General features: G+C 72.2%; 104 protein-coding genes (2 of these 104 only partly in view). 49 read left to right on the top strand and 55 right to left on the bottom strand.

All coding sequences use genetic code 11. From position 1 onward, the window contains the following. The 3 genes from ACGFIE_RS07175 to ACGFIE_RS07165 form a co-directional block, all read left to right on the top strand. Positions 1–21, top strand: partial view of a hypothetical protein gene (locus tag ACGFIE_RS07175; protein ID WP_393291968.1) — the end only. 912 nt of this gene lie to the left of the window's left edge; only the last 21 of its 933 coding nucleotides appear in the window; the start codon falls outside the window, past its left edge; it ends in the stop codon at positions 19–21. Continuing rightward, positions 18–476, top strand: coding sequence for a hypothetical protein (locus tag ACGFIE_RS07170; RefSeq protein ID WP_393291966.1), 459 nt, complete (start codon positions 18–20; stop codon positions 474–476). Before ACGFIE_RS07175 ends, ACGFIE_RS07170 begins: the two co-directional genes overlap by 4 nt. A gap of 72 nt (positions 477–548) precedes the next feature. Then, on the top strand, positions 549–1,298 hold the full coding sequence (locus ACGFIE_RS07165; protein ID WP_393291964.1) for a hypothetical protein: 750 nt from the start codon (positions 549–551) through the stop codon (positions 1,296–1,298). Here ACGFIE_RS07165 and ACGFIE_RS07160 read toward each other — a convergent pair. Genes ACGFIE_RS07160 through ACGFIE_RS07135 form a run of 6 tightly spaced genes read right to left on the bottom strand, consistent with a single transcriptional unit; the run spans position 1,261 to position 7,210 of the window. After that, positions 1,261–2,202 carry a PmoA family protein gene (locus ACGFIE_RS07160; RefSeq protein WP_393291962.1) on the bottom strand — a complete coding sequence of 314 codons (942 nt, stop codon included), beginning with the start codon at positions 2,200–2,202 and terminating at the stop codon, positions 1,261–1,263. The genes ACGFIE_RS07165 and ACGFIE_RS07160 overlap by 38 nt on opposite strands. Then, entirely contained in the window at positions 2,199–2,846 is a 648-nt protein-coding gene (locus tag ACGFIE_RS07155) for a hypothetical protein (RefSeq protein ID WP_393291961.1), read from the bottom strand. The genes ACGFIE_RS07160 and ACGFIE_RS07155 overlap by 4 nt, the downstream gene beginning before the upstream one ends. Continuing rightward, a complete protein-coding gene (locus ACGFIE_RS07150; RefSeq protein WP_363681544.1) occupies positions 2,830–3,705 on the bottom strand; it encodes a carbohydrate ABC transporter permease in 876 nt (291 codons plus the stop codon). The genes ACGFIE_RS07155 and ACGFIE_RS07150 overlap by 17 nt, the downstream gene beginning before the upstream one ends. Continuing rightward, a complete protein-coding gene (locus ACGFIE_RS07145; RefSeq protein WP_393291959.1) occupies positions 3,705–4,688 on the bottom strand; it encodes a carbohydrate ABC transporter permease in 984 nt (327 codons plus the stop codon). The genes ACGFIE_RS07150 and ACGFIE_RS07145 overlap by 1 nt, the downstream gene beginning before the upstream one ends. A 31-nt stretch (positions 4,689–4,719) precedes the next feature. Next, positions 4,720–6,066: an ABC transporter substrate-binding protein gene (locus tag ACGFIE_RS07140; protein WP_393291957.1), complete on the bottom strand. Its 1,347-nt coding sequence runs from the start codon at positions 6,064–6,066 to the stop codon at positions 4,720–4,722. Positions 6,067–6,085: 19 nt separating this feature from the next. Continuing rightward, positions 6,086–7,210, bottom strand: coding sequence for a LacI family DNA-binding transcriptional regulator (locus ACGFIE_RS07135; protein WP_363681550.1), 1,125 nt, complete (start codon positions 7,208–7,210; stop codon positions 6,086–6,088). 238 nt (positions 7,211–7,448) lie between these two features. On the opposite strand from ACGFIE_RS07135, the gene ACGFIE_RS07130 reads away from it, so the two are divergent. The 5 genes from ACGFIE_RS07130 to ACGFIE_RS07110 all read left to right on the top strand — a co-directional run bounded on the left by ACGFIE_RS07130 (position 7,449) and on the right by ACGFIE_RS07110 (position 14,387). Next, positions 7,449–8,777, top strand: a complete 1,329-nt coding sequence (locus ACGFIE_RS07130; RefSeq protein ID WP_393291955.1) for a Gfo/Idh/MocA family protein — start codon at positions 7,449–7,451, stop codon at positions 8,775–8,777. Positions 8,778–8,803: 26 nt separating this feature from the next. Next, the gene (gene uxaC, locus ACGFIE_RS07125) at positions 8,804–10,237 is read left to right on the top strand and encodes a glucuronate isomerase (RefSeq protein WP_393291953.1); all 1,434 of its coding nucleotides are present in this window, start codon (positions 8,804–8,806) and stop codon (positions 10,235–10,237) included. Between the two features lie 55 nt (positions 10,238–10,292). Next, positions 10,293–11,597 (top strand): enolase C-terminal domain-like protein, encoded by a 1,305-nt coding sequence (locus ACGFIE_RS07120; RefSeq protein WP_393291951.1) that lies wholly within the window; start codon positions 10,293–10,295, stop codon positions 11,595–11,597. Beyond that, on the top strand, positions 11,588–13,081 hold the full coding sequence (locus tag ACGFIE_RS07115; protein WP_393291949.1) for a mannitol dehydrogenase family protein: 1,494 nt from the start codon (positions 11,588–11,590) through the stop codon (positions 13,079–13,081). Before ACGFIE_RS07120 ends, ACGFIE_RS07115 begins: the two co-directional genes overlap by 10 nt. A gap of 88 nt (positions 13,082–13,169) precedes the next feature. Further along, positions 13,170–14,387 carry a Gfo/Idh/MocA family protein gene (locus ACGFIE_RS07110; RefSeq protein WP_393291947.1) on the top strand — a complete coding sequence of 406 codons (1,218 nt, stop codon included), beginning with the start codon at positions 13,170–13,172 and terminating at the stop codon, positions 14,385–14,387. 378 nt (positions 14,388–14,765) lie between these two features. Here the strand turns inward: ACGFIE_RS07110 and ACGFIE_RS07105 are convergent, their stop codons facing one another. From ACGFIE_RS07105 to ACGFIE_RS07095, 3 genes are read right to left on the bottom strand one after another with little or no spacing between them, the layout of a single operon-like run. After that, positions 14,766–15,362, bottom strand: a complete 597-nt coding sequence (locus ACGFIE_RS07105; RefSeq protein ID WP_393291946.1) for a hypothetical protein — start codon at positions 15,360–15,362, stop codon at positions 14,766–14,768. Positions 15,363–15,419: 57 nt separating this feature from the next. Further along, complete coding sequence (locus ACGFIE_RS07100; protein WP_393291944.1) at positions 15,420–16,076, bottom strand: response regulator; 657 nt, start codon at positions 16,074–16,076, stop codon at positions 15,420–15,422. After that, the gene (locus tag ACGFIE_RS07095) at positions 16,073–17,158 is read right to left on the bottom strand and encodes a sensor histidine kinase (RefSeq protein ID WP_393291942.1); all 1,086 of its coding nucleotides are present in this window, start codon (positions 17,156–17,158) and stop codon (positions 16,073–16,075) included. The genes ACGFIE_RS07100 and ACGFIE_RS07095 overlap by 4 nt, the downstream gene beginning before the upstream one ends. 186 nt (positions 17,159–17,344) lie before the next feature. Between ACGFIE_RS07095 and ACGFIE_RS07090 the strand changes: the two genes are divergently transcribed. Beyond that, positions 17,345–18,697, top strand: a complete 1,353-nt coding sequence (locus ACGFIE_RS07090) for a polysaccharide lyase family 1 protein (protein WP_393291940.1) — start codon at positions 17,345–17,347, stop codon at positions 18,695–18,697. Positions 18,698–18,859: 162 nt separating this feature from the next. Then, positions 18,860–19,573, top strand: coding sequence for an HD domain-containing protein (locus tag ACGFIE_RS07085; RefSeq protein WP_393291938.1), 714 nt, complete (start codon positions 18,860–18,862; stop codon positions 19,571–19,573). A gap of 21 nt (positions 19,574–19,594) precedes the next feature. Here the strand turns inward: ACGFIE_RS07085 and ACGFIE_RS07080 are convergent, their stop codons facing one another. Then, positions 19,595–20,287, bottom strand: a complete 693-nt coding sequence (locus tag ACGFIE_RS07080; RefSeq protein ID WP_393291935.1) for an NAD(P)-dependent oxidoreductase — start codon at positions 20,285–20,287, stop codon at positions 19,595–19,597. Positions 20,288–20,347: 60 nt separating this feature from the next. Between ACGFIE_RS07080 and ACGFIE_RS07075 the strand changes: the two genes are divergently transcribed. After that, a complete protein-coding gene (locus ACGFIE_RS07075) occupies positions 20,348–20,764 on the top strand; it encodes a winged helix-turn-helix transcriptional regulator (protein WP_393291934.1) in 417 nt (138 codons plus the stop codon). Between the two features lie 15 nt (positions 20,765–20,779). Here ACGFIE_RS07075 and ACGFIE_RS07070 read toward each other — a convergent pair whose 3' ends face one another. From ACGFIE_RS07070 to ACGFIE_RS06990, 17 genes are all read right to left on the bottom strand, one after another. Then, positions 20,780–21,580: a BTAD domain-containing putative transcriptional regulator gene (locus tag ACGFIE_RS07070; protein ID WP_393291932.1), complete on the bottom strand. Its 801-nt coding sequence runs from the start codon at positions 21,578–21,580 to the stop codon at positions 20,780–20,782. A gap of 137 nt (positions 21,581–21,717) precedes the next feature. Next, the gene (locus ACGFIE_RS07065) at positions 21,718–22,845 is read right to left on the bottom strand and encodes a hypothetical protein (RefSeq protein ID WP_393291930.1); all 1,128 of its coding nucleotides are present in this window, start codon (positions 22,843–22,845) and stop codon (positions 21,718–21,720) included. A gap of 13 nt (positions 22,846–22,858) precedes the next feature. Then, on the bottom strand, positions 22,859–25,204 hold the full coding sequence (locus tag ACGFIE_RS07060) for a hypothetical protein (RefSeq protein WP_393291927.1): 2,346 nt from the start codon (positions 25,202–25,204) through the stop codon (positions 22,859–22,861). 11 nt (positions 25,205–25,215) lie between these two features. Then, a complete protein-coding gene (locus ACGFIE_RS07055) occupies positions 25,216–26,652 on the bottom strand; it encodes a baseplate J/gp47 family protein (RefSeq protein ID WP_393291925.1) in 1,437 nt (478 codons plus the stop codon). Further along, complete coding sequence (locus ACGFIE_RS07050) at positions 26,645–27,148, bottom strand: hypothetical protein (protein WP_363681583.1); 504 nt, start codon at positions 27,146–27,148, stop codon at positions 26,645–26,647. The genes ACGFIE_RS07055 and ACGFIE_RS07050 overlap by 8 nt, the downstream gene beginning before the upstream one ends. 1 nt (position 27,149) lies before the next feature. Further along, a complete protein-coding gene (locus tag ACGFIE_RS07045) occupies positions 27,150–27,473 on the bottom strand; it encodes a hypothetical protein (protein ID WP_393291923.1) in 324 nt (107 codons plus the stop codon). Between the two features lie 10 nt (positions 27,474–27,483). Continuing rightward, entirely contained in the window at positions 27,484–29,511 is a 2,028-nt protein-coding gene (locus ACGFIE_RS07040; RefSeq protein ID WP_393291921.1) for a hypothetical protein, read from the bottom strand. Beyond that, entirely contained in the window at positions 29,508–30,155 is a 648-nt protein-coding gene (locus tag ACGFIE_RS07035; protein ID WP_393291919.1) for a hypothetical protein, read from the bottom strand. The genes ACGFIE_RS07040 and ACGFIE_RS07035 overlap by 4 nt, the downstream gene beginning before the upstream one ends. Then, on the bottom strand, positions 30,155–30,655 hold the full coding sequence (locus tag ACGFIE_RS07030) for a hypothetical protein (RefSeq protein WP_151489582.1): 501 nt from the start codon (positions 30,653–30,655) through the stop codon (positions 30,155–30,157). Before ACGFIE_RS07030 ends, ACGFIE_RS07035 begins: the two co-directional genes overlap by 1 nt. A 2-nt stretch (positions 30,656–30,657) precedes the next feature. Next, positions 30,658–32,136: a hypothetical protein gene (locus tag ACGFIE_RS07025; protein ID WP_393291917.1), complete on the bottom strand. Its 1,479-nt coding sequence runs from the start codon at positions 32,134–32,136 to the stop codon at positions 30,658–30,660. Continuing rightward, positions 32,133–35,360: a hypothetical protein gene (locus ACGFIE_RS07020; RefSeq protein ID WP_393291915.1), complete on the bottom strand. Its 3,228-nt coding sequence runs from the start codon at positions 35,358–35,360 to the stop codon at positions 32,133–32,135. Before ACGFIE_RS07020 ends, ACGFIE_RS07025 begins: the two co-directional genes overlap by 4 nt. A 2-nt stretch (positions 35,361–35,362) precedes the next feature. Further along, positions 35,363–35,617, bottom strand: coding sequence for a hypothetical protein (locus ACGFIE_RS07015; RefSeq protein ID WP_393291913.1), 255 nt, complete (start codon positions 35,615–35,617; stop codon positions 35,363–35,365). Positions 35,618–35,645: 28 nt separating this feature from the next. Beyond that, a complete protein-coding gene (locus ACGFIE_RS07010; protein WP_007460824.1) occupies positions 35,646–36,074 on the bottom strand; it encodes a hypothetical protein in 429 nt (142 codons plus the stop codon). A 17-nt stretch (positions 36,075–36,091) separates the two neighbouring features. Next, positions 36,092–37,261 (bottom strand): hypothetical protein, encoded by a 1,170-nt coding sequence (locus tag ACGFIE_RS07005; RefSeq protein ID WP_393291912.1) that lies wholly within the window; start codon positions 37,259–37,261, stop codon positions 36,092–36,094. Positions 37,262–37,337: 76 nt separating this feature from the next. Then, positions 37,338–38,279: a hypothetical protein gene (locus tag ACGFIE_RS07000; RefSeq protein ID WP_393291910.1), complete on the bottom strand. Its 942-nt coding sequence runs from the start codon at positions 38,277–38,279 to the stop codon at positions 37,338–37,340. A gap of 284 nt (positions 38,280–38,563) precedes the next feature. Then, positions 38,564–38,914 (bottom strand): barstar family protein, encoded by a 351-nt coding sequence (locus ACGFIE_RS06995; RefSeq protein ID WP_393291907.1) that lies wholly within the window; start codon positions 38,912–38,914, stop codon positions 38,564–38,566. A gap of 99 nt (positions 38,915–39,013) precedes the next feature. Next, positions 39,014–39,463: a ribonuclease domain-containing protein gene (locus tag ACGFIE_RS06990; RefSeq protein WP_393291905.1), complete on the bottom strand. Its 450-nt coding sequence runs from the start codon at positions 39,461–39,463 to the stop codon at positions 39,014–39,016. Positions 39,464–39,728: 265 nt separating this feature from the next. Between ACGFIE_RS06990 and ACGFIE_RS06985 the strand changes: the two genes are divergently transcribed. The 3 genes from ACGFIE_RS06985 to ACGFIE_RS06975 all read left to right on the top strand — a co-directional run bounded on the left by ACGFIE_RS06985 (position 39,729) and on the right by ACGFIE_RS06975 (position 41,571). Continuing rightward, entirely contained in the window at positions 39,729–40,502 is a 774-nt protein-coding gene (locus ACGFIE_RS06985) for a hypothetical protein (protein ID WP_393291903.1), read from the top strand. A 74-nt stretch (positions 40,503–40,576) separates the two neighbouring features. Beyond that, positions 40,577–41,080 (top strand): hypothetical protein, encoded by a 504-nt coding sequence (locus ACGFIE_RS06980; protein ID WP_393291901.1) that lies wholly within the window; start codon positions 40,577–40,579, stop codon positions 41,078–41,080. A gap of 32 nt (positions 41,081–41,112) precedes the next feature. Beyond that, positions 41,113–41,571: a hypothetical protein gene (locus ACGFIE_RS06975; protein WP_393291900.1), complete on the top strand. Its 459-nt coding sequence runs from the start codon at positions 41,113–41,115 to the stop codon at positions 41,569–41,571. 82 nt (positions 41,572–41,653) lie between these two features. Here the strand turns inward: ACGFIE_RS06975 and ACGFIE_RS06970 are convergent, their stop codons facing one another. Further along, the gene (locus tag ACGFIE_RS06970; RefSeq protein WP_393291898.1) at positions 41,654–42,598 is read right to left on the bottom strand and encodes a DUF559 domain-containing protein; all 945 of its coding nucleotides are present in this window, start codon (positions 42,596–42,598) and stop codon (positions 41,654–41,656) included. Positions 42,599–42,867: 269 nt separating this feature from the next. On the opposite strand from ACGFIE_RS06970, the gene ACGFIE_RS06965 reads away from it, so the two are divergent. The 4 genes from ACGFIE_RS06965 to ACGFIE_RS06950 all read left to right on the top strand — a co-directional run bounded on the left by ACGFIE_RS06965 (position 42,868) and on the right by ACGFIE_RS06950 (position 46,600). Further along, a complete protein-coding gene (locus tag ACGFIE_RS06965) occupies positions 42,868–43,431 on the top strand; it encodes a carboxymuconolactone decarboxylase family protein (RefSeq protein WP_393291896.1) in 564 nt (187 codons plus the stop codon). Between the two features lie 91 nt (positions 43,432–43,522). Further along, positions 43,523–44,686, top strand: coding sequence for a M20/M25/M40 family metallo-hydrolase (locus ACGFIE_RS06960; protein WP_393291893.1), 1,164 nt, complete (start codon positions 43,523–43,525; stop codon positions 44,684–44,686). 41 nt (positions 44,687–44,727) lie between these two features. After that, a complete protein-coding gene (locus ACGFIE_RS06955; RefSeq protein ID WP_393291891.1) occupies positions 44,728–45,873 on the top strand; it encodes a glutamate--cysteine ligase in 1,146 nt (381 codons plus the stop codon). 127 nt (positions 45,874–46,000) lie between these two features. Beyond that, complete coding sequence (locus ACGFIE_RS06950; RefSeq protein WP_393293192.1) at positions 46,001–46,600, top strand: nitroreductase family protein; 600 nt, start codon at positions 46,001–46,003, stop codon at positions 46,598–46,600. On the opposite strand, the gene ACGFIE_RS06945 is transcribed toward ACGFIE_RS06950, so the two are convergent. Next, entirely contained in the window at positions 46,584–48,128 is a 1,545-nt protein-coding gene (locus ACGFIE_RS06945) for an NAD(P)-binding domain-containing protein (protein WP_393291888.1), read from the bottom strand. The genes ACGFIE_RS06950 and ACGFIE_RS06945 overlap by 17 nt on opposite strands. Before the next feature lie 70 nt (positions 48,129–48,198). After that, on the bottom strand, positions 48,199–48,414 hold the full coding sequence (locus ACGFIE_RS06940; protein ID WP_393291886.1) for a hypothetical protein: 216 nt from the start codon (positions 48,412–48,414) through the stop codon (positions 48,199–48,201). A gap of 127 nt (positions 48,415–48,541) precedes the next feature. On the opposite strand from ACGFIE_RS06940, the gene ACGFIE_RS06935 reads away from it, so the two are divergent. Beyond that, a complete protein-coding gene (locus tag ACGFIE_RS06935; RefSeq protein WP_393291884.1) occupies positions 48,542–49,936 on the top strand; it encodes a helix-turn-helix domain-containing protein in 1,395 nt (464 codons plus the stop codon). Positions 49,937–49,965: 29 nt separating this feature from the next. On the opposite strand, the gene ACGFIE_RS06930 is transcribed toward ACGFIE_RS06935, so the two are convergent. Then, positions 49,966–50,205, bottom strand: coding sequence for a winged helix-turn-helix domain-containing protein (locus ACGFIE_RS06930; protein WP_393291882.1), 240 nt, complete (start codon positions 50,203–50,205; stop codon positions 49,966–49,968). 307 nt (positions 50,206–50,512) lie between these two features. Here ACGFIE_RS06930 and ACGFIE_RS06925 point away from each other — a divergent pair, with 307 nt between their 5' ends. Then, entirely contained in the window at positions 50,513–50,773 is a 261-nt protein-coding gene (locus ACGFIE_RS06925) for a cell division protein DivIVA (protein ID WP_393291880.1), read from the top strand. Further along, the gene (locus ACGFIE_RS06920) at positions 50,770–51,075 is read left to right on the top strand and encodes a hypothetical protein (RefSeq protein ID WP_393291878.1); all 306 of its coding nucleotides are present in this window, start codon (positions 50,770–50,772) and stop codon (positions 51,073–51,075) included. The genes ACGFIE_RS06925 and ACGFIE_RS06920 overlap by 4 nt, the downstream gene beginning before the upstream one ends. A gap of 23 nt (positions 51,076–51,098) precedes the next feature. Here ACGFIE_RS06920 and ACGFIE_RS06915 read toward each other — a convergent pair whose 3' ends face one another. From ACGFIE_RS06915 to ACGFIE_RS06900, 4 genes are all read right to left on the bottom strand, one after another. Further along, the gene (locus ACGFIE_RS06915; RefSeq protein WP_393291877.1) at positions 51,099–51,440 is read right to left on the bottom strand and encodes a DUF3024 domain-containing protein; all 342 of its coding nucleotides are present in this window, start codon (positions 51,438–51,440) and stop codon (positions 51,099–51,101) included. Positions 51,441–51,686: 246 nt separating this feature from the next. Next, positions 51,687–52,271 (bottom strand): hypothetical protein, encoded by a 585-nt coding sequence (locus ACGFIE_RS06910; RefSeq protein ID WP_393291875.1) that lies wholly within the window; start codon positions 52,269–52,271, stop codon positions 51,687–51,689. Between the two features lie 38 nt (positions 52,272–52,309). Then, a complete protein-coding gene (locus tag ACGFIE_RS06905; protein ID WP_393291873.1) occupies positions 52,310–55,417 on the bottom strand; it encodes an NACHT domain-containing protein in 3,108 nt (1,035 codons plus the stop codon). A gap of 188 nt (positions 55,418–55,605) precedes the next feature. After that, complete coding sequence (locus tag ACGFIE_RS06900; RefSeq protein WP_393293191.1) at positions 55,606–57,384, bottom strand: ABC transporter ATP-binding protein; 1,779 nt, start codon at positions 57,382–57,384, stop codon at positions 55,606–55,608. Positions 57,385–57,479: 95 nt separating this feature from the next. Between ACGFIE_RS06900 and ACGFIE_RS06895 the strand changes: the two genes are divergently transcribed. After that, positions 57,480–57,908, top strand: coding sequence for a MarR family winged helix-turn-helix transcriptional regulator (locus tag ACGFIE_RS06895; RefSeq protein ID WP_393291871.1), 429 nt, complete (start codon positions 57,480–57,482; stop codon positions 57,906–57,908). Between the two features lie 139 nt (positions 57,909–58,047). Continuing rightward, on the top strand, positions 58,048–59,832 hold the full coding sequence (locus ACGFIE_RS06890; protein WP_393291869.1) for an N-acetylglutaminylglutamine amidotransferase: 1,785 nt from the start codon (positions 58,048–58,050) through the stop codon (positions 59,830–59,832). Positions 59,833–59,867: 35 nt separating this feature from the next. On the opposite strand, the gene ACGFIE_RS06885 is transcribed toward ACGFIE_RS06890, so the two are convergent. Then, positions 59,868–61,001, bottom strand: a complete 1,134-nt coding sequence (locus ACGFIE_RS06885) for a glutamate--cysteine ligase (protein WP_393291867.1) — start codon at positions 60,999–61,001, stop codon at positions 59,868–59,870. A gap of 192 nt (positions 61,002–61,193) precedes the next feature. Between ACGFIE_RS06885 and ACGFIE_RS06880 the strand changes: the two genes are divergently transcribed. From ACGFIE_RS06880 to ACGFIE_RS06865, 4 genes are all read left to right on the top strand, one after another. Then, a complete protein-coding gene (locus tag ACGFIE_RS06880; protein ID WP_393291865.1) occupies positions 61,194–62,825 on the top strand; it encodes a DUF885 domain-containing protein in 1,632 nt (543 codons plus the stop codon). Between the two features lie 179 nt (positions 62,826–63,004). Beyond that, positions 63,005–63,196 (top strand): FxSxx-COOH cyclophane-containing RiPP peptide, encoded by a 192-nt coding sequence (gene fxsA / locus ACGFIE_RS06875; protein ID WP_363681682.1) that lies wholly within the window; start codon positions 63,005–63,007, stop codon positions 63,194–63,196. A gap of 2 nt (positions 63,197–63,198) precedes the next feature. Continuing rightward, positions 63,199–64,428, top strand: coding sequence for an FxsB family cyclophane-forming radical SAM/SPASM peptide maturase (locus ACGFIE_RS06870; RefSeq protein WP_393291863.1), 1,230 nt, complete (start codon positions 63,199–63,201; stop codon positions 64,426–64,428). Next, positions 64,425–66,125 (top strand): aKG-HExxH-type peptide beta-hydroxylase, encoded by a 1,701-nt coding sequence (locus ACGFIE_RS06865; RefSeq protein ID WP_393291860.1) that lies wholly within the window; start codon positions 64,425–64,427, stop codon positions 66,123–66,125. Before ACGFIE_RS06870 ends, ACGFIE_RS06865 begins: the two co-directional genes overlap by 4 nt. Before the next feature lie 58 nt (positions 66,126–66,183). Here the strand turns inward: ACGFIE_RS06865 and fxsT are convergent, their stop codons facing one another. Further along, positions 66,184–70,095 (bottom strand): FxSxx-COOH system tetratricopeptide repeat protein, encoded by a 3,912-nt coding sequence (gene fxsT, locus ACGFIE_RS06860; protein WP_393291859.1) that lies wholly within the window; start codon positions 70,093–70,095, stop codon positions 66,184–66,186. 12 nt (positions 70,096–70,107) lie between these two features. After that, positions 70,108–71,349: a TIR-like protein FxsC gene (locus ACGFIE_RS06855; protein WP_393291857.1), complete on the bottom strand. Its 1,242-nt coding sequence runs from the start codon at positions 71,347–71,349 to the stop codon at positions 70,108–70,110. A 134-nt stretch (positions 71,350–71,483) separates the two neighbouring features. Between ACGFIE_RS06855 and ACGFIE_RS06850 the strand changes: the two genes are divergently transcribed. Then, complete coding sequence (locus ACGFIE_RS06850; protein ID WP_393291855.1) at positions 71,484–72,806, top strand: flavin monoamine oxidase family protein; 1,323 nt, start codon at positions 71,484–71,486, stop codon at positions 72,804–72,806. Positions 72,807–72,919: 113 nt separating this feature from the next. Here the strand turns inward: ACGFIE_RS06850 and ACGFIE_RS06845 are convergent, their stop codons facing one another. Then, positions 72,920–75,556, bottom strand: coding sequence for a discoidin domain-containing protein (locus tag ACGFIE_RS06845; RefSeq protein WP_393291853.1), 2,637 nt, complete (start codon positions 75,554–75,556; stop codon positions 72,920–72,922). A gap of 231 nt (positions 75,557–75,787) precedes the next feature. After that, positions 75,788–76,987 (bottom strand): ROK family transcriptional regulator, encoded by a 1,200-nt coding sequence (locus ACGFIE_RS06840; protein WP_363681696.1) that lies wholly within the window; start codon positions 76,985–76,987, stop codon positions 75,788–75,790. Positions 76,988–77,222: 235 nt separating this feature from the next. Here ACGFIE_RS06840 and ACGFIE_RS06835 point away from each other — a divergent pair, with 235 nt between their 5' ends. From ACGFIE_RS06835 to ACGFIE_RS06790, 10 genes are all read left to right on the top strand, one after another. Continuing rightward, positions 77,223–78,521 carry a sugar ABC transporter substrate-binding protein gene (locus ACGFIE_RS06835; RefSeq protein WP_363681698.1) on the top strand — a complete coding sequence of 433 codons (1,299 nt, stop codon included), beginning with the start codon at positions 77,223–77,225 and terminating at the stop codon, positions 78,519–78,521. A gap of 70 nt (positions 78,522–78,591) precedes the next feature. Next, on the top strand, positions 78,592–79,584 hold the full coding sequence (locus tag ACGFIE_RS06830) for a carbohydrate ABC transporter permease (protein ID WP_393291850.1): 993 nt from the start codon (positions 78,592–78,594) through the stop codon (positions 79,582–79,584). Next, positions 79,577–80,416: a carbohydrate ABC transporter permease gene (locus ACGFIE_RS06825; protein ID WP_393291848.1), complete on the top strand. Its 840-nt coding sequence runs from the start codon at positions 79,577–79,579 to the stop codon at positions 80,414–80,416. The genes ACGFIE_RS06830 and ACGFIE_RS06825 overlap by 8 nt, the downstream gene beginning before the upstream one ends. A 29-nt stretch (positions 80,417–80,445) precedes the next feature. Beyond that, positions 80,446–81,822, top strand: coding sequence for a GH1 family beta-glucosidase (locus ACGFIE_RS06820; protein ID WP_393291846.1), 1,377 nt, complete (start codon positions 80,446–80,448; stop codon positions 81,820–81,822). Positions 81,823–81,989: 167 nt separating this feature from the next. Continuing rightward, a complete protein-coding gene (locus ACGFIE_RS06815) occupies positions 81,990–82,487 on the top strand; it encodes a 2Fe-2S iron-sulfur cluster-binding protein (protein ID WP_393293190.1) in 498 nt (165 codons plus the stop codon). After that, complete coding sequence (locus ACGFIE_RS06810) at positions 82,484–83,467, top strand: FAD binding domain-containing protein (RefSeq protein ID WP_393291844.1); 984 nt, start codon at positions 82,484–82,486, stop codon at positions 83,465–83,467. The genes ACGFIE_RS06815 and ACGFIE_RS06810 overlap by 4 nt, the downstream gene beginning before the upstream one ends. Next, positions 83,464–85,554, top strand: a complete 2,091-nt coding sequence (locus ACGFIE_RS06805; RefSeq protein ID WP_393291842.1) for a xanthine dehydrogenase family protein molybdopterin-binding subunit — start codon at positions 83,464–83,466, stop codon at positions 85,552–85,554. The genes ACGFIE_RS06810 and ACGFIE_RS06805 overlap by 4 nt, the downstream gene beginning before the upstream one ends. 28 nt (positions 85,555–85,582) lie before the next feature. Beyond that, a complete protein-coding gene (locus ACGFIE_RS06800; protein ID WP_007460905.1) occupies positions 85,583–85,948 on the top strand; it encodes a helix-turn-helix transcriptional regulator in 366 nt (121 codons plus the stop codon). Then, positions 85,948–86,589: an SRPBCC family protein gene (locus ACGFIE_RS06795; protein ID WP_393291839.1), complete on the top strand. Its 642-nt coding sequence runs from the start codon at positions 85,948–85,950 to the stop codon at positions 86,587–86,589. The genes ACGFIE_RS06800 and ACGFIE_RS06795 overlap by 1 nt, the downstream gene beginning before the upstream one ends. Before the next feature lie 39 nt (positions 86,590–86,628). Continuing rightward, positions 86,629–87,132 (top strand): NUDIX domain-containing protein, encoded by a 504-nt coding sequence (locus ACGFIE_RS06790; protein WP_393291837.1) that lies wholly within the window; start codon positions 86,629–86,631, stop codon positions 87,130–87,132. Positions 87,133–87,155: 23 nt separating this feature from the next. Here ACGFIE_RS06790 and ACGFIE_RS06785 read toward each other — a convergent pair whose 3' ends face one another. The 3 genes from ACGFIE_RS06785 to ACGFIE_RS06775 all read right to left on the bottom strand — a co-directional run bounded on the left by ACGFIE_RS06785 (position 87,156) and on the right by ACGFIE_RS06775 (position 92,362). Then, a complete protein-coding gene (locus tag ACGFIE_RS06785; RefSeq protein ID WP_393293189.1) occupies positions 87,156–89,102 on the bottom strand; it encodes an ABC transporter ATP-binding protein in 1,947 nt (648 codons plus the stop codon). Positions 89,103–89,208: 106 nt separating this feature from the next. Then, entirely contained in the window at positions 89,209–90,648 is a 1,440-nt protein-coding gene (locus tag ACGFIE_RS06780; RefSeq protein ID WP_393291835.1) for an ATP-binding protein, read from the bottom strand. 55 nt (positions 90,649–90,703) lie between these two features. Beyond that, on the bottom strand, positions 90,704–92,362 hold the full coding sequence (locus ACGFIE_RS06775) for an FAD-dependent oxidoreductase (RefSeq protein ID WP_393291832.1): 1,659 nt from the start codon (positions 92,360–92,362) through the stop codon (positions 90,704–90,706). Between the two features lie 149 nt (positions 92,363–92,511). Here ACGFIE_RS06775 and ACGFIE_RS06770 point away from each other — a divergent pair, with 149 nt between their 5' ends. The 6 genes from ACGFIE_RS06770 (at position 92,512) to ACGFIE_RS06745 (ending at position 98,462) form a co-directional block, all read left to right on the top strand. Further along, on the top strand, positions 92,512–94,767 hold the full coding sequence (locus ACGFIE_RS06770) for a hypothetical protein (protein WP_393291830.1): 2,256 nt from the start codon (positions 92,512–92,514) through the stop codon (positions 94,765–94,767). A gap of 25 nt (positions 94,768–94,792) precedes the next feature. Further along, positions 94,793–95,284: an SsrA-binding protein SmpB gene (smpB, locus tag ACGFIE_RS06765; RefSeq protein WP_266243180.1), complete on the top strand. Its 492-nt coding sequence runs from the start codon at positions 94,793–94,795 to the stop codon at positions 95,282–95,284. Positions 95,285–95,375: 91 nt separating this feature from the next. Then, entirely contained in the window at positions 95,376–95,801 is a 426-nt protein-coding gene (locus tag ACGFIE_RS06760) for a molybdopterin-binding protein (RefSeq protein WP_393291827.1), read from the top strand. Continuing rightward, positions 95,798–96,589, top strand: a complete 792-nt coding sequence (modA, locus tag ACGFIE_RS06755; protein ID WP_393291825.1) for a molybdate ABC transporter substrate-binding protein — start codon at positions 95,798–95,800, stop codon at positions 96,587–96,589. The genes ACGFIE_RS06760 and modA overlap by 4 nt, the downstream gene beginning before the upstream one ends. Further along, the gene (locus ACGFIE_RS06750; RefSeq protein WP_393291822.1) at positions 96,586–97,401 is read left to right on the top strand and encodes an ABC transporter permease; all 816 of its coding nucleotides are present in this window, start codon (positions 96,586–96,588) and stop codon (positions 97,399–97,401) included. The genes modA and ACGFIE_RS06750 overlap by 4 nt, the downstream gene beginning before the upstream one ends. Continuing rightward, complete coding sequence (locus ACGFIE_RS06745; protein ID WP_393293188.1) at positions 97,383–98,462, top strand: ABC transporter ATP-binding protein; 1,080 nt, start codon at positions 97,383–97,385, stop codon at positions 98,460–98,462. Before ACGFIE_RS06750 ends, ACGFIE_RS06745 begins: the two co-directional genes overlap by 19 nt. Before the next feature lie 108 nt (positions 98,463–98,570). Here the strand turns inward: ACGFIE_RS06745 and ACGFIE_RS06740 are convergent, their stop codons facing one another. The 4 genes from ACGFIE_RS06740 to ACGFIE_RS06725 form a co-directional block, all read right to left on the bottom strand. After that, positions 98,571–98,984, bottom strand: a complete 414-nt coding sequence (locus ACGFIE_RS06740) for a type II toxin-antitoxin system Phd/YefM family antitoxin (protein ID WP_358148490.1) — start codon at positions 98,982–98,984, stop codon at positions 98,571–98,573. Positions 98,985–99,013: 29 nt separating this feature from the next. Beyond that, complete coding sequence (locus ACGFIE_RS06735; protein WP_393291819.1) at positions 99,014–99,586, bottom strand: GNAT family N-acetyltransferase; 573 nt, start codon at positions 99,584–99,586, stop codon at positions 99,014–99,016. A 79-nt stretch (positions 99,587–99,665) separates the two neighbouring features. After that, positions 99,666–100,106: a hypothetical protein gene (locus ACGFIE_RS06730; RefSeq protein WP_393291816.1), complete on the bottom strand. Its 441-nt coding sequence runs from the start codon at positions 100,104–100,106 to the stop codon at positions 99,666–99,668. 32 nt (positions 100,107–100,138) lie between these two features. After that, entirely contained in the window at positions 100,139–101,452 is a 1,314-nt protein-coding gene (locus ACGFIE_RS06725) for a hypothetical protein (protein WP_393291814.1), read from the bottom strand. Positions 101,453–101,621: 169 nt separating this feature from the next. On the opposite strand from ACGFIE_RS06725, the gene ACGFIE_RS06720 reads away from it, so the two are divergent. Together ACGFIE_RS06720 and ACGFIE_RS06715 are read left to right on the top strand one after the other, a co-directional pair. After that, complete coding sequence (locus ACGFIE_RS06720; protein ID WP_393291812.1) at positions 101,622–103,178, top strand: NAD(P)/FAD-dependent oxidoreductase; 1,557 nt, start codon at positions 101,622–101,624, stop codon at positions 103,176–103,178. 71 nt (positions 103,179–103,249) lie between these two features. Beyond that, the gene (locus tag ACGFIE_RS06715; protein ID WP_393291810.1) at positions 103,250–103,825 is read left to right on the top strand and encodes a GNAT family N-acetyltransferase; all 576 of its coding nucleotides are present in this window, start codon (positions 103,250–103,252) and stop codon (positions 103,823–103,825) included. Here the strand turns inward: ACGFIE_RS06715 and ACGFIE_RS06710 are convergent. Continuing rightward, entirely contained in the window at positions 103,804–104,268 is a 465-nt protein-coding gene (locus ACGFIE_RS06710; protein WP_393291808.1) for a hypothetical protein, read from the bottom strand. The two genes, ACGFIE_RS06715 and ACGFIE_RS06710, sit on opposite strands and share 22 nt — an antisense overlap. A 68-nt stretch (positions 104,269–104,336) precedes the next feature. Here ACGFIE_RS06710 and ACGFIE_RS06705 point away from each other — a divergent pair, with 68 nt between their 5' ends. Then, complete coding sequence (locus ACGFIE_RS06705; RefSeq protein WP_393291807.1) at positions 104,337–105,290, top strand: hypothetical protein; 954 nt, start codon at positions 104,337–104,339, stop codon at positions 105,288–105,290. A gap of 88 nt (positions 105,291–105,378) precedes the next feature. Here the strand turns inward: ACGFIE_RS06705 and ACGFIE_RS06700 are convergent, their stop codons facing one another. The 4 genes from ACGFIE_RS06700 to ACGFIE_RS06685 all read right to left on the bottom strand — a co-directional run bounded on the left by ACGFIE_RS06700 (position 105,379) and on the right by ACGFIE_RS06685 (position 110,523). Further along, complete coding sequence (locus tag ACGFIE_RS06700; RefSeq protein ID WP_393291805.1) at positions 105,379–106,638, bottom strand: cellulose binding domain-containing protein; 1,260 nt, start codon at positions 106,636–106,638, stop codon at positions 105,379–105,381. Between the two features lie 35 nt (positions 106,639–106,673). Further along, entirely contained in the window at positions 106,674–108,110 is a 1,437-nt protein-coding gene (locus ACGFIE_RS06695) for a cellulose binding domain-containing protein (protein ID WP_393291803.1), read from the bottom strand. Next, positions 108,107–109,138 carry a pectinesterase family protein gene (locus ACGFIE_RS06690; RefSeq protein WP_393291801.1) on the bottom strand — a complete coding sequence of 344 codons (1,032 nt, stop codon included), beginning with the start codon at positions 109,136–109,138 and terminating at the stop codon, positions 108,107–108,109. The genes ACGFIE_RS06695 and ACGFIE_RS06690 overlap by 4 nt, the downstream gene beginning before the upstream one ends. Before the next feature lie 137 nt (positions 109,139–109,275). After that, positions 109,276–110,523: an MFS transporter gene (locus ACGFIE_RS06685; RefSeq protein WP_393291799.1), complete on the bottom strand. Its 1,248-nt coding sequence runs from the start codon at positions 110,521–110,523 to the stop codon at positions 109,276–109,278. A gap of 123 nt (positions 110,524–110,646) precedes the next feature. On the opposite strand from ACGFIE_RS06685, the gene ACGFIE_RS06680 reads away from it, so the two are divergent. Beyond that, entirely contained in the window at positions 110,647–111,591 is a 945-nt protein-coding gene (locus tag ACGFIE_RS06680) for a LysR family transcriptional regulator (protein ID WP_393291797.1), read from the top strand. On the opposite strand, the gene ACGFIE_RS06675 is transcribed toward ACGFIE_RS06680, so the two are convergent. Both ACGFIE_RS06675 and ACGFIE_RS06670 read right to left on the bottom strand, forming a co-directional pair. Next, a complete protein-coding gene (locus ACGFIE_RS06675) occupies positions 111,582–112,169 on the bottom strand; it encodes a dihydrofolate reductase family protein (RefSeq protein WP_393291795.1) in 588 nt (195 codons plus the stop codon). The genes ACGFIE_RS06680 and ACGFIE_RS06675 overlap by 10 nt on opposite strands. After that, entirely contained in the window at positions 112,132–112,467 is a 336-nt protein-coding gene (locus ACGFIE_RS06670) for a hypothetical protein (RefSeq protein ID WP_393291793.1), read from the bottom strand. Before ACGFIE_RS06670 ends, ACGFIE_RS06675 begins: the two co-directional genes overlap by 38 nt. A gap of 298 nt (positions 112,468–112,765) precedes the next feature. On the opposite strand from ACGFIE_RS06670, the gene ACGFIE_RS06665 reads away from it, so the two are divergent. Continuing rightward, entirely contained in the window at positions 112,766–113,128 is a 363-nt protein-coding gene (locus tag ACGFIE_RS06665; RefSeq protein ID WP_393291791.1) for a YciI family protein, read from the top strand. A 78-nt stretch (positions 113,129–113,206) separates the two neighbouring features. Here ACGFIE_RS06665 and ACGFIE_RS06660 read toward each other — a convergent pair whose 3' ends face one another. Beyond that, positions 113,207–113,861, bottom strand: partial view of a group II truncated hemoglobin gene (locus tag ACGFIE_RS06660; RefSeq protein ID WP_393291789.1) — the 3' portion only. The gene runs 122 nt beyond the window's last position; only the last 655 of its 777 coding nucleotides appear in the window; its start codon lies beyond the right edge, outside the window; it ends in the stop codon at positions 113,207–113,209.

Genomic DNA, 113,861 nt, shown 5'->3' with positions numbered 1-113,861 from the left:
GGGGCGGTCGCGCAGCGATGAGCGGTCGGCAGAAGGTGGTGCTGGTGACAGTGGCGGCGCTGCTGGTGGCGTTCTTCGTCCTCGCCGTCGGCGTCTCCGGCGGCGACCAGGGCCGCGCGGACGATCCACCGGGGGTCGTCGAGCGGCTGGGCCGGCTCGCCGGTGCAGGCACGAGCGTGGACCCGGCAACCGTGCGGGCCGACTGCGACCGTACCGGCGACGTGCTGAGCTTCGTCGGCGGCTGCGCGGTGCGGGTCGCCGACCCGGGCGAGCTGCGGACACTCGTGCTGCGCAGTGGTCGCCCGTTCGTGGTGCGCGCGCCGGCGCCCCGCGACGCCGACCTCACCGTGCGCTCCGAGGTCGAGCCGGACGACGGCGGCGAGGCGGTCGCCCGGATCGCCGTCGACAGTGCGGTCACCGTGCTGCTGAGCTGCCCGGGAGGTGTCGGATGCACCGTCACCGTCGCCGCCGACTGACCACCCCACCGGCGGATTCCGCAGGCGCCGGCCGCGCGCCCGCCTCCCCAGACGACCGCGAGGAGACCCGACATGGGTGACCTGCGCAAGCCCTTCCTGCTGCTCGCGCTTGTCGCGGTCACGCTTGTGGTCCTCATCGAGGTCGGCTCGTCGCTGCTCACCGGGGGCGGGGATGCCACCGGTGCCCTCCTGGCCAACGCGGCCGACCTCGGCGTCGAGGTGGACGGCGGCGGGATCAGCGAGCCGTCCGGACGGGGTACGAGCTACCTGGCGCTCATCGACGTGGTGGCGCTCTGGACCACGGGCCTGTTCTGCCTGAGCCTGGTCGTGCCCGAGCGGGTGCAGGGCCGGATCCAGGGCGTGGCGACGCTGATCTTCTCGATCCTGCTCATCCTGGGCTCGCTCGTGCTGCTGATCATCGCCTTCGTGGAGCTGACCATCATGGTGTCGCTGTTCCTGGCGGTGCCGTTCGGCACCCTGGCGTACCTGGCGTTGTGGGGCTTCTTCCCGGTGGGCGAGGCGAGCCTGCTGCTGGGGCTGGCGCTGCTGCTGAAGCTGGTCTGGGTGGTGCTGCTGCTCCTCGCCCAACCACGCTTTCTGCAGAACAAGGGCCTCGTGCTGCTGGCGCTCACCACGCTGCTCTGCACCGTCGTGCTGGAGTTCCTGCACCGGCTCGTCCCGGTCATCGTGGTGAGCATCCTCGACGACGTGGGCGCGCTCGTCTTCGCCATCGTGGCCATCATCTGGGGCCTGGTCCTGCTGATCGGCTCCATCCCCGCAATAGTCAAGTCCGTCCGGGTGACGGCCGCCCTACCCCGCTGACGAGGGCCGCGCAGCGATCTCGGTCCACGTGGCCGTCTGCAACCCACACCCGGTACCGGCCCTGCCGGGTCGCACCGGCCGGCACCACCGCCGGGACGTCGAACGCGAACGCCACACACACCCCCGGGTACATCGCGGTCCGCACGAACCACCTGTCGCCGGGCCCCAGACCATCAAAGACCAGGGTGTACGCCCCGCCGCCCGGTCCGACGCCGGTCAGCGCGAGCCAGGGCGCCGCACTGCCGTTGACCGCCCCCTCCCCGGCGACGTCGGCAGTGAACACCGTCGGCTCGCCGTCGGCGAGCGCCCGCCAGAAGAACCCGCCGTAACCGGCCCCGCCGGGGCGGCCATTGGTGGCCGGGCTGCCCAGGCGCACCTCCCGGTCGGGTGGGGCGGTCAGCGCGGAGTCCACATCGAGCCGCCAGACGTCCGACGCGACCGCCGAGGCGGCGAGCCGCCGCTGCTCCGTGAGCAGCACCGACCCGTGTCGATCCCGCCACTGCAACAGGTGCGCCAACCGGTCGGCGGCCCGCTCGGACCAGCCGGTGTGCGCGATGACGCCATGGTCGTCGCGCCACGTGTAGCCGACGTCGCGCACGTAGGTGCGTCCGCCCCAGAGGTTGACGCCGTCGACGTCCTGCACCGCGAGGGACGCGCCGAGGTGCCAGACGTGGTCGGCGGGCAGCGCGTCGGTGACCACCGTGCCGCCCAGGGTGCGTACCGGGTGCAGGTAAGGCCGGGGACCGTGCCGCGGGTCCAGCGCCGGGTCCACCACGTACCGGGCCACCTCCGTGCCGCCGACCAGCAACCGCGCCGGCTCCTCGGTGGGCGCGGCGACCTGCGCGGGATCGGCAGACGCCGCCGCGTCCCGGCCGGTGGCGGCCGGGCCCCGGTCGGCGCTCACGGCAGCTCCGGCCACGCGGAGACCGGCCGGGGGCCGGCGACGGCGTGCAGGGCGGCCACCGTGTAGCCGGCGAGGATCGGCACGGCGACCGGGGTGACCAGGACGGCGAGCAGCCCGGCCAGCGTGGCCACCCCGCTGAGGGCGGCCCAGCGGAGCGGAGCGTCGAGGCAGGCGCGGGCGGCGGACCGGGCCGCGACCCGCCACCGCCCGCCCCCGTAGCCGCCCACCTCGACGACGACCAGCCCGGCGTACCCGGCCAGACCGGTCGCGACAAGCGCGGTCACCGCGAGGGCCGGGAGGCCGCCCGGCACCCGCCCGGCGGCCAGCGCCGCCAGGTCGGCGGCGAGCAGCACCGCCACGGCGAACGCCAGCAGGCTGACCGGCACGCCGGGCAGCACCGCGCGGCCGAACCGGCGCGCGGTGGCCCGCGCCGAGGGCCAACTGCCGGTACGCGTCCAGTCGTGCACGGCCGCGCTGGCCACGCCGGCCGCCGCGGCGGCGGTGAGCACCGGCGCCGCGGCGAGGGTCAACAGGATGCCCAGCAGCGCGAGGTCGGCGGCGTCGCGGGCGACGTCGCGCCAGTCCCGCCGCCCGCCGGTGTCGAGGGGTTCAGCCCCTGGTGCCGGTTCAGCCCTTGATGCCACTGGTGTTGATCCCCTCGACGAGCATCCGCTGGAACGCGACGAAGAACAGGAAGACGGGCAGCAGCGACAGCACCGACATGGCGAACATCGGCCCTACCGCGCTCTGGCTCGTCGAGTCGATGAACAGGGTGAGCGCGACAGGCACCGTGTAGTCCTCCAGTTGGGACAGGAATACCAACTGGCGGAAGAAGTCGTTCCAGGTCCAGATGAACGAGAAGATCGCGGTGGTGACAAGCGCGGGGCGGCTCAGCGGCAGGATGATGTGCCGGAAGATGCCGTATGGGCCGGCGCCGTCGATCCGGGCCGCCTCGTCCAACTCGCGCGGGACGCCCCGCATGAACTGCACCATGAGGAAGACGAAGAACGCCTCGGTGGCCAGGAACTGCGGGATGATCAGCGGCAGGTACGGCCAGTCGCCGCCGACCAGTCCGAGTGTGCGGAACAGGATGTACTGCGGCACGATCAGCACGTGCTGGGGCAGCAGCAGCGTGCCGATCATCACGGCGAACCACATGCCGCGCAGCCGGAACCGCAGGCGGGCGAAGGCGTACGCGGCCAGCAGGCAGGACAGCCCGTTGCCGATGACGGTGAGCAGGCTGACCAGGGCGCTGTTGACGAAGAACCGGCCGAAGCTGACGTCGAAGTTGGACCATCCGGCGGTGTAGTTGCCGGGTGTGAACCGCTCGGGCAGCAGCCCGATGTTGTTGACGATCTCCTCCTGCGACTTCATCGAGGTGCCGACCATCCAGATCAGCGGGTAGAGCACCACGGCGACGACCACCACCAGGATGACCAGCCGCAGCAGGGGCCGCCCGGTCGGACGTCGCCGGCCGACAGGCGTCGGGGTCGCCGTCACCATCACCGGTCCTCCCCGTCGGAGTAGTGCACCCAGAAACGCCCGGTGCTGAAGAGGATCGCGGTGATGACCGCGATGGCGAGCAGGAACACCCAGGCCATCGCCGACGCGTAGCCCATCTGGAGTTCGGTGAAGCCGGTGATGTAGAGGTTCAGCGTGTACATCAGGGTGGAGTCGACCGGGCCGCCGGTGCCGTTGCTGAGCACGAACGCGGCGGTGAATCCCTGGAAGCCGTTGATCGTCTCCAGCACCAGGTTGAAGAAGATGACCGGGGAGAGCATCGGCAGGGTGACGTTGCGGAACTGCCGGAACCGGCCGGCCCCGTCGACCGAGGCTGCCTCGTACAGCTCGGTGGGCACCTGCTTGAGCCCGGCCAGGAAGATCACCATCGGTGCGCCGAACTGCCAGACGGCCAGCACCATGAGCGTCTCCAGGGCCCAGTCCGGGTCGTTGACCCAGGGCTTGCCCTCGATGCCGACGAGGCTCAGCAGCGAGTTGAACGCGCCGTCGCGGTTGAACATGCTGACCCAGACGATGGCCAGCGCGACGCTGCCACCGAGCAGCGACGGCAGGTAGAACAGCCCGCGGAACAGCCCCACCCCGCGCCAGGCGCGGTTGAGCAGCAGCGCCACGCCGAGCGCGGCGGCCAGCTTCAGCGGTACGGCGATCAGCGCGAAGGTGAGTGTGACCCGCACGGCGTGCCAGTACGACGGGTCGGCGGTGAACATCCGCTCGTAGTTGGCCAGCCCCACCCACTCCACCTCGGAGAACGGGGTGAGGATGTCGTAGTTGGTGAAGCTCAGATAGAGCGACAGCAGCATGGGGACCGCCGTGACACCCATCAGGCCGATGAGCCACGGCGACAGGAAGACGTACCCCGCCAGACCTTCGCGGTGCCGGATGGTGCCGGGCCCACGCCTCGCGGGGTGGGCCCGGCCGGATCCGGGGCCGCGTCGGGTCGGGTCGGGCGCCGTGGTCAACGCCACGAACAGCTCCTCTCCTCGCCTGGTGCGGCGGTCAGGCGATGGCGGACTTGCACGCCTCGATGAACTGGCCGGCGGCCTCGACGGGAGTGGCCCGGCCGTACTGGACGTTCTCGGCAGCCTTGATCAGTTCCGACTTGACCTTGCTGTGCCCCTTGATCGGCACCTGCGGCGACGGGCCGAACTTCTGGGTCAGCTCCGCCTCGACGGCGATGGACTGCTTCATGGCCGGGTCGGTGGTGCCGTCGCTGACCAGGCGGCGCAGGTCCAGGTTGGACGGCAGGCCGCGGTCGGTGCCGAGCAGCTTGACGGCCGCCGGGTCGTTGTTCAAGAAGTTGATCACGTCGACCGCGACGTCCTTGTTCTTGCTGCCCTTGAACACCGACCAGTACATCGAGGCCCGGGCCCACTGCGCGCTCGGATCACCTGGGTAGGCGATCACGCCCAGCTCGTCCTTCGTGTTCTTCTTCAGGTCCGGCATCTGGTTGGCCCAGACCCAGGAGGTGGCCGCCTTACCGGTGACCACCAGCTGCTTGGTGACGTCGCTGGAGTTGCCCTCGTGGATGACGTCCGGGGTCGGGGTGGCCTTGCGCCTCCGGGCGTCCGTCCACAGCTCGAACCACCCGGTCACGTCCTGGATGGTGAAACCGAGTTCCTTGCCCTTGTAGAGGTCCTTGCCCTGCTGGCGCAGCCACACCCAGAGCGCCTTGTAGTCGGCGCTCGGGTCCTGCGTGCCGGGCATCCTGGTCGCGGCGGTGACCTGCTCGGCCCAGGCGATGTGCTGCTCCCACGTCATCCCGGTGGTGGGCTCGGGCAGGTTGTTCTTGATCAGCAGTGTCTTGTTGTAGACCAGTCCCTGGGTGTTCTCCCCGGCGGCCAGGCCGGCGAGCTTGCCGTCGACCACGCCGTACTGCCAGAGGCTCTCGGGAAACTTCGAGGTGTCCAGCTTGGCGGACTTCTGGTAGGGGGTCAGGTCGAGCGTGGTGCTGCGGGCCGCGTACTCCGCCAGGTAGTTGTCGTCGATCTGGAACAGGTCCGGCGGGTTGCCGCCGGCGGTGAGAGTGGCCAGCTTGTCGAAGTAGCCCTGGTTGGCCTGCCAGGTCGTCTCGAAGGTCACGTTCGGGTGCTTGGCGGTGTAGAGGGCCAGGGCGTCCTCGGTCAGCTTGGCCCTGGCGTCGCCGCCCCACCAGAAGATGGAGAGCTTGACCGCGGCGCTCGGGTCGGCGGCGCCGTCGTCGTCTCCGCAGGCCGCGGCGCCGAGCATCAGCGGTGCGGCGACTGTCGCGGCGAGCAGGCCACGCAGGAGTCGCCGCCGGGGCAGGACGGTACCGTGCCGAAGCCCGGCGGGCGTGTCGGTGGTGGGGGGCGTTGCGGGGTGCATGTGCGCTCACTCCTCGGCATTAGGAGGCGACGGCGTCACCGGTGGCCACGGTCGGGACGCCCGGGCCCGCAGGGCAGGCCGGGCCACGCGAGGCGGTCAGGGGACGTGCCGGTCGGGCGTGTGGGCCCGGACCGGTCGAGTCGCGGATGACCAGGTCGGTCTGCAGCATTACCTGTGCGGTGGTACGACGGACGCCGCGCGCCGTGCCGGCACCGGGGCTCCGCGCGCCGCGCGGTGACTCGATGTCCTGTTGCAGCAGCATGTCGACGGCCGTCCGGCCGGCGGCCCCGGTGGGTGTGGCCACCGTCGTCAGTTTGGGGCGGGTGAGCCGGCTCAGGGCGATGTCGTCGACCCCGACGACACTCACCTCCTGCGGCACCCGGACCCCGAGCGCGTCCAGCCCCGCGATGAGGCCGATCGCCATCAGATCGTTGTAGGCGAGCACTGCCGACACGCCACTGCGCCGCACCTGCTCGGCCACGGCGAAGCCGCCGGTCTCGGTGGGCGCGTTGGGGCCGAGCACTGTCAGCTCCGCGCCGCCGCCGCGGGCGGCCGTGGCGGCGGCGCGGCGCATCTCCCGGTTGGTCCACGAGCTGCGCGGACCGCCGAGCAACGCGATGCCACGGTGACCGAGACCGATCAGGTGCTCGATCGCCGCCCGAGCGCCCTGCCCGACGTCCATCAGGACGCAGGGCAGGCCTGTCACCTGGCGGTTCACCACCACCAGGGGCACCTCCCGGCTGAGTTGCTCGATCAGGCTGTTGCTCATCCGCGGGCTGCACAGCAACACCCCGTCGACCTGCTTGGCGAGCGCGTGGACCAGCTCCTCCTCGGCGGTCGGGTCCTCATTGGTGTCGGCCACGAAGACGTGGTAGTCGCGGTGGCGGGCCTGGCTCTCCGCCGCCTTGATCAGCGGCGGGAAGAACGGATTTGCGATGTCGGCGATGATCAGCCCGATGTTGTGCGTCCGCCCGGTGATCAGGGCCCGGGCCGCGCGGTTCGGGCGGTAGCCCAGGTCCTCCGCGCAGGCCAGCACCCGGACCCGCGTCTCCGGGTTGACCAGGTGCGGGGCCGAGAACGTGCGGGACACGGTGGAGATGTGCACCCCGGAGGCGCGGGCGACGTCCCGGATGGTGACTGGCACGGCGGGCCCTTCGTCCGATGTGGCGACGGTCACGTGGGTGCCGCCAATTAATGCAAACGGTTGCTCCAGTGTCAACGGTCAATGGTTGCGCCTCTGTTGCGTCGGCGCTCCTCGTGGTGACCATCCATGCCGCAAACGCTGACATTTCTCGCCGATTGCGCCGTCGTCGTTGACGTCGTCGCATTGATCGTGATTACTTCACTGCAAACCTTTGCAGGGATCACCTGGGGGCGATCGCATGTCACCGAGATCCGACGGCCGAGTCCGGTACGCCGTCGTGGGCACCGGCGCACGGGCGGAGATGTTCGTCCGGGCCCTGGTGCTCGACCACGCCGACACCAGCGAGCTGGTCGCCTTCGCCGACGTCAACCAGGCCCGGATGGACGCGCACAACCGTTGGCTCGCCGAGCTGGGCCACCGCCCGGTGGCCACCTACCCGGCCGGTGAGTTCGGGGCCATGCTCGACTCCGAACGCGTCGACGTCGTGCTGGTCACCAGCGTGGACGTCACCCACGACGAGTACGTGGTGGCCGCGTTGCGCGCCGGCCGGGACGTGGTCACCGAGAAGCCGATGACAGTGGACGCCGCGCGCTGCCGGCGCATCCTGGACGCGGTGACCGAGACCGGCGGCCGGGTGACAGTCGCCTTCAACTACCGCTACAACCCGCTGCACGAGCAGGTCCGCCGCCTGCTCGCCGACGGCGCGGTCGGCGAGATCGGCTCGGTGCACTTCGAGTGGCTGCTCGACGTGCGGCACGGCGCCGACTACTTCCGCCGCTGGCACCGCGACAAGGCCACCTCCGGCGGGCTCATGGTGCACAAGGCCAGCCACCACTTTGACCTGGTCAACTGGTGGCTGGGGGCCACCCCGGTCGAGGTGTACGCCGCCGGACGCCTGTTCTTCTACGGCGAGGCCGGACGCCGACACGGCTACGCCCGCGACTACGAACGGGCGTACGGCTCTCCCGCCGCCGTCGACGACCCGTTCGCGCTGCGCCTCGACGCGCACCCGAGGCTGCGTGAGCTCTACCTCGACGCCGAGGCCGAGGACGGCTACCAGCGCGACCGCAACGTGTTCGCACCCGGCGTCAGCATCGAGGACGACATGGCGGTGCTCGCCCGCTACTCCACCGGCGCGACGATGAGCTACCACCTCACCGCGTACGCCCCCTGGGAGGGTTACCGGGTGATGGTCAACGGCAGTCGGGGGCGGTTGGAGCTGGAGGTGACCGAGAACGACTTCGTCGACCGGGGCACCGCCGGCGCGGTCAAGGGCGCGGCGCTGCACGGTGTCGAGGCGGCGGCCGAGGGTGGCGGCGCGACGCTCACCGTGCGCCCGTTCTGGGAACCGCCCCGGCAGATCCCGGTCGAGGGTCGTACCCGACACGGGCACGGCGGCGCGGACGCCCGGATGACCCGGGTGCTCCTCGGCGGCGAGCCCGATCCGTTGGACCGTGCCGCGACGGCCGACGACGGCGCTCTGGCCCTACTCACCGGCCTGGCCGCCAACCGGTCCTTCGAGACCGGGCAACCCGTCCGGGTCGCCGACCTGCTCACCCCCCGCTGATCCAGGAGACGAGGAGCCCCCGCCCCGTGTCGACGTCCGACCACACCGACCTGCTCCTGCCCTCCGAGCCGGGCCAACGCGCGCTCGCCCGGGAGCTGTACGCCCACGCGGCGCGGCAGCCGATCATCTCGCCGCACGGGCACGTCGACCCGGCCCTGCTCGCCGAGGACAGGCCCTTCCCCGACCCGGCGCAACTGCTCATCGTGCCCGACCACTACCTGACCCGGATGCTGCTCAGTCAGGGCGTACCCCCGTCGGACCTGGGCGTGCCGACCCGCGACGGCAGCCCGGTGGAGACCGACGGTCGGGTGATCTGGCGGCGCTTCGCCGCGCACTGGCACCTGTTCCGGGGCACCCCCTCGCGGCTCTGGCTGGAGCAGACCTTCCGCACCGTGTTCGGGGTGCACACCCCGCTTCGCCCGACCACCGCCGACGCCCTCTACGACGAGATCGCGGCCCGCCTCGCCGAGCCGGACTTCCGGCCCCGGGCGCTGTTCGAACGGTTCAACATCGAGGTCCTCGCGACCACCGAGTCGCCGCTGGACGACCTCGCGCAGCACGCCAAGCTCGCCGCCGACGGGTGGGGCGGACCGGGCGGCCGGGTAGTCACCACGTTCCGCCCGGACGACGTGGTGGACATGGAGCACGAGAGCTGGTCGTCCAACGTGGCACGCCTCGGCGCGCTGGCCGACGAGGACACCGGCACGTACACCGGCTATCTGGCCGCCCTGCGGGCCCGGCGGGCCGCGTTCATCGCCGCCGGGGCGACCTCGTCGGACCACGGCCACCCCACGGCCCGCACCCTGGACCTGACCCCGGCCGAGGCGGCCCGGCTGTACGACAGGGGCCTGCGCGGCGAGGCCGACGCGGCCGACGCGGAGGCGTTCCGGGCGCACATGCTTATGGAGTTCGCCCGGATGTCGCTCAACGACGGTCTGGTCCTCCAGCTGCACCCCGGAGCGGTGCGCAACCACAACCGCTGGCTGTACGCCCGGCACGGCCGCGACGTGGGCGGCGACGTCCCGCAGGCGACCGAGTACGTGCACGCGCTCGCCCCGCTGTTGGAGCGCCACGGCAACGATCCCCGCCTGCGGGTGGTGCTCTACACCCTCGACGAGGACACGTTCACCCGTGAGTTGGCGCCTCTCGCGGGTGGCTACGCGGCGCTGCTGCTCGGTGCGCCCTGGTGGTTCCTGGACTCCCCCGAGGTGCTGCGCCGGTTCCGGGAGACGGTCACCGAGAGCGCCGGCTTCTACAACACCACCGGGTTCGTCGACGACACCCGGGCGTTCTGCTCCATCCCGGTACGCCACGACGTGGCCCGCCGGGTCGACGCCGGCTTCCTGGCCCGGCTGGTCGCCGAGCACCGGCTGCCGCTGGACGAGGCGGCCGAGACCATCGTGGACCTGGCGTACCGGCTGCCGAAGCGGGTCTTCAACTTCGGCGGCGACGACAGGTGAGCGCCAGGAGCGCAGCGCAGCGGAGCCCCGCGGTCGCGAACGAGAGGCAGGCTCAGTGAGTGTCACCATCACCTCCGTCGAGGTACACGACGTGCGGTTCCCGACCGCCGCGCGGGGCGACGGCTCCGACGCGATCAACCGCGGCGACTACTCGGCGACGTACGTCGAGCTGGGCACCGACGCCGGGTCGACCGGCGCCGGGTTCACGTTCACCAACGGCCGGGGCAACGAGATCACCTGCGCGGCGGTGCGGGCGCTTGCCCACCACGTGCGAGGTCGCACCGTCGAGGACATCGCGGCCGAGCCGGTGACGTTCTGGCGTTCGCTCAGCGCCGACGTGCAGTTGCGCTGGCTGGGCCCGGAGAAGGGCGTCATCCACATGGCGACCGGCGCGCTTGTCAACGCCGTGTGGGACCTGCGGGCCCGGATGGCCGGCAAACCGATGTGGCGGTTCCTCGCCGAGCTGCCCACCGACGAGCTCGTCGCCAGCGTCGACTTCCACCACATCACCGACGCGCTCACACCGGACGACGCGGCGGCGATCCTCGACAAGGGACGCGACGGCCTCATCGACCGGTTGGCGACGCTCGATCGCGACGGCTTCCCCTCGTACACCACCTCGGTCGGCTGGCTCGGCTACCCCGACGACAAGGTGCGGGCGCTGACCCGCCGGGCGTACGACGACGGATGGCGGGCCATGAAGATGAAGGTCGGCGGTCCACTCGCCGACGACGTGCGCCGGGCGCGCATCATCCGCTCCGAGATCGGCCCGGACGCGCTGCTGATGATGGACGCCAACCAGGTGTGGGACGTCGACGAGGCGATCACCGCGATGACCGCCCTCGCGGAGGTGGACCCCTACTGGATCGAGGAGCCGACCCACGCCGACGACATCCTCGGCCACGCGCGGATCGCCCGCGCCGTCGACGAGTTGACAGGCGGTCGGTGCCGGGTGGCCACCGGCGAGGTCGCCGCCAACCGGGTGATCTTCAAGCAGCTGCTCCAGGCCGAGGCGATAGGCGTGATGCAGATCGACGCGTGCCGGGTCGGCGGCGTCAACGAGGTCCTGGCCGAGCTGCTGCTGGCGGCGAAGTTCGGGGTGCCGGTCTGCCCGCACGCCGGCGGCGTGGGCCTCTGCGAGTACGTCCAGCACCTGGCGATCTTCGACTACCTGCGGGTGGGCACCAGCCTGGACGGGCGAATGATCGAGTACGTCGACCACCTGCACGAACACTTCGTCGACCCGGTCCGCACCAGCGGCGGCCGATACCTGCTGCCCGACCGGCCCGGCTACAGCGCCACGATGAAACCGGCGTCGATCGCCGAGTTCCGCTTCCCGGACGGTCCGGCATGGCAGTGACCGTCGGCGCCTCCCGCCTCGGCCTGGGCGTGCTGCGCCACCTGCCCGTCGAGTCCCGTCCACTCGTCCGTCCGGGCACGGTGCCGGTCGGCGTCGTACACCTGGGGTTGGGCGCCTTCCACCGCGCGCACCAGGCCGTCTACACCGAGGCGGCGGTCGGCGCGGCCGGCGGCGACTGGGGCATCGTGGCCGTCGCCCCGCGCAGCACCGCGGTGGTCGAGGCGCTCGCCGCGCAGGACAACCTGTTCAGCGTCAGCACCCTGTCCGCCACCGGCAGCACCACCCGGGTGGTGGGGGCGCTGAGCGGCGTACGACACGCGCCCAGCGACCCGGACGCCGTGGTCGCGTTGCTCGCCGACCCGGCGGTACGCGTGGTGACGCTGACCGTCACCGAGAAGGCGTACCAACTCGACCCGGTGACCGGCCGACTGTCCCCGGACGCCGCGCTCGTCGCGGACCTCGTCGGCGGTCGGGCGCCGACGACGGTGCCGGGGCTGCTGCTGCGCGGGCTGGCCGCCCGCGCCGCCGCCGACGCCGGGCCGCTGGCGCTGGTGAGCTGCGACAACCTGCCGGCCAACGGCCGGCGGCTGCGCGGTCTGGTCGACCAAACGGTCGAGCGGGCAGCCGGGGTGCCCGCCGGGCTCGTCGACTGGGTGGTCGCCAACGTGACCTGCCCCGGCACCATGGTGGACCGGATCGTGCCGGCCAGCACCCCGGAGACCATCGACGCGGCCCGCCGGGCGCTCGGCGTGACCGACCTGGCGGCGGTCGCCGCGGAGCCCTACGCGCAGTGGGTGATCGAGGACGACTTCCCCGGCGGCCGGCCGGGCTGGGAGCACGCCGGTGCGGTGCTCACCGACGACGCCGGGCCGTGGGAGCGGTTGAAGCTGCGCAGCCTCAACGGCGTGCACTCGGCCGTGGCGTACCTCGGCGCGTTGGCCGGCCGGGAGACCATCGCCGACGCCCTGGAGATCCCGCACCTGACCGACGTGCTGCGCCGACTGATCGCCGAGGACGTCGCGGCCAGCTTCACGCCGCCCGACGGGGTACGCGTGGTCGACTACGGCGAGCAGGTCCTCGCCCGGTTCGCCAACCCGGCGATCCGGCACCGCACCCTCCAGGTCGCGGTGGACGGCTCACAGAAGTTGCCGCAGCGCATCCTGCACACCATCGCCGACCTGCGCGCGGCCGGCCGGTCCGCGCGCTGGGGCGCGCTCGTCGTGGCGTCCTGGTTGCGCTTCGCGCTGGGGTACGCCGACGACGGCTCACCGTTGCCGTTGCAGGACCCGCTCGCCGGCCCTATCCGGGCCGCCCTGGACGCCGGCGCGCAGAGCCCGGCCGGCGCGGTGGACGCCGTCTTCGCGCTGCGCGAGGTCATCCCGGCCGAGGTCGCCGACGACGACGAGGTACGCGCCGACGTCATCACCTGGCTGACCGCGCTCGGACGACACGGCGTCGAGGCGACCCTGGCCGGTGCCCGGTGAGCGGTGCCGCGCCGGCCGGCGTTCCGTCGGCGCTGTCCGGCGCTCCGGTGAGCCGGGCGACGCCTGCCGACGTCTCGTGAACGGGTCGGTGCCGCCGACCACTGTGCCGCCGACCACGGTGGCGGTGATTGGGGCGAACGGGCACGGCCGCTCGCACCGGCGGCTGATCGCGCCGCTGCACGCCGAGCGCCGGCTGCGGCTGGTCGCCCTTGTCGACGTCCAACCGGTGCGCGACGAACCAGAGGCGCCGATCCCGCCGGGGGTCGAGGTGTTCACCGACCATCGGGCGATGCTCGCCGCCACCCGACCGGAGGTGGTGGTGATCTGCACCCCGCCGCACACGCATCTGCCGATCGCCCGCGACGCGCTCGCGGCCGGCGCGGACCTGCTGCTGGAGAAGCCGCCGGTACTGTCGCTGGCCGAGCACGAGGAGCTGACCGACGCGCTGGCGGCGACCGGCCGGGTGGCCCAGATCGGTTTCCAGGCGCTCGGTTCGGCGGCGCTGACCGCGCTCACCGACGCGCTTGCCGCCGGCCGGCTCGGCGCGGTCACCCGCATCGCGACAGTCGCGGCCTGGCAGCGACCGGACGCCTACTACGCCCGCTCCCCGTGGGCCGGTCGTCGGTTCCTGGACGGCCGTCCCGTGCTGGACGGTGCGCTTGTCAACCCGCTCGCGCACGCCGTGATGCAGTGCCTGGCCGTCGCCGAGGCGCTGGGCGGGGCCCCACCGTGGCCGGCCGCCATCGAGGTGGAGCGCTACCGGGTGCGGCCGATCGAGGTGGAGGACACGGCGGTGCTGCGGGTCCGGTTCCGGGCCGGCCCACCGGTGCTGGCGGCGGTCACCCTCGTCGCCGAGGAGTTCGTGGCGGGCGAGGTGGTGGTGACCGGCACGACGGGACAGGCGGTGCTGGAATATCCGACGGACCGGTTGCGCCTGCCCGGCGACGTGGTGACCCGTCGGATCCCCGGTCGACGGGGCCTGCTGGAGAACCTCCTCGCCCATCGGGCCGACCCGGCCGGGGTGCCGCTGATCGCCCCGCTGGCCCGGACCGCGCCATTCACGGCCCTGCTGGACGCGCTGCGGGCCGCACCGGAGCCACGGCTGCTCGACGGCGACCTGGTCGACGTGGTGGACGACGCAGGACAGCGTGCCCGCCACCTGCGCGGCGTGGTCGACGTGCTGCGCCGCTCCGCCGAGCAGGGCGCCCTGCCGAGCGAGTGGGGCGTGCCGTGGGCCACCCCGCCGTACCGGGCCCAGCTGACGGCCCATCCCCAGGCGGGTGCGGCGAGCAGGAAGATCAGGTGATGAAAAGTAGGTCGGAAACGGTTCTGGGGCCCACTTTTCATCACCTGATCGAGGCGGGACGATCGGCCGATCCCCGCGCGGGCGTGCGTGCCCTAGCGTGTGGCCGTATGGATTCCGTGGGCCTGGTCCTTGCGGCGGCGGCCGCCGTCGCCAACCTGGCCCTCGCCGCGGTGTTGCTCGCCAGAAGCCGTGGCGGCAATTCGGTGCCCCGGATCCTCGGCCGCCCGCAGCACTTACCGCGTCTGCGGGCGGCGATGCACATCTGCCTGGGATTGGGGCTGGGCATCGGCTGGCTCACGCGGGACATCTTCCCGCCGCACTCCACAGGCGACGCGGTGGTGTTCACCGCGGCGAGGATCCTGCTGGTGGCCGGCGTCGTCACCGCCCTGCCGGTCGCGTTCCGGCATCCGCGCCGTCACGCTGGGGGCCTCGTACGACACGGGACCGCGACAGCGACCGCAGCCCCAGATAGAGGAACGGCAACAGCAGGAACAGGTCCGCCAGGTGCGCGATGGACGCCTCCCGGGTGATGCGGCTCAGCGGGAACACGACAGCGCCCAGGCTGACCATGATGCCGACCGGTAGTGGCGCCACGCGCACCTTGGCCAGCACGAGGCCCAGGACGAACAGGCTGAGGGGAAACAGCGGTCCGCACGTCCAGTACACCGCGTACGCGGCGAACGGATGCTCGCCGAGTCGTTCGACCGCATCGGCGTGGGAGACGGCGAACAGTCCCTCGTGAATACTCTGTACGCCGTAAGCCACCCCACCGATCGCGCCGAACACCGTTACCGGCAACCCGATCGCGACGTACGTCGGCGTGGTGGGCCGCAGCCGTTCGAACAACCCGATCAGCCCGATGAGCCAGCACGCGTTCGACAACACGATGATCGTGCCGGCGGTGACGCCTTGAGTGTCGTTCTGCCAGAAGAAGCCGGCGAGCAGATTCAACGCCGGACCAAGAATGAGAAACATGACTGGAACGCTACGAGCGGCGTCCCCGTACCGGATCTGCCATCGGTGGGCGTCGGCCTAACGCCGTCGCGGTAGGCCGACAAGCCCGCTGCGGTACGCGAAAACGACCAGTTGTGCCCGATCGCGAGCCCCGAGTTTCGTCATCGCCCGGTTGGTGTGGGTCTTCGCCGTGGCCGGGCTCATCCCCAGCCGGCCCGCCACCTCCGCTGTCGACAGGCCGTCGGCGACGAGACCGACCACCTCCCGCTCCCGGGAGGTCAGGCTGTCCAGGCCCGGCACTTCTGGACCGCTGGCGAAGGCGGCGATGAGCCGTCTCGTCACGGCGGGCGCCAGCAGCGCGTCACCGGCGGCGACCACGCGTACCGCCCGGCGCAGTTCGTCCGGCTCCAGATCCTTGAGCAGGAACCCGCTCGCGCCGGCCTGCAGCGCCGCGAAGACGTACTCGTCCAACTCGAAGGTGGTCAGCACCACAACACGTACGTTGGGCAGCCTGGCGTCGGCGAGGATCCGCCGGGTGGCCGTCAATCCGTCCGTGCCCGGCATCCGGATGTCCATCAACACGACATCCGGCCGGTGCGCCCGGGTGAGAGCGATCGCCTCCTCCCCGTCGGTTGCCTCCGCGACAACCTCGATGTCCGGCGCCCGCTCCAGCAGGACCCGGAAGCCCGCTCGGACGAGGGTCTGGTCGTCGGCCAGCAGGACTCGAACCGTCATACCGGCAGCCACCCCCGCACCTCGAAGCCTCCGCCGTCGGCCGGCCCCGCTCGAAGCCACCCGCCCAGCCCGCCGGCGCGCTCGGCCATGCCCCGCAGCCCGTTGCCGGCCACCGGAACGCCACCCCGCCCGTTGTCGCGGACCGTCACGCACAGGCCGTCGGGACGGTATCCGACGCGCACCTCGATCTGGGCCGCACCGGCGTGCCGCAGCGCGTTCGTCACTGCCTCCTGAACGATGCGGTACGCGGTGGTCTCCACCGCCCGCGGCAACGCGCGCGGCTCGCCATCGCAGGTCACGACCGCACCTGTCGACTCGGCAAGCGCGGGCAGCCGATCGAGCGTGGGCGTCGGCGGCTCCGGCCCGGCCGCCGGGGTGCCGTCGCGCAGCACGCCCACCGCCGCGCGTAACTCCACCATCGCCTCGCGGCTGGCCCGGCGTACCTCGCGCAGCGCGGTTCGGGCCTGGTCGGGATCCTCGTCCAGCACGTCGGCGGCGACACCCGCCTGCACCGACACCACGGCCAAGGTGTGCGCCGTGACGTCGTGGAGCTCCCGGGCGATGCGGATACGCTCCTCGACGACCCGCTGCTCGGCGGCCCGGCTCTGGTCGGCGGCCAGCAACGCCAGCTGGGTCCGGCGCCCGCGCACCACCTCGCCGAGCAGCAACGCCGCCACGAACACGACTGTCGAGCTGTCCAGCGACGCGTCGAACGGCCGCGCGCCGGCCACCGCCACCCGCCCCTGGACATCCAGGAGCACGAAGAGCGCCGCGACGACGAGACCCACGCGTTGCCGCGACGCCGCACCGACGGAGTACAGCGCGACCCACGCGGGCACCGCCGGAGCGCCACCCGGGTAGTGGTGGATGTGGTAGGCCAGGTAGAGCCCGCCCACGAGGATCAGCACGCCGACCGGCCACCGCCGTCGAACGGGCAGCACGAGCACCATCACGGCGGCGGCAGCGTACGCCCACATGTCCGGCGCTCGGTCACCCAGCGCCACAGGCGTCGTCGCGAGCCGGTACGCGGTCAGCACGCCGACGGCCGCCACGACCATCGTCTCCACGACCCACCGCCGCATACCGCCTGACTGTACGGACTGCCGGACCCGTCGACATACCACGAACGTGGTATCCGCCTCGGCGGCCCGTCGTGGATCCGCCTCCACTGCAACATTCCTGCAAACAATAGATATTGACCAGAATAAAAGCGTGAACCTACCGTTCCTGGTGGATGCCGAAACACCACCAGCGAACGGAACCAATCAATGCGTACACCCCTCGTGGGCGCGATGGCGCTTGCCCTCCTGCTGGTCGGCGCACCGGTGCCCGCTTCCCGCTCCGACTCCGTCTCCGCCGACCGGCTGTCCTGGTCGGCCCGTCAACTCGGTCGGCAGGCGCTGCCCGAGCGGGACGGCTGGGCGGCCGAGGGCACCGGCACCACAGGCGGTTCGGCGGCGGCGCCCGAGCGGACGCGTGTGGTGCACGACCGCGCCGGGCTGGTCGCCGCGCTCGGTGGTGACAACGCCAGCAACGCCACCGACGCCACCGCGAAACTGATCTACGTCGACGGCGTCATCGACGGCTTCGAGGGACCGGACGGCACCGCGCTGAGCTGCGCCGACCTGGCCGACCCGGCGTACCGGCTGGACGCCTACCTGGCCGCGTACGACCCGGCGGTCTGGGGTCGGGTGCCGCCGGCGGGGCCGTTGGAGGAGGCCCGGGTGCGCTCGGTGGCCAACCAGACGCGCCTGACGCAGCTCAACGTCGGCCCCAACACCACTATCGTCGGGCTGCGCGGCGCCCGGCTGACCGGCCTCACGCTCATGATCGACCGGGCGTCGAACGTCATCGTGCGCAACCTGACCTTCGTGGACGCCCGGGACTGCTTTCCGGCGTGGTCCCCCACCGACGGCGACGCCGGCAACTGGAACAGCCAGTACGACCAGATCTCCGTACGCCGCAGCGAGCACGTCTGGGTCGACCACAACACGTTCACCGACGGCGACAACCCGGACAGCGCGCAACCGACCTACTTCGGACGGCCGTACCAGGTGCACGACGGATCGCTGGACGTCACACACACCGCGAGCGGTGTCACCGCCTCCTGGAACCGCTTCACCGGGCGGGACAAGCTGATGCTCATCGGTTCGTCAAACACCGTCGGCCCGGACGTCGGCCGGCTGAAGGTCACCCTGCACCACAATCTCTTCGACGGCGTCCTGCAACGGTTACCCCGGGTGCGTTTCGGCCAGGTCGACGTGCACAACAACCTGTACCGGCTCGGCGGCGACGGCTTCCAGTACGCCCTCGGCGTCGGTGTGCAGTCGGCGATCTACGCGCAGAACGACTTCTTCGCCCTCGACGGCGACCTCGATCCGGCCGATCTGCTCTACGACTGGGGCGGCACGGCGCTCACCGAGCGGGGCTCGTGGGTGCGCCAGGGCGGCGGCCCGGCCCGGCCGGTGGACCTGCTGGCGGCGTACAACGCGACCCACGATCCCGACCTGGGTGCCGACGCGGGTTGGGTGCCCACCCTGCGTCACGACCCGGTCCTGCCCGCACCACTGGTCCCGCTCCTGGTGGGCCCGCTCGCCGGCGCCGATCGGCTGCCGCTCTGACCGCCCGGCCGCGTTGATCGACTCCGTTTCCCTGCTATCGCGGTGTCCGAGCGCTCCGGACCCCCCGACATCAGGCGGCGGAGTCGATCACCGCGGTGACGCGCGGTCGGGTCGGCGACGTAGCGGGCCATCGACGGGGGGAAGATCGGCTATAAGTGACGCATGGACTTCCCGCCGCACCTGGGCAGCATGCCGATGCACGCGATCACCGAGATCCACGGCGAACCGGGCCTGCTGGAGCGCTTCCGGCTGGAGGTCGAGCGCTTCGACGACGCCGAACGCGTCCGCCTGACCGCCGCGCTCGACCTGGCCGCCGAGCTGCACCGTGACGACCGGCGGGTCCGCGAGCCGTACCTCAACCACCTCCTGCGGGTGGCCATCCGCCTGATGCACCACTACCAGGTCCGCGACGTCGACGTGATCGTCGCCGGCCTGCTGCACGACGCGGTGGAGGACCACCCGGCCGAGCTGGCCGACGGCGGCACCGACGCGGCGCTGGCCGCGCTCGCCGCGCGGTTCGGGCCGCGGGTGGCCACCCTGGTCGCCGCCGTCACGAACCCGGAGTACGACCCGCAGCGCGACCGCAACGTCCAGTACCGGGAGCACCTGGCGGTCAGCCTGGACCGGGAACCCTGGGCGCGGGTGATCAAGGTGTCGGACTTCACCGACAACGGCGTCGGGGTGATCCACACGATCGGGCCGAAGGTCGTGTCGTCGGCCAAGAAGTACCGGCCGCTGGTGCCGCTCTTCCGGGATCTGATCGGCCGTCCGGACACCCCGCTGTCGCCGGAGGTGAAGACCCACATCTTCGGCCAGCTCGACCTGGCCGAGGAGCGGTTCAGCGCCATCCTCGACCGGCCGGCCCACTCGCGCTGACCGGCGGCGTTGCCCACGGCGTCACCCGCCGGAGAGCACCGCGACCCGGGCGGTGTGGACACTTGGCCGCACCAACTCGTCGGCGACGGCGCGGGCGTACTGGTCGTACGTCAGCGAGGTCGTCGCCTGCTCGCGGGTGAGGGGTTCGGCGACCAGCCGGTACCCCTGTCCCGCCGCCGACGTGTCAGGCGTCCCGAACCCGGCCGGCGGGGTCAGGACCGCCCAGTCGAGCGTCGTGGCGGCGAGCGCGGGCAGGTGCCGGGCGTGCGCCTGGGCGAACGGCGTCAGCGCGGGCGGGAACAGCGTCGGGTCGTCCATGAACGCGGTGCCGGAGTCGAGCGTCAGCGTGGCGGCCAGCCCCACCGCCACGAGGCGTCGACGGGGCGCCGGCCAGGACGCGTCGATCCCGGCGACGATGGCCGCGAAGTAGTCGAGGTCGAAGTCGTCGAACGACTGCGGCGGGGCGGAGAACGGCGTGACGGCCAGCACCACGGCGTCGACGGCCCGCAGCGTCGACGCCAGCTCCGCGGGGCGCTGGGCGTCGCCGGGCACCACGCGCAGGCTCGGGTGGGGCGGCAGGTCGTGGCGGTGAGGTTGGCGGAGCACGGCGTCGACGTGCAGGCCGTGCGCGAGCAGCGCGGCCGTGACCGCACGGCCGACCCGGCCGCCGGCACCGAGGACCGCGACCCGTCGCGCTGGTGACGTGGTGGACATGGCCACGACGGTAGGTCTCGCACCTGTGGTTACCGCAACGTGACCACCTACGCTGGATCGGTGACCCAGTCGGTCGGGCCGTTGCCCTCCTTCGACCCCGCGTGCCCGATGAGCACGTTTCCGATCCAGATCGGCGGCAAGTGGACCGCGATGATCATGCTGTGTCTCCAGGACGGGCCGCGCCGGTTCGGCGTCCTGCGCCGCCATCTGCGCCCGATCAGCACGAAGGTGCTCGCCGAGACCCTGGCCCTGATGGGGCGCGACGGCCTGGTGCGCCGCCGCCCGGTCGCCGGCGCCGACGACGGTGGTGTCGAGTACGAGCTGACCGCGCTCGGTCGTTCGCTGCTCGGCGTCGTCGAGCACGCCCGGGCCTGGGCCCGCGACCACGCCGAGGAACTGGCCCGCGCCCGGGCCGAGGCCCGCGACCACGCCGAGGAGCTGGCCCGCGCCGGGGACGCCGCCCAGCGGGCTGGCTGAGCCGCCTCCGGCCGATCACACCGGCACACCGCCACCGACGCCCGGCGCGAACGCCGGTGCGTGCAGGCCCGCGCGGACCAGGTGCTCCAGCCAGGGCGTCGGGGCGACGCCCAGTTCCCGACCGAGGTCGGCGCGGAACAGCTCCAGCCGGCGTACCGCCTCGTTGATGTTGCGTTCGGCCAGGTGCACGGCGATCAGCACGCGGGTGGCGCTCTCTCGCAGCGGCTCCAACTGCACGGCTGTCAACGCCACCTGCACCGCCTCGCTGAAGCGACCCTGCGCGGTGAGCCGTTCGGCGAGCGCCTCCAGCGCGTACAGCTGGGTCTGGCGCAGCCGTTCCCGCTCGGTCAGCACCCAGTCGTCGTACCAGCCGGGCAGCAGTTCGCCCGTGGCCAGCGCCGGTACCTCCGCGCCGACGCCCGCCGGCGCCCCGCCGGCCAGCAGCGCCACGGACGCCGCGGCGAGGGTGGCGACGTCGCTTGTCACGCCGGCGGCCAGCGCCAGCCGGTCGTCCTCCTCGACGAGGGGCTCGGGCGTGACCCGGTGCAGCCGCCAGAGCATCGTGCGCAGGTTGGCGCGGGCCCGCTCCTCGTGCGAGCCGGGCCAGAGGGTGCCGGCCGCCTCCCAGCGAGCGCATCGCTGACGTACGCCGAGGTAGGCGAGCAGCCGGCGGGCGCCCTGCGGCACCGGGACGGACCGACCGTCGCGTTCCAGCCCGAAGCCGCCGAGCAGACGCAGCGTGTACCGGGTCGTCCGCCCCGCGCCGGCCTCGTGTACCCCGGAGCGGAGGTCCTGCGTCACCTCGTGAACTGGCATCCCTGCGCCCTTCGCACCCGATCGCCGGTGTGGGGGTCCACGCTCGGGTGTGGATGGTCGGCACGCCAGCGCAGTGTCGTCACACCGACCCGGCGAACGACGGGGATCAGCCGTTCGCCGGAGTCCGCGCCGACCGTTCAGCGCAGCTTGCTCAGCGTCCGGGCGTAGCCGGTCCACTCGGCGGCATCGCCGACCTCGGCGCGTACCCCCGCGTCCTTCATGATGCCGAGCACCCGCTCGGGCGGCGTGTCGGCCAGCTTGCCCAGTGTGCTGATCCCGGCGCGGGTCAGCGCCGCGCGGGCCTTGGTCGGCACTCCGGCGAGCATCGCGATGTCGGCGTCGGCGACGTTCTCCAACTCGGACTCGATGCCGAGCGCCGCGGCGACCGCCGACTGGGCGCCGACGGTGGTCCGGACGATCACCGCCTCCCGTTCGCTCACCTCGGCGAACATCGCGTCCACACTCTGGTAGGCGGTCTCGGCCGGCAGCACCTTGAGCACGTCGCGGACGGTCCGGCCGTCGGCCAGCTCGTCCTCGCCGAAGGTACGGATGAACTCGGTCAGCTTCACCTCCTGCGGGAAGCGCTGCCGGACGTCGCCGTTCTCGGCGGCGTACCGCTCCAGGTAGGCGGCACCCCGGACCTTCGGGCCGGCGACCACGTCCACACCCAGGGTCTCCACGGCGGGCAGCACGATCGTGCCGGCCTTGGTCTGCCAGATGCTCACCTTCTTGTCCATGAACATGGTGGTGCCCATGTACTTGCCGAAGTCCAGCGTGCCGATGTAGTTGGGGATCTGCTCGAGCTGGTACGGGCCGGGGCTGACCTTGGTCTCGTGCACCGTGGAGTGCAGCCTGTTGATCTCGGCGCGGATCTCGTCGAGCAGGTGGCGCAGGCTCACCCGCATCGCGGCCATGCAGGAGAACGCCTTGGCCAGGTCGGTGCCGAGGTGGTCGAGGTCGTGCTCGATGCGGTGGAACCGTTCGTTGAAGCCCTGTTCGCCGGGCGTCTGCCCGGCCTGGACGACGTCCTCGCCGTCGACCCAGTCGCTGTGCGCGAAGGTACGGGCGAACGGTGGCGGCGCGCAGCCCGGCTCCACCGCCGAGAACGGCTCGGCGTAGTTGAACACCCGCTTCGCGGTGCCCACGTTCTCGTAGATCCAGGAGGAGACCAGCACGCTGGCGTCCGACTGCGGGATGCCGTGTTTGGTGAACGCCTCGTACAACTCGGTGACGGTCACCCCGTCGTAGTTGATCTCGCTCGCCATGATGATGTCCCTCTCAGAGCTGGTCGTACACGCCGCGGTGCCGGCGCTGTTGGAAGGTGCGGAAGGTCCGGGCCACCGCCGGGCGCAGCGGTTCGGCGTCGCCGTCGGCGTCGAGGTCGACGTGGTCCCGCCGGATCCCGAAGGTGTTGATCTCCACGCCGAGCGGGCAGACCCGCATCAACGCGTTCATCAGCCGCTCGTACTGCGCGAGGGTCAACGTCACCGAATCGGGCAGCTCCACCCGGAACTCGTACGGGTCGGTGAGGCCGGTCCGCACGTAGGAGAGCGCCACCACGGCGACCAGCCCGGCGTGGGTGGGCCGCAGCGTGGTCCGCGCGCCGACCGCCTTGATGTCCGCGGTGCCGCCGCCGAGCCCCACTGTGTACCAGCGGAAGCCGGTGGCCCGCCGCTCGGCCAGGTTGAGCCCGGCCTGGGGCAGCCCGATCACGCTGCACACCAGCAGCACCCGGTTGCCGGTGTCGACGAGCGGCAGCGCGGCGGCGAGATGCTGGTCGCGCAGCAGACCGACCAGCCGGGCCAACCGGTCCGCCGCCACCGGCTGACCGGCGATCAGCGCGGACGCCAGCGCCGCCGGCAGCTCGATGGTCTCCACCAACTCGTCGGGGAGCCGGTTCAGCGCGGCCACCACGGGCGCCGGGTCGCGTACCGCGGGCAGGCCGGCGGCGGCCAGCACCTCATCGACCGGCTGCCCGGCCGGCCGGGTCGGTACGCCGGCCCACCGGGTCCGGGCCGCCGCGTCGGTAAGCGGCGTCCACGCCGGCTCCCCCGCGCCCGTCCAGGCCGTCGCCGCGGCGGCCAGGCCGGCCAGCAGCAGCGCGTTGCCGCCCGGGTCGCCCGGCGCGTGGAACTGCGCCTCGACGGCCACGTCGGCGCCGACCGTGGCGGTGCTCGGCGCGGTCACCGCCAGCCCACGGGTGGGCAGGTGCGACAGGTACATCCCGGTGGTGCTGATCCGGTGCGTGGTCTGCACGCCGCACACCCGCCACAGCCAGGCCACCTCGCCGTCGGCGGCCACCGTGGGCACACCGGCGGCGCGGGCGGCGGCGATCAGGGCCTCGGCGGTCCGGTCGGCGGTGATCGCGCGACCGGTGTCCAGCACCCGGTTGCGCAGGTCGGTGGCCTGCGCGGGGGTCGGCCAGCTGACGTCCACACCGAGACCCAGCTCGTAGCGGCTGCCGCCGGCGTCGTCCTGGGCCCGGGTCACCTGCCACACAAGTGTCGAGCCGAGCGCCCGGCAGACCCGCCCCACCCGGTCCAGGGCGGTGGCCAGCGGCGGCGCGACGGCGTGCGCGCTGTCGAAGGCGTACGACTGGCGCAGGCTGGCCCGCAGCGCGGTGACCTCGGCGAGCCGGCTGGCCGGCAACGCGCGTCCGGCGTGCGTGGTGTTGTTCGGTGGGGTGTTCGCGGGCAGGACGAGGCGGTCCCGGCGCAGTTGGGCGAGGAAGTTGGTGCGGTGCTGCGGGTCACCGGCGGCGACCAGCCGGATCGCCACCGCGAAACGGTCGTCGTCCTCGCGCACTGTGAAGCGGGCGCCGCCGGGCAGGTCGGCGAAGAGCCCCGCGTTCGGGTCGGCGTCCGCGCCGGGGCCGTTGAGCAGTCGCCGCACCGCGCCCGGGGTGGGCAGCAGGAAGCGCCGGTAGAGCCCCAACCGGTGGGCGTACGCCGCGTCCGGCTCGCGGGCCGGCGGGGCGAGCCGCCGGGCGTACACCTCGCCGCTGGCCGGCTCGTGCACCAGCTCGTCGACGAAGCGGGCCACCCCGACGTCCGCGCCGATCCGGTCCAGCGCGTCGCGTCGGGCGTGCGCCAGGGTCCGGTACGCGTGCACCTCCCGCAGGGTCCGACGCAGTCGGTGCTTCTCGTGTGTCACCAGGTAGAGCAGCCGGCCCATGTTGCCCTCCAGCACGGCCAGCTCGACCAGCTCGGCCAGTGCCGCGCCGGTGACCGCCGTGGCGGTGGCGTCGTCGACCGCGCGCTCGACGGCCACGGCGACGGTGAACGGCGCGACCAGCGGCTCGGCGGCGGTGTCCGGCACGTGCGCCGGCACCGACGCGCCGCTGGCCGACCAGGGCGCGAAGACCACCGGTGGCAGCGCCCGCTCGTCGGCGCCGCCCGGGTCCAGGGTGACCGTCACCCGGACGGTCTCCTCGGCGAGGTCGCGGCGCAGCACCACGGTGAGCAGCGGATGCCGGGTCGTCCAGTCCACGGCGGCGACGCCGGTGGCCTCGACCGGCACCACCACCCGCCGCACGGCACCCGGGTACGGGCCCTCCAACTGGTCGATGAGGTTCTGCTCGACGGACGGGTCGGCCCCGTCCACCGGCACCCGAAGGTCGGTCATCGCGCCCCCGCTCAGACGATCCGGAACGGCCGGGGGTCGTCCCGGTCGACGTAGACGGGCACCTGGTTGGCCGCGAGCACGGCGTTGTCACCGACCGGCAGTCGCTGCACCCCGTCGCCGGTGGGCGCGCTGCCGGTCACCACCACCGCCGAGTCGGCCGGGAAGCGGACCAGCCGCAGCCCGCGTACGTCGGCGACGCCCGGCTCGTTCATCAGGGTCCAGATCACCTCGGCGGCGCGGACCGGCTCACCGAAGGGCAGCTCGTCGACGTAGCGGCGCAGTCGGGCGTGCAGCCGGGCGCGCAGCTCGGTGGCGGCGGTGGACGCGTTCACCGTCTCCTTGGAGCCGGTGGGCAGCGGCAGGCCGCGGATCACCAGGTCGGCCTCGACGCCGATGCCCACCTCGTCGGCCCGGTCCACCGAGGCGAAGATGCCCACCGGACGCAGGTCCTCGATGACCGACTCGACAGCGGCGTGCAGCCCGTCCGGGCCGTCCCAGATGGCGGCGGCGGTCGGCGCGACGAGCACCGTGACGTAGTACGGGTTGCCCAGGTCGCGTTCGGTGCTGAAGACCCGCTCGATGAAGTTGAAGTTTCCGAAGATGGACTGGTTGAGGTCCAGCCCGCCCCGACCGTCGAAGACCTGCACCTGCCGTACGCCGGGCACGGTGGCCACGGCCAGGCCTATCGCCTCGGCCGTCCAGATCGAGCGGGGCGCGGCCAGCAGGAGCTGCCGGTAGCGGGCGTCGGAGACCTGCTGCTCACCCCCGGTCAGCGCGACGGTGTGGGTGATCTCCACGAGCTCCTCGCCGGCGGCCATTTCGGCGGCGTTCAGGTCGGCGAGCAGGGTGTCGGCCCGGTTCCAGCGGTCGATCTTCTGGCTGGCCTGGGTGGGGTCGAGGTTGTGCGTCGGGCCGGGGTAGAAGGCGGCGACGGCCGGCTCGCGCTCGCCGACGGCGGCGGAGAGCACCACCGTCTCGTCCAGGGCGACGTGGTGCCCACCGGGGGTGGACAGCCGCGCGCCGCGGGGCAGGGTGAGCTGGGTCCGGCCGGCCGGCAGGGCGGCCTTCAGCTTCAGTTTCAGCGTGCCCCGCGCCTGCAGGTGCGGCCGGGGGGTGCCGAGCTCCTCGCCGAGGCGGGTCAGCGCCTCGGCGGTGGCCGACACCACGTACGTGTTGTCGTAGAACGAGCCGCACATCGCCCACAGTCGGGCGTCCTCCAGCGAGGCCAACTCCAGTGTCTTGCGCAGGACCGCGCCGCTGGTCAGGTCGATGTCCTCGCCGAAGAGCAGCCGGGCGGTGGCCAGCTTCTCGGCGAGCAGCCGGGCGAAGGACTTCGGCACGAAGCCGGTCTCGACGATGCCGAAACCTGTCGAGCCGGTGGCCCGCAGCGCGGCCGCGTCGACGGCGAGGACGTCGGCCAGCTCGGCCGGGAGGGTCGGATCAGACACTGGGCAGCTCCCCGAGATGCACCGAGAGCCGGTCGTCGGTGATGGTTTCGAACTGGACCTGCACCTGCAGGGTGCGAGAGGACCGCAGCGCGGCCGCCGCCGCGTCGTCGGCACGGCCCGCGCCGAGCCGGCCGTCGTCGAGGTTCACGTCGACGATCTTGCGGACGCGGGGGTCGCGGTCGAGCAGCGTGATGATGCCGATGCGGACCTGCTCGCGGACGAGGTTGGGCTCGATCTGCTCGGCCAGGGCGTTGAGGCCGTCGAAACCGAAGGTGGCGTCGAAGACGTTCGAGCCGCGCAGCGTGGTAAGCGCCACCGCGAGGCTCTGCGCCACGTTGCCGGTGCCTTCGACGAGGGCCAGCACGCGGCCGTTCGGGCCGTCGTCGAAGACGATGTCGCGGGCCAGGTCCACCCCCGGCATGGTGGGTTCGAAGGCGAGACCCCAGCCGAGGTAGCGGCGCTGGGCGGCCTGCCGTTCCCGCTCGGTTCGGTCCACCTCAGACCGCCTTCAGCTTGCTCTGCCCGGCGCTGGCGGCCAGCCCGGGGCTGGAGCCGTCCGTGGCGCCGCTGAGCGAGCCCAGGGCCACCGCGACGTTGCCGACGGTGAGCTTGCCGGCGGCGCCGGTCGCCGAGGTCACCGTGCTGCACTGCTTGGTGGAGTTGCTGGTGGTGATGGTGCACCCGGCCACCGACCTGCCGCTGATGCCGTCGAGGCGGACCACCGGCGCGTGGCCGACGGTCAGCTTGCCCTGCCCGGCCGGGGTGACCTTCCCCGAGTTGGGGCAGTGCACGTCGCTCGACGTGGTGAGCACGAATGCCATCTCGCTCTCCTCAGTGGACGTTCATCGCGTTGTCGACCTGGACGTCGACGTCGGCGGCGGCGATGTTCACGGTGCCGCCGCTGATGTTCACCGCGCCGTCGCCCGCGTCCAGGTCGATCTGGGTGGCGGTGATGGTGATCGAGCCGTCCTGCTTCATGACGATCGACGACCCGCCGGCGGCGTGCTCGATGGTGATGCTGCCGACCTCCTTGGTGCGGGCCGGGCGCTGACCGCGTCCCTGCAACTGGGCCCGGCCCACCCGCACGGTCAGCTCACCCAGCTCGATGACCCGGTTGCCGTCGCCGTCGGTGAGGTCGTGCACCACCGTGCCGGTGTGGTCGGCGGGCACCACCGCGTCCGCGACCGACGAGCGGCGGTCGGTGGCCACGCCGACCGGCAGCGACAGCCACCAGTCCCCCGGCTGGGACACCGGGGCGTGCCCGGTGGGCCAGAGCGCGCCCACGTCGACCGGGTCGTCCGGGGCGCCGTTGCGATAGGCAAGGGCCACCCGGGTGCCCGGGTAGCGGGGCAGGATGAGCCCGCAACCACCCCACGCGAACGGGGTCAGGTAGGTCACTCCGGGCAGCGGCGCGGGCTGGTCGCGGCGTACCGGCAGGCGGCGGGCGGCGTTGGGGCGACCGTCCGGGCGGACCAGGCCCTCCCACACCGTCTCGGTCTGTGCCGGCGGCTCGACCGCGCCGCTGGCGTTGGTGGCCGCCGCGCGGACCTCGCCGATCTCCAGGCCGCGCGTCTCGCCCCGGGCCGCGCGGGCCGCGCGGCGCACCGCCTCGGCGGCGGCCACGCCGGGCGACGACGCCGGGCCGGCCGGCTCGGCGGGGCCCACGCCGGACGCGTCGCTCCAGCTGTCCCAGGCCTGCGCGGGCGCGGCGATCTCCACGCCCTGCACCACCGTGACGAACCCGGCGGTACGCGACAGCGTGTGCCGGGCGGCGCTGAGGTAGAGCAGCTTCGCCCCGGCGCCCAGCTCCCCGGTCGACGGGGCGAACGGCGCGGCGAACGAGCCGAGCAGCGCCGCGCCGACGCTGCCCAGCGTGGTGGCCTCGTCGGTCGCCGGTGGGTCGAAGCGCACCAGGTCGCCGGGCTTCAGGTCGGGGCGGCCCTTCAGGGTCAACGTCCACGCCCGACGGCGCGGCGGCGCGGTGCCGCCGGCCTCGGTGGCCGCGTACGGGTCGGTGTCCTGGCTGCCGTTCTCGGTGCACTCCAGCAGGCCGGTGGCGAGGGTGAGGGGCTTCGGCTCCCCCTCCGGGTACGGGATCGGCCGCTTGCCCACGTGCACGGTGCCGTCGCGGATCAGCAGCATCCCCCGCCCGTACGCGTTGAGCGACTGCTGCAGCGCGCCACCGATCCGCTCCAGCGCGGCGCGGTAGAGCAGCCCGGCACCGAAGGCGACCCGCTCGTCGCCGGCCGCCTCGCTGGCGCCCCGGGTCATCGTGCCGTCCGGGTTGGCGCCCCATCCGGTCACGTCGACCCGGGTCCGCTCGGCGACGGCCCGGATCGCCGCGGTGAAGTTCGCCGCCTCGAACCGCTCGGCGACCCGCTGCCCGAGCCGCGCGTACGCCTGCTCGACGAGGGTCAGCTCGGTGTCGTACGTCCGCTCGCCGGTCAGCCGGCGAACCTTAGTCACCCGCAGCACGGCGACCAGCGCCTGGGTCAGCTCGGCCGGAGACGGGCCGGCGTTGACGCCGACGAGGTTGGTGAAGAACGCGCCGACCGAGGTGTTGGCGTCGCGCCAGTACAGGTGCAGCTTCGCCACCAGCGGCGGTTGCCCCTCGGCAGTGCGCAGCGCGGCGAAGTGCTCGTCGACGAGCCCCTGCACCGTGATCGTGTACGCGCCGGGGCCCAGCCCGTCGGGCAGCGCCGCGTCGATGGCCGCGTAGTAGTCGGCGCTGGACAGGGTGAGCGCCGCGTCGGGGCTGAGCCCGGTCGGCGTCTCCCGGTGGAAGGTCAGCGTCCATCCGGCGTCGTTGCCGACCGCGCCCTGGCGTACCTGGCCGGTCTGGAATGGCGTGAGCGTCATCGGAGCACCCTCCGCAGCTTCTTGTCGAGCAGGTAGCGGTAGCGCAGCTTGCCGGGGCCCAGCTCGGATTCGACGCGCTGCGCGGGCGGGCGTCGACGCCAGACGAACTCGTTGATCGGCGGCGGCCCGAACTGGTCGACCGCGCGGTCGGCGGGTCGCCAGGCCAGGGTCAGCGACGAGCCGTAGTCGCCGGAGCCGCGTACCGTCCCGGCGTGCAGCAGCCAGGTGAGCACCACCAGCTCCACGGCGACCGGGGCCGGGCCCGCGGTGGTGGTCGGGCCGGCGTCGGGGCAGACCCGGCGCAGGCCGGCGGCGAGCGGCACCGAGCCGAGGATCCGGGTGCCCTGGCGGACGACCAGGCGCAGCGGCACGCGGCCGACAAGCGCCGGGGCCCGGGGTGTGGCCGGTGGCGCGGGTCGGGGCGCCAGGTCGTCGGCGGAGCTGCTGACCACCGCCAGGGGGTCGGTGGCGAGCCACTGCCGGGCCAGCCCGGTGGGCAGGATCAGCACGGCATGTACGCCGGCGCCCAGCTCGACGCGGTGCGGCAGGCCGGCGGTGAGGCTCTGCCGCACCTCGGTGAAACCGGCGGGCACCTCGATGGGGGTCTCCGGCAGCAGGTAGCGGTCGATCGGGAACGGTGGCATCAGTTGCCCAACCCGTCGGCGAGCGCGCCGACTCCGATGCTGGCCACGTCGAGCAGCTTGCCGAGCAGGCTGGGACGGGGCACGTGGACGAGGGTGATGGTGGTGTCCAGGACGTCGCGGCGGGCGGCCGAGGCGCTGAAGGTCAGCGACTGCACCTGCATGTCGGTGCGGATGGTCATCGACGTGACGAGGATCAGCCCGCCGAACCTGCCGCCGGAGTACGCGGCGAGGGCGGTGCCGCGTTTGCTCGCCTCGGCCATCGTCTCCAGGGCGAACTTCCAGGCGTAGCGTTCCGCGCCGACGAGCACGCCGGTCAGCGTGATGGTGTCGTCGTGGGTGGCCACGATGGCCTTGTGCGCGGTGGAGCCGATCGGCGGCAGGTGGTAGGTCTGGGCCAGGGAGATGGCGGTGACGGCCCAGAGTGGGATGGGCAGCACACCGTCGCTGATGATCGCCGACGGCACGGTGCCGTACCGCATGAAGCTGCTGGTGATGGCCATGCTCAGCGCCCTCCGGTGGGTGGCAGCGGCACCGGCGTGCCGGTGGGTTCGACGGCCAGGCCCAGGTCGCGCAGCGCCTGGGTGATCTCGCGGACCTCGCCGGCGGCGCTGGTGACCCGCAGTCGCAGTCGCCGCTCTTCGAGCGCTCGGCTGATCCGCGCGGGCCGGGTGGACGCGGAGCCGCGCCGGTTGATCCGGTCGATCTCGGCGGCGGCGTCCTCCATCCGGGAGATGGCGTCGAGGATCCGCGGGTCGGGGGTGAAGCCGGGGTCGTCGCGTTGCAGCCGGGCGATGGCGTCGCGGAAGTCGGCGGCGTCGCGGCGCAGGTTGGTGACCAGGTTCTCGGTGAGCGAGCTGACCCCGCTGACGCTCGTCGCGCGGTGCGACTTGTCGTCGAGCAGCCACACCCAGCCGTCGTGGCCGATGCCGACGAGGTCGGTGCCGGCGACCTTCACGTTGGCGTCCGGTCCCTTGAGGAACAGCTCGATGCTGCTCAGCGAGAACGCGGCGCTGTACTCGCCGAGCACGCCCCGGCCGTAGGTGACCATGTCGTGGCGCAGGTAGGCGCGGAAGCCGGGGCCGTCGTCGGCGCGGCCACCCCGGTCGCGGAAGCGCCGCCACAGGGTGGCCAGGGCCTCCGGGTTGTGTACGGCGAGCTGCTGGGTGAGCCAGACGTCGCCGCCGGCCACCAGCGCCCGCAGGTCCGGGTCGGCGATGCGGGCAAGGGCCTCGGTGAGGCGGGCCCCGGTCATCTGCAGGCCGCGGGAGCGGGCACGGCCAAGGTCCTCGACGGCGGTACGCAGCCGGCTCAGCTCGCCGGGGGTGAGCCGGCCACCGAGGCGGGTCTCCAGGTCGGCGACGGCTGCCCGCTTGCCGCTCTCGGTCTCGGCGGTCACCGCCCGCCACAGCGCGGTCGGTTCCAGCTCTGCGGCACGGCGCAGCGCGGCCTTCCGGTTCGCCGGCATGGCCCGGAACGCGTCGCTGACCGCGGCGGCCGGCTCCGAGTGCAGCCCCGACGCTCCACCACCGGCCTCGAACTCGCGCAGCAGCGAATTGGCGTACGCGCCCGCGTCCTCGGCCAGTCGCAGCGGCGCGTCTCCGACGATCCCGTCGCGAGGGCGGCTCAGCTCACGCATCTCGGTGCGGAGTTGCTCGAAGGACTCTCCCAGCGTCTCCACCCGCACGCCCTCGGGCAGGGCGCTGCCCTCCAGCACGTGGTCGAGGATGCCGGCGATCCGCTCCCGGAGCACGGCGATGCGTTCCAGCCGGTTGAGCGCGTTGCCCAGGTGCAGGTCGCCGACATCGTCGACGACGCGGCGGATGAGGTGTTCCAGCAGCCTGCGGGAGCGCACCTCGCCGGCCTCGCTGTGCGCGGCCACCGTCCGCAGAAACTGGCGCAGCCGGGGGTTCGCGTCGGCGGCGGCGTGCACGGCGGCGGCGTCGAGGAACCGGCCGGCGCGGAACCGGCGGGGCCCGGTCACTGCCGCACCTCCGGCACGCGCGGGCCGGACGCGGCGGCGTGCGGCGAGGCGAGCACCATGAGGATGAAGCGGGCGCCCTCGGGGCCGCCGACCGCGCCGCTGAGCATCGCCTCCCGCTCCACGTAGGCCAACACGGGCTCCATCAGCTTCTGCACCACCCGTTCCAGCACCTCGTTGAGCAGGATCTCGGTCAGGAACCCCTGGAGCAGGTCCCGGGAGGCGGCCTCGACGATCTGCCGGGTGACCCGGCGTACCACGTACCCCCGGGCGGTGCGCAGCCCCGCGCGGACGCCGAAGCGCAGGGCGACCCGGCCGCCGCGCACGGCCGCGCCGCCGATGGTGCCGGCCTCCGGGATCAGCGACAGGGCCAGACCGAGGTACGCGGCGAACAGCTCGACCTCGACCTCGGTGCGGGTGAGCACCAGCTCCGGGTCGAGCATGGAGGAGTAGAGGCGCTCACGCTGGTGGGCGTGCGCCACGTCGACGGCGGCGACGGCCACCCCGACCACGAAGCCCAGCGGCGGGCAGAGCAGCGACAGCGCGATGATCCCGACCATGATGGCGAACGCGCTCAGCGCCTCCCGGCCCAGCTCGGTGCCGAACAGCTCGTCGACGCCCGTGGCGTAGTAGAGGTTGCCGCCGAAGAACTCGCCGAGCTGCTGGTGGGTGACCAGGTGGACGCCCTGCAACGCAAAGCGTCCACCGGGAATGGTCGCCGACGGGATGTGCTCGCTGATCCGGCTGGACCGGAAGGCGAACCGCGCGTCGGTGCGGGCGCGGCCCAGCATCTCGGTGTTGTTGCGCCGCATGTCCTGCAACACCCGCCACAGCTCGCCGCGGATCGCCGACCGGTCACCGGCGAAGCGGGCCAGCACGTCGGGCACGTCGGTGATCTGCTTGACCAGTGGGTCGATTCCCTCGGCCTCGCCGCGCTGGATGACAAGCGCCTGCTCGATCTCGGCGAGGGTCCACAGCACCGCGTGGGAGTCGCGGATCCGCGTCACGCCGTCGCGTTCGACGATCTCGCCGGCCGCGCCGGGACTGGTCAGGGCGGCCTCGGCGGCGAGGAACGCGCTGGAGATGGCGCGGGCCGCCCCGTACCAGGCGGTGGACGGGTTGGCCACGCTCACCGTGGCGAGAACGCCACCGCCGGCGTCGGTGTGCGCGGCCGTCCACCGTGCCGCCTCGTGCCGGCGCAGCCGCTCGCGCAGCCCCTGCAACTCGGCGTAGTCGGTGAGCTGGGAGACGATCAACCGCTCGAAGATCGGCGCGTACTGGTCGAAGCGGGCGATCCGCGCGTCGATGCCGGTACGCGAGCTGAGCAGCAGTTGCACGAGCATGGCCTGGCTGCCGACGACGAACAGTTGCCCGACCGCGGCCTTGACGGCCGGGCTGAACGCCTGGACGAAGTGCAGGTTCCAGGAGGCCGACGAGTCGATCCAGCCACCCTGGACGCGGGCGAAGTGCTCGGGCTGGCTGTAGCGGCGCATGACGAGCTGAGCGAGGTGGTCCAGGCGGGGCACGACGCCGGCCAGGTGGCGCAGGAACTGCACGGCGGGCGAGGCGACCGGCCGGAAGTCCAGCGGGCCCAGCCCTCCGGTGCCCTGGGGTACGGGCCGGGTGAACGCCTCGCGCTCGGCCGCGCCGACCAGCAGGCTGATCGCCGCCGCTCGGCCGCGCAGCACGGCCGCGGCCTGGAGGCAGAAGTTCGCCGGGTAGCGGCACGGCTCACCCATCTGCAACCGGAACGCGATGTCGTCCATCAGCCGGCGCAGCTCGTCGCCGTCCGCACCGAGCGCGGCCAGCTCCGGTTCGCCGTTGAACGACGCGCAGGCGGGCATCGCCGAGTGCCCCGCTCCGACGACGGGGAACCGGCTGCCCTCGGCGCCGGCCGGCGCGCTCGGGCTGCTCGGGTCGAAGACGAACCCGCCCCGCCGGCCGCCGCCGCCGTCACCGGTGCCGCCACCGGGGCTGGAGCCCGTGCCGTTGCCGCCGTTGCCCGTGCCGCTGCCGCCGGTGCCGCCGGTGCCGCCCGGCCCGCTGCCGGACCCGGTGCCCGTGCCCGTCCCGACGCCCGTGCCGGTGCCCGCACCGGTGCCGGTGCCCGTGCCGCCGCCGGGTGGGGCGTTCGGGTCCGGCGGGGCGGCCGGGTGCTGCTCCACGGTGATCGGCAGCAGGTTGGCCGTGCCGGTCCAGTGCATCGTGGCGTCGGTCTCCTCGGTGCCGACCAGCAGCAGGGACACCCCGCCGATGCTGACCACCACCAGGCAGGTAGGCGTCGCCCCGCCCACCGAGGCGAGGATCGCGTCGACCCGCCGGGTCACCTCCGCGTCGACGGCCCGCTCGATCTGCGCCTGGTACTCGTCCACGCTTGTGGTCTCGCCGCGCGGCGACGCGGTCCGCAGCCGCTGCCGGATGTCGGCGCTCAGCTCCTCGTCCACCATGGCGACCAGGGCGTTCCGGTCGGCTACCGGCCGCCGCTGCACCGTACCGGGCTGCGGGCTGGGCACCCGCTCCTCCACCTCGAAGTGCGGCTGCGGCGTCGCCCGGAACACCGTCTCACCGAACCGCTCGAACGTGAGGACCGACAGCGGGGTCGTGGTAACCATGATCGCCCAGACCTGTCGCCCGTCCGAGCCGACGACGCGGGCGATCACACCCTGCGGGGTGCCCGACGGCAGCCCACCGTGCTGGCGTACCGCCTCGCGGGCCAGCTCGGCGAAGTGGCCCGCCAGGTAGGTGGCCGGGCGCAGCAGCCACTGGTAGGTGGCCCCGGGCGGCTCGTCGCCGTCCACAGGCACCTCGGCCGCGTCACCACCGTCGTCGTAGGACGGCACCCGGTAGACGGCCAGCAGGTGCCGCATCCGAGACGCGTCGAACACCTCGGTCGCCGGTCGGCTCAGCGGCGCGACCACCCCGGTCGGCAGCCCCGGGTCCAGCCGCGCCGCGCCGATCACCTCGTCGATGCGCCGGCGCAGCCGGGCCTCGAAGGCCCGCCGGTCGTCCAAGGACACCCGCTCGGCGGCGGCGCCGGTCCAGCGGAAGTCCGGCGCCGCGGCGCGTACCTCCAGATAGCCGCCGCGTGGCGCGACCACCTCCTGCCGGGAGCGTTCCAGGGCGCGGGCCAGGGCCACGGCGAGGGCGTCGGTCACGGCCGCCGGCCGCTCGGTCACCGACCGGGCGTCCAGCCGGATCCGCACCGGCACGTGCACCGAGATCGCCACCGTCAGACCCGCCCGTCCAGGTGCTCGGCGAGGCGGGCCAGCGCGAGGTCGGCGAGCGCGTCGGCGTCGAGGGCGCCGCCGGCCGCGACCACCTCGATCTCCACCGGGAAGTGGTACGCGATGACCGCGCGATCATCCTCGGCCACCTGCTCGGCCTGCGCCTCGCTGCCGGCTGCCGGCAGCACCAGCTCACCCGCGTGCACCAGGGCCAGCCCGGTACGGGTGACCCGGGCGGCGCGGCCAGCTCCGGTCGCCATCTGCTACCTCCGGTTGATCGTCGCGCGGTTACGGCAGGACGGACGGGTCGCCGGTCTTCGGGTCGACCGAGGCGGCCAGGCTGAAGCCGCTGAAGGTCGCCGCCGGGGCGCCGGAGATGGTGGCGGTGGTCGGTGTGGCGCTGGTGATCAGGCAGTCCCGCAAGACGAAGGACGAGAACGACCAGTCGTCGCCGGTGTGCTCCAGCAGCGCGATGTCGAACAGTTCGCCGTCCAGGGCCAGCTTGGTGAGCCGGCCGGCGACGTCCCCGATCGCCTTGACCGTCATCGTGAAGTTCATCGACACCGGCGCGTGGATGGCGCCCAGGTGGGTCACCTCGCACGAGTGCAGCGCCTCGACGTTGAGCGAGAAGGACGGGCTGAACGAGTCGATCGGGCTGATCAACACCGTCTCGGTGCCCTTGGTGTACTGCACCGCGAGGCGGGTCTTCCACTCCATGGTCTGGTTCCTCCGGGTCAGAACTTGGCCACGAGCGTGACCAGCAGGCGGCTCACGGCCGGGCCGTACGTGACGGTGACGACCAGGTCAACAGTGCGGTCGGCCCGGGCGGCGGTGACGATCGAGGTGTCGGTGGCGGTACGGGCCACCTCGGGGATGGTGAGGATGTCGAGCACCGGGATCTCGACGCGGTAGTCGTCGATCACGGCCTGCCGCTTGAGCGGGCCGAGGATGCCGTCCACCTGGGTCTTGAGCAGGGTCATGCCCGGCTTGGTGATGCGGGCGTCACCGACCAGGCCGATCAGGCCGGCGCGGAGCATGAACTCGATCTGGTCGAGGGTGCGGACCAGGTCGACGTGCAGCAGGCTCGCGTCGGAGGTGAACAGCCGTCCGTCGGCGAAGTGCAGGCTCTCGCCGGTGATCAGCGTCGGGTCGATGATCGGGGTGAGGTTGGCCTCGGAGAGGCCCTTGATCTCGGCCGGGCTGTACTGCTTGGCCACCGGGACGGCCACCCCGCGGATCTTCTTCAGCACGATGCTGTGGTGCACCGGCAGTCCGGCCACGGCGGCCATCGCGGCGGTGGCGGCGTCACCGTCGGCGCCTCGGGCGGCGATCATCACCATCCGGCTGGTGCTGCTCTTGAGCGGGTTCGCCGTGGTGGTGACGTCGGCGACGTAGGTAGGGCCCTTGTCGGTGGCCGGGTTGACCATGGCGAAGCCGATCCGTCGTTGGCCGGCTGCCGACATCGTCTCCACGTGCGCCTTGAGCGCCTGCAACCCGGTGGGCGCCCCCGCTCCGGCCGGGTTGCCGACGCTCGACTCGTTGGCCAGCGACACCATTGTCACGTCGTCGGCGGCCTCCAGACCGCTCAGCGCGGCGGCGTAGTCGTCGCCGGCCACCTTGACCCCGTACACCTTCGCGGGGCGCGGGTCCTGCAGGAACGCCAGTTCCAGGGAGTTGTAGAGGGCGTTGCGGACCACGTTGCCGGCCTGCCGGCGGGCGAAGTTGGTGACCGCGTCGTCGAGGGTCTCGATCCGCACCGGCGTGTTCGCCGGCGCGGAGCCACCGTCGGCGGTGGAGGGCGCCTTTCCCACCACGGCGATGACGCCCGGCGAGCGCTGGGCCAGCGGCGCCGGTGGCGGCACGATCCGGACCTCGATGAACGGGAATGCTGCTGTCGGTGCCACGGGTCCTCCCGGACGAAGTTGCTGCTGCGGTAGTTGTGCGGCTGCCTGCCGCTGGTGCTGCCAGCGGCCGGGAGTCTCAGGTCGTCAGGGCGGCCAGTCCGATGCCGCTGCGGGCGAGCCACTGGCCGGCGCGGGCGAACCGGGCGGCCCGCCTCTGCACGTCGGTGCCGGCGTCCCCGCCGGGCCAGCCGTCGTCGTCGAACGTCTCGATGGGGACCACCCAGACGGCTACCACCGGGTGCCGCCGCCGGACGTCGTCGGGCGCGGGCGTCTCCAGCCCCAACTCCTCGGCGCGGGCCCGGACCAGCCGCGTCTCGACGAGCAGGTCGGCGAGGGAGAAACCCCTGTCACGGATCAGCACGGCCGCGGCGAACGGCAGTGGACGCGGCGTGGGCGGCGCGGCCGGCGGGTCCGCGTAGCGCAGCTTCACGGTGGCCCCGGCGGCCTGCCCGCGCATCCGCGCCACCAGATCACCGGCATTCGCGGCGCCCACGCCGGCGAGCAGCCGGTCCAGGTGCGCGTCGGTGAACGCGGCCGGCTGGTGCAGGCCCGCCCGCAGCCGGGCCACCAGTCGGGTACGACGCTCGGTCTCCAGCAGCGCCGGGTCGGTCGGCAGCGCGCCGAGGTCGGCGATGATCTGCGGGTCGACGTCGAAGGCGGGCACCGCCACGTCGAGGTCCTCGACCCGGTCCCGCGCGAGGCTCGTCCGCACCACCAGACTGCCCCGCCACAGCGCGTCGATCCGCAGCGCCGACCCGCCGAGGCCGTGCAGCCGGATCCGCAGCTCGGTACGGGTGGTGCCGCCGGAGCCCAGCCACTCCCCCTCGGCCAGCGTCGCGGGGGCGGCGGCGAAGCCGAGGGTCAGCTCGTCGAAGACCGCCGCGTACGGAGGCGCGACAGGCATCGCCTCGGTGTCGTACGCGGCCTCGACCAGGTGGGCCAGTGACGCGTCGTCGAAGACGGCGGCGCGGGTGCCCGGATCGGCCAACCGCACCAGCACCTGATCGACGAAGTCCACCGCACCGGCCTCCCCGCTGCCTCCGCCGGGGCACGCCGCCCGGCTCGGCACGAGGATCGCGAAGGGGCCGTCACCCGAGCGTCACCACCACCGTCACCGCGCCCGGAGGCGACCCGGACTGTCGGGAACTGAGCACCGACACAGCGATCAGCCGTCCCCGGCCGGGCCCGGCCCTCAACCGGCTGCCCTCAGACGGCCGCCCTCGGCGCGAGCTGGCTGCCTTTGGCGCGCGGCGCGGGGCCGAGGCATGCCACTCCGCAGAGCGGTATACCTCAGAGTCGGTTTCAGTCGAGGGTGACGCGCAGCGGGTGCGGGGCGCTGGTGGCGAGGTCGTCGAGCACCGCGAGCAGGAGGGCGTACTGATCGCTCGGCTCGTCGGCGAGCAACTGGCCCGCGTCGGTGATCAGCAGTGTGAGCGGACCGGCGTCGAGCCGGTCGGCGAGGACGTCGGAGAGGGCGTCCCAGGTGTCGCCCAGGTACGTCGGCAGGGCCAGCGCGCTGGCGAGCGCGGCGAACAGCTCGCCCCTGGTTCGGGTCGCGGCTCCGACCAGCACCACCGCGTCGGACACGTCGTGGGTGTCGTCGCGGCGGACGTTCAGCCAGTCGGGTGTCCGACCCGCCTTCTCATCGGCCATCATGTGCCTCCTGATCGGACCGGACGGCATCGGACCGGGCGACATCCGACCGGGGCGACGACGCGGGCCGGCCGACCGCGGCCGGCCGGCCCGGATCGGTCAGAGCCGGTAGAAGTCGGTGTAGTGGTTGGGCGAGAACCAGGTGACACCGGTGCTGCGATTCACCACGATCCGGTACGCGTCGCGGGCGGCGCCCTGGGTACGCGGATACACGTCGTACTCGTAGTAGGTGGCGTTGGTGGGCAGTTGACCCTCGTAGTTGTAGAACCGGCCGCCGGCGAAGTTGGACAGCCCGCCGCTCCAGGAGTACCAGCCGCGGCTGGTCGGGAAGCCCTTGGCGGACCAACCGGAGCGGGCGGAACGCGCATCCGCGCACCGGCTGACGGTGCAGGAGCCATAGACCGCAGCCGACGCGGAGTCGGTCAGGCGAGGGGTCACCACGGACGGGCCGACCAACGCGGTGGCGACCATGGTGAGGAGCAGGGCGAGGGTGGTGGTACGCCGGCGGATCGCGCCGAGCGTGGCCAGCGGGGACACGAGGGTGAACACAGGCTGCCTCCAGACCATCCGATCCATCGATCCGCGTCGTTGGCGGGTCAGAGCCAGTCTCGCCGTTGCCGGGGTTCGGCGACAGCCCACACCACCCCAACTGCTCCACAATGCTCGGTGAACCCCGGGCGATCGGCCCCTCCACGAGCGGGCGCATCGCGAGTTTCCCGACGCCGGCCCGACCTGGGGCCATCGGCGCGGCTACGGGCATATCGGTCATCGGTTGTTAGCGTGACATGCGGATCGGTGACCGTGAAGGGGTGCCATGACGGACGCTCCCGGGGAGAGGCCGAGGCCCGCGGATCTGTGGCGTCGGCGGGGCGTCCGTGGGCTGACCATCGCCCGGGACGTGAGTGTCCGGGGTTGGCGGTGGTGGGCACGGACGTGGGACCGGCTGGTGGCCGCGCTCCAGGACGAGGCGCCCGTCGGGGCCGGGGCCGGCCCGTCCCCACCGGGGCCGCTCATCGAACAGCGCGACGCGCCACGGCTGATCGCGGTCCCCGCCCGCGGGTACGTGTACGCGTTCTACGTCCGCGCCACCTTCGCCTGGTCGTCGCCCGCGAGTCTGCGCGCCGAGGTGTTGAGCTGGTACGTGCAGTACTTCGAGCCGAACGCGATCCAACGGCTGACCCGGCTCGCCGCCGACGCCGCCCGGGACCTACCGCCGCATCGGGCAGGTGATCTGGAGGTGGCGTTGCAGCGGGCGCTCGCCGACGAGCCGGAGTGGCGCTACCAGCGCGGCGACGTCCTCATCACCTGCCGACCCGACGCCGCCGTCCGGCTCGACGAACGGATCATGCCGGCGCTCCGGCCGCACGTCGACCGGATGGTGAAACTGGAGTACCAGTTCGACGAGCAGTTGCGCAGGGCGACGTACGCCGAGGAGCTGAGCCGACGGTGGACGGCGATCCTGGGCGACCACCTCGACGCGGACGCCGACCGGGAGGTGGCGGAAGCCCGTCAGCACCTGCTCGACGCCCAGCGGGAGGCCGCGCGGTGGATCGGCGAACTCCTTCACCTGCGCGCTACCAAATCTTGATCACGTCAACGAGGAAAGCTGGCTAGCATCCTTCCGTCCTTCCGCTCGGGGAGGCACGGGGAGGAACGTACGCCATGGAGCTCGAACGCAACTGGAAGCCTTACGCCAAGGGGCCGGCACTGCTCGTGCTGGCGGTGGTCCTGGCGTTCTCGCCGGAGATCCTGTCGGCGATGGGCCGGGAGTTCACCTTCGGCAACTGGGTCGGCTACGTGATGGCGCTGCTCGCCCTGATCGCCGGCCTGGGCGCGGTGCGGGAGAGCCGCCAGGCGTTCGCTGTCCGCATTGGCGAGCGGGGCATCAGCTGGACCAGGGGCGAGGCGACCGTGGACTTCGCCTGGTCGGACGTGAGCCGGGTCGCGGTCGAGAAGAAGCCCAACGCCGGCAAGCTGGAGAAGCCGAGCATCCTGACCGTCTGGGTCGCCGACCAGACCGAGCGGGAGCTGCCGCCCGACGTCGAGCTGACCGGCCTGCGGGGCTACCACGTCGCCGACCTGAAGAGCACCAAGCAGTCGCGCGACCAGGTCGAGGCGGCCCTGCGCCAGTACGGCGGAGACCGCTACCCCGCACCGGCCAACTGACCCGTCGCCCCTCGGAGCCCACGATGTCGACGATGCCCACGCCCGGGGCCGTACCGCCCCCGGCCCTCCGCCCGCCCGCCGACGGGGAGTGCCAGTTCTGCGGCAGCCATCCCGCCGCCCACGTGTCCTTCCAGTCGATGACCAGCATCGTGATCCTGTACGTCGTCTCCGCACAACGCGGCTGGATGTGCCGCAACTGCGGCCTCTCGGTGTACCGCCACCACGCGAACAAGACCATGCTCGCGGCGTGGTGGGGCGTCGGCATCATCGGCATTCCGATCTTCCTCGGCATCGACCGCCTCCGGTTGCGTCGCATCCTGCGTCTCGCCCCGCCGCAGCCCACGCCGGGCGTCGCGGCATCGCTGCCGGCGCCCCTGGATCCCGGCAAACCGCTGATCCAACGCCCGGGCGCCATCCTGAGCATCGTCCTGGTGACAGTGCTCGTCCTGGTGATCGGCTGCGGCGCCCTGGCCGTCGCCACCTCCGAGTAGCACCCCTCGCCCGCTCATGATCACTTGATGCTGAACAGTTGTGCGAGGTCTCCGAGAACTGGTCACCATCAAGTGATCATGGTCAGATGTGACGGGCGGCGAGGATGGCGAGGGTTTCCTGGCGGACTTCGGCGGGGTTCGCCACGAGGCGGCGGTGGGTGAAGCGGACGACGAGGATCCCGACGGTGGCCAGCAGGGCGTCGCGACGGAGGTCGATCTCGCGCTCTGCCGGGTCGGCATGGGTGCCGGCACCGTCCAGTTCGACGTTGACGCGCTCCGCCTCGACGAACATGTCGAGGTAGATGGTTCGGGCACCGACCCGCACCCGCACCTGTCGGGTGAACGCCGGCATCCCGGGGCCGGTGAAGACGTGGTCGTGGCCCCAGATCTCCAGCGGGCTGCGACAGCCGGCGGCGAGCCGATCCAACAGATCGCGCAGCGCGGCGCGATCGGTCAACCGGGGCACGTCGGCCAGGGCGGCGGCGAGCCGCTGTGGCGTGGTGAGCCGGTCGTTGACCGCCCTGATGAGGGGCCCGGGGCGGCCGGCAGATGGCAGCAGTGGCCAGCAGTCCACCAGGGTCCGGTCGAGCCGCGTCACCGGCAATCCACCCCGCACCACCACCTGCGGCGGCTCGACCGCGAAGCCGGCGCGATGGCGTACCACGAGATGCGGCCGGCCCCGCAGGCCCGACCCCCTGGGCAGGTCGACGAACAGCGGCTCGCCGGGTGCCTGCTGGCGTAGACCCCACGCGTCGAGTGCGCTCAGTCCGCTGAGAGCGCCACGCCCGTCGGTGTACGCCAGCACGGCGCGACGGGCCACCTCAGGATCAACCCGGGCCAGCGGTGGCAGGTCGGACGTGGTGTCCCGGATCAGCGCGGCGTCACCATAGACCCGGGGCAGCAGCCGGACGAGCCGCCCCGCCCGCCAGGCTGCCTGGATCGTCCACACCGGCGTGACCCCTATCGCGTCCCGCCGGACGACCAGGCCACCACCGCGCACGAGGAGTTCGCGCAGCCTCGGGTCCACGGGCACCACACTGCCCCGACCTGCCCCCGATCGCGGCCCGAGCCCGAGCTGCTGTGGACAGCGCGGGTGACTGTGGACGGTGGCCCACGCATGGCCCGGTCGTGATACGGCCCGTCGGGCCCCCGAAAGAGCATGAATGGAGAAAGACACTCGGCGGACGGGATGAGATCGTGGCTGCGCGGCGACTGTCACGCCGCCCCGCACGGGCAGCCCCGCCGCACGAGGCGTCGTCCGGTCGGGCCGCGTTCACGGCTGGAGGGCGGATCACCATGGCGCACATCGATCTCGGAATCGACGAGAAGGAGTTTCCCGGCGTCACCGGCCCGATGCGGTACCGCCCGGAGACGGCGAAGCCGCTCAACGAGCTGGCCGAGGTGCTGCTGCGGGCCCCGCACTCGCTCCCGGCCGGCGAGCGCGAGCTGATCGCCGCGTACGTCTCCGGACGCAACGAGTGCACCTTCTGCTGCGCGTCGCACTCGGCGTTCGCCGCCGCGCAGCTCCACGAGGGCATGAGTCTCGTCGACCAGGTACGCGCCGACCTCGACGCCGCCCCGATCTCGGCCAAGCTGCGGGCGCTGCTGCGGATCGCCGGCGCGGTGCAGATCAGTGGCCGTAACGTCACCACCGAACTGGTGGCCGACGCCCGCGCCGAGGGCGCCACCGACCTGGAGATCCACGACACGGTCCTGATCGCCGCCGCGTTCTGCATGTTCAACAGGTACGTCGACGGGCTGGGCACCTTCGCGCCCGAGGGCCAGGAGGCGTACGCCGGGATGGCGCACCGGATCGTCGAATTCGGCTACGGGTCGGCGGCCGACGCGCCGGCGGTCTGAGCACAACCACGGGTGACCGCACCCCGATCCCCCTGCGATTGTCGACTGGCACGCCTGATGAAGCCCGTCGGCCGTGCGGTTGGAGGGATCGATGGACCGTACCCGTTTCCTGCTCGACGCCGCCCAGCGGCGCCGAGCCGACATGGTCGACCGGCTGAGCACGCTCGTCTCCCGCGAGTCGGCGCCGGGTTCGCTGCCCCAGCTCGAATCCTGCGCCGACCTGCTCGCCGACTGGGGGCAGGACGTGCTCGGCCGGTCCGCCCACCGGGTCGTGATCGACGGTCTGCCGCACCTGCTGTGGCCTGCCGTACACCAGCGTGTGCTGCTGCTCGGCCACTTCGACACCGTCTTCCCGGTGGGCACGATCCGGTCCCGGCCGTTCGACGTGCGCGGAGACGTGGCGACCGGGCCCGGCGTGTGCGACATGAAGGCCGGCATCGTGCAGATGGTCACGGCCCTGAGCCTGGTCGAGGACACCTCGGCTGTCGGCGTGCTGCTCACCTGCGACGAGGAGAGCGGGTCCGGCACGTCGCGGCACCTGATCGAACGGGAGGCGCGGCGCTCGGGGGCGGTCCTGGTCTGCGAGGCGGCGACCCCGGACGGGCACCTGAAGGTGGCGCGCAAGGGTGGCTCGGTCTACCGCGTCACCGTCTCCGGTCGGGCGGCCCACGCCGGCGTCGAGCCGCAGCGCGGGGTCAACGCCACTGTCGAGGTCGCCCACCAGGTTCTCACGCTGGGTGGTCTCGGCGCGGCCGACAGCGGCGGCACCTCGGTCACGCCGACAGTGCTCTCCGCCGGCACCACCACGAACACGGTGCCCGAGCGAGCCAGCCTGGCCGTCGACGTCCGGGCCTGGACGAGGGACGAGCTCGAACGCGTCGACCACGCCATCCGCGCGCTCGTCCCGTTCCTGCCCGAGGCGACGCTTGCCGTCCAGGGCGGCATCAACCGCTATCCGATGTCCGCGGAGCTCGCGTGGCCACTGCTGGAGGTGGCCCAGTCGATCGCCCGCCGACTGGGCATCCCGCGCCTGACCGGCGCGTACGCCGCAGGCGCCTCCGACGGCAACTTCACCGCCGCGCTGGGCGTACCGACGCTTGACGGCCTGGGCGCGGTCGGGGGCGGAGCGCACGCCGCCGACGAGTACGTCTGCCTCGACCGGATGCCCGAACGGACGGCGCTGTTGGCCGGGCTCGTGGAAGCTCTGTCCACGATGGAGCGTTTCGGGGAGCGACCCGTCGACGACATACCGTAACGTGCTCGGTGCCGGCGTACGACCGGCAGCGAGGACGCGACATGACGACGGGACAGCTCTCAGGACCGCCCCTGATCGGCGTGGAGGAGGAGTTCCTCGTCGTCGACGCCGGCCGGGGCGAGGTCGTACCGCTGGCGGCGACCGTCGTCGACGGTGCGCGACCGACGCTCGGCCCCCGGGTGGGCGGCGAGATCACCACCTTGCAGATCGAGACGCGCACCGACCCGTGCCGGAGCGTCGACGACCTCGCCGCCCAGCTCGTCGAGGGCAGGGCCGCCATTCAGGCCGCCGCCCGCTCGGCGGGTCTGCGGGTGATCGCCAGCGGCTCCCCGGTGCTGGGCCGTGCCGTGCCGCCGCCCCTCACCCAGGGGCCGCGGCAGGATCGGGGCATTGCGACCTTCCGTGGGCTGCACGACGAGCTGGCGATCTGCGCCGTCCACGTCCACGTGGAGCAGCCCGACCGGGACCGGGCCGTGCTGATCGGCAACCACCTGCGCGCACACCTGCCGATTCTCATCGCCCTCACCGCCAACTCGCCCTACTGGGCGGAGCGCGACACCGGCTACGCGAGTTGGCGCAGCGTCACGTGGGGGCGCTGGCCGGTGGCCGGCCCACCGCCGTACCTGACGTCCGCCCGGCAGTACGACGACCACGTGGACATGCTTCTCGACGCGGGCGCGCTCGTCGACCACGGCACGATCTTCTGGGATCTCCGCCTGTCCACCCGCCACCCCACACTTGAGGTACGGGTGGCCGACGTCCCCGTCACCGCCGCCGAGTCCGCGGCGCTCGCCGCCCTGGTGCGGGCTCTGGTGGTTGTCGCCGGCGAGGCCGTGGACCGGGGCGACGAGGGCCCGCGACTGCTCCCCGAGCTGCTGCGGCTCGCGTACTGGCGGGCCGCCCGCGACGGCATGGGCGGCCACGGTGTCGACGTCGCCACGGGCCGGCTGCTGCCCGCGGCATCTCTCGCCGAACGGCTCGTCGAGTACGCCCGGCCGGCGCTGGACGCCGCGGGTGACAGCCATCGGGTGCGGCGCTGGCTGACGTGGCTCGCCGCGGACGGCGACGGCGCGACCCGTCAGCGGGCCGCCCACGCGGTGCGCGGACGACTGACCGACGTCGTCGACGAGATCGCCAGCCGGACCGCGCCCGACGTGGCCGCACACCAAGAGGGCACGCCTGCGTAACGACAAGTCGCCCGGCCTCCGACATGCTGGGGAAACCGGATGTCGGCGGCAGGGGAGGCCACAGGTGAACCACACTGACCTGACACCCAGGGTCCCCGTCCAGCACCATCGCAGGCCACCGGCGGACATGGTGCGCGAGGCCGAGGCGTTCGCGCACCGGATGGCGCAGCGCCGATCGGTACGCGACTTCACCGGTGACCCTCTGCCCGACGGGGTGGTCGAGGCCGCCATCCGGGCCGCGTCGACAGCGCCCAGCGGCGCCAACGTGCAGCCGTGGCGGTTCGTCGTCCTGACCGACCCGGCCCGCAAACGCCGGCTGCGCGAGGCCGCCGAAGCCGAGGAACGCGCGTTCTACGACCGTCGCGCCTCGGCCGAGTGGCTGGGTGCCATCGCCGGGCTCGGCACCGACTGGCGCAAGCCGTTCCTGGAGACCGCGCCGGCCGTCATCGTCGTGTTCGAGGTGCACCAGGGGCCGCACAGCCCGAAGCCGTACTACGTCAAGGAGTCCGTCGGCATCGCGGTCGGCCTGCTGATCACCGCGCTGCACCACGCCGGCCTGGTCACGCTTACCCACACGCCCAGCCCGATGCGGTTCCTCAACGAGGTGTGCGAGCGGCCACCGGAGGAACGCCCGTACGTCGTGATGCCCGTCGGTTATCCCACAGCGGACGCCCACGTCCCCGACCTGCCCCGCAAACCCCTGGACGAGATCATGGTCCGCTGGTGAGATCCTCGGTCAGGAACTCGACCAACGGTTCCACGTGCCGGTCCGGACGCCGCCACTCGGCGAGCAGATCCTCCAGCAGATGCTGCTCGGCGACGAGCTCCGTGCCGCGGTAACGCCTGATCACCGGGTGGATGAAGGCGCTCTCCCGGGCACGGTCGGGGGTCGGGTGCCTGTCGATGGCGAAGACGTCACCGTAGTCGTCGCGGCCCCACCGCAGCGCGAGCGTGTACCACTGCGTGGCCGCCGCGAAGCGCTCCACGGCGTAGTCCTCCGGCAGGTCCTCGTAGTGGTGGATGTCGCCGGTGGCGTCGTCGCGGACGAAGACGTCACAGAGGTACTCGAACTGCGTCCACAGCGCCGAGGACCAGTTGACCCGGTCGAGCATCAGCTTCGTCAGCGACACGGCGTCGGCAGGCGTCGTCGCGTACGACAACGGCACGCCGTCGTAGCGCTCCCGCAGGATCCGGGTGAACGTCCGCAGGTTGTACCGGAAGCCGTCGATGAACGGCGACGACGCGTGCTTGGCGTCGCGGGCCTGGGCGACGGTGCCGGCGAAGTACAGGTCGTCGACGTTGCTCGACTGCCAGTCGGGGCGCAGACCGGGCATGCGGCCGTCGCGCACCATGTCGGGCCGGGACGTCTCGTCGAACAGCGCCGTGTCCATCCGGAAGCCGGTGCACCGCAACACCGTGTGGTAGTCCAGCTCGGCGGTCTCCCCCTCGGCATGGGTGTACGTGATCGACACCCGGAACCGCCCGTCGACGGGCCGGATCTCGTCGATCGTGCAGTCCAGCACCGAGTGCAGCGTCTTGAACTGGTAGCTGTCGAGGATCGCGCCGTACTGACCGCGTACGTCGCCGGGGTGTTTGGTGTTCCACGCCAGCCGCAAGGGCTGCCGGCTGGCGAGGTGCACCATCGACGCCCGGCCGAGGATGGCCGACGCGGTCTCGAAGGCGGAGTTGCCCTTGCCGATGACGAGGACCCGCTGCCCGTCGTACGCCGTGGGGTCGACGACCATGTCCTCGTACCCGATGGCATGTTCGATGCCCTTGATGGCCGGCACGAAGGGCCGGCCCCAGCCGGTCGCGACGACCAGGCAGCGCGCACGCACGTCCCCCCGGTCGGTGCGCAGCGTGAAACCGTCGCCGGTCCGCGTGATCCGCTCGACAGTCGTGCCGAAACGGATGTTGAGCTGGTGGACCCGCTGGAACTCGGCGAGGTAGCGGACGAGGTCGTCGGCCGCCGGCAGGTACTCGTCGCTGAAGCGCGGAAACAGCAGGTCCGGGGAGTCGTTGAGCAGCGAGTTCCAGTCCCAGCGCAGGCGAATCTCCGGATCGGCGCTGTCGGTGTGCACCTTGTTCAGCGAGATGAGCCGCCGGTGGCGCGGAAACCGCCGGAAGAAACCGCCGGGCTCGTCGCCGCTCTCCAGTGTCAGGTAGTCGGCGCCGTGTTGCTGCAGGTAATAGCTCAGTTGGAGGCCGGCAGGCCCCGCCCCGACGATGACGTACCGGTGTTCACTGCTGAGCATCCTGCGGCCCTTCGACGGAGGAACGAATCCATCGACCATGGGATGCGAAGCGAGAAGTGTCAATGCCTGGTCACTGTCGGTCATTTCGACGTGGATGGTCGGCGGCGAGGCCGACGAGTGCGGTGACGATGGTCCCGACGGCCGCCACCGCAGCGGTCGCCGTAGTTTCGGGGCCGGTCAGCGCGACCACCAGGAGTACGGCGCTGGCGCCCGCGCCGACCGTCAGGGTACGACCGATCACGGCCGCCAGCAGTTCATCCGGCGCACGGTCCTCCGGGTCGGTCATCATGCCTCCCACCGACTGGTATCCATCGCGACAAGCACAGCAGGCAATCGGGTCTGCACGCGCCGGGCGCGTCGGATTGCGAGAGAACCTTGCGTGAGACGCTATTCACGCAACACAGTCAACAGAGGTGAAACTTGGTTGGCTGGAGGCCGCCGTGGTTGCGGACCATCGATGGTACGAGCTGCCGGAGGCTAAGCAGGCGGCCGCCACGGGGGACTTCGGCGTGCTGCTGCGGGTGGCACGCACCGCCGCTCGACTCACCCTGGCGGAGGCCGGCCAGCGCTGCGGATATTCGGCAGCGACGCTCTCCCGGATCGAGCGTGGTCGCCAGCCGCTGACGGATGTCACGGTGCTGCGCCGACTCGCCGAGATATTCGACATTCCGCCGGAACTGTTCGGGCTCGTGGCAGGTGACGGCCGGACATCCAACCGTGTCGGTGGCTCACTGGATAGGGTGCACGGTGAAAGGCCATCGCGCGAGGTGGGAGACGGTCCGGTGCGACGACGTGACGTGCTCGGCGGATTGGCGGGGATCGTCGGCGCCGCCCTTCCCGGGACCGATGACGGGCGGGCTGCGATGCCTGGTCGGGTCGTCAGCAGCCTGGAGGACGCACTGCTGGGCAACGCACCGCCCCCGACCGGTCCCGTTGACGCGGCTCGGCTACGTGCGGGGCTTGGCACCGCCTGGTCCGACTTCCATGCCTGCCGATACACCCGACTGTCGTCACGACTGTCGGCGCTGGTGTCGACGGCCACCGCTGCGCACACCACCGCCGACACCGACAGTCGATCCACGACGGCCAGCACGCTGGCCGAGACCTATCACCTGACCACCCAGGTGCTCATCAAACTGCACGAGGACGGCATGGCGTGGTCGGCCATGGACCGAGCACGGCAGGCGGCACGCGAAGCCGACGACCCGCTCCTGAGCGCAGAGACGGCGCGGATCTCCGCCATCGTGCTGCGCCGCAGCGGGCACCGAGTCCGGGCAGAGCAGACGGTGATCAGCGCCGCCCAGGCCCTCGACGCAGCGACCGGGCTGGCCTCGACCGAGCAGAGTTGCACGTACGGGCGGTTACTGGCGACAGCCGCGTACACGGCCGCCCTCTCGGACCGCCGGGACACCGCCTGGGAGCTGCTGGCAGAGGCCGACGAGGCCAGCCGCCGGTCGAGGGCCAACGACGGATTCGCGGGGGTGGACGTCGCGCTCTACAAGATCAGTGTCGCCCGAACACTGGGTGACTTCGGGGCAGCCGTCCAGTACGGCCGCGCACTGCGGCCGGAGCAGCTGGGCAATGTGGAGCGGCGGGCGCGGTACTGGGAGGACGTCGCGTTGGCCCTGTTCGGTCGCGGCGCGCACGCGGAGGCGTACCAGGCGCTGCTCGCGGCCGAGCAGACCGCTCCGCAGGAGGTCCGTTACCGGCCCTGGGCTCAGCAACTCACCGGAGCACTGCTCAGCGTCGACCGCCGCCAGGCACTACCCGGACTCCGCAGCTTCGCAGCCCGCACCGGCGTCACCTGACCGCGCCGACTCAGGTAACGACTCCCTGCCTACGGCTCCCGCAGCCACGTCTTGGGTTCAGTGATGAATATGCCCTTGCCCTGATGGCGTCGGATGACGCGCAGGGCCTCAAGCCGCACGTAGACCATCTGAATGGTGGACGTGCCGACCTGGTAGTCGGTCGCCATCTGCGCGATCGGCGGCAACTTGTCCTCAGGCTTGAGCTTCTTCGCCTTGACGCTGGCGATGATGTCATCGGCGATGCGGATGTAGTCAGGTGTTGTAGGCATGGCGCTCCTTGCGTGGCTCGCCAATTCGATCACGAACCGCCCACGAACGACAACACCCAGTGGTTGACTTAAACGAATAGGTCGTTACTCTTAAGCCTGAGCTGCTCCTCGCGTGGCAACGAGTTCGGCTCATCCCCTGGTCGGGGCGGGTGCGTGTGCCCGTCCCGACCCCACCGGACTGCTCTGCTGTCGTACCGCCGAATGGGGCTGCGGCGGCGGAGCGGTCGGGTCGCCCGCGGCCCCCGCGCGGACGGCCCGCCCTTTCAGGCTCCCTCCGCGCTCCCGCCTGCCCCCAGAGAGGACCGACGTGGCTCCGGTGTATGGCTACCCGGCCCGGTTGACGCCGCACGAGGTACGGACCCACGAGTTCGCCGCGCATCAGCGCGGCGTCAACCCCGATGAGGTACGCGAGTTCCAGGCCCGAGTGGCCGACGAGCTGACGATGCTCAACGAGGCGGTACGGCTGCTCAGCCAGGAGAACGACCGGATCGGGCGGGCGCTGCGCGACTGGCAGATCATGCACGCGCAGGAGTGCCGGCCACCGCAGGACAACTCCGGGCACCGGTGACCAGGCGTCCCTCCCCCAGCGACCTGCTCGTCATCGACGGTCAGGCCTCGGTGCAGTTCGCCGGGGACCGCGCGATGACCTTCCGCGTCGTCTCCGTGTCGGACCAGCCGACCTACCAGGGCTGGGTCTGGTTGACCGGCTACGTCGTCAACCGCCGAGGCGACGCGACCGCAAAACGCGAGATCTTCGTCCAACTCGCCGGTCTCCGATCCGCCGGAGCGTCCACCTCGCCCCCTCAGGGCGGCAGAATTCCCCGACCCCAGGCCGCTCGCGGGGTCGAGCGATCCCGACTACTCACCTGAGCCTGTACCGCGCCCACACGTCATCAGCCCCAGAAGATGCCCGTCGGGTCGCGGCTGATCTCGTCGAGCAGAAGGCTGACCGCAGCGGACGGCGGGGCATGGTCGTAGCGGTGGAAGCGGAGGTTCCGATCTCGGTAGTACAGGGCCCAGGTGCCGGTTGTCGCCGTGTATCGCAGCTGCGCGACCGGGAGGCTCATCCACGCCGCTTCCGTGTTTCCACGCCGCGGCGGCCGTCGTTCGACGATGGTGAGGTGCCGGGGAGCCTGCTCGCACTCCACCCGCACCTGGTCTCGCACGGCCTCCGGCACACGCCTGTCGCACCAGCTCCGCACCTGCGCCACGTCCTGCTCGGGAAGCCCACTCACTGGGCCAGCCTCTCATCAGGTCGACGGTTGGGCCGCCCTACGGGTCGCCAGGATGGCGAGTGTCTCCCGACGCACGTCGTCGGAGCCACGAGAGGACCCGCTTGCGGTGCCCGTACCAGCCGTTGGCCCAGCGTTCGTCATGGTCGGCGAGGGCGTGACTTACCGTCTCCCGCCACCGCTCCGCATCGCTGCGGCCGATGAGCTCGAACCCCTACCATCGCGGAAGAGATCCGCTTCCACGATTCGTCAGCCGTCATCGGCGGCCATCCTGCCATCGGGCGTCGCGCTGGGCCGGCTGAGTAGTGCCTGCCGCAGTGCGGCGGACTGCTCCACCGACCCACCTCGGACGCCGAGACTGCTCCGAGCCGCCCGGTAGTAGACGTCGCGGGCCTCGTTGACCCGGGTCAGCATCTCGGAAATGTCCTGCGACGCGTCGACGATCCCCCGGGCGAGCCGTTCGACCTGCCAGATCGCGTCGCGCCAGTTCGCGGCGGCAACCACCGTCGGTTCGTCGCCGAGGAGCAGCAGATTCTCCCAGACGATGGTGCGCCGGCCGTCCGACTCGGCCAGTCGGGCCAGGCCCTCGTCCCGGTCGATCGGGTGGCTGTACGACCCGGGCCGCAGGTCGGCCGTCATCCGCAGCGCCACCGCGTGACTCTCCTTGAGGGCGTGCGCGAACGCGACGTACGCGTCGAGGCGTCGCTCGTCCCAGCGGACGCTCTGGCTGCGCCGCCACCGGGCGCGGTCGGCCAGCGAGGTGGCGAGGATCGTACCCAGGGTGCCGACCAGGACGCCGAGGAGCGCCGGAAGCTGCGTCAGAAGCGTGTCCACGCCGCCCAGGCTGCCAGCACCGGGCAAGCGGAAACCCTCTAACCGGTGTGCCACATGGGCGCGCCGCGCCGGACGGTTCGTACCACGATCTCCGGGTTGGCGAGAACGTCGATGAGATCTTTGCTGACCGCCACCGCGACTGGCCCCAGCGTCGGATGCCCCACCGTGACATGGCAGAGCTGGAGTCCCATCTCCGCCAGCTCTCGGCGGGTCAGCGCGGGACTCCGACCGCGTTGCTCGACCAGGGCGGCGTGGACTCGGTTCAACAGTTCGTCGCGTTCGTCGGTGACCCTGCCCAGCACCTCGACCGACCAACCCCACGTCTGCGCCAGCAGCAGGTCGTCCCGTTCGGTGACGTCGTCGGCCCGCAACAGCTCACGGTGGCAGACAGCGACGGCCGACGCCACGTCGCCGTCCTCCAGGAGCAAGCGAGTCAGCAATCCGGCCGCGATCGGCGCGGAACGCCCGAGGCCACCGCCTCCGCCGTCCGCCGGGCTCGGGTCGCCGTCGGCCGAAGACCCGCCTTCGGTGGCGGCTCCTGCCGGCAGGAGCTGGTCAAGCAACGCCCGCGACCCACCGGTATCGCCTTCGGCGTACCGCAGGGCTGCCAGGAACTCGGCAGTCCCGAAATCCGCGTCGTCATCCTCTCGGCGGCGCAACTCCTCGGCGGCGGCCCGCACCTCGGCAAGCGGCGCGTCAGCGGCGATCAGGCCGGCGACCCGTTCACGCTGCGACGACGCCGGTGTCCCGGCACCGGGAGTGAACGGCGCCGGCATCAGCGCCAGCAGGTCCGCGAGCCGAGTCCACTGCCCGGCAGCGGCTCCGACCAGCAGCGCCTTGCGCAACGCCGCCACGGTCAGGTTGTGGGCGGGTCCGATGTTCGTTGCGCGGTTTCGAGCGACATCGGAGAAGGCGCCGAGCGCCTCGGCCCAGTACCCGGCGCGGGCGATCTCGATGCCGAACCTCTCCCGCAGTCGGCTGCCCGGCCGACCAGCCACCGCACCGGCGGCCAGACGGTCCTGGAGGCGGCCATGCCGGAACCGGTAGGCCCCGGCTCTGTGGCGCAGCAGGCCGACGGATTCCGTGTAGGCAAGGAACCCCAGCAGCGAGAAGGGCAGTAGCTCCCGGATGGCGAGTACCGCCCGGGCCACCATGAAACGAATCCACGCGGCGCCGCCGCGCCGGTACAGCCACCAGCCCAACCCGAGACCCATTCCGGCGTACGCGAGGGACCGCAGCGGCGGGATTGCCGGCAGTGCACCGGTCAGCGCCAGGACTGTCACGACGACCAGCACTCGGACGACCCCGCTGCCGACGGACAGCAGAGCGGACGCCACGCTCGCCGCGCGGTCGCTGTTGACGGTCTCGTCGGCGCTGGTCGCGCTCAGCTCGGCGACCGGAGCCGCGACATCGAACCGCAGTCCGGCCCACGCGGCGAGGTATCCCCAGAGGAGCACACCGACCAGGGCAGCAGCGCGTTCCTCGTCGGGCCACGGCGGCAGAACCGGCACCCGATCAATCCATTCGGCCAGGTCGACGGACGGGATGGACAGGAGCAGCAGCATGGTCAGAAAGGCGGCCATCCCGGCGACGAGTAAACCTCCGATCGAGCCTTCCGCGAAGGCTCGCCAACCACCGAGGAACACCACCCGTCGAGGCGTTTCCCGCGCCGTACCACCGCGTAGCGCAGCCCCGCACCCACCGACCAGAAAGGCTGCGAAGGCCAGACCGTCCGGGTGGCGCGCGAGCCAGAGAAGCAGGTCGCGAACACCTGGGTCGCCAACCAACGCGGCAGTCTCAGTGAGGGCATCATGGGCGTACGTGAGGGCCACCCAGACGGCCACCGCGGCACGCAGACCATCGATGATCGCCCAGAAGGGGCCAGGCAGCGCGGCGGGCAGTTGCCACCAGCGGAACTCGCGCTGGTCAAGTGCCTGCAAGTGGGCGGCGAGGAAGTCCAGGTAGCGCCGGGACACGTCCGGCTCCCACCGACCCGGTCCTCGGCGACCTCGGCCGGAACGCAGGGCGGCGTCCACGGCCCGGGTCAGCAGGGCGTCCTCCACCGACTGGCGGCCCTCTTCCCGGGCCAGCGGGACCAGTTCACGCGGATCGGTGCCGGGCTGGTCGAATGCGGTACGGGCCATCGCCACCATCAGCGGCGTGGACAGCGCGCCGGTAAGCACCGGGTCCTGGCCGATCGTGGCGGCGACGCCCGACCAGTTGCCGACCTGGTGGTACGGAGCGGCGTCGACCAGGTAGTCGGCCACCTCGGCAGATCTCAACGGTTCGAGCACCACCACGGCCGCGCCGCGCAGCTTCTCACCCTTCACGAGGTAGCGCTCGTAGACCGACGTGCGGCAGGTGAGCACGAACCGCTGGGTTGCCAGCTCGTTCAGCTGCTCCAGGCAGGCGATGAGCCGCTGCTCGGGCATCTCGTCGAGGCCGTCGAGAACGGGCACCACCAGATCCGCCTCGACGAGGTCGCGCAGCACCGCCTCCCGGCGAGGGTGGCCGGCGGCGAGCTGCGGGTACCTCCGGGCGATCCGGTCTACGAGCCAGTCCGGAAAGTTCTCGCGGTCGGGGTCCCACGACGCGATGGGGATCGGCACCGGTACGGGTGCGTCGGGTTCGCGTGACGCGGGGAGTTCCCGGGCCATTCGCAGCGTGGTGATGGATTTGCCGGAGCCGGGCGGTCCGAGCAGAAGCAGGCGCCCGGACGGGATGCGCCGGTATCGGCTCCACAGGGTGCCGTCGTGTCCGGACAGGTCGAGCGGGACGCCGCCGCTGGATCGGCTGATGGCCCGCCAGGAGGGCAGAAGCCGGCTTGGGCCGTTGGACCAGCGCACCGGCAGCGGGTACGGCTCATCGACGGCACGCAACAGCGTCTCGTCGGTGCGGTCGCGGCGGATCAGGTCGGCGAGCTGATCCGCGGTCACATGCCGGTCGGCGACGACCGTGGTGGACACCGCCGGCCGGGTCGTGAAGACCTGGTCCAGGACGACGTAGACGGCGATGAACCCGGCGATCACGCCCCAGGCCCAGTTGACCTTTTCGAAGTCGTAGCGCAGCCAGACCCAGGCGGTTCCGCCGGCCGCCAGTGCGGCGACGACGGCCAGCAGACCCCAGTTCCACACTCGACGCCGCACCGCATGATTGTGCTCGTTCCGAGGTTACCGGGGATACCCCTGGTGGCATGCGGCGGTCGCCGGTGCTCGACACGGTACGCACTGCTCATGGGCCAGGTAGGACGACCACAGCCTCCCGAGGCCGCGCAGGAGATGCCCGTAGTCCTGCGGGGGTTGGATCTCCAGCACGAGCAGCGGCGCAGGAGGGCTCAGGCCGCCAGGGTGGCGTAGCGGCCGTTGCGGTCGAGCAGGCTGGCGTGGTCGCCGGACTCGACGATGCGGCCGTGGTCGAGCACCGCGATCTGGTCGGCGTCGCGGACGGTGGACAGGCGGTGGGCGATGGTGATCGTGGTCCGCCCCTGCGCGAGCACGTCGAACGCCCTCTGCACGGCGCGTTCGGTCTCCGTGTCCAGCGCGCTGGTGGCCTCGTCGAGGACCAGGATGCGCGGGTCGCGCAGCAGTGTACGGGCGATGGCGAGCCGTTGCTTCTCGCCGCCGGAGAACCGGTGCCCCCGCGAGCCGACCATCGTCTCGTACCCGTCGGGCAGGCCGGCGATGAGGTCGTGGATCTGGGCGGCGCGGGCGGCGGCCTCGATCTCGGCGTCGGTGGCGTCCGGCCGGGCGTAGCGCAGGTTCTCCCGGACGGTGGTGTGCAGCAGGTACGTCTCCTGGCTGACCACGCCGACGATCGCGGCCAGGTCGGCCAGGCGCAGGTCGCGCAGGTCGACGCCGTCGATGGTGATCTGGCCGGCGGTCGGGTCGTGCAGGCGGCTGACCAGGCCGGCGAGGGTGCTCTTGCCGGAGCCGGTCTCGCCGACGAGGGCGAGGCTGGTGCCGGCGGCCACGTCGAGGGTGATGCCGGCGAGGGCGGCCGTGTCGCTGCCGGGGTAGCCGAAGGTGACGTCGGACAGGCGCAGGTGCCCGCGGACCCGGGCGGGGTCGAGGCGGACCGGTTCGGCGGGGTCGGCCACGTCGATGGGCAGGTCGAGGTACTCGAAGATGCGGGCGAACAGGGCCAGCGAGGCGGTCAGTGACACGCCCACGTTGAGCAGGCCCATCAGGGGCCGGAACAGGCCGCCCTGCAGGGCGGTGAAGGCGACCAGGGTGCCGATGCTCAGCGTGCCGGCGGTGCCGGGCAGGCCGGCGGCGAGGTAGATGACGGCCGGTACGGCGGCGAAGATGATGCTCATCGAGGCCATCCGCCAGCGGCCGGCCAGCTCGCTGCGCAGCTCCAGGTCGACGAGGCGGGCCGAGGAGGCGGTGAACCGCTCGATCAGGGCGGGGCCGGTGCCGAGGGTCTTGGCGAGCTGCACGCCGCTGATCGACAGCCCCTCCTCGACTGTGACGTTGAGGTCGGCGAGTTCGCGTTGGCGCTGGTCGGTGATCTCGCGGCGCATCCGGGCGACCCGGCGGGTCAGCCAGATGGCCGGTGGCAGCACCACGACCGAGACCAGGGAGAGCTGCCAGGAGAGCGCGACCATGGCGACGGCGGTGGCGACGACTGTGGTGAGGTTGGCCGCGACGGCGGTGGCGGTGGAGGTGACCACCGACTGCATGCCGCCGATGTCGTTGGTGATGCGGGACTGCACCTCGCCGGTGCGGGTGCGGGTGAAGAAGCCGAGCGACTGACGTTGGAGGTGGCTGAACACGTCGGTGCGCAGTCGGTGCATGACCCGCTGCCCGACCTGGGTGGAGATCCAGGTCTGGACGACGCCGAGCGCGGCGGTCACGGCGGCCACGGCCACCATGCCGAGGACCAGCCAGACCAGCAGGGTCACGTCACCCTGCGGGAGGGCCCGGTCGATGACGGTACGCAGCAGGAACGGGCTGGCCATCGCGACGATCGAGGAGAGCACGATGATCGCGGTGACGATGACCAAGGCGGGTCGGTGCGGAGTGAAAAGGCGTCCGATGCGACGCAGGGACACCTGACGGGCCTGCGTCTTCTCTTCCGGGCTGACGGTGCGGTGGCCGCGGTCGCGGCCCATGGGGGTGCGTTCCAAGGGGCACTGCCTTTCGGTCGGGATATGCTGAGGTTACCTCAACATGAGGGAACAACGGTATTGGCTGCTACCGTATTCCGGTGACCGAGGACACCACCGACAACGGCGACGAGAGCCTGGCCGAGACGTTCTGGGCTGTCGCGTCCCGTCTACGCCGACAGACCCGGGAATCACTGGCGCCGTGGGACGTCACCCCCAGCCAGTCCCGGGCGCTCGGGGTGCTCGGCCGCCACGGGGAGGTACGCCCCGGCACGCTCGCCGAGCACCTGCACATCGCGCCCCGCTCGGCCACCGAGGTGATCGACGACCTGCAGACCCGAGGGCTCGTGGAGCGCCGACCCGACCCGGCCGACCGGCGGGCGACCCTTGTCGCGCTCACCGCCGAGGGCACCCGGATCAGCGCCGCCATCCGGGCCGCCCGACGCGCCGAGGCGGACCGCTTCTTCGGCCACCTCGACGACAGCGACCGCGCCGAGCTGGCCCGCATCCTGCGCACCCTGCGCGCCTGAGCCCAGCGGGTTTGCCCCCGCCGCGCACGGGTAGCCAGCGGCCCCGTTCGTTCGCCGGGCCCCGCCACCACCAGCCGGGGAGAGGTGACAGGAGGACGCTCGTGCCGCTGCTGTCCCACTCGTCCCACCGTCCCGGCTGATGTGCGGGATCAGCGGGGAGGCGCGCTTCGACGGCCAGCGGCCCGACGCGGCTGCCGTCACCCGGATGACCGAGGCGATGCGCTCGCGCGGCCCGGACGACGAGGGCCTGTGCGCTGACGACTGGGTGCTCCTCGGGCACCGGCGGCTGACCATCATCGACCTGTCCGATGCCGGCGGCCAGCCGATGGTGCGCGACGACCTGGGCCTGGCGCTGGTGTTCAACGGGTGTATCTACAACTATCCCGAGCTGCGCGAGGAGCTGCAGAACGCCGGGTACGCGTTCCGATCCACAAGTGACACCGAGGTGATCCTGGTGGCGTACGCCCACTGGGGTGAACGGTTCGTCGACCACCTGGTCGGCATGTTCGCGATCGGGCTTGTCGACCGGACCCGGCGGCGGCTCGTCCTGGCCCGCGACCGGCTCGGCATCAAGCCGCTCTACCTCGCCGAGACCCCCGGGCGGCTCCGATTCGCCTCCACCCTACCCGCGCTGCTGCGCGCCGGCGACGTGGACACCGGCATCGATCCGGTGGCGCTGCACCACTACCTGTCCTGGCACTCCATCGTGCCGGCGCCCCGGACCGTGCTGCGCGGCGTCCGCAAGCTGCCCCCCGCCACGGTACGGGTGATCGAGGCCGACGGACGCAGCCGGGAGCAGGTGTACTGGCGGCCCGACTACGTGCGCGAGCCGTCCGACACCGGCATGGACGCCGCGGACTGGCGGGCCGCGGTCGGCGACGCGCTGCGCACGGCCGTACGCCGACGGCTGGTCGCCGACGTCCCGGTCGGGGTGCTGCTCTCCGGCGGTCTGGACTCCAGCCTCATCGTGGCGCTGCTCGCCGAGGCCGGTCAGGAGCACCTGCGCACGTTCAGCATCGGCTTCGACAGCCGGGGCGGCGAGTCCGGCGACGAGTTCCACTACTCCGACCTGGTGGCCCGCGCGTACGGCACCGACCACCACCGCGTCCGGCTCGCCGACGACGACCTGGCGCCCGCCGTACGACGGGCGGTGCTGGCCATGACCGAGCCGATGGGCAGTCACGACGTGGTCGCCTTCCACCTGCTGTCCGAGCAGGTGGCGCGGCACGTGAAGGTGGCGCAGTCCGGGCAGGGCGCCGACGAGGTGTTCGCCGGCTACGGCTACCACCAGCCGCTGACCGGGGCGCCCCGCCACGGCGCCGCCGAGACGTTCGCCGGCGCGTTCTTCGACCGTGACCACGATGAGCTGCGCGCCATCGTCGGCCCGGCGTACGCGCTGGAGCACGACGCCAGCCGGGACCTGCTCACCGAGCACCTCGCCGCGCCCGGCGCGCAGACCGCGCTGGACGCCGTGCTGCGCCTGGACACCCACCTCATGCTCCCCGACGACCCGGTCAAGCGGGTGGACAGCATGAGCATGGCGTGGGGCCTGGAGGTGCGGACGCCGTTCCTCGACCAGGACCTGGTCACGCTTGCCGCGCACTGCCCACCGGAGCACAAGGTGGCCCAGGGCGGCAAGGGCGTGCTCAAGGAGGTCGCCCGGGAGGTGCTGCCGGCCGAGGTGATCGACCGGCCGAAGGGCTACTTCCCGGTGCCGGCGCTGCGCAACGTGGACGGGCCGGTGCGCGAGCTGGTCGCCGAGGCCTTGCAGGCCCCGGTGGCGCGCGAGCGGGGCCTGTTCCGCCCCGAGTACATCGCCCGGCTGCTCGCCGAGCCGGACCGGGCCGAGGCCGCGGCCGGCAGCAACAAGCTGTGGCAGCTCGGCCTGCTGGAGCTGTGGTTGCAGACCCACGACATCCGCTAACCGCACCGCCGTGCCCGCGAGACACGGGCCGCCCGTCAGGCGGCGGCGGTCTGGACGGCGAGGTCGTCGAGGACCGCGAGCAGGTCGCCGGTGCGCTCCAGCACCCGGCGCTGTCGGGTCGCGCCGGTGCCGTCACGGCGCAGCCGGGCCAGTTGGGCCAGCACGTAGCCGAGATCGCCGTGGCGCAGCAGCGCCGGGGCTGTCGTCGCCATCAGCTCATCGACCAGGTCCCAGGCCGGCCGGGTGCCGCCGGCCCGCAGGTCGATCAGCTCGCCGTCCAGGCCGTCGTGGGCCGCCCGCCAGTGCGCCGCGGCGACGAGGCAGTCGCGCACGGACGGGGCGGGCACCCCGGCGCGTACGTCGTCGGCGAGTGTCGCGACCAGGCTGCGGACCAGGGCGGCGACCAGCACGGCGTCGTCCACGGTCGGGCAGACGTCACCGACGCGGACCTCGACCGTCGGGTACGCCGACGACGGTCGGGCGTACCAGTAGACCATCGCCGCGTCCAGCATGATGCCGGCGGCGATCAGCTCGTCGACCGTGCGGTCGTAGTCGGCGACGGAGTCGAAGTACGGCGTGGGACCGATGCTGGGCCAGCGTTCCAACTGCATCGACCGCCAACTGGCGTGGCCGGTGTCCTGCCCGTCGTGCAGCGGCGAGTTCGTGGTGATCGCCTGCACCACCGGCAGCCACACCCGCAGGTGGTTGCAGACCTGCACGGCCAGCTCCCGGTCCGGCAACCCGACGTGCACGTGACAACCGCAGACCGCCGGATCGTGTGCCACCGGACCGTACCGGCGTGACATGGCGTGGTAGCGCGGCCGGTCGGGCACCGTCCGGCGCGGCTCGGTCACCGGGGTGGCGCCGACCGCCACGAGCCGGGCCCCGGCCGCGGCGGCGGCCTCGACGGCTGATCGGCGCAGCGCCACCAGGTGGGTGCGCAGCTCGGCGAGATCGGCGCAGACCGGGGTGACCATCTCCACCATGCTGTGCCGGAACTCCTGACGGCTCTGGTCGCGGGCCGGACCGCGCAGCGCGGCCAGCACCTCGTCGGCCACCGGCAGGTTCCGGCCGCTGTTCGGGTCGAGGAGCAGGAACTCCTCCTCGACGCCGAGGGTGAGCGTGCCGAGGTCGGGCGCGGTCTCGACGGTCGTCGGACGGTACGCCATGGCCCCTCCCCTCCCCTGCTGCGGCCGGCCGCGCGGGTTTCCCGGTCTACCCCTGTGACAAACGCGCCCTCAGGGCCGTCGCGCGTGCGGTGAGGAAGGCCCGTTCGGCCGCGTTGTCCGTCAGCGCGACGGCCGTCCGGTACGCCTCGACGGCCCCCACCCCGAGGCGGCAAAGCCCCTAGCATTGCCCGCATGATCGAGGAATTCGCGGATCGGTTCCTGTACGAGATGGCCGGCCTCGACCCCTGCACAGCTGTCGTCGAGGCTGGCGAGCAGGATGTCGACGGGCTTACCGACTACAGCCCGGAGGGCCACCAGGCCCGCGCCGACCTCGCGGCCCGTGCCCTGCGCGAGCTCGATCTCCTGGGTGACGCACTGCCGACCGCGACCCCGCTGCACGCCCACCTCGCCGAACGGCTGCACACGCGTCTCGCCTTCCACGACGCCGGGGAGGACCTGCGCGAACTGCACGCGGCGGCCACCGGTCCACTCCAGCTCATCCGCCAGGCCGTCGAGGCCGCGATTCCCGGCCGCGGCGCGGAGGGCGCGGTCTTCGAGGAGGGCTGGGCTCGTGTCGGCGTGCGCCTGGCCGCGATCCCGGCGGCCCTGGACGGGTACGCCCGCAGCCTCCTACTCGCCGCGGGGCGCGGCAATCTGCCGACGCGGCGCCAGGTGGAGCTCGTCACGCAGCGCTGCGACAACTGGGTCGACGAGGATGTCGCCCTGGTGGATCGCTACGGCGAGGGGCGTCAGCGGGCGTCGTTGCGGGCCGCAGCGACGGGCGCGCGAGAGGCGTACCAGAAATTTGCCGAGATGCTGACCGCGGACCTGGCACCGCGGGTTGTCGAGGAGGAAGCCTTCGGTCAGCAGCGGTACACACTCTGGGTGCGCACCTTCCTCGCGGCTCAACCTGATGTGCGTGAGCTGTACGACTGGGGCTGGGACGAGTTCCGAGCGACAGAGGCAGAGCTGATCGCGGAGGCGAAAGCCCTGGGCGGGAACGTGCCACAGGTACTTGCCTGGCTCGCCGGCCCCGACGCACCCGGAACGCTGCACAGCAGGGAGGCGTTCGGCGCGTGGCTGCAGGAGCTGTTGGAGGCCACCAGCGAGCGGCTGGACGGCGTGTACTTCGACATCCCCGCCCCACTGCGGCGCATCGAATCGCGGTTGACCACATCGTCCGGGATTGCCTACATCGGGCCGTCGCGGGACCTGACGCGGCCGGGCCGGGTCTGGTGGTCCCTGCCGGAGGACGCGGCGTCCTTCCCCACCTGGTACGCCTACAGCACCGCCTATCACGAGGGCGTTCCCGGCCACCACCTCCATCTCGGCTCCGAGGCCTGCCGGGGAGGCCTCGGGCAGCGGCTGAACCTGCTCGGCGGCCTCTCCGGCAGCCAGGAGGGCTGGGCACTGTACGCCGAGCGGTTCATGGACGAGCTCGGGTTCTATGAACAGCCGGGTGCTCGACTGGGCCATCTGTACATGCAGCTCCTGCGGGCGGCCCGGGTCGTGCTCGACATCGGCCTGCACCTGCGACTGCCGGTGCCCTCCGGTGACGGAGCGGTGTGGACGCCGGATGCCGCGCTGGAGCTGCTGCGGGACCGTTGTCACCAGGGCCCCTACGCGGCCGCCGAGCTCGGGCGTTACCTGGGCCGGCCGGGGCAGGCGCTGGCCTACAAGGTGGGTGAGCGCGTGTGGCTGGCAGGCCGCTCGTCGTTCCCCGGCGACCGGCGCGCGTTCCATCGTCAGGCGCTGGAGCTGGGTTCGCTGGGCTTGGATCAGATGACAGCCGCCCTGACCGCGCTTCCCGGCCTACCCCGATGACGGACGCGCGCCCAGGGCCGTCGGGCGGCGGGGCCTGTCGTACGCCAGGTAACGGCACGGTGGCCAGCGCGTACGGGCTGCGGTGTCGCGCCATCCGGGGCCGGGTGCGATGGTGTAGAAAGGCGGAGTGAGCGCAGCGGTGACGCAGGTGCCGGTCTTCGACCGAAGGACGGTCCACGGTGGCTGACCACGACCAGCCGCCCATCCCCCGCACTGTCGGCACCGCTCTGGTGCAGCTCGGCGACGTACCCCTGGCGGACCTGCTGGCCGGTGCCGGCGACGGCGTGCTGGCCCACGTGTTGGGCACGCTGGCAGCCGAGAGCGAGCCGGGCCGGCCCGGCGACGTGTCGGCGTTCGAGTCGAGCTTCTGACCGTGCCGGCCGACGCCCCGCCGTCGGCCACCCGACACCGCCCTGTCGTGGCCGCGCCCCGCATCCGCCAGGTGGTGCTGAAGGTCCACTCGCGATGCAACCTGGCCTGCGACTACTGCTACGTCTACCAACACGCCGACCAGGACTGGCGGACCCGGCCACGGATCATGGCCCCCGGCACCGTGCGCCGGGTCGCCGACCGGCTCGCCGCGCACGTGGCCCGGCACGGCACCGACCGGGTGCGGGTGGTGCTGCACGGCGGTGAGCCGCTGCTCGCCGGCCTCACCGTGCTCGACCGGACGGTACGCACGCTGCGCGCCGCGATGCCCTCCGGCGTCGCCCTCGACGTGGCGATGCAGACCAACGGGCTGCTGCTCGACGAGGCGGCGCTCGACCTGTGCCACACGCACGGCATCGACGTCGGGGTGAGCGTGGACGGCGACCGCACCGCCAACGACCGCCACCGTCGCCACGCCGACGGGCGGGGCAGCTTCGACGAGGTGGCCGCCGCGCTGCGTCTGCTGGCCCGGCCGGAACACCGGGCCCGCTACGCCGGTCTGCTCTGCACGGTCGACCTGGCCAACGACCCGATCGCCGTCTACGAGGGCCTGCGGGAGTTCGACCCGCCCCGCCTGGATCTGCTGCTGCCGCACGGCAACTGGTCCGCTCCCCCACCCGGGCGTCACCCCGACGACCCCGCCACCCCGTACGCGGACTGGCTGATCGCCGTCTTCGACCGCTGGTACGCCGAGGCGCCACGGCGTACCGGCATCCGGCTGTTCGAGTCGGTGATCGCGTTGCTGCTGGGCGGGCGCAGCGGCACCCAGGCGCTGGGCGCCGCCGAGCCGGACGTCATGACGATCGAGACCGACGGCACCATCGAGGGCACCGACACGCTCAAGACGACCACCGCGTCGGCGATGCGGACCGGCTTCGACGTCTTCCGGCACAGCATCGACGACGCTCTGCGTCACCCGTCACTTGCCGGGCGTCCCACCGGGATCGCTGCGCTCGCGCCGGCCTGCCGTGCCTGCCCGGTCGTCGACGTCTGCGGCGGCGGCCTGTACGCGCATCGCTTCCGCGACGGCGCCGGCTTCGTCCACCCGTCGGTCTACTGCGTCGACCTGCTGCGCCTGATCGGGCACGTGCGGACGGTGGTGACCGCCGACCTGGACGCGCTGCGCCGCCGCGTCGCCGCGGCGAGCGTGCCGACGCCTGTGGCGCAGCCGTGACGGGCCCGCTGTCGGCGGCGCAGCTCGCCGGGCTGGGCAGCGGCCACGGGGACGCCGCCACGGTCGCCGTGTTGCGCGGCGGGCAGCTCGGTCGCCGCCGGTTGCTGACCGTCGCCGCGGCCCGCGCCTGCCGGGGCGAGCCACTGCTCGGGCAGAGTCTGGAACTGCTCACCCGGGCCGAGCAGGCCGACCCGGCGGCGGTGGCCGCGGTGCTGGCCCATCCCCCCGTCACCGGGTGGGCCCGCGCCGCGCTCGATGGTTCCACAGGCCCCGCCTACCTGGCCGCGCTCGCGGCGACGGCGGCGACCCGCGCCGGCCTGACGTTCACGCTGACGCTGCCCCGCCCGGCCGACGGGGTGCTGCCACTGCCCACCGTCGGCGCGGCGACGGGCCTGCCCGCCGACGGCCCGGTGCGGCTGCGCGGCGAGGGGGGCACGCTGCGGATCGACGCCGCCCAGGATGACGGGGTACGGATCGAGGCGGGCGGTGGCCGGCTGCTCGACGCGGGCGTCGGCGGGATGGGCTGGCTGCCGGTGCGCCGGATGAGGCCGTTCGACGCGGTCGAGGTGCTCATCGACGACCAGGACCCGTGGCGCGGCTGCTACCACCGGCCGTCCGCGCCCCGACTGGACGACGTGTCGGCCGCCCGGCTGCACCGGCTCACCGCCGAGGCCGGGCAGTGGCTGCGCTGCCACCTTCCGGCACACGCCGACGCGCTGGCCGGGCTGCTGCGCACACTCGTGCCGCTGCGTCCGCCGCCCTCGGGCAACCCGGTGAGCGCCACCAGCAGGGATGCGCTCGGGGCCATCGCGCTCTCCGTGCCGGCCGACGCGCAGACCCTCGCGCTGCTGCTCGTCCACGAGGTGCAGCACACCAAACTCGGCGCGCTGCTCGATCTGGTCCCGCTGCACGGGGCGGGTGGGCCGGCCCGCTACCGGGCGCCGTGGCGACTGGACCCGCGCCCGGTCGGCGCGCTGCTGCAGGGCGCGTACGCGCATCTGGGGGTGACCGAGGTGTGGCGCTGCCGGCGGCACGAGGGCACCGCCGCCGCGTTCGAGTACGCGTACTGGCGGGAGCAGACCATCCGCGCGGTCCGGCAGCTCGCCGACGCGGCCGAGCTGACCGAGGCCGGCCGGTCGTTCGTGGCCGACATGGCGACCACCCTGCGCGGCTGGCGTGACCCGGTCGACGGCGCGGTCGAGGCGGCGGTGCGCGACGTGGCGGACGCCGGCGCGATGCGCTGGGGCCTGGCCAACCTGGCCCCCGACCCGGACGAGGTGGAGCGCCTGACGCGCGCGTGGCGACAGGGCGTGCCACCGGACGCCGGCCGCTCGGTGTCGACTGTCGTTCCGGCCGCGGCCCGCCCCGCCCTCACCATGGGCAGTGGTCCCGAGGGCGCCGTCCGCCATCGGCTGCTGGGCTCCGGCGGGCCGCCCGGCTCGAGCCCGAGTGACCAGGCGTACGCGGCGGGCAAGCGGGAGGACGCGTTGGCCGGGTACCGGCGACGTGTCGCGGCCGACTGCGGCGACGTGGACGCCTGGGTGGGACTGGCCCTGAGCGCCCACCACACCGGACAGCCGGCTGCGGCCAGGGCGCTGACCAGCCGTCCCGAGCTGGTGCGGGCGCTGAGCCACACGCTCCCCGACGCCGACCCGCTCGCCCTCGCGGCCTGGCTGGCGCAACCCTCCGCACGGTAGGCCGCGGACCGTAAGCACGAGAGGTGGCCGAGGTGGAACCGAGCGGGGCGGGGACGGGTCAGAGCAGGGCCGGCTCGATGTAGGCGTTGGAGCGTTCCCGCTGGCGGGCCTGCAGCACCCGGGGGTTGTCCCCGCCGAAGAGCTGCACCAACTGACCGAACGCCTCGTCGTAGAGGGCCCGGCCGGCGTCCGCCTCGCTCTCGGTTGCCTGCCGGCTCAACGCCAGGTTCACCGACGCGGAGAGCGTGTCCGGGTGCTCGGCGCCCAGCGCCCGGGTCAGCTCCACGTACGCGGTCGTGTCCAGCAGCAACGCGTTGTCCCGGTCGCCGAGGGCGAACAGGTCGTTGGCCAGGTTGAGGGTGGCCAGCAGGGTGTGCGGGTGTCGCTCGCCGAGGCTGGCCAGCAACTGGTCGCGGACCCGCTGGGACAACTCCCGGGCCTGGGTGTGGTCACCCTGCTTGCGCAGCAGCACACCGAGGTTGTTCAGGCAGGCGAGGGTGATGGCGTGCGACTCGCCGAGCACCTCGTTGTAGCCGTCGCGCAGGCGACGTGCCACCCGCAGGGCCGTCTGGTTGTCGCCCACCGCCGACCAGGTGGTGGCCAGGGCCATCTCGGCGGAGAGCGTGTCGGCGTGCTCGCTGCCGAGGGTGCGCTGGTAGCGGACCACGGTCCGCTCGATCAGCCGGTGCGCGTCGGCGAAGCGCCCGAGCTGACGCAGGGTGAGCGCCAACTCCTTCGCCGTCCGCAGGGTCTCCGGATGGTCCGCGCCGATCACCTTCTGCTGGATGGTGTAGGTGCGTTGCAGGACGCTGTGCGAGCGCCACAGCTCGCCGGTGTCGCGCAGGCCGCGCCCGTAGTTGCTGGCCGAGGCGAGAGTGGACGGATCCTCCTCACCGAAGCGGTCCCGCCGCCGCTCGTGGATGTGCTGGTCGAGGGCGGCGGCGCCACGGAAGTCACCGACCAGGCGCAGCGAGACGGCGAGGTTGTTCTCGGCGGTCAGCGTACGACCGCTGTCGTCGCCGAAGCTGCGCACGCTCAGCTCCAGGGTGCGCCGGTCCTGCGCCTCGGCCTCGTGGTAGAGGCCCTGGGCGCGCAGGTCGGCACCGAGACTGCGGGCCGTCATCAGGGTGTAGAGGTGCTCCTCGCCGAAGATCCGCCGCTGCCGGTCGTAGACGTCGCGGTCGATCTCGAACGCACCGTCGAAGTGGCTCTGCGCGCGGAGCACGTTCGCCAGGTGGAAGCGCATCCGCAGCTTGGTGGGATCGTCCTGGTCGGTGTCGCGCCACCCGGCCAGGGACTCCTCGGCCAGCGCGCGGCTGGTGTCGTAGTCGCCCCGGCGGTAGAGGTAGCGCACGATGTCCACGACGAGTTGCCGCGCCTCGTCCAGCGTGGACAGGTGCAGACCGCTGGGGCGGACGTGCGGCCACAGCTCCGCGTACCGGGGCCAGTTGACAGGCTTGTCGGGATCGCGGGGGCTGGCGGCGGCGAGCAGCAGTTGGGCCTCCCGGCGGGCCTCCTCGGGGTCGGCCAGCTGGTCCTGGATGACGAGCTGGACCAGCCGGTGGATCCGTACGGAGTTGTTCTCCGCGTCGACCTGGGCCAGGCCGTAGCGGCCCAGCTCGGCGGTGACCAGGCCCTGCAGGATCGGGTCGGTGAGCGTCGGGTCGATCGGGGCCATGAAACTGGCGAAGCGGTCACCGGTGAGCATGGCGACCGGGATGGGCTCCGGCGCGTAGAACGAGCACAGCTCCAGCAGCCGGGCCGCCGCCGGCTTCTCCTCGCGCAACTGGCCGAGGGTGAACAGCCAGGTCGCGGCGAGCGCCTTCGAATAGCCGGCGGACTGCCGGCCGTCGAGGATGCGCAGCAGGCCGGGGGTGTCCAGCGAGCTGAGGTACTTCTCCACCTGCATGGCGCTGGCCCGCAGGTACGCCGCGCCCTGCTCGACCGCGAGCGGCAGGTCGCCGAGTTTCTCGGCCACCTGGGCGGCCTCGTCGTCGGTGAGCCCGCGGACCCGGTCGCGCAGCAGTTGGACGCTCTCGGCGCGGTCGAAGACGGTCAGCTCGGTCGCGGTGGCGTACTCGCTCCAGCTCTGGTCTCGGGTCGTGAGCAGGACGTGGCCGGGGCCCTGCGGCAGCAGCGCCCGGGTGGCGTGGGTGGGCTTGTCGGCGTTGTCCAGGATGATCAGCCAGCGCCGGTCGGAGCCGGCGCGGCGCAGCGTGTCGAGCACCCGGCGGGCCGCCTCGGCGCCGCTGCCCGTGCCCAGCCCCATCGCCTGGCCGAGGTCGCCGAGGCCGCCGCGGATGCGGTCCTCGCTGTCCGCCGGGATCCACCAGACGAGGTCGTAGTCGCGGCCGAAGCGCAGCGCGTACTCGGCGGCGAGCTGGGTCTTACCGACACCGCCGAGGCCGTGTATGACCTGGGTGGCAGAGTCCGGCGAGGTGGTGAGCCGGTCACGCAACGCCTCGAGCTGGGCGGCGCGGCCGACGAACGGGGTGCCGTGCTGGCGGACGTTGGATATCGCCGGAAACGGGCCGGGGAACCGGCCGACCGCACGGCCACCGACGGTGACCGTGGGCGCTCCGGCCGCCTCCAGCAGCCGGGTCCGCGCGGTGGACGGGTCGACGTCCGTGAGGTCCACCGGGCTGTGATCGCTGTACGGGACGGTGAGCCGCGACTCGTCGACCCGCAGCGGCACCAGCACTCCCCCACCGCCGAGCTGGTCGCGGCCGGTGGCGGTCTTCCACACCTCACCGGCGAGGGAGGTGCCCGCGTAGTGCCTGGTGAGCACGGCCAGTACCCGGCTGGCGCCGCTGGCGGCCCGGTCGAACTCGGCCCGCCCGCCGGAGTGCAGCGGCACGTCCAGCGCTCGGCGATCCACCCGCAGCCCGGCGTCCTCCAACTGGTCGGTGATCCACTCGGCCCAGAGCCGGTCGGCGGAGGCGTAGCTGAGCAGCACCGCCTGCTCGGCGGTGAGCCGGCTGCGTTCGAATTCGGTGAGCGAGCGGCGTCGGTCCGGCTCGCGCATCGGGTGCAGCTGGGTGATCCGTCCGTTGGTGATCACCGAGGCGAGCTGCTCGTACGCGGCCAGCAGGGTGCCGACCTGCTCGGGCCGGTCGCCGAACGCGGCGAGGATCTCCTCGTAGGCGTAGAACGTGCGGTACGGCACCTCGATGGTGTTCCAGTAGCGGGCGGCCGCCGCGTCGGAGAGGTGATCGAGGAACGGGGCGAACTCGGCGCGGACCAGGTCCCGGCCGGTCTCCAGCTTGCGCAGTTCGGCGTCCTCCACGCGCATCGGCACCGGCAGCAGCAGCGGCGGGTCGTCCGGGCGCTGGCTGCGGATGGAGCGGGCGACCGCGGCGGCACCGCGGATGCTCTGGGTGGACATGGTGAAGCAGTTGACGACCAGGTCGGGCAGTTGCACGGTGCAGATGCCGGCGACGTCGCTGAGGCCGGTGCGGCTGTCGATCAGCACCACGTCGTACTCGGCGCGCATCTGTGCCCGCACGGCGTCGATGAACGACGCGCCGCCCTGCCGCTCGTAGAAGTTGGCCCAGTCGAAGGTGCTCACCAGCCGGGAGTACGCCGAGTCCTGCTGACCGGCGGCCACGAAGTCGATCACGCCGCCGTGGCTGAAGTCCCAGTTCAGCGAGACCGCCCGGCGTTGGATCTTGGCATGGCCGGTGAGGAGTTCCTGGGAGTCCTCGTCACGGTTGCGCTGCATCGTGGCGATCGAGTAATCCCAGATCATCTCGATGACGCCCGGGGTGGCGCGCAGCTCCTTGTCGCGCAGGAACGGATGGAGGTAGCGGTGCAGACCCGGAGACTCCAGGTCCCAGTCGACGACCAGCACCTGCAGTCCCTGGCTGGCCAGGATCCAGGCGACGTTGGCCAGCGCCATCGTGCGGCCGGTGCCGCCCTTGTACGAGTAGAAGGTCACGATCTGGCCGCGTGCCGTCTCGTTCACCGCCATGGCGTGCCTCTCCTAGGGACCTTCGAGGATCGGGCGTTGAGGCGAGCCGTCGGTGGGCGGCTCCTGGTAGACCGTGCCCGTGCGGTAGATCCGGCCCTGCTCGACCACCAGCACGTCCTCCAGTTCCTCCTGGAAGCGTGCGGACGTCGCGATCTGGGTGCGCCACACGTCGCGGGTGTTGTGCAGGACGTGGTGCGGAAGCACCCGGGCCAGGGTGTCCCACATCTTGCGGTTGCCGCCGGCAGCCGCGTCGTCGGCGGCCGTCCACGGCACCAGCACCGGCGCGCGCGGCGAGTCCACGTCACCGTCGTGGCGGATCAGGCTGACCTGGTAGCGCGGCAGGTCGGCGGACCAGACGTCGACCACCAGCACGACGATCTGGTTGTGCGCCCGCGCCCACTCCCGCACGGCCGCCAACTCCTCGGCGTCCTCCACCGTCCAGCCGTAGCTCTTGGTGGTGGCGATGGCCCCGGCCCAGCTGCCGATGGGAACCTCCAGCTCGGGCCGGTACGGACGCCAGTCCCGCGAGACCGCGCCGTAGCGGTCCTCGGCACCGGGCCGGCTGTCGGCCAGCTCGGCGGAGCTGCCGGCGACCAGCACGATGTGCACGTGCCGGGCGCTTGTCGCCCGCTGCACCGCCGTCGAGGCGGCCTGGCCGTGGTGTGCCTGTGGCCGCGCCGGCAGGTCGAAGGCGCTTGTCACCTTGGACAGCACGGGACGCTGCGCCGGCCGGTGCAGGATGTGGTCGCGGGCGGTCTGCACGATGTGCTTGGCGAGCGCGTCGACGAAGTCCTTGTACTCGTCCTCGTGCCGACGGCGCTGCTTGAGGGTGAGCAGGCCGTCCTGGGCGTAGACGGTGCCGGTCGGGAAGTTGCGGTACTGGAAGCCGGCGACAGCCTTCGGCAGCCTGTCGCACGGGATCCACTGCACAGGCACGATGGCGGGTGGACGGATGTGGAACTGCCGCTCGTGCTCGTCGATCCGGTCGGCGAAGACCCGGAACTCCCGACCGCAGTAGTCGCTGACCACGTACCGGGGGGAGGTGAGCGCGATCAGGCAGGCGCTGCTGGACAGCGCGTCGGACAACGCGTCCGTCCAGGTGCTGCCGAGCAGGATCTGCCCGTCGATGAACCCCGCCTCGTCCCAGTGGACGGCGGCCAGCCCGGCCACCGCTTCACTGAGATCGCCGAAGAACGCCTGTATCTGACCGTTGCGGTTGTCCTCCTGGGCGTAGCTCAGGAAAAAGAGTGGCACGCCCGCCTCCGCTCACGGGTTCCACGACCGGTAGGCACAGTATAAGACCGTCGATGCCACCCCACCCGGACCGCGATCATCGGCGTGAGCGCGCGAAGAGTCATATGCCCGACGCTTTGGGGTAGACCGTGGCCGTGTCCGAGGGCTTGCGGGTGATCGTGGTCGGCGCCGGCTTCTCCGGTCTCGCCGCCGCCGCGGCGCTGCACCGGGCCGGTGCGCGCGTGCGGGTGCTGGAGGCCCGCGACCGCGTCGGCGGGCGGGTGCTGACCCGGTGGCTGCCCGACGGGACGCAGCTCGACCTGGGCGCCCAGTGGATCGGTCCGACCCAGGACCGGATGTACGCGCTGGTCGCCGAGCACGGGCTGGTCACCTTCGCCTCGGCGGCGCTCGGCGCGTCCACAGTCCTGTGGGCCGGCGAGCGGCGGACCGAACCGCCCGCGCAGGTTCCCCGGGTGCTCGACCTGCTCGACGGATACGCCGCCGGGCTGGACCCGGCCGCGCCGTGGAAAGCGCCGGAGGCCGCGCGGTGGGACGCCACGACGCTCGGCGGTTGGCTGCGCGCCACGGCTGGGGACGCCGACACGGCCGACTACCTGGGGCGACTGCTCGCCGGTGGGCTGCTGGCCACCGGCGCGGACGAGGTGTCCCTGCTGCACCTGCTCTTCTACCTGCGCGGCGCGGGCGGCACCGGGCCGCTGCTGGGCATGGCCGGCGGCGCGCAGCAGGACCGGATCGTGGGCGGTCCGCCGGCGCTGGCCGAGCGGATGGCGGCCGGGTTGCCACCGGGGACGCTGTGGCTGGGCGCCGCCGTGCGCGCGATCCGGCAGGACGCGGACGGGGTGACGGTGTGCACCGACGCCGGGCGCGTCGACGGCGACGCCGTGGTGGTCGCGCTGCCGCCGGCACTGGCCGGCCGGATCCGGTACGATCCGCCACTGCCGCCGCTGCGCGACGGCCTGACGCAGCGGATGCCGATGGGGTCGGCGTGGAAGGTGCACGCCGTCTACCCCGAGCCGTTCTGGCGAGCCGACGGGCGCTCCGGCGTGTCCACCAGCAGCTCCGGCCCGCTCACCGAGACCGTGGACAACTCCACGCCAACCTCGCCGCGCGGAGTGCTCACCGGGTTCAGCTACGCCGGCGACGCCGCCGCGCTGCGGGAGATGTCCCCGGCGCGACGGCGCGAGTGCGTCCTGGACGCCTTCGCCACAGTGGTCGGGCCGCGGGCGGTGGATCCGATCGCGCTCGTCGAGTACGACTGGTCGGCCGACGAGTGGACGCGGGGTTGTTTCTGCGGTGTCCTCACCCCGGGGGCCTGGCGCGTGTACGGGCCACGGCTGCGGACGCCGATCGGGCGGGTGCACTGGGCGGGCACCGAGACGGCGACCCGCTGGGCCGGCTACCTGGAGGGCGCGGTGCGTGCCGGGGAGCGCGCGGCGGCCGAGGTGTTGGCGTCCTGAGGATGTGACCGTGGCCGGCCCGGTCTTCGGCGGGACCGGGCCGGCCTCGGCCCTGGGTGCGACCCGCACCGGCCCGGTCCGATGAGTCGACCGGGCCGGCGCGGGCGCCCCGGTCAGGGGTAGGTGGTCAGGTACACCGTCTGGTTGGCCGCGTTCGCGGTGCCCCCGGCGTTGTTGATCACCCGATTGATGGTGCCGACGCCACCGAGCGAGACGGTGACCATGTTCGTGAAGCGCACGTTCGAGTTGACCGGCACCTCGAAGGACCGTTCCTCGACCACCGCGGGGTTGACGTTGAAGTAGCTGTAACTGCCCAGCCCGTACGCCTGGTGACTGGTCACCGAGTCGGCGACCTTGTACGCGGCGTAGCCCCTGGTCGGCCCGTTCATCCAGGCCGCCTGGTTCGGTACGTCGTAGGGCAGCTCGTTCTGGTAGAAGTACGTCCGGCCGCCGTTGCCGTTCCAGAGGGTCTGGTACTTCTGGTAGTGCTCGACGAAGAGGCCGTACATGGTGACGTTGTCGCCGTTGACGGTCAGCCCGGTGTCGGCGGTGTTCAGCGTCCACCCGGTGGGTACGCCCGAGGCGGCGTGATCGGCCCGCCACAGCCACATGTGGTCGCCGATCACGTTGTCGCTGTTGACGGTGAGCGTGTTGGTGGCCTTGCCGACGTGCGGGCCGCCGATGCGGAAGAACACGTCGTGCAGCGAGGTCGGGTTCGTGGCGTGGCTGGCGGACGAGCCGGACGGCCCGACCTCCATGAGCACCGGCGAGTTGGTCGTGCCGGCTTCGAACATCAGGCCGGCGACCTTGACGCCGTCCACATCGGCCACCCGCATGCCCACGCTGCCGTTGTCGGCCTGGATGGTGGCCAGGCCGAGGCCGAGGACGACCGTGTCGGCCCGGTTGATTTGGATCGGCTCGGTGACGTGGTGCACGCCCGGCGTGAAGAGCAGGTGCCTGCCCTGCGCGACCGCCGCGTTGATGGTCGCCGCGCTGGTGCCGGGCTGGACGACGTAGAACTGCGACAGCGAGATCGACGAGCCGGCCGGGGTCTTGTTGTACCAGCTCGTGCCGGTCGAGTTGGTGCGCAGCGCGGGTACGAAGACCCGGTACTCACCGGTGCCGTCGACGTACAGGAACGGCTTCTCCCGCACCTGCGGGGTCTGCGCGATGACCGTGTGCGACGGATTGGGGAAGCTCGGCGCCGGGGCACCGACGACGCCCTGGAACACCATGTTCCACACCGAGCCGGTCCAACCGTTGCCGAACTCGCTGTTGCGGGAGTACCACTGCTGCTGCGAGCCGGAGACGACCAGGCCGTCGATGCGGGTGTCGGCCAGCAGGCCGCCGCTGGACCAGCCGTCGCCGCCGTTCCAGAGCTGGATCTGGTTCTGCGCGCCGCGCAGGTGCATCCGCCGGTACGGAGCGGCCTGCGACACCGCCCAGCGCTCCACGGTCTGCCCGGCGGGCAGGGTCACCGAGAGGTTCTCCGCGGCCCGCCAGAAGTTCTGCGTGGCGTTGCCGCCCATCCAGAACGCCTCGGTGCGGACGTGGCCGTTGAGGTTGACGTCGTCGGGGCTCAGGCCCAGCCCGGCGACCTGGGTGAAGAAGCCGAGGTTGACGTCGGCGGTGTAGGTGCCCGGCTTGAACAGCACGGCGTAGCGCTGCGGGCCGAACTGGTTGGTCTCCTGCTGGGTGAAGAGGGTGTTCAGTCGACTCTGGATGGTCGACGTGGGCGTGCTGGGGTCGAAGACGTACGTGTTGGGCCCGAGGTTGGGGTTGTACGGGTCGGTGGTGCCGACCGGGGGTTCGGTGGTGCCGCCGCCTGTCGTGTTCACCGCCAGTTCCCAGAGCGAGTAGCCGTAGGCGGTGCCCCGGGCGGTGCCGTACACGCGCAGGTAGCGTCCGCTGCCGGCGACGGTGAGGCTCTGCGTGCCGCCGGTAGCTGTGGTGGTGGAGTACACGGTGGTCCAGGTGGACCCGTCGGTCGAGGTCTGGAGCTGGAAGGCCCGGGCGTACGCGGCCTCCCAGGTGAGCGTCACCCGGCAGATGGTGCGGGTGCTGCCGAGGTCGACGCGCAGCCACTGCGGGTCGCTGGCGGCGCTGGCCCAGCGGGTGCCGGTGTTGCCGTCGACGGCGGCGGACGCCGGGGTGCCGGCGTTCTCGGTGGACGAGGCGGTCACCGGGCTTCCCTGCGCGACGTTGGTGCTGCCGCAGGTGGACGTGCCGCCGCCGGTCTCCCCGTAGACCTGGAACTCCCAGAGCGAGTACCCGTAGGCGGTGCCCCGGGCGGTGCCGTACATGCGCACGTACCGGCCGGTGCCGGTGACGGTGAGGTTCTGGGTGCCGCCGACGCCTGTGCTGGTCGAGTAGACGGTGGTCCAGGTGGCGGCGTCGTTGGAGGTCTGGATCTGGAAGGCCCGACCGTAGGCACCCTCCCAGAGCAGGTTGACCTGGCTGATGGTCGCCTGGGCGCCCAGGTCGACCTGGAGCCACTGGGGGTCGCTGAACGCGCTGGCCCAGCGGGTGCCGGCGTTGCCGTCGACGGCGGCCGACGCGGGGGTGCCGGCGTTCTCGGTGGACGAGGCGGTCACCGGGCGACCCTGCGACAGCAGCGTGGGGGCGGCCTGCGCCGGGGCGGTGGCGACGGCCGGGGTCAGGGCCGCGACCAGTGTCACGGCGAGCCCGGCGAGGAGGTGCCGGACGACCCGCCGGGGACGCGGACGTACGGATGTAGCACGAGATGTCATGACATCGCCTGTCGATAGGGCGTTACGGACGCCATGCTGGTGGGGGATCGGATGTCGCCCGTGGTGCCGTGGGTGGTGGTGCCGCCGATGCGGCGCCGCAGGGCGGAGAGCGCTCTCGTAGGAGTGTTGCGGCGAGATTGCGGCGGCGTCAAGACATCGATCTATAACTTCGTTATTTATCCCGAGGTTCGGGTTTTGTGTAATTTGCCGTCGCGGACGGCGTCGTCCCGCTCAGCGGCGGACGCCGCCCTCGGTGAGGAAGCGGGCGATCGGGAGGGTCGCCGCGCCCAGGGCCACCGCGTCCACGCCGAGGCGGCACAGCTCGATCGACGCCTGCTCGTACGGCTGGCGCAGCGCCTGCCGACCGGCGGCCTCGCGGACGGCCGGCAGCAGGTCGCCCAGCACCATCGCCGCCCACCCGCCGAGGACCACCCGCTCCGGGTTGAAGAGGTTGATCAGGTTGGCCACCCCCGCGCCGAGGTAGCCCGCCGTGTCATCCAGCACCCGGCGAGCGGTGGCCGACGAGTCGGCGGCGGTGACAAGCGCGGAGAGCTGTGACTCCTCGTCCACCCCCGGCACCTGACGACCCCGACGCGCCTCGCGGTAACGGTCGATGATCGCCTCCGCCCCCACGTACGCCTCCAGGCAGCCGCGCGCGCCGCAGCGGCAGGCCCGGCCGCCGTACACCAGGGTGGTGTGCCCCCACTCCCCCGCACTGCTGGACGCCCCCCGGTAGGTGGCGCCGTTGGTCACCACTGCCGCGCCCACGCCGGAGCCGACGAGCGCGAAGACGGCGTGCCGGGCGCCGCGCCCGGCGCCGAACCACATCTCGGCCTGGCCGAGGGTCTTCGCGCCGTTGTCGATGTGCAGCGGCAGGTCGGTGCCCGCGCCGATGAGGCGTTCCAACGGCACCCGGTCCCAGCCGAGGGCCTGGGCGTGCACGACGGCCTCGACGCCCTGCTCGACCACCCCGGAGACGCCGATGCCGACGCCGAGGACGTCGGCGGTGGCCACCCGGGCCTGGCCGGTGACCGCCTCGATGCCGGCGAGCACGTGCCCGGCGACCACGGCCGGCTCGGTGCGTGCGGGATCGAGCGGGTACTCGATGCTGGCGAGCAGGCTCATCGCGAAGTCGAACAGCTCGACCCGGACCCGGGTCTCGCCGACGTCCACGCCGATCACGAAGGCGTACCGGGGGGCGACCCGCAGCAGCATGCTGGGGCGGCCACCGTCGGACTCGGCGGCGCCGGCCTCGGCCACGATGCCCTCGTCGATCAGGTCGGCCACCACGTTGCTCACCGCCGGCTGGCTCAGCCCGGTGCTGCGCACCAGGTCCTGCCGGGTGAGCGGCGCGTCGAGGAAGAGCTTCGTCAGCAGGGCGGACCTGTTGCGCAGCCGGACGCTCCGGTTGGTGGCTCGTGCCAGCTCCACTCGTCCCCTCGTTCCCGTCGGCCGTTGGTGGCGACTGTAACCGCACCGTGCTTGACGACCCACCGGCCAGCAACTTTAATGACGACATTCATTAAGCCGTGATGTAACTCCCGGGAAACGCCGACGGACCCCCGACGGCGCATCCGGAGAAACCCCGTCCGCAGCCGGCCACCGTCGCCACCCCTATCGACGACGACGGTCGGCGGACCCCCACCACGCACCGGAAGGGCTGACCGTGTCGAGACGACACCTCGGGATATTCACCGCCGCCGTACTGGCCGCCGCATCGCTTGCCGCCTGCGGCGGTTCCGGCGACGACTCCGCCGCATCGCCCAAGACCCTCACCTACTGGGCCAGCAACCAGGGCGCCAGCCTGGAGGCCGACAAGACCACTCTCCAGCCGGAGCTGGACAAGTTCGAGAAGCAGACCGGCATCAAGGTCAACCTCGAGGTGGTCCCCTGGTCGGACCTGCTCAACCGGCTGCTCGCCGCCGCCGCGTCGGGCAAGGGCCCGGACGTGGTGAACATCGGCAACACCTGGTCGGCGTCGCTGCAGGCCACCGGCGCGCTCGTCGAGTTCGACGACGCCACCCTGCAGGCCGTCGGCGGCAAGGACCGCATCGTGCCGGCCGCGCTCGCCGCCGCCGGGGCCCCCGGCAAGCCGCCGGCCGCCGTGCCGCTCTACAGCATGGCGTACAGCCTGTACTACAACAAGAAGGCGTTCGCCGACGCCGGCATCACCGCGCCGCCGACCACCTGGGAGCAGCTCGCCGAGGACGGCAAGAAGCTCACCAAGGGCGGCAAGTGGGGCCTGGCGATCGAGGGCGCGAACCCGTCGGAGAACGCGCACCACGCCTTCACCTTCAGCCAGCAGTACGGCGGCGACTGGTTCGACTCGGCCGGCAAGCCGACCTTCGACACCCCGCAGAACGTCTCGGCCATCAAGCGCTACGTCGACTTCATGGCAGCCGACAAGATCACCAACCCGAGCAACGCCGAGTACGCGCAGAACCAGTCGGTGTCCGACTTCGCCAACGGCAAGGCCGCCATGCTGCTCTGGCAGTCCGCCGGCTCGAACCTGAAGACGCAGAACATGCCCGCCGACGCGTACGGGGTGGCACCGGTGCCGTTCCTGGCCAGCCCGCCGGCCGGCGGGAAGAAGGTCAACAGCATGGTCGCCGGCATCAACATGGCGGTCTTCAAGCACACCAAGAACAAGGACGGCGCGCTGAGCTTCGTCAAGTTCATGACCAGCGACGAGGAGCAGACGCTGCTCAACAAGACGTACGGCTCGCTGCCGGCGGTGAAGACCGCGGGCGCCGACCCGGCGTTCAGCGCCCCGGAGCAGAAGAGCATCCAGGAGACGCTTGTCACCACCGCCGCCCCGCTGCCGCAGGTGCCCGACGAGAGCACCTTCGAGACCCTGGTCGGCACCGCCATGAAGGAGTTGTTCGCCGACGCGGCGAGCGGCAAGCCGGTCACCGAGCAGTCGGTGAAGGCGAAGCTGACCGACGCGCAGCAGAAGATGCGCTGACCCACGCAGCGCCGGTGGCCGTGGTCGGGCGACGAGCCCGGCCACGGCCACCGCCTCCGAGAGGACCCCGATGGCAACCAGCACCACCGCGCCGAACGCCGACCGGCGCGCACCCCGGGCCGGGTCACCCGCCCGGGAGGCCGCCCGCCGGCCGCGCGGCCCCCGCCGCTCGCTCCTGCCGTACCTGCTGCTCGCCCCGGCCATCGTGCTGGAACTCGCCATCCACGTGATTCCGATGGTGGTCGGGGTCTGGATGAGCCTGCTGGAGCTGACCCAGTTCCACATTCGGGACTGGTCCACCGCGCCCTTCGTCGGGCTGGAGAACTACCGCGCCACGCTCGACCTGAACAGCGCCGCCGGCAAGGAGCTGCTGCACTCGTTCTGGGTGACGCTTGTCTACAGCGTGCTCTCGGTCGGGTTCGCCTGGCTGCTCGGCATCGCGGCAGCCGTCGTGCTGCAGAAGCCGTTTCGCGGGCGGGCCATCCTGCGGGCGCTGTTCCTCACCCCGTACGCCCTGCCGGTCTACACCGCCGTGATCACCTGGAGTTTCCTGCTGCAGCGTGACACCGGCCTGGTCAACCACGTGCTCGTCGACCAGCTCGGACTGCTGAACGAGCGGCCGTTCTGGCTGATCGGCGACAACAGCTTCTGGTCGCTGCTGATCGTGTCGGTCTGGCGCAACTGGCCGTTCGCGTTCCTGTGCCTGATGGCCGGCCTGCAGAACGTGCCCGGCGAGCTGTACGAGGCCGCCGCGATCGACGGCGCCGGGTTCTGGCGCCGGCTGCGCTCGGTCACCCTGCCCATGCTGCGGCCGGTGAACCTGGTGCTGCTGCTGGTGCTGTTCCTGTGGACCTTCAACGACTTCAACACCCCGTACGTGCTCTTCGGCGGCTCCGCGCCCGAACAGGCCGACCTCATCTCCATCCACATCTACCGCAGCTCCTTCAAGACCTGGGACTTCGGGTCGGGCTCGGCGATGTCGGTGGCGCTGCTGCTGTTCCTGCTCGTCGTCTCGGCCGCGTACCTGCTGATCACCAACCGCCGGAGGGACGACCATGCGTGAGACCGCAGGTGAGCGCTGGGGCCGGCGCATCGTGCTGACCCTGCTCACCCTCTTCGTCGTTCTTCCGCTCTACGTGATGGTCACCTCGGCGGCGAAACCGTTGCGGGACGTGCAGAACGGCTTCACGTGGTGGCCCAGCCGGCCCACCCTGCAACCGTTCGTCGACATGTGGAGCACCGTGCCGCTGGCCCGCTACCTGGTCAACAGCCTGGTGGTGTCGAGCGTCGCGGCGGTCTGCTCGGTGGCCGTGGCGATCTTCGCGGCGTTCGCGGTCAGCCGGTACCGGTTCCGCGGCCGGGGCGTCTTCTCGGTGACGGTGCTGTCCACCCAGATGTTCCCCGGCATCCTGTTCCTGCTGCCGCTGTTCCTCATCTACGTCAACCTGGGCAACGCCACGGGCATCGAGCTGTACGCCAGTCGTACCGGCCTGATCATCACGTACCTGACCTTCTCGCTGCCGTTCTCGATCTGGATGCTTGTCGGCTACTTCGACTCGATTCCCCGCGGGCTGGACGAGGCGGCGCAGGTCGACGGGGCGGGTCCGCTGCGCATCCTGTTCCGGGTCATCCTGCCGGCCGCCGTGCCCGGCGTGGTCGCGGTGACCGTGTACGCGTTCATGACGGCCTGGGGTGAGGTGCTGTTCGCCTCGGTGATGACCGACGAGGGCAGCCGCACCCTGGCCGTCGGCCTGCAGGGCTACTCCACCCAGTTCAACGTCTACTGGAACCAGATCATGGCGGCCTCGCTGGTGGTCAGCATCCCGGTCGTCGCCGGATTCCTGGCCCTGCAGCGCTACTTCGTCGCCGGCCTCACCGCCGGTGCCGTCAAGTGACTCACCCACACCCAGAGGAGAACCGACCCGTGCCCGACCTGTCCAAGCTGCCAGCCGACTTCCTCTGGGGCGTCGCCACGGCGGCGTACCAGATCGAGGGGGCCGTCGACGTCGACGGCCGGTCGCCGTCCATCTGGGACACCTTCTCGGCGACCCCCGGCACTGTCGACAACGGCGACACCGGCGCGGTGGCCTGCGACCACTACCACAGGTGGCCGGACGACCTGGCGCTGCTGCGCCGGCTCGGCGTGGACGCGTACCGGTTCTCGGTGGCCTGGCCCCGGGTGATGCCCGACGGCGTCGGTCGGGTCAACCCCGCCGGGCTGGACTTCTACGACCGGCTCGTCGACACGCTGCTCGCCGACGGGGTCCGGCCGTTCGTCACGCTCTACCACTGGGATCTGCCGCAGGTGCTCCAGGATCGGGGTGGCTGGCCGGAGCGCGCCACCGCCGAGGCGTTCGCCGAGTACGCGGCGGTGGTCGCCGCCCGCCTCGGCGACCGGGTGGCCGACTGGAACACTGTCAACGAGCCGCTCTGCGTGTGCTGGATCGGGCACCTGGACGGAAACATGGCCCCCGGCGAGCGGGACCTGACCCGCGCCGTGCACGCCTCGCACCACGCGCTGCTCGGGCACGGCCTGGCCACCCAGGCGATCCGGGCCAACGCCGCCCGAGAGGCGTCGATCGGTCTGGTGCTCAACCTCAGCCCGATCGAGCCGGCGACCGACCGACCCGAGGACGTCGCGGCGGCGCGGCGGGCCGACGGGCACGTCAACCGCTGGTGGCTGGACCCGATCCACGGGCGCGGCTACCCCGCGGACATGATCGCCACGTACGGCGTCGAGCCGCCGGTACGCGGTGACGACCTGGCGGTGATCGCCACGCCCACCGATTTCCTCGGCGTGAACTACTACTTCCGCCAACTGGTCGTCGACGACCCGACCGGCCCGGCGCCGTACGCGAAGCAGGTGCCGGTGCCCGGCTCGGTGGAGACGGCGATGGGCTGGGAGGTGTGCCCGGCGGGCCTGGAGCGGCTGCTCGTCGACGTGCACGAGGAGTACCGGCCGGGCCGGATCATCGTCACCGAGAGCGGCTCGGCGTGGCCGGACGAGGTCACCGCCGACGGCACGGTCGAGGACAAGGAGCGCACCGACCACCTGGAGCAGCACCTGGCGGCGTGCGCGTCGGCGGTGGCCCGGGGTGTGCCGCTGGACGGCTACTTCGTGTGGTCGCTGCTGGACAACTTCGAGTGGGCGTACGGCTACGACAAGCGCTTCGGGCTGGTGCACGTCGACTACGCCACCCAGCGGCGGACCGTAAAGGCCAGCGGCCTGCGCTACGCGGAGCTGATCCGCGCCCACCAACGCCTCGCCCGAACCACCGACGCGACAGCGCCGGTGGCCTGAGACGGGGGCCGGCGGGGATCCCCGGGCGCCGCATCCGGTGGCGCCCGGGGCACGTCGGGCAGGCTCTATGCGTAATTCGCCCGCTTATGTGCCACTGCCGCTAGTCTGGGCCGGTGCGGGGCGGACCGGAGAACGAGACGACTACCGACGAGCGTCACTCGTCCCGGGTGGCGTTCGAGGTCAACGGTGACCGGCGGGAGCTGACGCTTGACAACCGCACCACCCTGCTCGACGCGCTGCGCGAGCACCTGGGCCTGACCGGGGCGAAGAAGGGCTGCGACCACGGCCAGTGCGGCTCCTGCACCGTGCTGCTGGACGGCCGCCGGGCAAAGAGCTGCCTCGTCCTCACGGTCACGGTGGACGGCCGGTCGGTGCTGACCGTCGAGGGGCTCGCCGGTCCGGACGAGCTGTCCCCGTTGCAGGCCGCGTTCATCGCCCACGACGCGTTCCAGTGTGGGTACTGCACCCCCGGGCAGCTCTGCTCCGCCCGGGGCATGCTCGACGAGGTCGCCCGCGGCTGGCCCAGCGCGGTCACCGACGACCTCGACTCGCCGCCCGAGCTGACCGACGCCGAGATCCGGGAGCGGATGGCCGGCAACCTCTGCCGCTGCGCCGCGTACCCACACATCGTCGCGGCCATCCGCGAGACGGCGGCCACGCCGTGAGGCCGTTCCGCTACCACCGGCCGGCCGACGTGGCCGACGCCGTCGCCGTGCTGGCCGGCGAGCCGCACGCCGCGTACCTGGGTGGCGGGACCAACCTGGTGGACCTGATGAAGCTCGGGGTGCAGCGGCCCGACGTACTGGTCGACGTCACCCGGCTGCCCCTGGACGCGGTCCAGGAGCTGCCCGACGGCGGGCTGCGGATCGGCGCGACGGTGCGCAACAGCGACCTCGCCGCCCACCCGGCGGTCCGCCGCGACTACCCGGTGCTGGCCCGCGCCCTGCTCGCCGCCGCGTCCGGCCAGCTGCGCAACCTGGCCACCACCGGCGGCAACCTGCTGCAACGCACCCGCTGCGTCTACTTCCAGGACACCGGCAAGGCGTGCAACAAGCGCGACCCGGGCAGCGGCTGCGCCGCCCTGCACGGGCAGAACCGCGACCTGGCCGTGCTGGACTGGTCCGAGCAGTGCGTCGCCACCCACCCGTCGGACCTGGCGGTCGCCCTCGCCGCGCTGGACGCCGTGGTGAAGGTGCACGACGCCGACGGCGCCCGCGACGTCCCGCTCGCCACGCTCTACCGCTCCCCCGGCACGCATCCGGAGCGGGAGACCACCCTGGCACGTGGCGCGTTGATCACCGCCGTACGCCTGCCGGCGCTGCCGGCCGCGCGCCGCTCGGCGTACCTCAAGGTGCGCGACCGGGCCTCGTTCGCCTTCGCGGCCGGCTCGGTGGCAGCGGTCCTCGACCTCGACGGCGACGTGGTCCGCGACGTCCGCCTGGCGTACGGCGCGGTGGCGCACCGGCCGTGGCGGGCGTACCGGGCGGAGGAGGAGTTGCGGGGTCGCCCGTTCAGCCCGGAACTGGCGGCGCGGGCCGCCGACGCCGAGCTGGCCGAGGCGCGACCGTTGCGGCACAACGGCTTCAAGCTGCCGCTGACCCGGGCCATCACGGTGCGGGTGCTCACCGAACTGGCGACGTCGTGAGCGCCGGGGCGGTCGGCCGGGCGTACCCCCGGCTGGAGGGTCGGGAGAAGGTCACCGGCACGGCCCGGTACGCGGTGGAGTACCCGACCGACGACGTCACCTACGGCTGGGTGGTGCCGGCGACCGTGGTCCGGGGCCGGATCACCCGCGTCGACGCGGACGAGGCGCTCGCGTCACCAGGCGTGCTGGCGGTGCTGCACCACGACAACGCGCCCCGGATCGCGCCCGGCCCGCAGCCGGAGCTGTGGCTGTTGCAGGAGCCCGCGGTGCACTACCGGGGGCAGTACGTCGCCGTGGTGGTGGCCACCAGCCTGGAGGCGGCCCGGGAGGGGGCCCGACTGCTCCGGATCGACTACGACACCGGCCCGCACAGCACCGTGCTCACCGACGACCATCCCGGCCTGTACAAACCGGAGCACGTCAACCCCAGCTACCCGACGGACACCGTCGAGGGCGACTTCGACGCCGGGTACGCGGCGGCGCCGGTGCGCGTGGACGCCACCTACCGGACGCCTGCGTACCACAACAACCCGATGGAGCCGCACGCGACGACGGCACGGTGGCAGGACGGACGGCTGCTGGTGCACGACTCCACCCAGGGCGCCGCGCCCGTGCAGGCGACGCTTGCCGAGCTGTTCGAGCTGCCCCGGGAGTCGGTACGGGTCATCGCCGAGCACGTGGGCGGCGGCTTCGGCAGCAAGGGGTACGCGAAGGCGTCCGTCGTGCTCGCCGCGCTCGCCGCCCGGCACGTGGACCGCCCGGTCAAACTGGCGTTGACCCGCCAGCAACTGTTCGGGCCGATCGGCTACCGCACCCCCAGCATCCAACGGGTCCGTCTCGCCGCCGACGCCGACGGGCGACTCACCGCGGTCTGCCATGACGCGATCAGCCAGACGTCGACCATCCGGGAGTTCGCCGAGCAGATAGCCGTCTACACCCGCAGCATGTACGCGGCGCCGCACCGGCGCACCACCCACCGACTGGTACGCCTCGACGTGCCCACGCCGTTCTGGATGCGCGCGCCCGGCGAGTGCCCCGGCGCGTACGCCCTGGAGTCGGCGATGGACGAGCTGGCGATCGCGGCCGGCGTCGACCCGGTGGACCTGCGGATCCGCAACGACGCGGCGGTCGACCCCGACCAGGGGCGACCGTTCACCAGCCGCAACCTCGTGGCCTGCCTGCGCGATGGGGCGCAGCGCTTCGGCTGGACCGGCAGGGATCCGACCCCCCGGGCCCGGCGCGACGGGCGCTGGCTGATCGGCACCGGGGTGGCCGGGTCGAGCTATCCGGCCCGGGCGAGGCCGTCGTCGGCGTCGGTGACCGCCCGGCCCGACGGCAGTTTCCTGGCCCGGATCGACGCCACCGACATCGGCACCGGCGCGCGGACGGCCCTCTGGCAGGTGGCCGCCGACGCGCTCGGGGTGCCGCCCGAACGGGTCGAGATCCGCATCGGCGACACCGACCTTCCGGTGGCCCCGCTGGCGGGTGGCTCGATGGGCACCGCCTCGTGGAGCTGGGCCGTGATCCGGGCCTGCGAGGCGCTGCGGAGCAAGCTCCGCGACGGTGTGCCGCCGGGTACCGAGGTCAGCGCCGAGGCGGACACCACCGACGAGGTGGGCGGGCAGCCCGAGCTACCCCGGTACGCGTACGGGGCGCAGTTCGTCGAGGTGCGGGTGGACGCGGACACCGGCGAGGTGCGGGTGAACCGGATGCTCGGCGTGTTCGCTGCCGGCCGGGTGGTGAATCCGACGACGGCGCGCAGCCAGCTCATCGGCGGCATGACGATGGGGCTGTCGATGGCGCTGCACGAGGAGGGTCTGCTCGACGAGCGCTACGGCGACTGGGTGAACCACGACCTGGCCACGTACCACATCACCGGCTGCGCGGACGTCGAGTCCGTCGAGGCGTACTGGCTGGACGAGTCCGACGACGAGCTGAACCCGGCCGGGGTGAAGGGCATCGGCGAGATCGGCATCGTGGGCGCCGCGGCGGCGGTCGCCAACGCGGTGCACCACGCCACCGGCGTCCGCGTGCGGGACCTGCCGGTCCGCCTCGACAAGCTGGTCGGAGTTTCAGGCTTGGCTTAAATAAGCCTGTGGTGATATAACTGTCGCCGTGCACGCCTTCGACGTACTGGGCGACCCGGTCCGGCGCCGCATCCTGGAGCTGCTCGCCGACGGCGAGCAGACCGCGGGCGCGGTCAGCGCCGTCATCCGCGACGAGTTCGGCATCTCCCAGCCCGCCGTGTCACAACACCTCAAAGTGTTGCGGGACAACGGCTTCGCCACCGTGCGGCCGGAGGGCGCCCGACGGCTGTACGCGGTGGACCCGCGCCCGTTGCGCGAGGTCGACGGATGGTTGGAGCACTTCCGCCGGTTCTGGGCGCCACCCCTGGCGGCACTCGCCACCGAGCTGGCCCGGGGCCGACGCGAGCGTCGCCTGCGCGGGCCCGCCGACCCACCCGACGAGAGGAACACCTGATGTTCGACGCGACCGAGCAGATCAACGCCGTCCAGCGGCAGGTCGGCAGCCGCACCCTGGAGGCCGGCGAGGCCCGGGTGACCACGATCAGCCAGACCTACCAGGCGACGGCCGACGATCTGTGGGACGCCTGCACCAACGTCGAGCGCATCCCGCGCTGGTTCCTGCCGATAAGCGGCGACCTGCGGTTGGGTGGGACGTACCAGCTCCAGGGCAACGCCGGCGGCACCATCGAGAGCTGCGAGCCCCCGCACCGCTTCACCGCCACCTGGGAGATGGGCGGCGACGTGAGCTGGATCGAAGTGCGGGTCACGCCTGTCGGCGACGAGCGGGCCCGCCTCGACCTCGACCACATCGCGCACGTCGACCAGGACCGGTGGGCGCAGTTCGGGCCGGGCGCCGTCGGCGTCGGCTGGGACCTGGGCCTGCTCGGTCTGGCCACGTACCTCTCCGGCGACGGCAGCGGTGTCCGACCGGAGGACAGCGCCGAGTGGGTCGCCTCCGCCGAGGGCCGACGCGCCATGGAGCTGAGCAGCCAGCTCTGGTGCGAGGCGAGCATCGCCGCCGGCACCGACCCCGACGAGGCCAAGGCCGCCGCGGAGCGCACCACCGCCTTCTACACGGGCGTCCCGCAGGCCTGAGCAGCTCCGACGACGGCGGTCCGGGTAACGTGCTGCGCCATGACCGGTACGCCGTACTCGCACTGCTCCTACTGCGGCGCCGCCTACCCGGCGGCGGCCGGGTGGCCGCGGGTCTGCGCGGTCTGCGGCGAGACCGTCTGGCGCAACCCACTACCCGTCGCGGTGGCGGTGCTCCCGGTCCGCACCGCCGACGGCCTGGGCGTGGTGGTCGTCCGGCGGGACATCGAACCGGCCCGCGGGCAGCTCGCGCTGCCCGGCGGATTCATCGAGTACGGCGAGGAGTGGTCCGACGCGCTCGTTCGTGAGCTGCGGGAGGAGACCGGGCTGGTCGCGGCGGCCGAGGATGCCCGGCTCCTCGCCGTGCGCGGCGCCCCGGCGGGCGGCACCATGATGGTGTTCGGGGTGCTTCCCGAGCGGGCTGTCGAGGACCTGCCGCCGTCGGCGCCCACCGAGGAGGCGACCGAGTGGCTGGTGCTCACCGACCCGGTCGAGCTGGCGTTCTCCACCCACACCCGGGTCCTGGCCGACGTCCTCAACGGCTGACGCAGGGCCCGCGTGGGGTGGGGTCAGTGGCTCGCGGCGTCGGTGGCGCCGGCCCGGTAGCCGCTGGCCTGCAGCTCGAACAGCTCGCGGTAGAGGCCGCCGGCCGCCATCAGCTCGTCGTGGTTGCCCTCCTGGATGAGGCGACCCCGGTCCATGACGAAGATCCGGTCGGCGTGCCGGACGTTGGCCAGCCGGTGGGTGATCAGGACCACCGCCCGGTCGGGTCGACGGCGCAGGTGCTGGAACAGGGCGTGCTCGGCGCGGGCGTCCAGGGCGGCCGACGGCTCGTCGCAGATCAGCAGGGCGGCATCGCGATAGAGGCCGCGCGCGGCGACCAGCCGCTGCCACTGCCCGCCGGACAGCTCATGACCGTTCTTGAACTCCCGGTCGAGCAGGGTGTCGTAGCCGTGCGGCAGACCGACGATCATGTCGTGGGCCGCGGCCGCGTCGGCGGCCTCCTGCACATCGGGGCCGGGGTGCTCGGGCGTACGGTCGTGCCGGCCCACCCGGATGTTCTGCCCGGCCGTGAACGGGAACTTCCAGTACTCCTGCGTCATCACGGCCACCTGCCCGCCGAGCGTGCGCGGATCCAGCTCGGCGGCGTCGACGTCGTCCCAGCGGATCGTCCCACCGGTCGGCCGGTAGAGCCCGGCGATCAACTTGGCCAGGGTGGTCTTGCCGGAGCCGTTCTCGCCGACCAGCGCGATCACCTCACCGCGCCGGATCGTCAGGCTGACCCGGTCCACCGCAGGCGCGTCGGTGTCGGGGTAGCGCAGGCTCACCTCGTCGAGGTCGATCGTCTCGACGCCGTCGACAGTCCGATCACCGCCGACGGGCACCCGGCCCTGCGCCCGCGTCAGGAAGTCCCGGTAGTCCTGGTAGTAGAGGGCGTCCTCGTACAGCGAGTTGGTGGCGACGACGGCGACGCCCAGGCTGGTCCGCGCGGACTGCAGGGCGAGCAGGGCGGTGGCCGCGGCGGCGAGGGCGACCATGCCGGCGAGGAGCAGCCCGCCGAGCACGGCGTACACCCCGAAGGTGGCCAGGCCCGCCACTGTGGCGCCGGCCACGCGGGTGCCGGTCTGCGAGCGGACCAGCCGCAGCTGGGCGCGGGTCTCGACGGCCATCACCGCGCGGTACTCGGCGAGCAGGAAGTCGCGCATCTGGTAGGCGCGCACCTCGGCGGCGGTGTGCCGGTTGGCCATCAGGTGGGCGAGCATCCACATCCGCCGCCGGCGGGTGATGCGCGCCAGCATCGCCAGGTACTCCCGGCGGGCCATCCGCACCGCGGTGATCGCCTGGGGCACGGCCGCGAGCAGCAGGCAGGGCAGCAGCAGCGGCTGGATGACAGTCACGGCCACGGCGGTGGCGAGCATCCCGACCACGCCGGTGACCAGATTGACGGTGTGGTCGACGATCCACGCCGCCTCGCCCATCCCCCGGTCGCGGACCCGGTCCATCTCCTCGGCGAACCCGGCGTCGTCGAACGCGGCCAGGTCCACGGCGGTGGTGGCCTCGAACAGCCGCAGCTCCACCTGGTAGTTGATCTGCGGGGTGAGCCGCGCCTGGGCCCAACCGGCCGCGATCGTCAGACCGCCGCGCGCCGAGACCGCCGCCGCGGCCACGACAAGTGCCGGCAGGGCGGAGCGCACCCGGTCCGGGGTGGGCCCGGCGGCGAAGAGTTCCCGCAGCACGGTGGTCGTGGCGAGCAGGCCGAAAGTGGTCATCACCCCGGCGGCGACGTTCAGGCCGATGGAGGCGACGGTGTCCACGCGGTTGGTGGTCCAGGCCAGCGCCACCGCCTCACGGACGAGTCGGGGCAGTCGTCGGGCCACGGCCCAGAAGCTGGTGTGCGCGAACGTGGTGGCATGGTGCATCCACGCGGCGTCCTCCAACTCCGGCAGCATGGAGGCGTCGTCGGGCGGGTCGAGCGGCTGGTCGTCGTCGTGGGGCGCGGTGCGCGGGCGGGCCATCGAGTCCACGGACGCTCCTCGGGGGGAGGGAAGCACGAACGCCGCCCGAGACTACTGCCCGCGACTTGCCGATGTCTCTAGGTAGTCGGCGCGTCGTACGGGTGTTTCACAAACTCGGCGTCACGTCCTCGGTGATCGGCAGCAGCACCCGGAACGTGGTGTTCCCGGGCTCGGTCTCCACCCGGATGTCGCCGTGGTGCTTGTTGACCACGATCCGGTACGAGATGTCCAGCCCCAGACCCGTGCCCGCGCCGACCGGCTTCGTGGTGAAGAACGGCTCGAAGATGCGCGGGCGCACCTCGGGCGGGATACCGGGACCGGTGTCGCTGATCTCCACCGCCAGCAGGTCTCCGACCTGGCCGGTGCGGACGGTCAGCACGCCCTTCTCCCCCATCGCGCCGAGCGCGTTGTCGATCAGGTTCGTCCACACCTGGTTCAGCTCGGCCGCGTACGCCGGGATCGGCGGGAGCGACCTGTCGTACTCGCGGACGAGCTTGACCTCGGCGGGGATCTTGCCCTTGAACATGACAAGCGTGGCGTCGAGCAGGTCGTGCACGTCCACCACCAGGTGCGGCGCGCGGTCCAGCTGGGAGTACTGCTTGGCGGCACCCACCAGCCCGGAGATCCGGGTGACCGCGTCGCCGATCTCGCGCATCAGCAGCTCGGTGTCGACGGTGTAGGAGAGCCACCGCACCGCGGCCTCCAGGTCCGCCGGGCCGACGGCAGCCTTCACCTGCCCGAGCCAGGCCGTGTCCAGACCCCCGGCGACCAGGATGGGCGCCAGGTCCCAGGCGCCGCCCACGCCGTGCTCCTCCAGCCAGTCGGTGAGGGTGTCCTCGGCGTCGGCGGTGGCCATCGGGGTCAGCTTCGGCGCGGTGGCCACCCGCGCCACCGCCTCCTCCTGCAACGAGACAAGGCCGTGCAGCGCCCTACCGTCGAGCCGGCCGTCGGCGATCATGGCGAGCTTGTGCCGCATGCCCGCGACCCGATCACGCAGCACCGACGTGGCCCGCACCGCCGCCGCGGCCGGGTTGTTGAGCTCGTGGGTCAGTCCCGCCGACAGCGAACCGAGCGCCAACAGCCGCTCCCGTTCGCCGACGATGGTCTGGCTGTTCCGCAGGCCGAGGAACAGCCCCTCCAGCAGGTGCATGGGCATCGGGAACCAGGACCGCAGGGCGTACGCGAAGTCCTCCGCCGGCAGCACGAAGAAGTCCGAGTCGACGAGCGCCCGCATGCTGTTGCGGTAGATCTGGTCGACCTGGTCCCCCAGGTACGCCTGGACCGCCCCGCCGTACACCCCACGCTGGTCGGTGCGACTGACCTCGATGTCGTCGCCGCGCACCTGCCGGCTCAGCGCCACCGCGCCACGCAGCAACACGAAGAAGCAGGTGCCGGGCTCACCCTCGGCGTACACCAGGGTGCCGCCGGCACGTTGCTCGACGCGCCCGCGCTCCGCCAGCCAGGCGCGCTGGGAGTCGTCGAGGGACTCGAACAGGAACAGGTCACGCAGCTGCGCGGGCGTCAACCGCTCCGACGGGGTGGTCATGAGGACTCCTTTGTTCGCGACTGCGGGGCTCGCAAAACCGGCTCACTCCTCGCGCTCACTGGGCCTCCAGGTAGCGGTGCACGAGCGAGACGGCCATCGCGCCCTCGCCGACGGCCGAGGCAACCCGCTTGACCGACTCGGCGCGGACGTCCCCGGCGGCGAAGACCCCCGGCACGCTGGTCTCCAGGTGGTACGGGTCGCGCGACAGCGACCAACCGGCCGGACGCCTACCACCGGCCAACAGGTCCGGGCCGGTGACGATGAAGCCGCGCCCGTCGCGGACGAGCACCCCGTCCAGCCAGTCCGTGCGGGGCTCGGCGCCGATGAAGATGAACAGCCAGGACGTGTCGACCGAGCGGGCCTGCCCGGTGCGGGTGTCGCAGAGGGTGAGCTGTTGCAGGTGGTCCTGCCCGGTGCCGCCGACCACCGCCGTGTGCGGGTGCACGGTGATCCGGTCGATGCGCTCCAGCTGGTCGATCAGGTAACGCGACATCGACGCCGTGAGGTCCGCGCCGCGGATCAGCAGGTGGACGCGGGCGGCGTACCGGGAGAAGTGCACGGCGGCCTGGCCGGCCGAGTTGGCCCCGCCCACGATGTAGACGTCCTGGTCGACACAACTGGGCGCCTCGGTGGCGGCGGCCCCGTAGAACACCCCCCGGCCGGTGAAGTCGGCAAGCCCCGGCGCGTCGAGCACCCGGTAGGAGACCCCGGTGGCCAGCACCACTGTGTGCGCGGCGATCTCGCTGCCGTCGCCGAAACGCAGCAGCCGGGCCCCGCCGGCCTCGCTCAGGCCGACCACCTCCCGGGCGCTGAGCAGCTCGGCGCCGAACTTCACCGCCTGCCGTCGGGCCCGGTCGGTCAGCTGCGCGCCGGAGACGCCGTCGGGAAAGCCCAGGTAGTTCTCGATCCGGCTGCTCTGCCCGGCCTGCCCGCCTGTCGCCCGCCGCTCGACGAGGACGGTGCGCAGCCCCTCCGACGCGCCGTACACGGCCGAGCCCAGGCCCGCCGGACCGCCGCCGATCACCACGAGGTCGTAGAAGTCGGACGCCGGCACCACCGTCAGCCCGGCCAGCGCCGCCAGCTCGGTCTCGTTGGGGGCCACCAGAGCCTTGCCCTCGGCGGTCACCACCAGGGGTACGTCCGCCTCGGTGGCCCCGGCCGCGTCGAGCAGGCGGGCGCCCTCCGGGTCGTCGGACAGCAACCAGCGGTACGGCACGAGGTTGCGGGCCAGGAAGTCACGGACCTTGAACGACGGCGCCGACCAGCGGTGCCCCACGACCCGAATCTCGGTGGTCGCCGCGTCCGGGGTGACCGACCACGCCTCCAGCAGGCCGTCGACCACCGGATACAGCTTCTCCTCCGGCGGGTGCCAGGGCTTGAGCAGGTAGTGGTCCAGATCGACCACGTTTATCGCCTCGATCGCCGCGTCGGTGTCGGCGTACGCGGTGAGCAGCACCCGGCGGGCGGCCGGGAAGATGTCCATGGCGGCCTCGAGGAACTCGACGCCTGTCATCTCCGGCATCCGATGGTCGGCCAGCAGCAGCGCCACCTGCTCACCGCGCAGCTTGACCTCCCGCAGCGCGTCCAGGGCCTCCGGCCCCGAGGCGGCGCGCAGCACCCGGTAACGGTCGCCGTAGCGGCGCCGGATGTCGCGGGCAACCGCCCGGGACACCGCGGGATCGTCGTCGACGGTCAGGATCACCGGGTTTGCCATGGCGCCAATAGAACCACCCTCCGGGGCCCGGTCGCACCACCACGTGGGCGGCGACGCATGGTTGACCCGGCCCGGGACGGGTAAGCCGCACCGCCGCGCGGGCGGCCAGGATCGCCGACCGGCCGGCGGTCGCACACCTCGGGGGGCCCATGGCGGACGCGTCGCCGACCGAACCCACGATGTCGGGTCGGGTCGTGGAGCTGCGGGTGCACGGCGTGTCCGGGGCGAGCGCCGACCAGGTGCTCAACCGACCGCACGTGCACCAGGTCGCCGGGGACCGCAGCGGAGGGTTCTTCCGCCCGCGTCCGGGCTACCCGGACTCGACAGGCACGGACGGGATCACGCTGGAGGCGTACCGCTGGAGCGATCTGCCGTCCGGCACCGCCGTGCGGACGCTGTCGCTGGTGTTCCTGCTGCCGTTCATGCTCTGCAACGTGGCGCTCTGGATGCGCCCGGCGAGCCTCTCGGGGAAGCACGTCATCGTCGCGCTGTGCCGGGTGCTCGCGCTCACCCTCACGATGCTCTACGTGCTCTCCATCGTCGGGATGGCTGTGGACCTCATCGCCTGGCGCTGCATGGGCGCCCCGACCTGCACGGCCGGACGGAGCTGGCTCTCCTGGCTCGGCGGCCGTCCGCCCGGGATACGGCTGGGCGTGGCGGCCCTGGTGCCGGTCGCCGCCATCGGGATCGTGTGGTGGCTCGGCGCGCGGCCCAGCCACTCGTTCGACGCCTTCCGCACCGGGGCGACCCAGGAGACCTCCGCCCAGCACCTGAGCGCGGTCGGCCAGTGGGACGGCAGCCCGGTGGTGGGGCGGCTGCGCTCGGTGCACGTCGCGGCCGCGTTCGCCACGCTGGACGGGAGCCTGCTGGCCGCCTGGGACAGCCAGAACGAGTCGGTGGTGCGGGCCGCGCTGGCGGTCGCGACCGGGGCCGTGCTGCTCGCCTGCGTGGTCCTGCTGACGAAGGTGCGGGACATGGACCGGCCCAGCCCGGTGCCCCGGCTGGAGGCGGTCACGCGTGGGCTCCGCACGATCGCCTGCGGCCTGACGATCCTGGTGATCGCGTACACCCTGACCAGCCACGAGCCGTGGCCGCGAAGCAGGATGCTGCCCGGGTACAGCGCCACGGTGGCGTGGCTGTTCGTCAGCCAGACCGTGCTGCTGGTGATCCTCGCGGCGGTGGTGATCTGGGGGCGCGGCCGGGGGCGACGCCCCGACGGGCAGCGGCTCCCGCGGCTGCGCGCCATGGGCGCTCCGGTCTTCGTCACGATCGGCGCCGGGCTCGCGGTGGCGTTCTCCGCCGAGTTGGTCTACCGGATGGCCGACGTGTTGGACCGCGACGGTGGGCGCAATGCGCAGGAGGCGTTCGGCCCGCCGCTGGCGTACAAGTGGGCGATCTTCGGGTTTTTCCTGGCCGTGCTGGCCGCGCTGCTGGTGGGCGCGCTTGTCACAGTGGCCACCCGCCGCAGCCGGTGGCGGGCCGCGCGGGCGATCGTGGCCGCCGACTTTCCGCACGCGCCGCCGGAGGCGGCGGGGCGGCTGCGCCGGGTCGAGCAGGCGGTCGCCCGGGCCCGGTTCACCGAACGGCTGGAACCCCTCACCGTGGTCTACGCCGCGTCCGCCGCGCTCGGACTGGCCACCAGCCTGCTCGGCCTGCTCCAGCTCTATCCCGGGGACGTGTTCCAGCGGTACGTCGGCGTGCCCGAGAGCCTCGTCAACTTTCTCATCGGAGCGGGCAGCTACGCGATCGCCGCGATCCTGGTCGGGCTCGTGATCGGCGGCATCTTCGCCTACCGGACGGCCGGGTTCCGGCGGTACGTGGGCGTCCTGTGGGACCTGGGCACCTTCTGGCCCCGGGGGGCGCATCCCTTCGCCCCGCCCTGCTACGCCGAACGGGCCGTGCCGGAGCTGACCAAGCGGATCACCTACCTCGTGGACCAGGGCGCCGGAGTGCTGCTGGCGGGGCACAGCCACGGCTCGGTGCTGCTCGCTGCCACGCTGCTGCAACTGCCGCCCCGGGTCACCGACCGGGTGGCCCTGCTCACCTACGGGTCGCCGCTGAGCCGGCTGTACGCGCGGCTGTTCCCCGCCTACGTCGACGAGTCGTCGCTGCGCGAGATCGGCGAGCGGGTCGGCTGGCGCTGGGTGAACCTGTGGCGCGACACCGACCCGATCGGTGGGTGGATGTTCGTCGGTCGCCGACCCGGGGACACCGGGACGTCGACCGGGCCGGAGGCGGCGGTGGACCGCCGGTTGACCGACCCGCAGGGCGTGGTGCCGCCACCCAGCGACAGCGTGCCGCCGCCGATCCTGGGCCACTGGCCGTGCGAGGGGCAGGACGAGTTCACGCAGGCGGTGCGGGACCTCACGGCGGGGCTGCGCGCCGAGCGCCGGACGACCGACTGAGGCGGCGGCCGGATATCGTCGTCGGGTGAGCCCGTCCAAACCCCCCGAGCGTCGACTGATCGCCTCGAACAAGAAGGCCCGGCACGAGTACACCGTGCTGCGCACGTACGAGGCGGGGATCGTGCTGGTCGGCACCGAGGTGAAGTCGCTGCGCGAGGGGCGGGCGTCGCTGGTGGACGCGTTCGCGCACGAACGCGACGGCGAGATCGTGCTGTACGGACTGCACATCGCCGAGTACAGCTACGGCACGTGGACCAACCACGCGCCGCGCCGCAACCGCAAGCTGCTGCTGCACCGCTCCGAGATCGGCCGGATCCTGGAGAAGGTGCGCGAGGGCGGCGTGACGCTGGTGCCCCTGTCGATGTACTTCGACAACGGCTGGGCCAAGGTCGAGCTGGCCCTGGCCAAGGGCAAGCGCGCGTACGACAAGCGGCAGACCCTCGCCGAGCGCGACGCCAACCGCGAGATCGCCCGGGAGTTGGGCCGGCACCTCAAGGGTCATCCCCGCCGTCCCTGACCGCATCTGCGGCCAATTGACCGCCAGCGCGACGCAGAAGCTAGACGTTGCACTCTTCCCCGCTCGCAGATGCGAGGGCTAGGGTGGCCCGGTGACGATGTTTCGCATCGGCGAGGCCGCCGAACTGCTCGGCGTCAGCGCCGACACGATCCGCCGGTGGGTGGACGCCGGACGGCTGCCCGCCGGGCGCGACGAGCACGGCCACCGCGTCATCGACGGCGTCGACCTGGCCGCGTTCGCCCGCGCGCAGGCCGCCGACCCGGACGCGGGCGCCGAGTTCTCCTCCGCCCGCAACCGGCTGCGCGGCATCGTCGTCGACGTCCGCAAGGACACGGTGATGGCCCAGGTCGACATCCAGGCCGGGCCGTTCCGGGTGGTGTCGCTGATGAGCCGCGAGGCGGTGGACGACCTCGACCTGCGGGTCGGGTCGATGGCCGTCGCCGTGATCAAGTCGACGACGGTCGTGGTGGAGCGCGCCGCGCCCGCCATGCCCACCCGGGCAAGGACCGGCGGATGAGCGGCCGGCGCAGGCTCGCGACGCTGACCGCCGGGGTCGCGACCGCCGTGCTGGCGCTGGCCGGCTGCGGTGGGGGCGACGACGCCCCGGCGACAGGCGCCGACGGCCGGGTCACCGGCACGGTGACCGTGTTCGCCGCCGCCTCACTCACCGAGTCGTTCACCCGGATCGCCAGGGACTTCGAGGCCGCCAACCCGGGCGTCACCGTCACCCTCAACCTCGCCGGCAGCTCCGCCCTGGCCAACCAGATCAACCAGGGCGCCCCGGCGGACGTCTTCGCCTCGGCGGCACCGAAGAACATGGCCACGGTGACCGAGGCCGGCAACGCCGAGGGCACGCCGAGCGTCTTCACCCGCAACCAACTCGTGATCGCCGTGCCGCGCGGCAATCCGGCGGGCGTCAGAGGGCTGTCCGACCTGGCCCGCCCCGGGGTGCAGGTGGCGCTCTGCGCCGAGCAGGTGCCCTGCGGGGCGGCGGCGCGTACCGCCCTGACCGCGGCCGGCGTCGCGTTGACCCCGGTCACCCTTGAGCAGGACGTCCGGGGCGCGCTCGCCAAGGTCAAGCTCGGCGAGGTCGACGCGGCCCTCGTCTACCGCACCGACGCCCGCGCGGCGAGCGCCGACGTGGCCGGCATCGAGTTTCCCGAGTCGACGCGGGCGATCAACGACTACCCGATCGTCGCCTTGCGGGACGCGCCGAATCCGGCCGGCGCGCGGGCCTTCGTCGCGTACGTCCACTCGGCGCCGGCACAGACGGTCCTCGCCGGGGCCGGCTTCCAGTCGCCGTGAGCGGGGTCCTTACCGCCGCCGTGCCGCGCCGACGGGGGCGGGTGCCGGCGGCGCTGCTGATCCCGGCCGGGCTGGGCCTGCTCTTCCTCGTCCTGCCGTTGGCCGGGCTGGTGGTCCGGGCGCCGTGGACGACGCTGCCGCAACGGCTCACCGCGCCGGGGGCGCTGACCGCGCTGCGGCTGTCGGTGCAGACCGCGACCCTGGCAACCCTGTTCTGCCTGCTGCTCGGAGTGCCGCTGGCCTGGCTGTTGGCCCGGGTCGAGTTTCCCGGCCGCCGGCTGGTCCGCGCCCTGGTCACCGTGCCGCTGGTGCTGCCGCCGGTGGTCGGCGGCGTTGCGCTGCTGCTGGTCTTCGGCCGGCGCGGGCTGCTCGGCGGCTGGCTCGACGCCACGTTCGGCGTCACCCTGCCGTTCACGACCGCGGGCGTGGTGCTGGCCGAGGCGTTCGTCGCCATGCCGTTCCTCGTCATCGCCGTGGAGGGTGCCCTGCGTGCCGCCGACCACCGCTACGAGGAGGCCGCCGCGACGCTCGGCGCCGGCCGCTGGACCACCTTCACCCACGTCACGCTGCCCCTGGTGGCACCGGGGCTGGCCGCCGGCGCGGTGCTGTGCTGGGCGCGCGCGCTTGGCGAGTTCGGCGCCACCATCACCTTCGCCGGCAACTACCCCGGGCGTACGCAGACGATGCCGTTGGCCGTCTACCTGGCGTTGGAGACCGACCTGGAGTCCGCGATCGTGCTCAGCCTGGTGCTGCTGATCGTCTCGGTGGGCATCCTGGCCGCGCTGCGGGACCGCTGGATGGCCGGCCCGTGACCGCGCTGCTCGACGCCCGGCTCGTCGTCGACCGGGGCGCCTTCCGGTTGGACGTGCCGCTGCGGGTCGCGTCCGGCGAGGTCGTGGCGCTGCTCGGGCCGAACGGCGCCGGCAAGACCACCGCGTTGCGCGCGCTGGCCGGGCTGCATTCGCTCACCGCCGGGCACGTCACCCTGGACGGCGTCGACCTGGATCGGCCGGCGGACCGGGGCTGGGTGCCCACCGAGCGCCGGCCGATCGGCGTGGTCTTCCAGGACTACCTGCTCTTTCCGCACCTCGACGCGCTGGACAACGTGGCCTTCGGGCCGCGCCGCCACGGTGTCGACAGGCGGGCGGCGCGGGCCACCGCCCGCGCCTGGCTGGACCGGGTGGGCCTGGCCGGCAAGGCCCACCGCCGGCCCCGGCAGCTCTCCGGCGGGCAGGCGCAGCGCGTGGCGCTGGCCCGCGCGCTTGCCGTCGAGCCGTCGCTGCTGTTGCTCGACGAGCCACTCGCCGCCCTGGACGCCCGCACCCGCCTGGACACCCGCGCGGAGCTGCACCGCCACCTGACCGCCCACCCGGGCGCCACGGTGCTTGTCACCCACGATCCGCTGGACGCCCTGGCGCTGGCCGACCGTCTGATCATCGTGGAGGGTGGGCGGGTGGTGCAGGAGGGCGACGGGCCGAGCGTCACCGCCCGTCCGCGCACCGACTACGTGGCCCGCCTGGTCGGGTTGAACCTCTATCGGGGCCGGGCCGAGGGCCACGGGGTACGCGTCGCGCCGGAGCTGACCCTCACCGTGGCCGACCGGCTCGACGGGGACGCGTTCGTCGCGTTCCGCCCGGCGGCGGTGGCCCTGCACCCGGCCCGGCCGGACGGGAGCCCTCGTAACACCTGGGCGGGCACAGTGGCCGGCGTGCAGCGCCACGGCGACAACGTGCGCGTGCAGGTGGACGGGCCGATCGGCGTGGCCGCCGACGTCACGCCGGCCGCCGCGGCGCACCTGCGGCTGATCCCCGGCCAGCGGGTCTGGGTGGCGGTCAAGGCGACCGAGACCCACGCCTACCCGGCCGCGACCTGACGCCTGCGCGGCGCGAGCGCTCGGGGTCCGCCGCCTCCACGGCTCGTGCCGAGGCGGCGACGGCGAAGGCCGAGGCGAAGGCGGCTCGGGGCCGGCGACGGGTGGCGGTCAGTCGGTGAGGAGGTCGGCGTGCGCGGCGCGCAGCCGCGACAGGGCCGGATCGCTGCCCGGAACGACGCGGCGGTCCAACTCGGCCCACACCTCGGCCAGCGCCGCGCGGACCGCCCCCAGCTCGGCGGCGTGCCGCTGGCCGCTGCGCCGATGCTGCTCCTCGAGGCGGCGGGCCCAGCCGGCGGTGACCGCGGCGAGCCGGTCGGCGTCGGCTCGGGCCTGCGCGCCACTGCGGGCCGCGGCGGCGGGGACGATCGCGGCGACCGGGCGCGGGTCGCCGTCGCGGGTGACGACGGTGACGGCGTCGGTCAGCTCGGCCAGCGCGACGAGCTGACTGAACCGGGTGCGCGCCTCACGCAGCGGCACGGAACGCGGCGGGTCGGAATGCGGGGTGAGCGCGGGGACGGCCATGAATGCATGGTGCCGCCGGGGTACGACAACTATTCGGGATCGTCTGTGGACGGTGGGTGCGCCTCCCGCCACTCGTCCGCCAGCACCGACCAGATTTCCAGGTCGATGCGCCCGCGCGGGCTCGGGTAGACCTGACGCAGCGTGCCGTCGTGGCGCAGGCCGAGCCGGCGGGCCAGGGCGATGCTGCGGGTGTTGGCCGCGTTGGTGCGCCACTCGACGCGCTGGATGCCGCGCTCGCGGACCGCCCAGTCGATGATCCGGCGGACCGCGGGGGCGATCATGCCCCGGCCCTGCGCCGCCGGTTCCAGCCAGCAGCCGACCTCGCAGACACCGAGCGTGACGTCGAACGACACGAACATGACCCCGCCGACCAGGGTGCCGCGCCACCACAGGCCCCAGATGCCGCCGGAGTCGGTAGCCCAACGGTCGGCGTAGCGCTGCAACACCGCGCGGGCCGACGGCAGGTCGGTGGCGACGAAGGAGGGCGACACCCAGGGGCGGATGTGCTCGCGGGCGCGGTCCAGGTGGGCGAGGAACTCCTCGGCCCGCCAGGGGTCCAGCGGGCGCAGCTCGACATCCTCGCTCAGCGGCAGGGCGAACACCGGGCCTCCCCCGACGGTTGGGTGTCACGACGACGGCTAGCAGGCTCGCACAGGTCCGCCGGCTCGTCCCGGCCGGGTCTCAGACCGGCAGGTACGTCCGCAGGGCGGCGAACTGGACCACGGTCAGGTACGAGGGGTTCGCCGCCTGCGGCTGACGGAACACCTCCAGGGCGGCGAGCCGGTCGTCGGCGCGCAACGCCGGCCGGGGCACCCGGTCTTGTTCGGGGAGGATGGGCAGCTCCAGGGGCACCGACCAGGGCTGGCCCGGTGGCCCCGGCTCGGCCACGCCGGTGACCCGCCCGATGCCCCACACCCCGTACGGCAGGCGAGCACGGCTGCCGCTGGCCCAGAACACCACCCGCTGCCCGGCGCGCATCAGCCGGGCCCGGTAGCCAGGGCGTAGGCACCAGCTCGTCACCAGCGGCTCGCGGGCGAACCGGGCGGTGAGGTCGACAGTGTCCGCGTTGCCCTTGATCAGCCAGGCGCCGAGATCGTCGAGGCGCACCAGTAGCTCGGTCATCGCCTCATCCTGCCCCGTCCGGCGGCACCCAATCAGATGATCATGTGGGTCCAGTAGGTGAGCCAGAGCACGAACAGCGCTCCCTGCACCACGGCGAGCGTCGCCGTCAGCCACACGTCCACACCTGCGTGACGGGCCCAGCGGGCCAGCACCAGCGCCACCGGGAACACGGCGAGCAGGTAGCGCAGCAGGCTCCGGTAGACCGCCGGGCCCATCGACAGCGGCACCGCCACCATGAGCACGCCGTAGACCAGGTACGGCAGTTCCCGGCGACGGAACCCGGCGACCAGCACGGCCAGCACGATCAGCGCGAAGAGGACTCGTACGGCGTCGCGCGGCTCTCCGGCCAGACCGTCGAGCACCACCGGCACCGGGTTCTGCACCCTGATCCCCCAGCCCATCTCCTGGGCATGCTGGTAGGCGAACCAGTCCCCGCCCCGCCACCGGCAGAACGCCATGAACGTGAACCATCCGGCGGGCAGCAGCAGCAACGGCCAGCCGGTCCGCAGGTACCCGAGAAGGGCGCGTGGGCCGAGCCGCCAGTCGTGCTGGCGCAGCAGCACCAGGGCCAGCGGCACCGCGACGAGCAGCCCGACCGACCGGCTCATCGCCAGGAAGTAGCCGAGCACGCCGACCAGCAGCCAGCGCCGCCGTTCGGCGTAGTAGAACGCGGCCAGCGCGAGGCAGACGAACAGCGACTCGGTCAGCGCGGCCTGGAACAGGAACGCCGTCGGCAGCAGCACCAGGTAGCGGGTGAACCGGCGGGCCGCGTCCGCGTCGCCGAGCAACAGTTCGGCCAGCCGGTAGGCGTACGCGAGGGCCCCCAGGAACGCGACGTTGCTGATCACCAGCAGGGCCAGCGCGTTGTCGCCGCCGAGCAGCGCGCCGACCGGCCGGGCGAGGAAGGGATAGAGCAGGGGGAACCCGAAGTCGCCCCACGGCTGCCCGGTCAGCGGCAGCTCACTCAGCCGCAGGTAGAGCAGCGCGTCCCAGGCGAACCAGAAGGAGATCCACCGGTGGCCGGAGATCTCGCGCTGCTGCGCCCACATCATCGCCTCGTCCGCCGGCGGCGCACCCGGGATGCCGTCCCAGGCGTGCAGGACCAGCAGGCCGAGCAGGGTCAGCAGCAGCTTCGCGCCGAGAAAGAGCCCGATGAGGTACGGCCACGGCGCCGGCACGCGGCGAGCCAGCCGCGCGGCCGCTTCGGCCGCCCCGGTAAGCCGGGCCGCCACCGTCACCCCGGCGGGCCGGGCAGTCGCCACCTCGGCGGGCCGGGCAGCCGTCACCCCGGCGGGCCGGGCAGCCGACATCGCCGCGTGCCGCCGGCCGCTCCGCCACCGGTGCATTCGCCCCGCTCCCCCGGTCCGTCGACCCACCCGCCGCGTCGGGGGTGCCGCCCCTCTCGTTGTACGCCCAGAAGGGCCCAGTTGGAGCGAAACGACACGCCCAACAGGCGATATCCCGGGCATAACGGGTATGCGCCGCGCCTCAACCATCGGGAGAAGGTACGGCGGCATGAGCGAGCAGCACGGCACGGTGGTCATCGGCGCGGGGCCGGCGGGCCTCACGGCGGCGTACGAGCTGCTCCGGCACGGCCTGCCGGTCCGGGTCGTCGAGGCCGACGAGGTGGTCGGCGGGATCAGCCGGACCGTGGAGCGCGACGGGTGGCGCTTCGACATCGGCGGACACCGGTTCTTCACGAAGGTGCCCCGGGTGGAGGCGTTCTGGCACGAGATCCTGCCGGACGAGGACTTCCTGACCCGGCCCCGGATGAGCCGGATCTTCTACCGGGGCGCCCTGTTCAACTACCCGCTGAGCGCGACGAACGCGCTGCGCAACCTGGGCCTGCCCGAGGCGGTGCGCTGCCTGGGCTCGTACGCCCGCGCCCGCCTGCGCCCGCCGAAGGACCAGTCGCACTTCGAGGGCTGGGTGTCGGCCCGGTTCGGTTGGCGGCTGTACTCGATCTTCTTCAAGACGTACACCGAGAAGGTCTGGGGTATGCCGGCGGACCGGTTGCAGGCCGACTGGGCGGCGCAGCGGATCAAGAACCTGTCGCTGGCCACGGCCATCCGCAACGCGGTCCTGCCGCGACGCCGTCGCACCGACGTGACAAGCCTGATCGAGGAGTTCCAGTACCCCAAGTACGGGCCGGGAATGATGTGGGAACGCTGCGCCGAGCAGGTACGCCAGCGCGGCGGGGCGGTGTCCACAGGCACCTGGGTGACCGCCGTGCACCGCGACCCGAAACGACGACGGGCGACAAGCGTGACGCTCAACGGCGCGGGCGGGCAGCGCACCGAGCCGGCCGACGACGTGATCTCCTCGATGCCGATCTCGGAGCTGGTCGCCGCGCTGCGCCCGCCGGCGCCCCCGGAGGTGCTGGCCTGCGCCGCCGACTTGCGCTACCGCGACTTCCTGACCGTCGCCCTGGTGGTGCCGGCCGAGTTCTCGTTCCCGGACAACTGGATCTACGTGCACGACCCGGCGGTGCGGGTGGGTCGGATCCAGAACTTCGGCTCCTGGTCGCCCTACCTCGTCAAGGACGGCCGCACCTGCCTGGGCCTGGAGTACTTCGTGTTCGAGGACGACGAGATGTGGCGTACCCCGGATGCCGGCCTCGTGGCCCTGGCCACCGCGGAGCTGGAGCGGTTGGGGTTGGTCCGGCCCGGCGTGGTGGAGGCCGGCCACGTGGTGCGGATGCCCAAGGCCTATCCGGTGTACGACGAGCGCTACCAGCACAACGTGGAAGTGATCCGGGCCTGGCTGGCCGAGGCCGTGCCGAACGTGCACCCGGTGGGGCGCAACGGGATGCACCGCTACAACAACCAGGACCACTCGATGCTGACCGCGATGCTGACTGTCGAGAACATCGCCACCGGCAGTACGCACGACGTCTGGTCGGTGAACGTCGAGCAGGACTACCACGAGCAGTCGACCGGGGACTGTCGACGAGGCACGGGCCGCGACGCGCCGGTGCTGCCCCGCCGGATCATCACCGCCCCGATCGCCGCTCGGGAGGGCGTCCACGCAGCAGGCGACGGTGGCCGATCCACGAGGGCGCCGCTGGTGTGAGGCGATGGCGTCTACCCTGCGTCAGTCAGCCTGCGCGTCTCCCTGCCCTGCGGATCGGGCAGGATGACGGCGTGCTGAACCCCGTCACCCTCCGGTCGATCCAGCCCGATGACCAGTCGCTCGTGGAGCGGCTGTGGCAGCTGTACCGGCACGACCTTTCCGAGTTCCGCGACAGTCTGCCGGACGACACGGGTCTGTTCACCCTGGGCCGCCTTCCGACCTACCTCAACGACCCGACCAGCTCTGGCTACCTCATCTGCCGGGGCAGGCGGCCCGTGGGCTTCGCCTTCGTCTCCGGCGTGGAGATCCCGCCGTTGCGTGTCGCCGAGTTCTTCGTCGTGCGAGCTGTGCGTCGCTCGGGCGTGGGTCGACTCGCCGCCCGGCAGCTCTTCACGGCGCACCCGGGCGCCTGGGAGATTCCCTTCCAGGAGGAGAACCCCGGCGCGGCCCGCTTCTGGCGCCGGCTCGCCGCCGAGGTCTGCCCGAACGGTCACCGCGAGGAACGGCGTGCCGTACCCGGTAAGCCGCACATTCCCGCGGACACCTGGCTACTGCTGGACGACGTCGAGGTGCCCGATCACGCTGAGTCCCCGGGCACGGCCGCCGACACTCCCGAGCTGCGACATCAGATCGGGCCGCTTGTGTAGATCTCCGTGCTGCTCTCGTTGCCGATGAACGGGTTGTTGACGGCCCACAGCAGGCCCTCGTCGTACTCCGGCACGTCGAAGTTGCACAGGACCCAACCGGCGTCCGCTCCGCTGTTGTTGATGCACTGCCGACTCCAGTCCGGTCCCTGGATCGTGCCGGCGGCGGGCGCGCCGTTCGCCTTGGTGTCCTTCACCCACACCCGGTCCCCGTACGCGGCGAAGCACGCCTTCGCGCCCGTCGTCGACACGCACCACACGTCGACACCGTTCGCGGCCGGCGGCGATCCGCTTGGCGTGCCCGTGGTCGCCGACGCCGCCGAGGCGGTTGCGACCAGTACGAGGGCCACAGTCGTCGGCACCATGATCAGCGCACCGGCCCGGCGCATCGTCTTCGTCTTCATCCGCATCCGCGTCAACTCCCCGGCATCCATCATGATCGTCATTCCGCTGCAGGACCGTAGCAGCCCGGCCACCACGGAACGAGGCCGATGTGGACGGATACCATCCCCTCGTGATCGAGGAGTTGATCAGACGTGCCGCCGTCGAGGACGACGACGCGATCGAGGAGTTGTCCGCGATCGCGGACACCGACCCCCGAGAGCTGACCCCGTATCTCGGTCTCCTGCTCGACCTCGAGGTGCTGTGTCCGGCGAAGTTGTACCGCGCGGCGGACGCGGACCTGGTCGGCCGGGTCATCGAGCAGATCGACAGCGGTCGGACACCCGATGAGCTGAACGACCTGCTCCTGATCCTGGCGCACAGTGCCCACCCGTCCGCCGAGAGCGCCATGCGCCGCTGGTCGACGCAGCCCCCGGCGGGCTCGGACGAGTTGCACGTCGACGCGCTCGGCTACGCCCACGAGGGCGGCTGGGCGGTCGGCTCGGACGGCCGGCGACGCGACCTGTGCGGCGACACCGCGTACCGGTGGGTCATGCGCGAAACGGCGCCCGGTGCGGACCGGCCCACGTGCCCGTGGTGCGCCTCGCCGCTGTGGGTCGCCGCGGACCTCGACACCACTGATGCCGCCATCTCTGCCGCGCTGGCCCACACCGGCTGGTCGGGGCGGTTGGTGATCGAGACCTGCCACTTCTGCGCCTGTTTCACGACGCTGTACAGCCACGTCACTCCGGCCGGTGGCACCACCTGGTGGGCCGGCAACACCCGCCCGGACTATCTCCCGGACGATGACGAACCGGAGGACCCGCCGGCGCTGGCGCCGGTCCTCGGGCAGGCGTTGGCGAGTCCGTATCAGGTAAGCGCCTGGGACCGGGGTGGATCGACGCTGGGCGGCCGGCCCGAGTGGATCCAGGACGCCGAGCACGCCGACTGTCCCGATTGCGGCGATCCGATGGACTACGTGGGTCTGATCGGCGGCGCGGACCTGGACGACTACGGCGAGGGCGCCTACTACCTGCACCTGCACCAGCCGTGCGGGTTCGCGGCGGTGAACTACCAGCAGAGCTGACCCGCCGGACGCGTTCCACCCAGGCGATCCGGGGTTTGGCCGAGCAACCTGGCTCCTGTCGTCGGGCAGCGCGGCCCGAGGGTGGCAGTCACTTCAGGTAGGCGGCGAGCGGGATGTTCTGCGCCCTGAGGGCGGTGGCGATCAGGGCGGCGATCTGTCTAGCGCCGGCGGCCTCGAAGTGGGTGTGGTCGTTGCAGAAGAACGCACCGACCGCGCCCGTCGAGTAGTCACCGTTGTTCGGGCACAGCCTGAGCGTGTTGTAGAGCGCCACGCTCTTCGCGTGCAGGTCGATGACCGGTACGCCGTTGGCGGCCGCCGCAGCAGTCGTCTCGGCGACGAAACCGCGGTTGCCGACGGCGGTGCTGCCGCTGCACGTGATTGCCGCGACCGGGGTGACGAAGATCGGCTTCACGCCCCTGGCCTTGGCCGCCGTCGCCATGACGCCGAGCAGCTCCTTGAAGCGGTTGGTGCCGACGTGTCGCGGGCAGGCCGAGTCACCGTCGTTGATACCGAACTGGATGATCAGATAGTCACCGGACTTGAAGCCGCTGCTGGTGTCCAGCATCGCCGACCACCGCGCGCTGTAGGCGGTCGAGCTGAGCGTGCACTCACCGGCCGAGTTCTTGGTGGCTGTCACATTGCCCTCGTACAGCCACGTCTGGATGCTGCGACCGCCGACGGCGCTGTTCTGCACGGTGGCGTTCGACGTGAGGTAGGACGCGAACTGGCTGCCCCAGCCGATGGGACAGGTGCTGGCGTTCATCATCGTGGAATCACCTGCCATCCACACCCTGATCGGCGCGGGCGTCGGCGACGTGGAGGGCGTCACCGGCGGTGTGCTCGGTCCAGTGCAGGGCGTCGGGTCCGGCGTCGGGTTCGACGTTGGCGTCGGTGACGGCGTTGGCGTCGGCGTCGGCGCGGTGGGGGTCACTGCCGGTGGGCCGGCACAGGTGGTGCCGTTGAACGAGAACGACGACGGCACCGGGTTGCTGCCGCTCCACGAGCCGGTGAAGCCGAAGCTTACCGATGCGCCGGAGCCGACGGCACCGTTGTAGCTCACGTTGGTGGCGGTCACCGCCGTGCCGGTGACCGTGACGGCGGCGTTCCACGCCTGCGTCACGCCCTGCCCCGGGGCGAGACTCCAACGCAGGGCCCAACTGGTCACCGGGTCACCGAGGTTGGTGACGACGACATCGGCTCCGAACCCGCCGGTCCACTGGCTGGTGATCCGGTAGGCGACACCACACGCCGGGGTGGCGGCCTGCGCGGTGGCGATGCCGAACCCGCCGGCGACGACGGTCAGGGCCGTTGCCGCCAGGACCACGAGACGCGATCGGCGAACCATCATCGGGTTACTCCTGCCTTGATCGGAGACGCTCACCATCACGTGGCGGCGGCACACGGGGAGCCGTTGAGGGAGAAGCCTGTCGCTCCACCGAGTGGGCTGTCGGTGACAAATCCGAAGCTGGTCGAACCGGCGGCCGGGATCACCGCGTTCCAGGAGACGTTCAGCGCCGTGGCCGCCGCGCCGGCCTGGGTGACCGTGGCATTCCAGGACTGCGTGATCCGCTGACTGCCGGGCAGCGTCCAGGTCAGTGTCCAACCGTTGACCGGGACGGTGGAGGTGTTGCTGAGGGTCACGTCGAACTGGGCACCCGTACCCCAGTCACCGGTCTTGCGGTAAGCGACCGCACAGCCCCCGCCCGCCGGAGTGGTCGGCGCGGGAGTGGTGGGCGCGGGAGTCGTCGGGGGCGGAGTCGTCGGAGGCGGAGTCGTCGGGGGCGGAGTCGGGGTCAGTGCTGCGCTGAGGATCGGGGCCAGCCTGTCGGTGATGGCCTGGTGGCCCGCGTCGTTCGGGTGCACCGAGTCGCTCAGGCCGCCGGACGGCAGCCAGCCGGTGGTGTCCACGTAGAACACGTTGGCGTCACCCGCGGCGTTGCGTGCCCGCACCGCCGCCTCCGTCTCGGTCCCGTAGCGACCGATGAACGTCCGCATGGCGAAGAGCTTCGCGTTCGGAAACCTGGCCCGGATCTTCGTGAGGAAGGTGGTGTACGTCGCCTGGAAGGCCGCCGCGCTCACGCCGTGACTCTTGTCGTTGGTCCCCAGGTTGATCACCACGCCGTCGGCCGTGTAGCGGGAGAAGTCCCACTGGTCGGTGCCGGCCTGACCACCGGAGGACATCCAGTAGCGCGTCGCCTGCGCCCAGCATCCATCGGTCGTCTCGGCCAGACACATGCCACCGATCGCGATCTGGGTGTGGTCGTAGCCGAGCCTCTCACCGACCTTGAAGGCGTAGTCGGTCACGGCGAGCTGACTGCTCGTGGCGCCTGCGGTGATCGAGTCGCCGACGAACTCGACAAGCTTGGGGCGGGCCGGCGGCTTGAACGTGCCCGCGCCCGAATCCAGGATCAGCCCCTGGAAGACCGCGTCGCCGGTGTAGGAGCCGGCCACCTGCCGGTAACTGACGATCAACGTGTGGTTGCCGGCCGCCAACGCGGTCGGCGTCAAGTTGATCGTGCCGGAGCCGGTGAAGGACGTGAACGCCCTGCCGTCGATGCTGGCCCACAGCTGGATGGTGTTGCGCTGCCGGAGCTTCACCGTCTTGCCGGTGAAGCCGACCCGCAGGTACGCGCCGGCCCAGTACGGCACGTACGCCGAGGCGTTCGCCCTGTTCCACCTGCCGACGAAGCTGATGTTCGAGTCGGCGGGCGTGCCGTCACCGACCGCGGCCTCGGCGCTGAGGACCGGTAGACCTGCGGCGAGCACCCCGGCGGTGACGGCGACGAGGGCCGCGGTACGCAGGGAACGGATCTTCGTCATCGGATGGGGTTCCAGCCGTCGTTACCCGCCAGATAGGCGGTGGGTGTGTACTGGGTGGCGGTGGAGGCGCTCATCTGGGGCCGGTTGGCGTTGATGACGGCGCCGGCGCCGGTGCTGCCGTACTCGGCGAACCGGGCGGTCCTCCACGAGAAGCCGGACATGTCGGTCCAGGGGTCGGTGCGGATGTGTGCGCCCATCGTGACGCCCCGGTAGAGGACCTGGCCGCGGGCGTTGACGTCCCCGCTGGGGTGCCAGGGGCGGCCCAGATAGACGGTCCTGGCGGGAGCATTGCTGGTCAGTGTGGTTCCCCAGAACAGGAAGCCGTACCTGTTGTTGATGTCGGTGGCCGCGGCGGTGATGTAGCCGTTGTTCGACGACGAGCCCCGGGTGAGCGAGTGCACGGTGCCGTTCTGGAAGACCATGGTGCCCCGCCCGAAGATGAAGTCGACGTCACCCTCCACGTAGGAGTTACGGACGTAGAGACGCCGGACCGAGCTGACGCTTGGCGCGTTGACCAGCAGCGTGTCCTGGTTGCCGAGGATGCGGACGTTGTCGAACTGCACCCGGTCGCCGGAGGTGTTGACGGCGACTGCCTGCTCGGCGTCGAGGGTGTTGGCGGCCTCGTTGAAGTCGTTCGACATGGTCAGATTGCTGATCGTGGTGTCGTTGGCGTTGACGAACACCGAGGCGCTGCCGGACGTGCCGTACGTGCCGCCACCGGGCTTGGTCTGGCCGGACGCGTGCCCTTCGACGATCACCACCTGTGCGGCGGAGCCGCCGGCGCCGGCCAACGTGAGGTGGGGCTTGTTGGCGGGAATGGTGACCACGCCCCCGTAGGTGCCGGGTTTGATGGTGATGGTGACCGGGATGCTGTTGTTCGCCGCGACGCTGTCGATCGCCGCCTGCACGGTCGTGTAGGTGCCGCTGCCGTCGGCGGCCACGGTGATGGTGGCGGACGCGGACGCGGCAGAAGCCATCGGGACGGTGGCGGCGAGAGCGCATCCCGTCACCACCGCCACCGAGCGCACGCCAAGGATCCTGCCGGATGTGGTCATAAGCGTCCTCCGATCCACCGGGCGTCCGCCGAAGATCATGCCGACCGGAAGACGATGCCGTTAAGTTAACGTTAACATCGACAATTTGAAATATAAAGATGGCTGGCCAGTCATCCGACCTGGACGTCTCCGCCGGCTGCGGCGGGCTCGGTGGCCGGCGACGGTGTCCGCCCGGGCAGCAGGAGCGGGGTGGCGAGCAGGAGCACGCCGGAGATGGTGATCGCCGCGAGAGGGCTGGTGACTGTCGCGAGGACGCCCCAGATCACCACCAGGGCCGCCTGGACGAGCCTGCCGACGGCACTCCACGTGCTCAGGACGCGGGCGGTGTGGCCCAGCGGAATGCGGTGCAGTCGTTCGGTCGCGTAGATCGGGTTGAAGACACCCACGCAGGTGATCAGCAGGCTCTCGACGACGATCACGGTGACGAGGCCGGGGATGCCGGGCTGGACGAACGCGAGACCGAGGGGAAAGAGCGAGCGCAGCCACCCGGAGACCGTCATGACCCGGTGCCGGCCGTGGCGGGCCGCCAGGCGCGCGGACACGCGGGCGCCCACCAGGCCGCCGAGCGCCGGGACGCCGAAGGCGAGACCGTACTGCCAGGCCGGGAAGTGGTACTGGTCCAGCAGGAGGACGGCCAGCAGCGGCGCGGTGGCCATGATGAGGCCGCCAACCAGGATCGAGTTGAGGAACAGCCCTCGCAGGACACTGTCGTGGAGGATGAACCGCCAGCCGACCAGAAGGTCGGCGGCACGCAGCCGGCCGGTCCGGTCCCGGGGTGACGCGACGTCGCCGCCGTGGATGCGCAGGACCGCGAGCGCCGACAGCAGGTAGCTGAGGGCGTCGGCCGCGACGGTGACGACCGGGCCGAGCAGCCCGACGAGCGCGCCGCCGAGGGGTGGGCCCACAGCGGTCGCCGTCCAGCTCGTGGCCTCGAACCGCCCGTTCGCCACCAGCAGGTGATCGCCACGGACCAGATACTTGAGGTACGCGCCGGTCGCGGCGGTGAAGGCGATGCTCGCGGTCCCGGAGATGACCGAGACGACAAGCAGCTGGCCGTAGGACAGCAGACCGAGGGCGTACGCGAGCGGGACACTCGCCATGGCCACGAACCGGATCAGGTCCATGGCGACAAGCACCGGCCGCTTCGCCCGGTGCTCGACCCACGGCCCGAGCGAGAACGCCACGACTGCCGCGACGGCGGGCCCGGCCGCCGCCAGGATCGACACGGCGAACGCCGGCGAGTGCAGCACGCGGACGGCGATCAGCGGGAACGCGCCGAAGGCGAACCACGTGCCGTATGTGCTGACGGCGTAGGCCGACCACAGCCAACCGAAGCTGGACCCCAACCGCGCGCGCATCCGCCCCCCTCGTGGCACCCGACGTTCGGGTCCGGGCAGCACACCAGCGTCGGCGACCTGGGCGCAAACAACCGACGCTTGGTCGTGTCACAACCATCGGTTGTACGGGTGGATAATGATGCGGTGGATACCGAGGCGGTGCGATCGTTCGTCCGGGCGGCCGAGTTCGGCCAGTTGCAGCTCGCTGCCGAGGAGCTGGGCGTGACGCAGCAGGCCGTGTCGAAGCGGATCGCGGCTCTTGAGCGCACGCTCGACGTGCGGTTGTTCACGCGTACTCCCCGAGGGGTCGAGCTCACGCTCGACGGCCAGGCGTTCCTCCCGCACGCCCGAAGCGTCGTGGCCGGGGTGGACCGCGCCCTCGCCGCGATCAGACCGGGCTCGCGGGCCCTGCGGATCGACGTTCTCGGCCTGCGGTCCGCGCAGGCAGTCGTCCTGCACGACTACTGGCGGTCACATCCGGAGACCACACTCGACGTGGTGACCCTGCGGGTCACCGACCCGCGCGCGGCGGTCGCCGCCGTCCAGGCCGGCGACGTCGACGCCTCGTTCCGCTCGGTCACCGACCCGGCCACGCTGCCGCGCGACGTGCGGATGATCCATGCGTTCGACTCCCCGACGGAACTCCTCGTCGGCCCGCGACACCCTCTCGCCTCCGCGCGAACCCTGACACCGTCGCAGCTGCGCGGGCACCGGATCTGGGTGCCGGGCATCGCACCAGGCAGCGAGTGGGCGGACTTCTACGACCAACTCGTCACCGACTTCGACCTGCGCGTCGACGCCGCGGGCCCGCACTTCGGCGACGAGGTGCTCCTCGACATCCTGGCGGACTCCGCCGACGTGGCAACCCTGGTCGGCTCACGCGACAGGTACATCTGGCCGACGAACCACGACCTGCGTCGCATCCCGATCGTGGAGCCGACGCTCGCGTACCCGCTCTCGCTCATCCTGCCGCGAGCGAACCCGCACCCGGGGTTGCGGGCGGTCATCGACCACTGCGCGAGCCTGGCGCCGCTGCCCGCGACAACCTGGCGACCGTCCTGGGCGCCGCCCCTTGCTCCTCAGAGTTGAGGGCGCACCCGATAGCGCAGGTGGATGACCCGATTGCCCGGAAGCACCGCGTCCGGATCCTCCAACAGGTGCTGCGCGCGGACCGACCCGAAGTAGCGCTTGCCGGACCCGAACACGACGGGTACGACGTCCATCCGCACCTCGTCGACCAGGCCCGCGGCAAACACCTGGCCACCGACGTCGCCGGCGGCGACCTCGACGATGCGGTCACCCGCGAGCTCCTGCGCCGTGGCCACTGCCGCCTCGACGCCGTCGACGAAGTGAAACGGCGCCTCCGGGTTCCAGCCCTCGGGCGCCGGCCGGCGCGTCACGACGACCACGTGGTCGACGCCGCCCGGCGGCTTCCCGTCCCAGCCGTCCGTCAGGTCGAAGACGTGGCGACCGACGATCGTCGCCCCGATCTGGTCCCAGTACGGCCGGGTGTAGTCGTAGGACGTCTGTGACACCGTCAACTGGCCGCTGGAATCCAACGGCACGTCACCGCCGAGCAACCAGTCGAACAGCGGGCCGGGTTGGTCGTTCTCGTCCGCGATGAAGCCGTCAACCGACACCGAGCTGTACATGACCACTGTGCCCATGGGTGCTCCTCTGCTGGGGGAATGCCCTCAGATTAGGGTTTCGTGCGCTGTCGCTCTTGTACGAAATCAATCGGTCGGCAGCGGCCAGCGTGGTGACCACGCAGCCGTCGGCGTACTCGGCCGCCTCGATGTCGGTGCCGGCGCGAATGCGAAACGGCGCCCCGAGGTTGACGATGAGCAGCGCCGCCGGCATCGGCGGCAGCGTCAACCGGGCGTACGGCGGCGCACCCTCCAGGTAGTAAAGGTCGTCGATCAGCAGGTCCAGCGGCGGTCGCGGCACTCTGGACACGTACTTCACGGCCACAGTATCGCTGGCGTCGCGCGCCGGGACGGGCCCGCCGCGCCGCCGCCAGCATCGAGCCGGCACCGACCCCGGACGAGCGCCGGGCTGCGGACATGGGCGCGGGCTGAACGCGCAGCCGAGCTGCGACAATGCGTGTTCGGGTCGGCCGGTGGCAGCGTTGGCCCACGCCGTGGGGCGCGCGTCGGCGGTGTCGCGACGAGAGATTTTTGCCGGGCCGTGTCGATGCGCCGGCCGCCCGTTCGACGGGTGGGTGCGCGGGTCGAGAGGCGGCCCGCCGAATGAGGAGAACGCGATGTCGACGTACATGCTGATCATGCGAGGCACCGACGAGTCGAACGCCGCCATGATGGCCTCGATCGACGAGGCGATGGCCACGACCCGCACGTTCATCGAGGAGATGGTCACTGCCGGCGTCCTCCTCGCGGCCGAAGGGCTTGACGATCCGGCCCGGGGTGTCGTGGTCGACTTCGGCGGCGAGGTCCCGGTGGTCACGGACGGGCCGTACGGCGAGACCAAGGAACTGTTCGGGGGCTACTTCCTTCTCGATGTCGCCTCGAAGGAGGAGGCAACCGAGTGGGCCCGCTCGGCGGGCCGCCGCCTCCGCGCCGGTCCGTCGAGATCCACTCGGCTTCCAGGAAGTCGGGGTGTCCGATGACCGGGGATGGACCGGTTTCACGGAAGCCGAGTGGATCACGCGGCGGGACGGCATCCGCCCGCCGACGCGGGCACGCGCTCAGGAGGGCTGCGGGCTCAGGTAGGGCGGGGCCACACCCCAACCCCAACGCGGTACGGGCGCCTGCCGGACCGGGTCCGCGTCCGGCTGCGAATTGTGTACGGCCAGCCGCGTGCCCCACTCGAGGTAGCTGGTGAAGGCGGCCCGGAACTCCGGATCGTCGGGCAGGCCGACCTCGTCGGCGGCATCCATCATGAGGTTGACCCACCGTCGACGCTGTGCCTCGCTGATCGCCCTGCCCAGGTGCTTGCCGACCATGTGGCGGTAGCCGCCGCGCTCGGTGGTGTAGGCAGCCGGCCCCCCGAAGACCTCGGCGAGCCAGACCGCCACGTACTGGGCGTGGTCGGGATCCATGCGGGCGAACATCGGGGCGAGGAGGTCGTCCGAGCGGACCAGACGATAGAACGCGTCGCACAGCTTCGTGAACGCATCGGTGCCACCGGCCCACTCGTACAGGCTCGGGGGCGCGGCGCCACCGGGGCCGGCGACCGAGGTTCGGGCGTAGTGCCGCATCTCCTCGATGTCCTCGACGTACGGCCTGATCGCGGCGAAGAACTGCCCGAACACCGGGCCGCCCCGGAACCCGTGCAGGTGCCCGTCCACAGAAGTCCAGGTGATGCGCAGCAGGTGACAGGCGGTGTCGTCCAGGCAACGG

Origin of the sequence: Micromonospora sp. NPDC049275, from assembly GCF_043197115.1 — a bacterium.
In the GTDB taxonomy this organism is placed as follows: domain Bacteria; phylum Actinomycetota; class Actinomycetes; order Mycobacteriales; family Micromonosporaceae; genus Micromonospora.
This window is presented reverse-complemented; position numbering and strand designations above follow the sequence as displayed.

What these genes read in the sequence shown, in the direction of transcription:
- ACGFIE_RS07170 (WP_393291966.1), top strand. Translation starts at nt 18, where the DNA reads ATGAGCGGTCGGCAGAAGGTGGTGCTGGTGACAGTGGCGGCGCTGCTG.
- ACGFIE_RS07165 (WP_393291964.1), top strand. Translation starts at nt 549, where the DNA reads ATGGGTGACCTGCGCAAGCCCTTCCTGCTGCTCGCGCTTGTCGCGGTC.
- ACGFIE_RS07150 (WP_363681544.1), bottom strand. Translation starts at nt 3,705, where the DNA reads ATGGTGACGGCGACCCCGACGCCTGTCGGCCGGCGACGTCCGACCGGG.
- ACGFIE_RS07140 (WP_393291957.1), bottom strand. Translation starts at nt 6,066, where the DNA reads ATGCACCCCGCAACGCCCCCCACCACCGACACGCCCGCCGGGCTTCGG.
- ACGFIE_RS07130 (WP_393291955.1), top strand. Translation starts at nt 7,449, where the DNA reads ATGTCACCGAGATCCGACGGCCGAGTCCGGTACGCCGTCGTGGGCACC.
- ACGFIE_RS07115 (WP_393291949.1), top strand. Translation starts at nt 11,588, where the DNA reads ATGGCAGTGACCGTCGGCGCCTCCCGCCTCGGCCTGGGCGTGCTGCGC.
- ACGFIE_RS07105 (WP_393291946.1), bottom strand. Translation starts at nt 15,362, where the DNA reads ATGTTTCTCATTCTTGGTCCGGCGTTGAATCTGCTCGCCGGCTTCTTC.
- ACGFIE_RS07100 (WP_393291944.1), bottom strand. Translation starts at nt 16,076, where the DNA reads ATGACGGTTCGAGTCCTGCTGGCCGACGACCAGACCCTCGTCCGAGCG.
- ACGFIE_RS07095 (WP_393291942.1), bottom strand. Translation starts at nt 17,158, where the DNA reads ATGCGGCGGTGGGTCGTGGAGACGATGGTCGTGGCGGCCGTCGGCGTG.
- ACGFIE_RS07090 (WP_393291940.1), top strand. Translation starts at nt 17,345, where the DNA reads ATGCGTACACCCCTCGTGGGCGCGATGGCGCTTGCCCTCCTGCTGGTC.
- ACGFIE_RS07085 (WP_393291938.1), top strand. Translation starts at nt 18,860, where the DNA reads ATGGACTTCCCGCCGCACCTGGGCAGCATGCCGATGCACGCGATCACC.
- ACGFIE_RS07080 (WP_393291935.1), bottom strand. Translation starts at nt 20,287, where the DNA reads ATGTCCACCACGTCACCAGCGCGACGGGTCGCGGTCCTCGGTGCCGGC.
- ACGFIE_RS07070 (WP_393291932.1), bottom strand. Translation starts at nt 21,580, where the DNA reads ATGCCAGTTCACGAGGTGACGCAGGACCTCCGCTCCGGGGTACACGAG.
- ACGFIE_RS07065 (WP_393291930.1), bottom strand. Translation starts at nt 22,845, where the DNA reads ATGGCGAGCGAGATCAACTACGACGGGGTGACCGTCACCGAGTTGTAC.
- ACGFIE_RS07060 (WP_393291927.1), bottom strand. Translation starts at nt 25,204, where the DNA reads ATGACCGACCTTCGGGTGCCGGTGGACGGGGCCGACCCGTCCGTCGAG.
- ACGFIE_RS07045 (WP_393291923.1), bottom strand. Translation starts at nt 27,473, where the DNA reads ATGGCATTCGTGCTCACCACGTCGAGCGACGTGCACTGCCCCAACTCG.
- ACGFIE_RS07040 (WP_393291921.1), bottom strand. Translation starts at nt 29,511, where the DNA reads ATGACGCTCACGCCATTCCAGACCGGCCAGGTACGCCAGGGCGCGGTC.
- ACGFIE_RS07035 (WP_393291919.1), bottom strand. Translation starts at nt 30,155, where the DNA reads ATGCCACCGTTCCCGATCGACCGCTACCTGCTGCCGGAGACCCCCATC.
- ACGFIE_RS07030 (WP_151489582.1), bottom strand. Translation starts at nt 30,655, where the DNA reads ATGGCCATCACCAGCAGCTTCATGCGGTACGGCACCGTGCCGTCGGCG.
- ACGFIE_RS07015 (WP_393291913.1), bottom strand. Translation starts at nt 35,617, where the DNA reads ATGGCGACCGGAGCTGGCCGCGCCGCCCGGGTCACCCGTACCGGGCTG.
- ACGFIE_RS07010 (WP_007460824.1), bottom strand. Translation starts at nt 36,074, where the DNA reads ATGGAGTGGAAGACCCGCCTCGCGGTGCAGTACACCAAGGGCACCGAG.
- ACGFIE_RS06995 (WP_393291907.1), bottom strand. Translation starts at nt 38,914, where the DNA reads ATGGCCGATGAGAAGGCGGGTCGGACACCCGACTGGCTGAACGTCCGC.
- ACGFIE_RS06985 (WP_393291903.1), top strand. Translation starts at nt 39,729, where the DNA reads ATGACGGACGCTCCCGGGGAGAGGCCGAGGCCCGCGGATCTGTGGCGT.
- ACGFIE_RS06980 (WP_393291901.1), top strand. Translation starts at nt 40,577, where the DNA reads ATGGAGCTCGAACGCAACTGGAAGCCTTACGCCAAGGGGCCGGCACTG.
- ACGFIE_RS06975 (WP_393291900.1), top strand. Translation starts at nt 41,113, where the DNA reads ATGCCCACGCCCGGGGCCGTACCGCCCCCGGCCCTCCGCCCGCCCGCC.
- ACGFIE_RS06965 (WP_393291896.1), top strand. Translation starts at nt 42,868, where the DNA reads ATGGCGCACATCGATCTCGGAATCGACGAGAAGGAGTTTCCCGGCGTC.
- ACGFIE_RS06960 (WP_393291893.1), top strand. Translation starts at nt 43,523, where the DNA reads ATGGACCGTACCCGTTTCCTGCTCGACGCCGCCCAGCGGCGCCGAGCC.
- ACGFIE_RS06955 (WP_393291891.1), top strand. Translation starts at nt 44,728, where the DNA reads ATGACGACGGGACAGCTCTCAGGACCGCCCCTGATCGGCGTGGAGGAG.
- ACGFIE_RS06950 (WP_393293192.1), top strand. Translation starts at nt 46,001, where the DNA reads ATGGTGCGCGAGGCCGAGGCGTTCGCGCACCGGATGGCGCAGCGCCGA.
- ACGFIE_RS06945 (WP_393291888.1), bottom strand. Translation starts at nt 48,128, where the DNA reads ATGCTCAGCAGTGAACACCGGTACGTCATCGTCGGGGCGGGGCCTGCC.
- ACGFIE_RS06940 (WP_393291886.1), bottom strand. Translation starts at nt 48,414, where the DNA reads ATGACCGACCCGGAGGACCGTGCGCCGGATGAACTGCTGGCGGCCGTG.
- ACGFIE_RS06930 (WP_393291882.1), bottom strand. Translation starts at nt 50,205, where the DNA reads ATGCCTACAACACCTGACTACATCCGCATCGCCGATGACATCATCGCC.
- ACGFIE_RS06900 (WP_393293191.1), bottom strand. Translation starts at nt 57,384, where the DNA reads ATGGGCCGCGACCGCGGCCACCGCACCGTCAGCCCGGAAGAGAAGACG.
- ACGFIE_RS06890 (WP_393291869.1), top strand. Translation starts at nt 58,048, where the DNA reads ATGTGCGGGATCAGCGGGGAGGCGCGCTTCGACGGCCAGCGGCCCGAC.
- ACGFIE_RS06885 (WP_393291867.1), bottom strand. Translation starts at nt 61,001, where the DNA reads ATGGCGTACCGTCCGACGACCGTCGAGACCGCGCCCGACCTCGGCACG.
- ACGFIE_RS06880 (WP_393291865.1), top strand. Translation starts at nt 61,194, where the DNA reads ATGATCGAGGAATTCGCGGATCGGTTCCTGTACGAGATGGCCGGCCTC.
- fxsT (WP_393291859.1), bottom strand. Translation starts at nt 70,095, where the DNA reads ATGGCGGTGAACGAGACGGCACGCGGCCAGATCGTGACCTTCTACTCG.
- ACGFIE_RS06845 (WP_393291853.1), bottom strand. Translation starts at nt 75,556, where the DNA reads ATGACATCTCGTGCTACATCCGTACGTCCGCGTCCCCGGCGGGTCGTC.
- ACGFIE_RS06830 (WP_393291850.1), top strand. Translation starts at nt 78,592, where the DNA reads ATGGCAACCAGCACCACCGCGCCGAACGCCGACCGGCGCGCACCCCGG.
- ACGFIE_RS06825 (WP_393291848.1), top strand. Translation starts at nt 79,577, where the DNA reads ATGCGTGAGACCGCAGGTGAGCGCTGGGGCCGGCGCATCGTGCTGACC.
- ACGFIE_RS06795 (WP_393291839.1), top strand. Translation starts at nt 85,948, where the DNA reads ATGTTCGACGCGACCGAGCAGATCAACGCCGTCCAGCGGCAGGTCGGC.
- ACGFIE_RS06790 (WP_393291837.1), top strand. Translation starts at nt 86,629, where the DNA reads ATGACCGGTACGCCGTACTCGCACTGCTCCTACTGCGGCGCCGCCTAC.
- ACGFIE_RS06785 (WP_393293189.1), bottom strand. Translation starts at nt 89,102, where the DNA reads ATGGCCCGCCCGCGCACCGCGCCCCACGACGACGACCAGCCGCTCGAC.
- ACGFIE_RS06780 (WP_393291835.1), bottom strand. Translation starts at nt 90,648, where the DNA reads ATGACCACCCCGTCGGAGCGGTTGACGCCCGCGCAGCTGCGTGACCTG.
- ACGFIE_RS06775 (WP_393291832.1), bottom strand. Translation starts at nt 92,362, where the DNA reads ATGGCAAACCCGGTGATCCTGACCGTCGACGACGATCCCGCGGTGTCC.
- ACGFIE_RS06770 (WP_393291830.1), top strand. Translation starts at nt 92,512, where the DNA reads ATGGCGGACGCGTCGCCGACCGAACCCACGATGTCGGGTCGGGTCGTG.
- modA (WP_393291825.1), top strand. Translation starts at nt 95,798, where the DNA reads ATGAGCGGCCGGCGCAGGCTCGCGACGCTGACCGCCGGGGTCGCGACC.
- ACGFIE_RS06740 (WP_358148490.1), bottom strand. Translation starts at nt 98,984, where the DNA reads ATGGCCGTCCCCGCGCTCACCCCGCATTCCGACCCGCCGCGTTCCGTG.
- ACGFIE_RS06730 (WP_393291816.1), bottom strand. Translation starts at nt 100,106, where the DNA reads ATGACCGAGCTACTGGTGCGCCTCGACGATCTCGGCGCCTGGCTGATC.
- ACGFIE_RS06725 (WP_393291814.1), bottom strand. Translation starts at nt 101,452, where the DNA reads ATGCACCGGTGGCGGAGCGGCCGGCGGCACGCGGCGATGTCGGCTGCC.
- ACGFIE_RS06720 (WP_393291812.1), top strand. Translation starts at nt 101,622, where the DNA reads ATGAGCGAGCAGCACGGCACGGTGGTCATCGGCGCGGGGCCGGCGGGC.
- ACGFIE_RS06710 (WP_393291808.1), bottom strand. Translation starts at nt 104,268, where the DNA reads ATGACGATCATGATGGATGCCGGGGAGTTGACGCGGATGCGGATGAAG.
- ACGFIE_RS06700 (WP_393291805.1), bottom strand. Translation starts at nt 106,638, where the DNA reads ATGATGGTTCGCCGATCGCGTCTCGTGGTCCTGGCGGCAACGGCCCTG.
- ACGFIE_RS06695 (WP_393291803.1), bottom strand. Translation starts at nt 108,110, where the DNA reads ATGACGAAGATCCGTTCCCTGCGTACCGCGGCCCTCGTCGCCGTCACC.
- ACGFIE_RS06685 (WP_393291799.1), bottom strand. Translation starts at nt 110,523, where the DNA reads ATGCGCGCGCGGTTGGGGTCCAGCTTCGGTTGGCTGTGGTCGGCCTAC.
- ACGFIE_RS06675 (WP_393291795.1), bottom strand. Translation starts at nt 112,169, where the DNA reads ATGGGCACAGTGGTCATGTACAGCTCGGTGTCGGTTGACGGCTTCATC.
- ACGFIE_RS06665 (WP_393291791.1), top strand. Translation starts at nt 112,766, where the DNA reads ATGTCGACGTACATGCTGATCATGCGAGGCACCGACGAGTCGAACGCC.